We start from the raw sequence: 112,546 nt of genomic DNA on the forward strand, positions 1-112,546 counted from the left end.
TATATGTCGATTCCTGAATAGGCATCTGAAGTTATCATTCCATTATTGGTGATATCACCACCCATATCAGTATGGTAGGTGGAAATCCATTTTCCGCCGGAAAGGCTGTGATTGTTTATTATATTGCCATTGAAAATTGACCGGTTCTCAGGCCTTTCTTTTGTTTCAGAACGGCCTGATATGCTTATTACGCTTCGATCTGCATGGATATTTCCATCGTTTATAATATTGCCAGTGAATTTTGTTTGGTAGTTATCTCGATAAGAAGTTTTTAGTCTTATCCCATAAAAATCACCATAAATGGTACCTGTAGAGGTATTGTGAATGTCACCATTAAGGTCAATGTTGGCGGAGTTACTATAAATTTCAATGCCGGAAAGAGCGTAAGGGAAGCCTTCTTCAAGATTGATGGTTCCACTATTGGTAATATCTAACTTACCCTGTGCGGAATCAACAAAAATAGCGGCAGTGAGATAATTACGATCCTGTTTCTCATAATGCCCTCCCTGCACCTTTCCACCCTCTTCAATAGTAATGCTGGTATCCAGAGCTTGCCCTGAGACATTTATAGCTGAATCCCAGGGAAATATGTGTGGGAATGGAAAATACGATTTAACCGTTCCCTTAACAACAAGGCTGGATTGGCCTCTGAGACTGACGGGGCTGACATCTGTCTCATCTGCTTCGATAATTATTGAGGTCTTGGCAACCCCAGGTGTCGCCAGAGTAAGGTGAATGGCGACAGCCAAAGCGCTTTTCCGGAAGATCTGCATCCTGCAATCCTTGTTTTTATAAGGTTATTGTCGTTTTTGTGTGATAAGTGTCCTTCAGGTTTTTTAAAAAGTCCATGTCAATTTTGACGCCGGGTGTCGTCACTCAAAGGTAAGTAGTTCTTGCGTAAACAAGAAGCCTGAGCACGAGACGTTAGGCTAAACGAAAAATGCAGTATTGAACGCTCTTCTGTATACAGGGGCGTTTATTAGTCAGGAAGTGTCTTCAGGGAGTACATTTTATACAGTACTCCCAGCATTACGGGTACGAGCAAGAACTTCACCCAGATAACCGGGATGATATACATACTGAATGAGAAACTTAGAAGGATAAGGAAGCAGGCTCTTTGTTTGTTTTTCTGAGAAATACCTCGGTGTTGCTCCCAGTCCGAAATTACCTTGCCAAAGTAGCGATGGGTGATCAGCCAGGTATGAAAACTCTGGCTGGAGCGGGCAAAGCACCAGGCTGAGAGAAGAACGAACGGTGTCGTCGGAAGAAGTGGCAGAACAATGCCAATAATACCCGTGATAAGAGACAGAACGCCGGCTACCAGATAGAGAATGCGTTTTATAAAAGGTTTGCGGGAGAGGAGCCGGAACATAGTTGTATAGCTGATTTGTCGAATACCGGAATGATACCAGTCTTCTACTATGCTGTGACACCTGTTCGGGTATGAGTAACAGGTGTTGAGGAGAAGAAAAATGGATAATCTGTCTGTGTTGTATATTTGAGAAGTGTTATTACCGGATGGGAGTACTGAGCTGATGAAACTTCTGGTCTGGCTGTTGGCCCTATCCCTGCAAGCTCAAGGTGGCTGGAAAGAAACCAGAGACTACATCAACGAAGTGCTTGGTGAAGGCAGTGAGGTCGGTGTGCTCGTGATTGATATGCAGATCAGATATTCCCGCTTCTTTGGAAGCCCACAGGAATCGACACGGGTAGGGACCGATCTGGTCAGCCTGATTGGGGAGTTTGCGGGGAACAGGCATGTGCATTTTCTGGATGTAAGGTACACAGGGGACGGGCCAACATTCCAGTTTCTTTATAAAGCCATGAAACGCTCGGCCACTTATCGGTTGTTTATAAAGGACACTGACAGCGCGTTTGAGGCGAAGCCGTTTCTTGTCAGAAATTTTGGAGCTGATGAAATTAATGTGGAGCTGGATACCTATATGAAAAGTATAGGGATAACAGATGTTATTCCTACAGGTTGTTTTGATGGTGCCTGTATCCTTTTTACTGCCGAAGATGGATTAAAAGCCGGTTATAACGTTGCGGTTGACCATACTATGAATGTTGTTAACGATCGCCGATGGAGCAGCTATGGAAAAACCCGGACGGAATTTTACAGTCACATAGAGAAAGAGTGGCGCTCTCTGGAAACGGATTACCCTTCAGATCTGACTATTATTCAGGAGTGGCATCCGTCCTGCTTTCTGAAGTAATACTCGCCCTCAATGTTAGCAATGAGGGACAGCGCTTAACAACTCCCGGGTATAGTTATGGCGAGGCTGGGTAAGAACGGCTTCCGTTGCTCCTGTCTCCACAATCTTCCCGTCCTTCATTACCGCTACCCGGTGGGCCAGCTGGGGAATAATCGACAGGTCGTGGGTAATAAACAGGTAGGACACTCCCAGTTCCCTTTGCAGCTTCTGCAACAGATATAAAACTTCCGCTCGAGTGGAAACATCCAGGGCGCTGGTGGGTTCATCACAGATAATCAGTTCCGGTTCCACCGCCAGAGCCCGGGCAATAGCGATACGCTGTCGTTGGCCACCGGAGAACTCGTGTGGATAGCGGTGTCGATGCTCCGGTTCCAGTTTTACCTTTTCCAGCAGCTCAATAACCCGGTCTTCCCGTTGCCTTGGTGTCAGCCCGAATTTCAGGCTGATCATGCCTTCCTCGATAATCCGCTGTATGGTCATACGGGGGTTCATTGAAGAATAAGGATCCTGGAATATCACCTGAATCTTCTGGCGCAGGGGCAGCATCTGTCTGCGTGAAAATGTACTGATACATTGTCCGTTATAGGAAATAGAACCAGAGGAAATTTTTTCCATATTCAGAATCGCCCGGCCTGTTGTGGTTTTCCCGCAGCCGGACTCGCCCACTAGAGCCAGGGTCTCTCCACGGCCAAGGGTCAGGGATATATCATCCACCGCCCGGGTCCATGAATGTATGCGCTGCAGAATGCCCTTGCGCTGGGGAAAGTGAACTTTCAGGTTGTCTACGCAGAGCAGAGACTCAGGCTGGGTTGTATCCTGGAAATGATCCTGGTCTGGCAGGCTGGCAATCAAACGACGGCTGTATTTTTCTCTGGGATTAAGGAAAAAGTCTTCGCAGGCATCTTCCTCAATAATTTCACCTTTATACATCACCCCAACACGTTGGGCAGTTTCCCGCACAACCCCCATATCGTGGGTAATCAGCAGAACAGCCAGTCTGCGGGAGTGGGCCAGACGGCGAATAAGTTGCAGCACCTGCTTTTGAATAGTTACGTCCAAGGCTGTTGTCGGCTCATCGGCAATAAGAACATCCGGGTCACAGGCCAGGGCCATGGCAATCATAACCCGCTGCTGCTGGCCGCCGGAAAGCTGGTGGGGATACCAGTGAATACGGGTTTCCGGGCTGGGCAGGCCGACTTCTTCCAGTAATTCAATAATACGTTCCTGCCGTGCTCTGGGGCTGAGCCGGGAGTGAAGTTTCAGGCTCTCTTCCAGCTGCAGGCCGATTTTCTGCACCGGGTTAAGAGACGTCAGGGCATCCTGAAAGATCATCGCTACCCGGTTACCTCGAACAGCGGTCATCTCCTGTTCGGTAGAGGTGAACAGATCTTTATCGTCAAAATGAACGCAGCCAGAGGTAATTTTCAAGGTATCAGGGAGCAGGCGCATCATGGCCAGAGATGTGACAGATTTACCACTGCCAGACTCTCCTACCAGCGCATAAACCTCACCGGGATACAGCTGGAAAGAGACCCTTTTGAGTATTTGCGAGCAACCTGAATCGACGCTCAGACCTGTGATACTGAGAACTGGCTCTGTGGTTTTGCCCATGCTGCGATACCTTTCTTTGACAGGTATAAGATGCCTTAAGGAGTTTTAAAGTCAATCGAATCGAAAGAGTCATGGAGGAAAGGAAAGAGTCATGGAGAAAATTGGGTAAAGCCGCAAAAACTGACTATGTTGTTGACTCTCCCCCTTACTAGAGCTGTCGTTTGTTATGTACCTGTTGCAACTGAAGAAAAGTGCACTCCTGCTTGGGAGCTGCAGCATGCTGGCATGGGGACAGGCCAACGCCAATTTCATGGATGACTATATTCAATCGAAATGCGGAAATGTTGAAGATGTTCTCACAAAACACAGTACCTGGGACTACGAGTATTCAGGGTCAGGGTATGCGTTTATTGGGTGGGTAGTGAGTTTTAATTTCAAGAATAAAGCGGTTTTTTTTCAAGATAAGAAAACGAAAGCCTGGAAGGTGAAAGTCACTGGAAATAAAACATCAGCCAGTGGTATAGGTGCTGGCAGTGTTCCAGGCAAGGTTGATTTTACCAGCCCTGTCACAATTGTCAGGAACAATAATGGTATTACCTTTTTTATGAATAATGGTAAATCTGATGCCGTGACCCTGACGATGCAGGAAGATTGCACGTTCAAGGGAAGCGGATCATTTTATGATAGGGCAACTATTGACTACAAGGGAACAATGACCCCTCAATCCGGCAGTTAGTATCAGGTGTTACTGGTAACCTGGGAGCGGTTTTTTTAACCGCTCTTTCTGTTTTTGGGGTTAAAGGCGTCGTTAACCAGGTCAGAGAACAGGTTCGCCGCCAGCACCAGGGTAAACATAAAGAAGAAGGCACCAATCAGGTTCCACCAGACCACAGGCTCCCGGGACAGCTCCGAACGGGCAAGGTTGATCATATTGCCCCAGCTGGCCATCTGGGAATCTACGCCTACGCCAATGTAGGAGAGCACAGCTTCCGCCAGCACCAGCCCACTGAAATCCAGCACAAAGGTAATCAGGATAATGTGCATAACATTGGGAAGAATATGGCGGTGAATCACCCGGGAATGGCTGACCCCAAAGGCATGGGCTGCCTGCACATAAGGCAGCTGACTGATTTTCAGGGTTTCCGCCCGTAGCAGGCGGCACAGACCTGCCCAGCTGGTAATCCCGAGAATAAAGCAAAGCCCCAGGAAGCGGGCATCAGCTTTCTCCAATCCGACTTCAAAAAACGACGGATTCAGATCAATAAATACCTGAAACTGCAGAACAGCAGCGGCAATCAGCAAAATACCGGGAATAGAGCTAAGGGTGGTGTAGAGATACTGCACAACATCATCTACCCAACCCTTAAAATAACCGGCGCAGATACCCAGAGTGATGGCGATAGGCATCATAATCAAAGTGGCCAGGGTACCAATCAGCACACCGGTACGAATGCCTTTGAGAGAGGCGTAAAGACTGTCGTTACCGGCTTTGTCTGTACCCAATACATGATAGAGGTTACCTACGTGAAGCAGCCAGCCCAGCAGAATACAGATCACCAGAACCGTGGCCATTGCTGAATTCCAGGGCAGAGTGCTGTTGCGGGTCGTAAGGCGAATCAGAACGCAGAGAATAAGCCCTGCAATTAGCCCCTTACCGATTCCAATAAGACTTTGTACGACAAGGTCTTTACCGTAATCATTCGGGCTTTCCAGATGGCTGCCGGCATGTTTGAGGTCAGGGAAACCCCGGTAAGGCAGGCCCAGTTCATCAGTCATATTTTCTTTCGAGTAGGCTTTCAGGGCAAAGGGTGCGGAGTAAGTTCGCTCTTTATCTTCTCCCATCTCACCCAGCACAACGTCCAGCACACTGTGTACGGTATTGGAATAGAAAACTTCCGTAGCGGGTTGGCCTGCCACCGGCTCAAGGGCTTTGCGGAAATGCAGGGAATCCATCAAAGCAATCACAATGTACGACAGGATAATAACAAAGGTCACCATGCCCAGACGGGCACTGAACACCTGCCGCCACTGCTCACGGGATTCCGGGTTTTTACGCAGGGTAAACAAAAAAGCGGTAATCGCCAGCACCAGAAACCAGATCAGAACATCTGTCCATAGAATTACGGGTTTAATCATTGAACCCTCCACATATCACCAGGCACTGATGGACAGAAAGATGACAACTCCGATGCTGGAGTTCTGATCCGGGGTGGGCTTTCTCAAGGCACAGGGATGTGTTGTGAGTGTGCGTCATCAGTTCAACCTCACTCGCGGGTCAGCAAGGGTGTACGAAATATCAGTCAGAATCAGGCCGATGATATAAAGCACAGAACCAACAAACACCATGGTGCGGACAATAGCGAAGTCCTGGGCACGAATAGCATCCAGCATATAACTCCCCAAACCAGGAATGCCGAAAAATGCCTCCATCAAAAGACTGCCCATAAACAGGGAAGGAATCACTACCACAACGCCGGTCAGAATTGGCAACAAGGCATTGGGGAGCACATGACGGAACAGAACCCCCAGCTCACTTACACCTTTAGCGCGGGCCGTCCGGGCAAAGTCCTGATCCGCAGCTTCAAGAAACAACGTGCGATACCACCGAGCCCCCAGGCCAATACCCGACACAACACCAATAACCACAGGAAGAATCAAAAACTTCCAGGCTGAAAACGAAGACTGATACCCCGATACCGGCACCAGTTTCCAAAGATTGGAAACAAGATACTGCCCGCCAATAATGTAAAACAAAGCAGAAATAGACATCAGGCTAACGAAAACAATCACCGCTCCACGATCCAGCCGGGTGCCCCGGAACATCACCACAATCAGGGCCACACAGATATTGATCCAGATTCCGATAATAAAACTGGGAATCGCCAGCGCCAGACTCGGTCCCATACGGGTGACCACATCAGAGCTGATATCCCGGCCATCATCCGCCTGGCCAAAATTAAAGGCGAAAAGGCTCAGGGATTTCTGGAAGAAAATAGTGTCGGTAATTATACCGGTGCCTTCTGCTTCCCGGTTTACCATTAAGGGCAGATGGTAACCCTTTTCCTTCACCCAACTATCAATGGCCTGCTGGGTGACATGCTTTTCCCCCAATTGGGCACGGGCTACATCCTCCGGGCTGTTCACCACAAAGAACAGGAAAAAGGTAATCAGGTTCACTCCGACCAAAATGGGAATGGCATAAAAAAGACGCCGAATAATATAAGCGAACATTGTTAGTTATTCTCTCCCGGCTCTTCCTGTTTTCCCTGACTGATTGTCAGAGTCTGGCGTCGGCGATAGGCGACCATGGAAGGCCAGATCAGAAGAGTCAGAAGCCCAGACATGGCAAGCAACGGCCAGACTACCGGTTGGTTCCACTCCTGCTGGCGCTGGTTGCGCAGCTCTGTATCAAGATCAATGTATTTCAGACTGTCCTGGGCAATGCCATGACGCTTTGTGTTGGAGACCCAGCCATTGTTCAGGTAATACTCTTTTACGTGGTAGCCCCACATCCAGGGTGCGTCGTGGCGTACAATTTTCACCATGCGGTCAATAATGGCCAGGCGCTCCGGAGAATTTTCCATGGTTTTCATCTGCTTAAACAGACGATCAAACTCCGGGTTCTCATAATTGCTGGTATTGGAACCATCACACTGGCAGTTTTCGCTGGTCTGGCTGCTTTCCAGCAATGTCAGGAAGTTTTCCGGATCGGGATAATCCGCAAGCCAGCCCCAGCCAAACAGCTGGGTATTGCCGTCACGCATCTTCTGTTTAAAGCGAATGTAGTCACTGGTGCGGTATTCCAACTGAACGCCGATCTGCTCCAGCTGTCGTCTGCGCCAGTCAGCCACCGGGCCTGCGGAACCGCCGGTGGTATCCAGGTAAATAATTAAAGGCTTGCCGGTTTTCTTATCACGGCCATTGGGATAACCGGCTTCCGCCAGCAGGCGTTTGGCTTCTTCAACGGATTTACGCTGGGGCTTTCCATCAACCCAGTCGTATATATAGGGATCAATACCGTCCTTTCCTTCCCGGTAACCGGGAATTCCCGGAGGAATCGGCCCCATAGCCGCCTGGCCACGACCATTGAGGAAAATTTCCAGCAACTCCTCAGTATTCCAGACGATACTGATGGCCTGACGCAACTTGCGCTTGTCATCGGTATAACCACCTACCACCGGGTCTTTCATATTGAAACCCATGTAATAAATGGAAGGCTTTACTTCGGTGCTGACAGTTATTCCCTTCTCCGTCATTTCCGGAGAGAGATCAAGGCCATTGCCAGACACTACAAAGGCCCTGTCAAAATTATCGGAGCTGATATTGTGGGTATCGTCACCGGAGCGGTCATACCAGCCCTGCATAAACTTCGCCCATTGGGGCAGGCTCTCTTTCTCCAGTCGGAAGGTGGCCCGGTCAATAAACGGCATGGGTTGTCCGGCTTTAAACAGATGACCTTCATCGGCATCGCCTTTTTCACCTTCCGAAGGGTAAGGATCAAAACGGTAGTAAGGGTTACGCTCCAGGGTGATGCCGCTGTTGGGATCATTGCGGGTCATCATAAAAGCGCCAGTGCCCACCGGATACCAGTCGATGGTCAGGTTTCGCTCCTGAAAACCGGGGTTGTGGTAGAAACGGTCCGCTTCCCAGGGAATGGGAGAGAAAAAGTGCATGGCCAGCCAGTATTTGAACTGGGGGTACATACCTTTTACCCGAATGGTCAGGGTCAGGTCATCAACTGACTTTACGCCTGATATATTCATTGGGCGCAGGTCAAACCAGCCATTACGTTCTTTACCGGCAACCTCTTTGGTGAACTCCCCCATGCCATCAATGTAATTGGCCATCAGCGCCAGCAGGGGGGATTTGTTATGCGGGTCCGCCATACGTTTGATGGCGTAGGCAAAGTCTTCTGCTTTCAGCGTCCTTTTGCCTGTTTCAGGAAAGTCATAAAGGGTTTTAAATTCAGTGGACTCTTCCGGGGTTTTAAACAGATACAGGGGGCGCCCGTTTTTATCAGAGGCAAAAGCCGGATGGGGCTGGTAGTACACATCGGGTTTCAGGCGGATTGTGTACAGGCTGAAGGCAAGGTCTTTACTATCGGCATCAACGGGTTTCAGGTCTTGATCCAGATAACTGACCTCCGGCATCTTTGTTGCCAGGGCCGGTTCCAGTACGTAAGGGCGTTTCAGGAAGTGGTAACGGAAGGGGGCCTCATAAATCTGGTCAATAAACAGGGCTTCTTCCGAGCTGTAGGAACGCACCGGGTCCAAGTGCTGGGGGCGGCTGGAGAAGCTACCGTAATACACCGTTTCACCGGGTTGCTCAGGCTCATTGGGATCGTTCCAGGGGCCGGAGCAGGCCGTCATTACAAAGGATGCGGCCAGAGTCATCAGTATGGTGAATAAGCGTTTTGTCCCGAGCTGGGGCATAAAGCATCCATCTGTGGCTTGTTGGGCTTTTGCTCTAATTTCTCATGTTTTGACGGGTGGGTACAGAGCAAAGAGAGAACCGGCATACTGGAATGCCGGTTCTCTGAATCAGTGGAGCTTCAGATTACCTGCCAGGAAGGTAGCGCATTACAGCAACAGTAACAATTGAGGACAGCTGGTTTAATGTTCTATAGCTGTGGGCTTGTGGAAAGAGACTGGCTGCCTGTTCTCCTACATAGAGGCAGATAGCTCCTCCTCTGGTTTTGCTCAGGCGGGATATATTGTCAGCGAGGTTTGCCGCCATTGCTGGTGCTATACGGTTTATTCCATTCATAGCCAGTACTCCTTTTTTATTGACTCCTATCGCACCTTATCTGCTTCTTCAGATAGCTGGGTGACTGTTAAATTAGAGACAAATCATGGAAAAAAGTTCACAGGATAAATAAGTTTGACTATTGGTCATTGGAAGTAACAGCGCTGTTATAGCTAACGGACTGAACACCGGGATAATAACTTTCAAGACAGGTGAGGGAAGGAGTCCCGGGGCTCAGGAGCGAACCCTGTTCATTTGTCGGCTGCCACCGGGGCTGTTAGAGAGTACCTGGGAGATACAGGGTGCAAGCTCATCCTGATCAGTGACTCTGACGGCTCCGGTATGGCAGTTTTATCCTTTCTTTATACGAACTTATGGTGTTACTGGTTCTGGCTTTTGCTGATTCCGGGCTGGTACGTTCAGATATCCCCCGACCATACCCATCAGGCCAAGGCTGGCGCTGTTGAAAACAACTGCCGGAGCGAGCAGACCGGTCAGTGAATCTACCAAGCTGGCGCAGAACATGGCAAATCCACAGGTCACGCCGCCTACCACGCTCAGGCCATAGTTCTGGAGGCCAATAATGCCACCGGTAATAGCAAAGGCATTACGGCTCAACAGTCTTTTCATGGCCTGGCTGCGGGTTTCATCCGCAGGTGGAGACGTTGCGCCCTGGTTATGGATTTTATCCAGGCCATGGCCCATAAACGCGCCGGCAGCGGTGCAGGCCAGGGCATTGAATCCATGGCAGCCCAGAATGATTGTAAAGCCCAGAGTTGAGGGTATGGTCGAGCCAATGACCAGGAAACTACAGGTCAGTGTCGTGGCTCCCAGAACCGCGCCATAAACCCCGAATATCAGTGCGGCAGAGGTTTTGGGGTGTTTGTTCAGGAAAACCATGGCGGTATTCAGAAGCTTGCAGCTTCTCTCTCCAATCGGGGACTGGGAAAACCGGGTAAGGCTGTTGCTGCAATAGATTTTTACTGACTGCAGGCTTGCGCAGGCTTTATGCAGCCATGAGCCTTTCTCTGGCGTGGCGGTACCAGCTTGGTCTGGTATAGGAATCACAGTGGTTTCAGGTGAGCCTGGAGTTGGTTGCTGTGTATTCAGAGGTGCGGTCATTGTTCTCTCCCTGGGAATTGTCCGTAATCCTGGAATTAGAGGAATAATGTGCCTGGGAGTTGCACCTGTTCGACTATCGTCGCAGGAGTCGCAGGAAATATGCCCTTAGGAGTTACGACAGGCTGGTAAAAGTGACCGGCAGTTTTAAAACACCAATTAATGATGACCTGGAGTCTGTTCGTTAGTTTTTTCTGGCGCGACCGGCAATAAACTGGCTGGTTGAGTGGGGATAGCTGGAATACTGGTGTCCGTTAATATGCCCGCTGGAAGATGTTACCGGGGCTGCATGTTGTTTATTTTTTGTGCAAACTTTCCAGTGCTTCTGGTAGCTGTTTTCAAGGTCAGAGAGGGAGAATATTTTTCCGCAGGCAGGGCAGTTAAACAGGTCGTTTCCTGTTGAATCTGGAGCAGAAAGCTGTGAAGGGGGCGTATTACGTACAATTCTTGTAGCTGTTGCCATGGCTGCTGGAAATGGAGTTAAAGGAATTTTGGCATGCATTTCGCGCTGAGGCTGTTGAATGAAAAACTTTTCCAGTAATGTTTCAGCCGTTGTGTTATCCGCTCGTTCGAGAGCAAACACGCTCTGGAGCAGGTTAATCAGCCAGTCAGGTGGAATATAAGTAAAATCTTCTGTGTCCTGAAATTTACCCAGAAAGGATATGAACAGCACAGTGAAATAGTTGATATCACTTTTTGCTGCGAACTCCAGGTTTTCCAGTAAGACAGCGTATTCATTCATCTGCTCAGTATTCGGAGCGACGCTTTTGTGTGTGTCCATTAGCAAAAGTGGTGGGCTGCCCAGCAGCAAATGGATAAGGGACATACCATAGGCGAACAGGTCCGCTCTGTAACCATCTGTGGGAAAGACCGCGTTTTCCCGGATTTCTCCAAACTGTCGCTTTTGACTCTGAAGTTCCCTGAGAATATAGGCATTCAGATAGGGCAGGGTTCCCCTGACAGGCATCATAATAATATTGTCCATGTCTTCTACCCTGGTGAGTTCACCAAAATCTGTTATAGCGTAGAATGTCCTGTTATCTGCGAGGGTGTTTATAACCGTATTTCCAGGTTTTATATCCAGATGTACCCGTTTATTCTGATGGAGCTGGCTGATGCCCTTGAGAATGTGGTGTGCATATTTTCTGAGTTCTTCCTCTGGCATAGGCTGTTTGAGGGGGACGGGCGTAGCTTCCTTTTCTGCCATAAGAATATAGCTATCACAGACCACCCAGTCGTAAACAGCCATGATATTGGAATGTATAATCTGATTTTCCAGATAGTGAGTGATTGACGTCTCTTTCTGTTCAGAAGCTCTTCGAACCATTTGTTTGATAACAACGGCCCTTGGCAGTTCCCTGCGGCTATCGGGCAGGTATACACCGGAATAAACGACTGTATCCTTTCCTGTGTTAACAACTTCATTAATAACCGCAATACCGTTGTTCATGCGAACCGAAGACAGTTCCAGCCTTTCAAGCATTGGTGCATGAGGAGAAAGGGGGCGGGAGCGAAAGTGCTGTTTGATTTGGAAAGTGGCCTGGCGGATTTGTTTGAGCCGATCATTGAGCTGTTGACTATCCGTTGTGATAGCTGGCAGTTCTACCTCGTGAATCATCGGGTCGGATATGACAAGGTTAGTCGGGTTTGAAGCAGGGCTCAGACTGATATTGAGCGGTTCTGGTGTTGCAGCTGATGTTGATTTTTCTGCGCTTTGTGATTCTTGGGGCTCCAGTGAGATCAGGGAAAGATCACTGGTGCAGGTGGGCTTAAGGGGGTGCAGAGAGATCATACGTGTTACCCGGCCTGAACGGGGAATTGTTGCTGAAGGGCGTCGTATTGTGAGTTTGGGAATTTTCTCATGCCAGTGGATAACAGAATGGGAAGACCTTTGTGTTGGAGTAATGCTCTGAAAGTGGCGAGCCTGTTTTTTTTCCATATCGGCGACGTATTTTTCCAGATTTTTTCCATTTATCCTGAATGTTGAAATCAGTCTGTTTAAAGGTCCAGGTGAATATTTTTGATCTGTATTATTTAATATCTGTGGCAGAAACAGTTGCTCTTTTTTCTGTGGGTTTTGATAAAACAATATTAGGAATTCAAGGTTCGGGTTATCCGGGTCCGGTGGTGATTCTATGGCTATCTCTTTTTTATCGACTATAGCCAGTTGGTCGTCTTTAATATTGATAGTATTTATCCATATCCTTTTCCCGTGAATTCCGACAATAATCAGGGAACTGGAAAGTCTTGTGCCTGGGGGCAGTTGTATATCGCCACCGTACTGGTCTGATATAAAAAAGCCTTTATCCCCCTGGAACAGAATATGCAGCCGGGTTGTGTCTGTTAATGGAATAACCAGTTCATTGGAAAGGGCAGGTAATGAAATTATCAGAAAAATCAGCAGTAAAAGTACAGCAAGACAGAAGGACTCTGTTTTTATCTGTTTACTCCAGCTGAATGGCATTTTTGAGTGTACCTGTTATCAATGGATGATCAGATCAAGCCTTCGAAACCCTGTTGAGCTATGCCGGGTACATCAGTATTAATGCCAGCTGAGAATCTGCAAGTTTGAATAACTGGTCTATGTTGAACAGCATTCTGCCTATAACAGGAATAAACCGAACGTGAATACTGGGCACCAGGCTTCTGCTGTTACGATTGCTTTTTATGCCAGAACATTAGCGGCAGGAATACTGTTTTTTCTTTCAGGTTTTCCAGCTTATGGCCTGTATGAGGAGGGGAGTAAGCAACTGGCAGCGGGGAATGCAGGAGACCGCTGGGTATCTGGTGGCAAAGGTGTTGAGGCGGATGAATTTATGTATAGCATCCGGGTCACTCCAGCGGCTGGGTTCGTAAAAACTATACATGATAGTGGCTTACAGACGGTGTCAGCTTCCCTGTCAAGATCTACCGGGAGGCATACCGCTTCAGGTGGTCTGGCAGGTGGTCTGGCAGGTGGTCTGGTTAGTGGCGTGGAGATGATGTCCCTTGATACCAGAGAGCCTGGACATGAGCAGTTGAAGATTCTGGATTTTACAGCCTTCAGCCAACGCTACCCGAAAATAGAGGCTGCGCTAAGATTGCCTCCGGAAGCTGGCAAAGTGGTTTTCCGCTATAACGTTGACACTCAAACCCTGGCCGAACAGCTAATGACGGGCAGGGCACTGGGTGCGCTGGAAGCCTATATAGAAGAACGTCAGACTGACGGGGTGGAAGAACAACAGATAAAAAGGAACGTGAGGATTATTTTTGCTTCCCTTATCAGTGAAATCATCCCTTCAATGCCAAACCGACGGGATGCAATAGATTTTATTGATTATATATGGCCTGTTTTTACACAGAATCCTGAAGGTGTCGCATCCACAGCCCATACATACGATCTGACAGAAGCCATTAATACCAGACAGGCTGTGAATGTGTACCAGAATATTTTCAAAGTTCACGGTATGAAGGCGGTTCGCAAGATGATGCTGGTAGATCTGAAAGACTCTTTCAGAAAACTCAGCAACAACTATCCGGTTACCTATTCCCTGATCCGGTTTCTTGACGATGGGAAGCTGAAGGACTGGTGGATAGATCACTATCTTATGGATGATGTCAAATCCTTTCGGGCGAAAATTGTGCCCCAGATGATGATCCGACCAAAGGAATTGGGTATCAGTGATCTGGAAAAGGCTCTGGAGGAGCATCTTCGTGAGAGCTGGAAAATCACAGAGAACACTTTAATGGTGGCCTGTGGATTAATTCATATGCTGTATCGGCAACGACCTTTGCTCTACAGCCTGACAAAACCTTTTTATCCTGCCAAACCAACAGAGGAAAGGCGGAGGCAGGATAGAGTTTTATTAAGCTCATTGGAATCAGACAGGTATCATGGTGATGCTGCTGGCGCTAGCCAGAAAATGCAGGATCTGTTCAAACAATTGAATACATTCGTGCAGTCAAAAGAGTTGGGAGATGCGCCGGTAAAGGCGTTAATGACCCTGGCGGAGATCCCACTGATGATTGTGCCTATAGCCACAATTGTTTCCGAAGCGGTTAAGCAGGGTAAACCTGTTGGGCATTATATCCGCTGGCTTGCTGATTTAACTGATCAAGATGGTGTTCATGTGGGGGGAACTCTTTACATGGACAAGGTTATGAAGGAATGGAGTGCGATAGCGTTGCTTGATGAACTGGATGGAGTTGAGCCTTTACCCGTTCAGGACGAATTTACTCCGGCAGTAACATTTGCGGCTTCAATAATACAGAAATATAAGGAAGGTGTGTCTGACAAGAAGGAAATTTCTGGAAAATACTGCCAGGCTTTAAAAAATCGGAATTTTCTCACAGACTGGTGTTTTAACAAGACACTGCATCTTACCGGTACTTTGAAAACAGATGGTCGTTACTATAACTCTGTGCTTTCACAACACCTTGCGCATGTTTCTATTGGATTTCTGCCAGCATTGAAGGTTCCTCCAAAGCCTAAACCTGCCTGGTGAATCTTGTATCTGTCCGAACCAGTCCGCATAAAATACGACCATTAGATAATAAATAATAACAGGCCGGTCAGGCAGGAAATTTATTTTTTTCAGGTGATTATGTTTTCCCCAGGCGATGACGGGTGAAATTCTTATGGAGCGGCTCCACTCCATCCCCTAATACTGCAATGGTAAAAACAGGGGTTTTGTTTGTAACTGCTCAGAATTTGCAGGCAATTCAGGTCGTTGGCTACAGCCCAGTAAAATCAAGAGTACAGTCTTCAAACAAAGCAATTTTGCCTACAAAAAATGAGCAGTTACCTTTGGTTATGCCTTTGGCTCTTGTTGGAATTATTGGCATGCTGGTGGCTGTTGCTATGGCCGCGATACCCAGAGAACCGCATCTTCCTGTTTCCCCTTATTGTCTCAGCCATAAGGGGCTGTTTATTTAATGTTTGATTGAAGGAGAACCCGGTATAAGCAACAAATGAGGTAGAGGCTGAGAGCGGTGCATATGCTCTGGTTCCATAACAGGAGAATGGCTGGCAGATGACCTTGCTGCTTGTCTCTCTTTATGTTGGTGTCTTTCTGGGGAAGCTGGTGACAGGTGATCTCTCAGTATTTCCCTTGCCAGTTGATTGTCGGCACTGTTGATGCGGCGGAAGATTTCATATAACACTCGTCTTAGCCACCGGTGTTCATTCTGGTGCGCACAGAGTTCATCGTGTTGTTGAGCTACTGTGAACTCACTTTCATACATAAACTGCTGAAGTACCGGATAAAAAGTTATTTTGTTGACTTTCGCTGCCTCTATCACAGTGTTGACTCTTTCTGCATAGGCTTTTAATGCCTGATTTTTTCTCCGGATATCAGCTTCTTTCTGTATTGCCTGGTAAGGGTGTATACCAAGATAGAGGTTGAGCAGAGTCATGGCGTAGCTGAACAGGTCGTGGGCATAATCATTGGGAAGCTGGTCATCTTCTGGTTCCTGGATCTGCTTTGACATACCGGCGTAAGTAGCCAGGTACTTCTCAAGATGCGCAGGCGATAGAAATGCGGGGGTTCCTGCCAGCGATGCATACATGGGTTGATTTTCAACAGCACGGAGTGTGCCGAAGTCTGTCAGAACATACCGGCCGGTGACGCTGGCGCGGTCCTGTACAAAAACAACATTGTCGGGCTTGAAGTCCCGGTGTACATAGCCTCTTTCATGGAAGGCTGCCAGTGCGCTGAGGGTTTCTCTGGCAAATACTTTCAGTCTGTCGCTTTTCCAGGGAGAGCCTGTTCTCAGGGGGATTCCCATGGTTTCAAGAAGCAACAGGTAATTGTCGGTCAGTTTCCAGTCCTGGATATACATAATGCCTGGGTGTTCTATCTGCTGCTCCAGATATTTCTGCAGCCGGCGACGACGCTGTTCCAGGAATCCATCCTGTTTGATCCGCAGCATTTGTTTAACAATATAGGGTTCTGGAGTGATCCCGGAGAAGCCATCCTGAGTATTCCGAAAGTAAACGCCGTCATAAATAATGGATTCTGCGCCGGCCTGGCGGGCTTTATAAACACCGACAATTCCGTTCTCTGTACGCATGCGGGTCAGATCAATCCTGCGAAGCCGGTCCTGTGGTTTTACCTTGGTTTCCAGCGGTTTAAGCTGGGCTGTCAGCTGTTCTTGGGAGGTTGCGGCATTTATAGCGGAAACCCTGGTGCTAAGAGCTTCCATGTCATTGATGCCCGAAGGCCAAAAAGAGGAATCCGGTAAGAATGGGCATTCGGCTTCATGGTGATCTTCAGCGTCGGGAACCTGCTCCTGTTTATTTATTGAAAGGAAGGAGTTATCCCCGCTGCTGCCTTCCGCCTGAAGGCTTTCTTGCAGGCTTTTTTGTAGAGGGTTGCTGAGTGACTGGTGAACAGGCTGAAGTGACAGTTCATCCAGTTTTTGCTCCAGGGAAAGTGAAATAAACGGAGTGGCAGTCTGGGAGGGAGGGGTAGAGATAACACTGGCTGTGGCCGTCAGGAGGGAAGCGTTAACTGCTGTTGACGCTGTAAATTGTTCAGAGAGTTCAAGCTTGCCAGCCTGGGATAATAATGCATCCCAGTCCAGAAGTGTTGTGTTCGTGGGGGGGCTGCTTTCCTGCATTGAGGCAATATAGCTCTTCAGGTTCTGCAGGGAGGCTTTTTCATCAATATAGAGCGACCTTACATATTTGATGGCCCGGGCTTTCTTCTCTGCCTGGCTTTGGTCGTGATTAAGGTCAACAACCACCCATGAAACCTGGTCAGGATCATTCTTCGGAGAGAAAAACCATAACATGAACGGTTTTTCTACAGGTTCCCTGGTTGTCCACACTCCAAGTTCTTCAATTGTCAGCCGGCCTACATAACCGGTTCTTAATGCTGCGAGGGTAATGGTTTCCCCTGAAATTCCTGCAATAAGAAGGGGCGATGCCAAATCGTAACCTGAGTTCAAATAAACAGGCTCTTTTTCTTTTTCCTGAATTACGGATCGCCGGGTAATGGAAAAGAGGGTTGACTGTGTCTCTCTGTGCGGATCGTAGCGAATGTACAGAAGAGGAGCTGATGTCGCTTTCAGCCACTGTTCGTTACCCTGAGATTGTACGGCTCCGGTAATATATCCAATGGCCCAGGCCATTCCCGTGAATATGTACAGAAAAAGAAATAACAGGCCGCTAAAGAGGAACGTCTTATGATGTTTGTCGGGAGCCTGCCCGTTTCTATCGGCTCCTGGCATGGTGCCCTCGCCTGACTGTGACTTCTGGAAAGTGAGCAGGTCAGTATTGTTCAGCTCCGTGATTATGCAAGAAATTAATATCCCTCCTCGCTCTCTGGTCTATCTTTATTTCCCTTTTTATTACCACTGACTGAACAGTCTTTATGAAATTTGTCTTTATGAGATTTCTCCAACGCAGCAATACCTTCCTGGAACTCATCAGTGGTTTTCTCGTTATATGGACAGGTGTCTGGATTGTTGTGGTGGGAATGCTATTTTCACCTGTTGTTCTTGCTGGTGGTGGAGACAATGGAGCCAAGCAGAAAGCCAGGGAGGGGAGCAAAGAAGAGCAGGAGAAACTGCTGAAGCAATGGGTAGAAGATGGGGGTCACTATCAACATGAGGACGACCAGTTGACCAGTATTGTTCTTCTTGGGGAGACCCAGAGCCTGCCGGTGACAGGAGCCTCCCGAACCAAAGCAGAGCCTCTTGTTTCGTTGATACCCGTAGGCTCTGATGACGCTATGAGCACAATTTTTTGCTCAATGGCTATGTATGCCAGAAAGGAGCCGGATCTTCCGACGGATATGTCCCCATTTTTGTCATTGCCTCCAGGGGTGCAGGCTCAGGCCCGGGATATTGTGGTGGTTGATGAGGCAATGATGGAGCAAACCTTCCCCCGCCTTAATAAAGCCATGAAAGTTCAGGGCGTGGAAGGAAAAGAAGTTTATAACGTGAACCTGTCACGACTTTCCCGGCATTTCCTGACCTATCGTGTACTTTCGTCCCTGGAAAGATATATCCAGTACCGTCTGGATGCGGAGCTGGACACAGAACAGACGGTTGCGATGATGGTAAGGACGATTTTTGCCTCTCTGGTGGACAGGGTGCTGGCAGCCATGGAGAGCCGTAAAAAATCAGTCGCCATGCTGGAGCTTCTCTGGGATAGCGTTCAGGGGGAGGCACGTTTTCAAGGTAAGGGTACAGCAGCGCAGGTAGCGGAAGGAGAGGTGATAGCCGGAATGATGGAAAAAATGGAAATCTTTGACCGGGCAGAAGTCATCCACCATGAGCAGGGTATGAATGTTTTCCAGAATTTGTTCCGTTACCAGGGCGTTGATATTTTCACCACGCTATTGCCGGAAAAGCTGGGAGAAAAGACACTGGCTTTGGGGAAAAAATATCCCCTGACCTACGCAATGCTGCAGATGCTGGGGCATGATGAGTTTCGCCCATGGTTATTGAGGCATTACAAGCAGGGCATGCAGCCCGGGAGTGTCACCAACGAAAAGATTGTGAAAGGAATTAAAAAGCGTAAGAACTCTCTGAATGTCTCTGCCCTGGGGGGGGCTTTGGAGGAAAGTATTCGTGAGCAATGGGACCAGGGGGGTATTGATTTGACTCTTGCAGCTGGAACATTACTGCATGCCCTTTACCGGCAACGAATGTTTCTTTACAAGCTGACCCGCCCATTTTATCCGGGTATTCGCCCCCGGGATTTACAGGATATAGATAAAGCCTATCAGGATATTCTCGCTTCAGGAGCGAATGGTGATTCAGAGGCTGACCGGAAAGTCACAAAGCTGCTGACAGAACTGAATCAGATGATTATAGAGGCTCCGGTGGAAGAAAGTGCCGCTCGTAAAAAACTGGCGGTTGGCGCAGTGATGGGCCTGATAGAGATGCCAGTGATGCTATTTCCGGTGATAGAAACCCTGGACAAGGTGAAACAGAATGGGGGAAATATTATCGAGTTTTTCTCCTGGCTGTCCAGCGTGCCGGAAACGGCGAATGACAGGGACACTCTTTATGGCAACAGCGCCATGATGGACTGGAGTGTTATCCATCTGTTGCCGGATATTCATACAGCGGTGCCAGTTGCCGGTCTCCTGCATTATCGGTTGGTGGATAATGTAAACAGAAGTGGTGGTGTAGAGGATGAGACTGCCCGAAGATCGTTTCCCGGTAAGTACTGCAAGGTTCTGCAGAGTTTGAATATACCAACGGAATGGTGTTTTACAGATGTATTGCCTTCCGTCCCGAATAACGCTGCAACGGCGGTGACTGATATTCAGAAGACAGTCTCTCCTCTAGTAATTGACACCGAGATGATAAATGTTTCCAAACGAATTGTTCCCACTCTAAGGGATAAAGTTTGCAGTTTTTGATGCGTAGAAAGATATATTCACAAGGTTGTAAAGAAAAAAGGTCAGAGTAAGCGGGCGGGGAAGCAGACGTATGGAATGTACTCCGTAGTAAGGAGAGGCTTGTCAGTAGAGCGATGGCCTGTGGCTGGATAGTGGTATAATCGGCGGATTTCCCGGTGTTGTTTGTATCATGTCTTCAGACACTTATTCCTCCCGTTTTGGAGGGACCCGTCGCCTGTACGGTGCTCAGGTTACCGATCATCTCAGGCTGGCCCATATCTGCGTGATTGGAATTGGCGGTGTTGGCTCGTGGGCGGCGGAAGCCCTGGCCCGCAGTGGCGTGGGTACAGTGACCCTCATTGACCTGGATGATATCTGCGTGACCAACACTAACCGGCAGATTCATGCTTTGGTGGGAACGGTTGGGCAGTCCAAGGTTGAGGTGATGGCCACCCGGATGCGGGAGATTAACCCGGAAATGACCGTGCTGGAGGAAGAGGATTTCATAACACCCGATAATGTGGGTGACTACCTGGATGACCGGTTTGATTATGTACTGGACGCTATCGATAATTTCCGGGCCAAGGCCGCCATTATCGCTTACTGTAAGCGCAATAAAATTCCGGTAATCACCGTAGGCGGAGCCGGTGGGCTGGTTGATCCGCTGAAGATACGGGTGGCGGACCTGACCAAAACCTTTCAGGACCCTTTGGCAAAAAAGGTAAAGGATTTTCTTCGTTACCGATATAACTTCTCGAAGAATCCCAGGCGGCGCTTTGCGGTAGAGTGTGTGTTCTCCGAGGAAGCCGCCCGTTATCCCCAGCCAGATGGCAGTGTCTGTGAGCATAAGCCGGACAGTTCGAAAGACGGTTCCGGAGGCTCCATGAAAATGGACTGCTCCAGTGGTTTTGGTGCGGCCACAATGGTGACGGCAACATTCGGTTTTGTGGCTGTCGCAAGAATTATTGAAAAGTTATCGCTGAAGCTTTCCAGGGAAAGTCAATAGCCTCGGCAGTGATGTACAATCAGTAAAAATCAACCAGCTGAACAAGAAATAAACCGGCATGGCACGGTCACTTTTTCAAGCCACTATGCCGTATAGCCATAGCCTGTTCCAAGGGATGATAACAGGCTGAAAACTGCGGGAGAGCAGACATGTCAGATACCAGTGTGTTAGTCCACATTCTTGACCTTTATCGTCACCATGGCAACCAATGCTATGGAGACGATGTCAGCCAGTTGCAGCACGCACTTCAGGCTGCTGAACTGGCGCGAACGGATGGCCAGGATGAAGAGATGGTCGCGGCGGCCTTTCTCCATGATATTGGCTACCTGCTGGAACTGGAAGAACGGGCGTCCATGGGGGGCTATGGTGCTATGGCCCACGATAAACGGGGCGCGGAATACCTGGCGGATGCCGGTTTTTCTGAGCGGGTAGTGGCGCTGGTGGCCAGCCATGTTCAGGCCAAGCGTTATCTGTGCGCTATTGAACCCGGCTACCATGATGAACTCTCTGCCGACAGCCGTAAAACCCTGCAGTGGCAGGGAGGGCCTATGTTCGTTGAGGAAGTGTCCGATTTCAGCAGTCGTAATGACCTTAAAGATGTGTTGGCCCTGCGTCGTTATGATGAGCAGGCCAAAGTGCTAAATCAGAGTCCTGGCAGCCTGATAGATATTGAAAATCTCCTGTCCCGGTTGCTGGCCCAGCAGGCGGCTGTGGCCTGAGTCCTGAGTCCTAACTACCTGGTTACGGGGCAGGGATGAAAATCCTCCCTGGGTGTCCAAAAAGGGTTATCTCCTGTCGGGCGGTTACCTATCTATGCAGAAAAGTATGCAGAAAAGTTTACGGTGCACCGCTGGTGTTTATCCATCAGCAGTGCCCCTGTTTCCTTCCGCTTCTCCCAAGGCTTCGAGGCTGTACGGCCGACGTACAGTTTCCCCGACCATTGTGGATATTTCCTGTCCCCGGGAGGTTGGTGGTCAGGGTGGCTTTTTCCCCAGTCGGGGTGTGTTTCCGGGGCATGTTTCTGGGCATCATAAAGAAAGCCGTGAATCTCTCAGCCAACTACCTCTCAGCCAGCTAAAAAGGGGAATTATCCCGGTACCTGCAAGAAACAGTGGGCTGGGGGAAGTGTGCGCAGATAAAAGGCAGGGACTGTCCCGAGAGCAGTTGCTGGATATTATGGCGTTGACCAGGGAGGAAAATATACTGGCGGCTTTCAGATTTATTCCACCAGCAGCCATGATCTATATGAAATCCAAGCAGGGAGCTGTTGGCAAGCCCCTGGATGTATCTATTCATACCGCTGACCAGGGTATTTTTTCCAGCTTGATTCCGAAGGATCAGCGTTTCCGGAAGCGGGGGCAAAGCTCCTTGCGGCACCAGCGAAGTAGAACGGCACATCTTATAAGGAAGCAGGTTGTTCGGTACATTCCTCTGGTGATGACCAGGGAGCAGTTGGAGTTCAGCAGGCTTGCGGGAGATATAAATATTACCGGCCCGGATAGATCCCTGAAACGACATAACTTTGGCTTCTATTACATTAAGGAGCCGGAACAGGAGTTCAGGGTTGTGGAGCAGGACGATGGAAATTATAGCGTTCTGTTCAAAGATGAGCAGGGAGAGTTACAACCCTTTGAAGTGCTTGCAACACAGGAAGGAAAGCGGCTGGTGTCGGATATGGATCCGGTTTTTATCGGAATGCATGGGAATCAGTGGGATGATTTTTATCTTGATCTTCCCAGTATTCCCCTCTCCCGACTTGGTTCCGGCTCTGACTCAGAGAGTGATTCTGATATTTTAAAGGACATGGATCCGGAGCTTGGTAATATTACCCCGAGAGCGAAAAGGTATTATCAGGCGATTAATGACAAATTGGGTATGCCGATTATCCGGCATGGCCCTGAGTCCTATAATCCAAAAGCCAAAGCAGGCAATCTTGTTCCCTGTGTCGTATTTAATCCGGGCTTACTGAAAGAGCGTCCGGAGTATTTTATTATCAATAACGCTGATGAAATTGTTGACCTGTTTGAAGAGTGTGGCAGGGAACAGGTGAAAATGCCCGCCCATCCTTTCTGGAAGAAGATCAACACCCGTCGGGGAAGTGTGTATGAGGCGGCTATTGCCAGCAGTCTGTTGGCGAGTATTAAGCCGCCAAAGCTTCCGCCTTCGATAGCCACTACATCATTTCAATGACATGATGTAGTGGGTTTACGCCCCTCTGGCTGGCAGCCTGCCTGCCGTACTTACTACTGACCTGCTGAAAAAACCGGGTTTACTGTTCCGTATCCATTTCCGAATCCATAACCGTTTCTATATCCCTGTCCATGAGCTCCTCTGAGTCCGTGTTCCCTAAATCTACATCCGTTCTGCCCTGTCGTGCCTGTGACCGTTTTTTCTTCCATACATCTTTAATTTTCTTTCTGTGTTTAATGCCACAGGCAATGCATGTAGTACCCGTTGCCATAGTTGCCATAGCAGCTAAGCACAGAGCACCACCGGCAATGTGAGGAGCATAAGAGCCATGACGGCCACCTGAACCTGTTGGTGACGCACCTGGAAGCATCGTTGACCTTGAATACATTCGGGAAGTTGTTGGCTTAACAGTGGTTTTTCTGGAGCTTTCTGGCGAAGGCGTTGCCAACAGGGTAGATGTTGCCAACTGATGAGTTACTCCTGAACCGTCCTGTTCCCCAAATATGATATTAGTTGACCCTGACCCTGACCCTGATTCTGTTGAAGCCGTTGGTTGAATAAACCGATTTATACCCGTTACTCCAGGGGTAAAACGCTGAAACTCTGCGCAACCGCCGAATTCCGGCAGATCAACGCGCAGCGCAGTGATGCCGTCCTGAGTAGAAAGCGAGACGCTATCCAGCGGTAGCAGCTCAACGGTAAGCGCAGAGTCATTCAGGCTCTGCCCCGGTACAGAAATGTTCTTTACTGACAGGGAGTAGTGCCTTTCAATTTCTTCACCCGCTGGCAGGTCTATATCTGCTGTCCAGTCGTCCAACTGACCGGTTATCAGGTCATAGCGCTCTAGATGTACTTGAGAGCGGTTATTCCGGGCTGTGTAGAAATACGCATTGTCTTTCCCAAAAGCTATAAGATTGCACTCTGGGAAATAAGATTCGTTCAGATCATAGACCTGCTTCCTGGTGGCGCTTCCGTCACTAAGCTGATAACGAGTAATCGTACTTTTGTCCTCCTGGCCAGATCCTGAGCCTGACTCCTGGCCCGATGATGAGGTATGGCCTGATCCCGGCTCTGGATTCTTCTCCAACATCCAGACCCCGTCGTATCCATCATCCTGATCCAGATACAGGGGCTGTCCGGGCAGGTTCGGCCACTCTTCCACTTCGATTTGCCGGGAAGTCTGACGTTTGTCAATCGGGAACCTGGCCAGCATGGCTCCCTGTTGCCCCGGCAGCCGGTAGAGGCTGGTGAGGTGGGTTTTGTTGATCTGCTGGGAAACCGGCAACCCCCGGAGCAGTGAGCGATTAACCCCTCTTACTGGCGCCTCCAGCAGCAGGGTGCCATTTTCGACTAACCCCTGACCCTGGATAGTTCCTTTTTTTTCAGTTCTTTGTAAACGGGTAACACGGATCAGACCCCGGCCGTCGCTATCATTTCTTAAGGGGTAACGCTGCTCGCTGACCAGATAGATGGAACCATCGGAGTCCTCTGCCAGAGTCAGCAGCCGCTCGTGGGGAGAGTGACAGGTTTCATTACACGGCCAGTTCCCGGGGCTGCAGAATGTATCGTGAGCCTTGTGCCAGTCCTGAATACGGGTAGTATTAATCTCTTCAAAATTGCCGGGTAAACTCAAGCAGGATGTGCCATTGGCATCATAACCGGCGAGATCAACAAAACCATTGATCAGTGCATATCTGTTATTTAGAGTGTTATTTTCTACTGTTCCGCAGACTGGCATGCCGCCAGCATCCCCGGAATATAACCACAGGTTGACCTTTGCCCCCGTGAGCCAGCCAAACGCAGCTCCCTGTCTTGGGCCACCAGCTTTTATGGAAACCCCCACCTGAGTCAGATTGTGGCGACCAAGATGGTAGATTCCGACCCCCCCGCCAGCCCCGGCACCGCCGCTGGTACTGACGTCCACGGTTGTATTAGTCTGAAACAGTTCACTGCTTCCCCCTATTGCAAATCCAAACCCTCCCCCGGCACCTGAAAAACCACTTATGGCCTTTGCCTTGACATGAACACCATCCTGCCTCAGAACACTTCCACGCCCACCATTAAGTATTCCTGCCCCTCCCCCGGCACTCGCACTGTAACTTGCTATATCGACTTCAATGTCGGTATCCTTCTGGATCAATGTTTGATCATTTCCTGTCATATACCCGGCTATGCCCCCGCCACTCGAATACCGGGACTCCCACCCCTCTATCCATCCGAGATAAGCATTCCCGTTTGTAGTACGCATTGAGCCTCTTACCCCCTTTTGGATCAATGTGTTGTTACTTCCACCAAGTCTCCCGAACATTCCCCCAACATCCGACCACTTGCCTGAAGTTGACACCTGGACGTCGGTCTTTTCCTGGGTCACATTTTTGTGAGAATCGGTGAACACAGGCTTCAGACCACCGGCAGGTCTATCGACACCCTCGGTTACTACTGTGATGTTGCCTCTTGGCGCGCTGCGCCGTTTACGCTGATAACGGGTCAGGGGAGGAGTGCTGTCGGGGGACTTTGCTCTGGTCTGAGTTGTGTTATGGGCGTTTGCGCTATGTGTCCCCCTACGGCCCTGGGTTGGTGGACGCCTCTGTTCAGGCCGTGGTCCATGGAAGGAAAGGAGTTCCCTCTGATGTTTTGGAGGAAGGCTGATCCGAACAAGTGTTTCATTCGGGGCCAGTGCCTTGCCACTGATATTGCCACTGGGGGTTCTCGCGTTGAACGGGTAGCCACAACCGGAACAGTTGTCCCCACTAGCTTTGCCTGTGAAGTTAGACAGGACTGTCGTGGCTGCCAGAAAGCCTCCGGCCGTTGTATTTGTGCCGTTAGTACCACAAATAGCAGAATCTGTAAGGAATATAAAAAAGCAGCAAACAACCCACGAGCAGCAACAGCTATCTTTGCTTAACCAGCTCATTTTCATCGTCCTGCTACTATTCAACGGCTGCAGAAGATCGCTGAGAATAGTTCATGCAAAGAACTGAAGAAAGGTTATCTGGAACTGGAATCAGGGCTGTTTTTGAAAATCGGACTGGTATGCAAAGTTCGTATACAAATGCCGGATAGCTGAAAGTCTGTCCGGCATTTGTATCTGGCTTTTATCTTATCGATTATTTCAGGCTGATTATCGGCCAGCCACGTTTCTCGGCCTCAGCTTTCAGTTTGTCATCCGCATCAACGGTGACCGGGTTGCCGACCTTTTCCAGTAATGGCAGGTCATTGATGGAATCGCTGTAGAAGAAACACTCTTCAATATTATGGCCGGGGTTCTGCTCCAGCCACTTATGGAAGCGGGTGATCTTGCCTTCCCTGAATGTCAGCACGTCTTTGTACTGGCCAGTATATTGTCCGTCTTTTTCTTCAAGCTCTATGGCCAGCAGCTCGTTGATCCCCAGGTGGTTCACAATGGGTTCGGTGATAAAGCGATTGGTGGCAGTAATCACCAGCAGAGTATCTCCCCGCTTTTTATGCTTGCTTATCAGTTCTGGGGTACCCGGTTTAATAAGGGGGAGAATCACCCTCTTCATAAACTCTTTGTGAATGGTGTCCAGCTGTTGCCGTGGATTATCGGCCAGAGGTTTGAGGGAGAAACGCAGGTATTCTTCTATATCCAGGCAGCCCTTCTGGTACTGCTTATAAAAATAGTCATTGGTTTTCTGGTAGAGCTGAAGATCCACAACACCTTTTTCTACCAGGAACTCACCCCAGGCGTGATCGCTGTCGGTATCTATCAATGTGTGATCAAGGTCGAAAATAGCTACGGTCACAGCTGTCCCCCTGCTTTATAAGTCTAAGACGGGCATGATAGCGGGCAAGTGAACAGAAGCAATGGGGGATATGTCATCTGCCCGCCTTAAACTCTGGCTATTATATTATCCGGGCGAGGGCCTGTTGCGCATTAAACCTCAACAGGTCCTGAAAACGGTTATGTTATTAAGTGAACAACTGGTAAGCATATTGACAATGTCTCCTTGTGGTTTGCCGAAATGACACTGTTTGTGGAACAATGCGGTAATTAGATTTACCAAGGCAACCACGTGATTGATGCTGAAGGATTCAGGCCCAACGTCGGTATTATCCTCGCCAATGAGCGCGGGCAGGTACTGTGGGCCAAGCGAATCAGACAGGACGCGTGGCAGTTTCCCCAGGGTGGAATTAATGGTGATGAGACACCGGAAGACGCGATGTACCGGGAGCTCTACGAGGAAGTAGGACTGGAACCGGAGGATGTCAGGATTCTTGCCTGCACCCGGGGCTGGTTACGCTACCGGCTTCCCCGTCGGCTGGTTCGCAGGGACAGCAAGCCGTTGTGCATCGGACAGAAGCAGAAGTGGTTTCTGCTGCAGCTGGTCAGTTCCGATGAGCGGGTACGGGTTGATATCTCGGACTCACCTGAATTTGATGGCTGGCGCTGGGTCAGCTACTGGTTTCCTGTTGGTCAGGTTGTAGCCTTCAAGCGGGATGTATACCGCAGGGCCATGAAAGAACTTGCACCACGTCTGTTACAGGGACTGTGATCGACAGAGAGGGAATGGATTGGCAGAGGGAGTGAGCATGCTCAGCACGCTGCGCAGAATCGTCCAGGAAGTAGGAGCAGCCCGTGATCTGCAGGCTGCTCTGGACGTTATTGTGCGCAGTGTCCGCATGGCCATGTGCACGGAAGTCTGTTCCGTTTACCTCTACGATGACGACTCCAGCCAGTACACCCTGATGGCTTCCGAAGGTCTGAACCACAAGGCGGTCGGGTGTGCCAAACTGGCCCGCTCTGAAGGTCTGGTGGGGCAGGTTGGCCTTCGGGAGGAACCCATCAATCTGGAAGATGCTGCCGCGCATCCGAAATACCGATACCTGAAAGAGACCGGGGAAGAGCGTTATCGCTCTTTCCTCGGTGTTCCTATTATTCATCACCGAAACCTTCTGGGGGTGCTGGTCGTCCAGCAGACTGCCCAGCGGCGTTTTGATGAGAGTGAAGAGTCATTTCTGGTGACTATGTCGGCCCAGCTGGCCGGGGTGATCGCCCATGCGGAAGCCACAGGCTCCCTGCACCTTACCCGTAAAGAAGATGAACGACCGTACCAGTCCCGCTTTCAGGGGGTGGCTGGCTCTCCGGGTATTGCCATTGGTACAGTTGTGGTGATGGCCCCGCCTGCGGATTTGTCTGCCGTTCCCGAGCGGGAAACAGCCAATATTGGTGATGAATGCCATTTGTTCCGTAATGCTCTTGTGAGTGTTCGCGAGGAGATGCGCACCACCGCCAGCAAGCTTGCGGACAGAGTACCAGCTGAAGAGCAGGCGCTGTTTGATGTTTACCTGCGTATGCTGGATGACAATGCGCTGGGTGCAGAAGTCGAAGCGGGGATTAAACAGGGACAGTGGGCCCAGGGAGCACTGAAGAAGGTTATCAGCGAGCACGTCAGCCATTTTGAACTGATGGATGACCCCTATCTGCGTGAAAGGGCTGTTGATGTCCGCGATTTGGGGCACCGGGTACTGGCGGTGCTCCAGCAGCAACAGAAAGATGATGTCATCTGGCCACAGCGGGCCATTGTCGTAAGTGAAGAACTGACGCCCGCCATGTTGGGGGATATTCCCAAGGATCGTCTGGCTGGTCTGGTGTCTGTTCAGGGTTCCGGTAATTCCCATGTGGCGATTCTCGCCCGGGCCATGGGCGTGCCCACTATTATGGGGGCGGTAGATCTTCCCTGTGACCAGCTGGAAAAACGGGAAATGATTGTTGATGGTAATCTGGGGCGGGTTTATGTCTCTCCATCTCCGGAACTGCTGCAGCAATACCGTGGTCTGGAAAACGAAGAACAGGCATTTATTGAGGGACTTGAGGCTCTGAAAGATGAGCCTTGTATCACGCCGGATAATTATCGTCTGCCTCTGTGGGTCAATACCGGCCTGATGAGCGATACCGTCCGTTCCCTCGACCAGGGCGCAGAAGGTGTGGGCCTGTACCGAACGGAAGTGCCATTTATGGTCCGTGAGCGTTTCCCCAGTGAAAAAGAGCAGGAAGAGATTTACCGCGAGCAGTTAAAGAGTTTTGCCCCCCGCCCGGTCACCATTCGAACCCTGGATATTGGTGGCGATAAATCCCTCAGTTATTTCCCCATCGAAGAAGAAAACCCTTTTCTTGGCTGGCGGGGGATTCGGGTGACCCTTGATCATCCGGAGATCTTCCTGGTACAGGTACGGGCCATGCTTAAGGCCAGTGCTGGGCTGAATAATCTGCGGATTATGCTGCCAATGATTTCCGGCGTGCCGGAAGTGGAAGAGGCACTCTATCTTATTCACAGAGCCTACCATGAAGTACTGGCAGAAGGGCTGGCTATTGAGTTGCCTCCTGTCGGGGTGATGATTGAGGTACCGGCGGCGGTGTACCAGGTAAAAGAGTTCTGTCGTCGAGTGGATTTCCTTTCCATCGGCAGTAATGACCTGACCCAGTACATTCTTGCGGTGGACCGGAATAACCCCCGGGTTGCTGACCTTTACCACAGTTATCATCCGGCAGTTCTACAGGCCCTTCATAAAGTGGTGCAGGATGCCCATGGTGAAGGTAAGCCGGTGTCTATCTGTGGAGAAATGGCCGGTGACCCAGCGTCAGCGGTGTTGCTGATGGCTATGGGGTTTGATGTTCTGTCCATGAATGCCACAAACCTTCCCAGGGTAAAGTGGGCATTACGCAATATGCCTCTGTCTGAATCCAGAAGCCTGCTTGAGGATGTCCTTGAGATGGACAACCCACGGGTGATTCGCAGTGCTGTAGAGTTAGCATTGCGTCACCGTGGGCTGGAGAAAGTGCTCCTTGGCCGGGTTGAGGCTGTTTAGCTGTTACTCTTTTCAACTGCTAAGCCTTCTTCTGGCGATCCATTTCCTGTTCCGTTTTGTAGGATATTTTATCTGCAATAGCGCCACACAGGCGGAGATCCCTGATATCTTCAAGCCAGGTTGTATGATCAAAGTCCGAGTAATCACTTACCCGTTGTTCCAGTCTTTCAAATTCACGTTCCAGAATCCTGACGGAGTTATTAAAACGTTTTTCTCTTTGCAGCCACTCAGCATGACTGAAAGGATTAGCTGAAGTGAGCCAGCTCATCATTTTTTCCGTTATCCCGGAAGATGCATGCTTTTGACGCCAATGTGATGTTGTTTGTAGTTGCTCTCTGGCCTTCTGTACAGATATTCTGGTTTCCTGAAGCTGTTTATGAATATCCTCTCTTGAGATACATATCATGTGATGGAAGGCGTGTTTCGGGAACAGATAGTGGGCAATAAAGTTTGTATAAAAACGTTTCAGGGCAGACCACAGACCATGGGAATGGAATGTATTGGAAACAGCGCCAAAGCTGCGGGTCGCCAGGGCTTTCTCTTCAAAGTAATCCACGAAATTTCCCGGATAACCTGTTTTTTTGAAAATATCGAAAACAAACCGACTGCAATCCTCACCAAAAAGGTGGAAGGTTAGCGGAGCGCCGTTTCTGACGCTCTTTTGTTTCAGGTTCTTCAGGTGCTGCTCGATTTCCCCGGCTTTCTCATCATTTAACACAAAAGTTACTGAAGGGTGGTCCTGGTAGCTTTCTCCGAATTGCTTGTACAGGCGGGGTTCATCAGCAACGTAGGCGGGGTTATGGCAAAGCAGGCGCATGCCCAGCAAAAAGTTACCCACGCCAAGAACCAAGGCTGTGAGTGGCAGGGCGACCTTCGGCATTGCGGCGGATATTTCCCTGAGTCTGAATGCTGTTTTCAGAGTGCCTTTGCTTCGGGGATATTTCCCGAGAACCATCTTGACTGTCTGATCCTGGTTCTCACCGGCTTTCGGGTTTGTGTAACACACATAGACATGGCGGATATCATGGAAGATGGTCAGGGTTTTGCGGTCTTTCAACGGTTTGTCAGCAGGAAGACGTTCTTGGCTGACAATACGACCGCCATCTGAGGCAGTGCCTTGAAAATATAATTGTCTGGAGCCTGCAGGAGTCCAGAAGCCAATCTGGTGCTGGCTGCCTGTATCATGTTTCTTGTTCAGCTCCTGTTGCCACTCATGCCCATAACCCTGAGCCGTTGCTCCCCAGCCTGTTATGACTTGCTGATTCATGCGCTGTCTCCGAAAATTCTGAAAATATCGGAATTAAGACAACTGGATTCTGTAAGAGTCCGAACAGCAGGGTAACAGCAAGGTCAGGTCGGTTAACCTTCTGGAATATGCCAGGGCAAACCGAAAATACGAATACTACTGATGAGAGAGTTGCTCTTTGAAGGCAGTGACTGAAGGTGTTTGTGGTAAAGCTGCTTGTGGTAAAGCTGTCGTTGGTGCTCATGGCCGTTCTACCTGAGAATGCACCCAGGTAGAATAGACCGGAAACAAATCAAAGGCCGCTTAAAACAAGATCGCGTGGCTCGCCGAGAAAAAAGGCATATGTTGTATGGTCGGCGAGGTCATCGTCAGTAACAGGATGAACAAGGATATTCAGGTCATTGCGGTTGAAGTTCAGCCAGGGAATCAGTTCTCCAAACAGTTTTGCCGAGAAAGCCAGCTGACAACTGCCACAGGGGTGGGGACCTACGGGTTTTCGGTGCATTCTCCCGACTTTGATGGGGAACTCTTCCCCTGCTGCCAGGCATAATTTCTCGGCCTGCTCAAAGCTGCTTTCATCAAAATAAATATGAGCGTGATAGCCGTGGTTTTTCATTGATGACTCTCTGTTATGGGGACAACCTCCGCCTCTGTTTGGTAAGAGGTTCAGGCAGGGCTGAAAACATTATTATTTCCCCGGAAACTATCTGTTCGCAAGAAGCAGAATTGCACAACTGTATTGCAGCAGGTCTCAACCGGCACAGATAAATTATTGTTGCTGTTCTTGATCTTCCTCGGCCAGGTCGACAAGGTGTTTGGTAATTTCCATCATTTCTTAAGGTTCGGTGTGTTTCCTTCCGTAAACCCGGCCATAACCACGGAAGGTAAAACCAGGCACACGGCGCACAGCCAGCGTATAGATGAGTTTGTCATACACGCCCTTTTCTCAGGTTATAAAAAAGCTGGCAGAAATATAGCTGAATTTCTGACGACTTTCGGTGCTGTTGCTTGAGACTGGAGATGATCAGTCTGTGGTGGCGCAGGCCTGGGCTTCTAAAAGCCAGTTGGCGGGCATGGAAAGAGTTTGGTGGGTTGACATACCGGGTTCACCACCGGGTTCATAATACTGTTCGTGCCAGTGCAACTGACCGGAGCGGTTCAGTATCAGCGCGGCACTGTTACGGGTGCCGTAGGCCGGGGAAGAAATAAAACAGGGAGCCAGCATACGCTCCCAGACCGGATCGACTCCGGTATCCGGTAGTTCATTATCGGGGGGGCGATGGGTGTCGTGAAGCAGTTCAATCAAATGCTTCGAAGAAAGAGCGCTGTTATTCAGAGCGTGAGCAAGAAGTTTTTTCAAACGTCGCACTTTTGGCCAGGGGGTGTTCAACAGGCCGTTGCTTAAGCCGTAAAGCCCCGGCTCCAGTTTCCTGATCACGTCATCCCGGTTGGAGTAGTACCAGAGACCGGTGTTATCGGCGAGCAACAGGTTAAAACCTGCATAGGAACTGCGACGTTCATGAATGTTCTGTAAATGGACTTCTGCACCTATGGAATCGGTCAGGAACTGGGTGATCAGTTCACCTCTGGTACGTTCACCACTGCTTTCAAGCTCCCGGTAGTTGGTGATAGCCGCCAGTTTGCCTGTTTGGTTTATGGCCAGCCAGGTACCGCCTGCCTGTATATCCCGGCCACCAAAAATATCGGGGAGATCCTCCCAGAAGTGAGCTTTGCGGGCCGGGCGCTGGTAGTATTCATCACGGTTAGCAAGCAAAACCAGAGGGGTGTCGCTGTCAGGGTTCCAGTTCAGGGTAATAAGGCACATCGAACAGTCTTTTGTAATTTTTCAGTCACGGTTACGCTGGCTACGTTACACGACTCTTGGTTGGGTTGCACGACACCTGATCAGACTCTACTTCATCAGGGTTGTTATATTTCATGGAATTGGTGCAGTTTGCAGGATTTCTGGTGACCGGTGCTGTAGCGGGAACCATGGCCGGGTTGCTGGGGGTTGGTGGCGGGCTGATTATTGTGCCGGTACTTGTGCTGGCTTTCGGGATACAGGGAATTCCGGCCGAAATTGCTGTTCATATGGCTGTGGGAACCTCCCTGGCCACAATTATTCCTACATCTATCAGTTCAACACTTGGACATTATCGCAGCGAGGCGGTGCTCTGGTCGGTTTTTCGTACCTTGACCCCCGGTATTGTTGTGGGCAGCGCTCTTGGGGTGGTTATGGCTGTCAGCCTGAGCAGTGACATGCTGGAAAGTTTGATAGGTATTGGTGCCATAGCTATGGGCGTGCGTTTTCTGCTGAACGGAAAGGGAGAGAATGAACGCCCCCAAAAGCTGTTGCCACCAGTGATTATGGCGGGATGTGGCGGGCTGGTGGGATTTTTCTCTGCACTGTTCGGTATTGGAGGCGGAACAATGACTGTACCGTTTCTGAGTCGTCTTGGAGTACCTATAGGGAGAGCTGTTGGTACCTCCGCAGCCTGTGGCGTACCTATTGCTGTTGTTGGGGCTGTGGTTAATATGTTCCTCGGACAGAGTATCGGGCAGTTGCCACCATTGAGTACAGGGCTGGTTTACTGGCCGGCATTTGCCGGTATAGTACTGATGAGCGTGCCTTTTGCCCGGGTGGGGGCGCTGCTGGCCAACCGTTTGCCGGCCAGTGTGCTTCGTCGTGTGTTTGCTGCGTTTCTGTTTATTGTTGGACTGACGTTTTTAATGAAATAACATTCTGGGAAGTTGAGGCACAGGTTTGATCCAATATCCGAATATTAATCCCATTGCTCTGGACTTGGGACCTCTCCAGGTACACTGGTACGGGCTGATGTACCTTCTGGCCTTTGCCGGGGCATGGTTTTTGGGGCGATTACGTTGCAAACAATCCAGGGGGCTGTGGACGGAAGACCAGTTGTCCGATTTGATTTTCTGGGGAGCCGTAGGCGTGGTTCTGGGAGGGCGCTTTGGTTATGTGCTGTTCTATAACTTTGAATATTTCCTCCAGAATCCGTTATGGCTGTTCCGCATTGACCAGGGGGGCATGTCCTTCCATGGTGGTATGTTGGGCGTCTTTGTGGCCATGTATCTTTATGGGCGCAAAATCGGTAAGTCCTTTTTCCAGACCGCTGACTTTATCGCGCCCCTGGTGCCCTTTGGCTTGGGGGCGGGCCGCATAGGTAACTTTATTGGGGGAGAGCTCTGGGGCCGGGCCAGCGACGTGCCCTGGGCGATGATTTTCCCCGGAGACCCGCTTCAGATTGCCAGACATCCGTCTCAGCTCTACCAGTTCTTTATTGAAGGTGTAGTGATGTTCGGGGTGCTATGGTGGTTCTCATCAAAGCCCCGGCCACGTATGGCGGTTTCCGGACTGTTCCTGATTCTTTACGGCACAGGTCGTATATTTGTGGAGTTTTTCCGCCAGCCAGACCCCCAGCTGGGCTATCTGGCCTGGAACTGGCTCACCATGGGGCAGTTGCTCAGTCTGCCGATGGTGATTCTGGGTGTTATCTTTATGGTATACGGGTACAAGGCGTTCCCCCTTAAAGATGGTATGAACAGTGATGACGGCCTCTGGCTGAAAGCTGCAAAAGCCAAGCAGAAATAATCTGGGAAGACGATGAAACAGTATCTGGATCTGATGCGCCACGTAAAAGAGCAGGGCGTGTACAAGGATGACCGCACCGGTACCGGCACTTACAGTGTGTTTGGTTACCAGATGCGCTTTGATCTGGCCAAAGGGTTCCCGCTGGTCACTACCAAGAAATGCCATCTGCGCTCCATTATCCATGAGCTGCTGTGGTTTCTGAAAGGTGAAACCAATATTGGTTACCTGAAAGAGAACGGTGTTTCTATCTGGGATAAGTGGGCTACAGAAGAGGGCGAGCTGGGGCCGGTTTACGGCAAGCAGTGGCGTAGCTGGGAAGGGCCAAACGGTGAGGTGGTTGACCAGATTGCCGATCTGATTCAGGAAATCAAAACCAACCCGGACTCCCGTCGTCTGGTGGTGTCGGCCTGGAACCCTGCGGTATTGCCGGATGTCTCTGTCAGCCCGAAAGAGAATGCGGCCAATGGCCGTCAGGCCCTGCCTCCCTGCCACTGCCTGTTCCAGTTTTATGTACTGAACGGAAAACTCTCCTGCCAGCTCTACCAGCGCAGCGCGGATATCTTTCTTGGTGTACCGTTCAATATCGCCAGTTATGCTCTGCTGACCATGATGATTGCTCAGGTTTGTGATCTGGAACTGGGCGACTTTGTGCATACCTTTGGCGATGCCCATCTCTACTCGAATCATATGGAACAGGTGGATGAGCAGTTGTCACGGGAGCCTCTGCCCCTGCCTGAGATGAAGCTGAATCCGGAAATTAAAGACCTGTTTGATTTTACTGCGGATGATTTTGAGCTGGTGGGTTATCAGGCCCATGCACATATCAAGGCACCTGTTGCTGTTTGATATATCACTTCTTTGACACAGAGCGGCCACATCGCTGTGGCCGTTTGTATTGCAGATATCAAGGGGGAGGAACAGGAACACCTAAGCAGCCTGTATTCTTGCTAGAAGGACCAAACTCTCGCACAGTCATGCCTGCGTTAGGAACAACCGTCTTACCATCCTTTTTATATTGAGTAACACTCCATTGTGGAGACCATACTGCTCCCCAAAGATTAACTTTATAAACTCCCGGCTCGTCCACCATAAAATTAATAGTTGGGCTGGGAGCAGGCACAAATTCATCAAGGCTTACCGAGGCCCAACCATTGACAGGAAAATTATAAAGAGTCCCACCCTGAGAAGCCGATCCTGACACATACTCGTTCATCATTATTTTACCCGGTCCTGCACAGGCACTGACAGCATATGCGAAGGCATCACCGGCAGTAGGCTCAAAATAAATACTGGATGTGGTATTATTATCCCAAGCAATTATTGTATAGCCCAGCGTATCATGCCCCGCATTCTTTTTATCCCCATATAATTTTCCTACATCAAAACCCTTTTCTCCAGGTGTATCTGAGATAGAAAGATCAACAATATCTGCGCCTATATTCTGCAGCAGAGAGGGATGTACATTCTCATTCAGGGCGTTTTTGACAAAGCCAAGCTCAAATGAAATCCAGTGCTTATTAGAAGTACGTATAGGGGTAGTAAAGTGAAAGCTGGTTTCACAGGGAGATTTTCTGTCGTATTGGTAGGCTAGTGTTGTTATCTGGACATGATCCCCTTTCTTTACAATAGTGAGTTGACACTGTTCATACTGAAAAACCTCGTAGGGGTCATAGTAGCCCAATGTAACGAAGCCATTCCAACGACGCTCCACATCATTTTGGCATACAGTGTTCCACGAGCCTCCATCTTTCGCTTCTATATGAAGGCCATCAGGGGGGAGTTTCACATTAGGTTTGTCCGGATGATAAGCCCAGGCACTGTAATGACTGGGATGGAAGTAGTCATCCATTTCCACGTGGTAATCGCCTGGCTCGTTTACCGTAATGCTGATTGCACCCTTAACATTGCTTAGATTGATATATCGTGTTGAGTTAACAGCACTCCCTTCGTCACTTTCATTAAAATGACATGTATAATCTTTAGTAATATAATAATTTTTCATGTCAAATGATAACGAACCATTAAAATACCATGCCTCAATGTGGTAAGAAAACTGTTTTGCATCTACTTCTTTTCTCGCACCTGAAAGCATGCCTAATGTATGACCAGTGTATTTTTTATCATTTACAGAAATCGAAAGATCGACAACATCTGCATCTTTATTTTGAAGCATTTCTTCCTTATATAAGTCTGTCGCCCCATATTTTAACAAGCCCAAAGGGAAAGATAACTTTGTTGACTCGTCGACACTTGCTTTCGTTGTGTACTGATAGTCCACACTACATGATCGCGTATTATCGGAGTATCCAATTGGCCTGACCTTCACATGTATATCATTATCTGTCTTCCTCACAGAGAGCCAGCAGTATTCATGGTGCTGTTTGTTGTTCCTGTCAATGAAATTATAAGAAATATACCCATTCCACACATGAGAGTTTCCATTTGTATTATCAGAATATAATCTGCCCACGGTGAACAGTAGAATCAGAAATAAAAATAAATTGCGCATTTTTATAACTCCAGCCAAGAAATTCCAAAACACTATGCCACCTGACTATGTTAAATAAACAAGCCCATTAACAGGCTTAATGAAGTATTGGATAATAATTATAATAAATACCTGGGTGATAAATACCAATCTCGTCAGAACCATTAGCGTAATAGTTTAATGTGAACAAGAGCTTCTTAATATCCATACTCTTGAATTGCTCTTCTGACATAACTCCGGCCATCAACTTGTCATTTATCATGACCTTGTAAACATAGGGGGCTTTTTTACTGATGTTTTTATATGCTTCTGATTTTTTATTAACAATTAAATCGTAATCCGGATTTCTCCCTATATAAAATTCGACATGATTAAATTCGCTTCCATCCCCTGAATTCTTACAATAAAGGTCATCAATTGATAATAATTTAAAGCCTTTCAGGAGAGTCCCTCCCGCATGTACTTCCATATGGCCGTCTTTATTTATTAAAGCAACTAACCCCTTGTCATCATCGCCAACATGGATGCTGAATAATTCATCAGTGTCATTGTCAATATGGCTGAAATGATTTTCTGTCAGGCACTTCAATAAAACAAAGCCCTTTACTCCATCATCAAATATGATTTTCTTATCTTTTTTATTTTTCTTGTCATCTTTATCTTTTATCGTGACAACCGGATTTGTATTTTTATGAAAATTCAGTACTCCTTTACCATGAACATCCTGGCTTACAGAAGCCGTTAGGCTGTTATCTGCATTCGTACTTTTATTGGCAACAATGCCATCCTTGTTTTTTATTAACCAGTCACCATTCTTTTCCAAACTGAAATCGTCATCTTTCAATCGATTTTTCTTTGCAAGGGTATCAAGAGTCTCATGATTCACAACCACATCCAGGGCTGCGTTGAAAATAGCGCTCACAAGAGAGTAAAGTTTCCTGTAGGTGTTATCTTTTTTATCCTTTTTATCATTCACAATCTTGGCAACAAGTGCATTAAGAATGTTTTGCGCCCTCTCATAGACAGTATCTCCTTTTTTCTCGCTTAATAATTTGAGAAGCGTATCAATATCTTCATACGAGATCTTTGTAGAAAACAGCTCTTCATCTTTTTCACCAATACCACCTAACCAACCCCCATAATCTATATATGCTTGGGTAAGTATTGGTGTAAAATAATTCAACTTCGGACTGTCAAGTAAATAATCATCAACGTCCTTAGTGATGTCAACACTATATTGATTGGTGCCAATCACATCGGAAGCTTGTACAATTTTCACAACATCTGGTTTGCTTTTGTCGGTCACGGGTGGCTTATTGGTTAGTTTAAATACTAACGGCTTCTTGGAATCCTTTTGTTTAACAAGCTGGAAATCATCATTGCTATACAGTCCATATATGAATGAACTGGCTACAGGTCGAGATATCCAGTAACAGTTACTATCTTTGTGTTTTTCTACCTGTTCATGCTGACAGTAACTTTGCAGCCCTTTGATAAGCACATATGAAAAATAATCAAGGGACTTAAGTTTTACATTTTTATCCACTATTGCATCAATGTCCTTATATGAAGCACCTGACAAATATTTCTTCAAAAAATCATCCAGAGATGAAATAAATTTTGGAGCAACTTCATAGAGATTCCCTTCGGCCACCTCAATTTCTGTAGCCAGTGAGTTTTCCAACAAACAGCATTCATTAACACCAAGCTTTTTTGCCTCCGAAGTGGGAACGGGGTCATAACCACCGAAGCTCTTTGCAGTACACTGAACATTACCTGTGTTAAAGGATTTATAAGTAAAGTAGCCGCTCTTACCGAATCTGACTTTTGTGTCAGGATTTAGCACTGAAATGGTTTCCTTTTCTTTCACACAATGGTTTACTATCTGATTCGGCTGATCAAAAGCCTTTCTGTATTCTTCATTTTGAGAATAACTTTTACTAATGTTCGGGAAGGCCGGGCTATGTTTGTCACCAATAACCTTATCAACATAACTCTTATAGTCAAAACGGTATGGGTCATTATTATCATTGAGCCTGTTTTTGAAGTAATCCACAACATCATACAGAGGGCTCTCTTTATCTACCGCCCCAAAAAGATGATCGTGATCTTTACTATAGGGATATACAAGAGAGTCGCGTGCACCACAGTCCCCTGTAAAACTTACCGTTGTCACACAGTTGTTATTCAAATCATCTGAAGTTCTTCTATCATTTATTGATTTAGCCAGAGAGTTTGCGATTTTTGAATAAAATGCGCCAACAGTCTCACCAGACCCAAAACACTTTGAATTAAAAGCCTGGGTATGTTCGTCATGGGCACACTGCCCTTCCGTATGAAAGTAGTAACTATAATTAATACCCAAAGTACAATTATCAGGCATAGGAAGATTATTGCCGGCCGGAGAAATAGTTTGATAGTCTATTGCACATATAGCATTTTTATTAAGCATGCTCTCAAATGTATTTTCTCCATATTTTGCTAATAGTTCATCTATTTTCTCAAGAACGTCTTCTCTTTTTGGGGATTTTTTATTTATTTTGTCCGCAGCTTTAAAATAGTCAGCTTTCTTCTTGCTTACAGTTTTGGCCACTTCCTTCACTGTGCTCTCATAGATTTCCCTTTTCTTATCAACAAAGGAATTATACTTAGCGACATATTCATGTATGACTTTATCCCTGTCTGGAATGCTTTCAAAATCAAATTCATTAAAAGCCCCCCTTATGTATTGACAGTATTTTATATATGATAAAGCATCAACATTGTTGGTATACCTCACCTGTCTACTATTTTCCCCAAACATCTCTCCCAGACAATTAATCAAACCAAAATGACCAATATTAAATACTTTGTTCTCAAGTAAATTCTGGATATTGTTTTGGGACTTAATCTCTAAAAACATTCTCTCATTCTGTAGTGCAGAACTGGCATGAAGATTCATAAGTGGTCTGAGTGAGTCTAAATCATAAGCGAGCTTTTCATTGTTAACATGATCCATATAACCTTCAACATATAGCTGCTTTCCTTTATTAATCATTTCCAATAATATTTTATTCAGCTCAGGTCTTTCTCTTTTGGATCCTGCCAGAAGATTGTATTTGTCTGTATAGCTTTGATAGATATTTTTATCAGCAAGATAGGTGAAATTATCATTGGGTCCATTATTATTATGAATAGATGTTGTATACAGCGTGTTCCTTTCTATATAAATCTGTCTATCCGCCATATTGATGTCAGCGATGTAACAGTTCCCATGAACATATGTGAAGCGTTTTGAAGGGCAGGTTGTACCTTTTGCCTTTGTCCATAGCATGTTGCTCCATACCCAGAAAGACCACTCAGCTATTGCTCCTCTGGGAATACCTCTCACCAGGCATTTATCCATTCTTACCCGGTAATCTGATCCTTGCTCACAGAGGGGCCTTATTTTTGAAATGTAAACTGGAAACCCATGATCTTCAGCAGTATCAGTGAAAAAAACCTTTCTTCTCTGCCAGTGAATGGGATTGTTGTAGTAACATTTATTATTTTTGGCAGTAAAATCAACTCCACACCCGCCACTCAGAGGATAATAAGGTCCATTGTCATCCATGTTCAGGCTCATGCTTTTATCATTCGCTGGTAATGTTTGCAGATAGCCAATTCTGCATTTGTCGCCGAGGTCTTCCGCCCCTGGTGGGCAGGGCGGATTGACTGGAGGGACGCCAAGAAGTATGGCTTTGTGCTTCAGTTCTTTAACAACCTTTTCATTCAGGTGGTCTTTCAAGCCATCCAATGCGTCCCGCGCAATAACTGAGGCGTTGAATTTTCGCAGCACATCGCTAAACCAGCCCTCTATATGAATCTCCTGTACAAGAAAAATATCAACAAGCATGTGAAGAATATTCAGCCAAAATTCCGCGAAACCAGTACCAGCAGGAAGGTTCATTTTGCCCATTTCTATAACATCAACAACTGTTCCCCAAATGAGGCCGACTATAGGAATATTTCCGAGGAGCTGCTTAGATGCTTGCCAACTATCAATGTGGGCCCAGGTTTGGTTTGACTTGGGGAATTCATCTTCCATAATCATAACGATTGTGTTGGCGATGATCTGAATGGTAAAAAAGACATCCCCGGCAGCATCAAAAATTTCAGAGGCAGTGAACTGTTCAGGCCCTTCTCCAACTGCACCGGATACACTTTCCGGAACGTCTGTTTCCGTAGCTCCGGCACCTAGAATTCCGGACTCCCTCATAGATGCAAGAGCAAAAACATCTTTGTCTGCAAAATTTTCCAGCTCTTTGGTAGCCCCTGCGGCCCCAAGCATTTTAGAAATATACTCACTGTATCCTGGGTTATTCTGAAAGGCGATCTCACTTGTAAAACTCGTCTCCATCTCAAACTCGCCCACGTTGGGAGTATCGGCAGAACTATTTGTAACAACCCTCGATATCAGCGCCATACTGCCTTCTGCAGGGATATCTTCATCTGCAGCGATCTTTTCCGTATTCAATAAACGGGCCGCATCCTCATGACGGTTAGACGCTTCCTCCCAGGCAGCGTTGGGTTCACAGGGTATGCTTCGCACTGCTGTCGAGACTACCATCGAGGTTACACCCAGCATGAGAAGACAGCGTGCCTTCTTACCTTTGTATTCACTATACGACAGCACAGACTTATCCTTTTTCAGGAGCAAAACACAGAGGGGTTACTTGCAATCACCTCAGGTCATTTTGTATAGACGACGATTATCAATCCTGCTACTACAACGAAAAAAACAAAGAAAAAACAACAAAGAAAAATAACAAAGGGCCGGATTCCTTCCTGCGCAGGGGCGAAACAGCTACTGTTGAAGATGCCTGTGGCGTGTTTGGCCATAAGTACAGCCGTCAGGAAGGTCATGCTATTTGTTTATTTCAGTGGGATTGAGGGGCAAAGCTCCTTACTTGTGAACAGGCTCTTGTTGAACTGATGGGATGGATTAGTCATCATCGTTATGATGTGATCATTGTTGTAGAAGTAGAAATATAATGGGTCTCGAAAAAATAAAGTCCTACCTGACTGCCCTCGCTAAATATGATGGTTCTGACCTTTATCTGAGTACCGGAGCGCCCCCCTGCGCTAAATTTCAGGGGGTATTAAAGCCATTGTCGAAAGAGCTATTACCACCAGGGGTAGTGCGGGAAATGGCTTATGGAGTTATGGATAATGAACAGAAAAAGGAGTTTGAGGAAGAACTGGAAATGAACCTGGCGATGTCTATTCCCAGGGTCGGGCGTTTCCGTATCAATATCTTTTTGCAGCGCAATGAGGTGTCCATTGTCGCCCGGAATATCAAAGCAGAGATTCCCAACTTTGATGATTTGAAGCTGCCTCCCCAGTTGAAAGATATTGTCAATACCAAGCGTGGACTTATCCTGTTTGTTGGTGGTACTGGCTCTGGTAAATCCACGTCACTGGCGGCTTTGATTGACCATAGGAACGCCACTTCCGGCGGGCATATCATTACCATTGAAGACCCGATTGAGTATGTGCATAAACACAAGAAATGCATTATCAATCAGCGGGAAGTGGGTGTAGATACCCGTAGTTATAGCTCGGCACTCAAGCAGACTCTGCGGCAGGCACCGGATGTTATCCTGATTGGTGAAATCCGGGATCGGGAAACCATGGAGCATGCTCTCGCTTTTGCGGAAACTGGTCACCTCGCAATTTCTACCCTTCATGCCAATAACGCAAACCAGGCTATAGACCGGATAATCAACTTTTTCCCTGAGGAACGCCGCCCTCAGCTGGTTATGGATCTGGCCATGAATCTGAGGGCTTTTGTCTCCCAGCGTCTTGTAAAAACCACAGATGGCAAACGTGCCGCGGCGGTTGAGATTTTGCTGGGAACAGAAACCATCAAAGAGAAAATTCTTAAGGAAGAGTTTGAGGAAATTAAAGGCATTATGGAAAAGTCAGAAGGCGTGGGTATGCAGACCTTCGACAGCGCTTTGTTCCATCTTTATCAGGAAGGCCGTATAGACTTTGATGAAGCTATTAAAAATGCGGATGCGCCGAATAATCTGCGCCTGCGGATGAAGCTGGCAGAAGAGAGGGAGCCTGCTGAGGAGAGCTTCATTTTCTCTTTGGCTGAAGAGAAAGAAAAAAAACACGGAAGAGCTTCGTTCGCAATTGATGAGTCTGAGGAAGAAGCTTAGGGGCTGTTCACAATTAGGGACACCCGAAGGGCCTTTTCGAGGGCTTCCATGGCTGCGTTGCAGCGACTTGAAAGACAACCAGTATTCCTTCGTCGCTGCGCCTTGCCCTGAAAGTCCTCGGAAAGGCTGAGCACGATAACTAATTGTGAACAGCCCCTAGAAACAGAGCACCAATACATTATTTTTATGTAAGCTCTTTATGTATTGGTGCTCAGAGATTCAGCGACCGACACGAAGGCTGAATCGTGCACCTTCCCTGCAGGTAGGACTGAAGCCAGCTTGTGAGTAGTTAATGGTATGAATGAAATAGAGTGTTCTCCCGGGCCTGTAGGGAATAAAGCCACCGATAGGAATCAGTCTGATGGGCATGATCAGCTTGTTACCAAGAATATCACTGAAATCGCCAACTTTACTGGCGTTACCGGGGTTCCAGCATTTCAGATAGTCTTCTCTACTGACATTGATAAGAGAACCACTGGCTTGGAAATATTTGACTTCGACGGCGTCTCCCAGGCTGACAGGCATTGATGATAAATCAAGTACTGAAGTGTCTCCGGCACTGGGATTTATTTCGCTACTATTTTGATGGGGGTTAACCTCAAGGATAAAGCGTCCATAGTTACGCCGACAGAGTTCACTTGTGATAAAGCGACCATCTGCGGGGTTGTAGTCTCCGTAAACAAAGTAGTGTCTTGTGTAGGGCAGGAAGCGAGAGATACCTCCCAGTTGTTCAGCCTGATCGGGCCAGATGGCACGCATGCTTAAGGTCAGACTATTGTTGTCATTGGTATTACCCTGAAAGAAAGTCGTCCGCTGGAAGGGGTTAACAGGGTTACCATATATCATGGGATTATCAAACTGGCAGCGCCGGTAATCTTCCTCTGAAACCTCAAACAATGCTCCCCGGTGGCCCTGTCCGGTTGTAACATTCAGGTCTGTTCCATAGCGAATGGTATATGTATTGTCCTTTGATCCAGATCGTTTCTTGTAAGTGAGTACAAATTCATTTTTAAATATAACAACACTGTCGATAAGAGATCCACAGCACTCTCTGGCCCCATACTCGTGAAATTGCAGTGTTTCAGTGGGCGATGAGGCAGTGAAGGTGTACTCAGCGGTTTTCCACTGGTCGGTACCCCGGTTGGAAACAGGCAGTCGAGTGGACAGATTGGCTATTGTGATACCCAGTGATGCGTCAGCATTGGCCTGGTCATGAAGAGCATAATCGAAACGAAGTGTATAGTTCCTGCCGGTTTCAAGATTATTAATAACCTGTTCAATGGTAGCTCCTTTACTAATATCAGCGTGTTGTAAGCCTTTCGCACCATACAGACCCAGCTTTCTAGTGCGATTGAGGTGCAGGCTGATGGAGCCGTTAATAACTTCCCACGGGCCTATGCTGTCCCCCGTGTTAAAATCTTCCCAGCCTTTCCCTATTGGTGGCAGGGTTGGTTGCTCAAAACCGTCGTTCTTGACAAGATTGATTGGAGAGGCGTGTACAGACATGCTGAGTGTGAGCAGGCAGTAGAACACTATGCCAATGCGCTGTATGTGAATGTCCATGACAAATACCTGAATTTGTGGGGGGGGGTGGATAAGTGTTACATGGGAGTTTATTAAATAAGTGAAGGCTCAGAGATTCAGAAGGTTGTTAAAAAAGCTTGTGACAAGCCTGCAGCTATTGCCCAGAGATTGTTTCGGCAGTCTTAAGGGCTTTTACGAGATTCCGGTATTTAATCTCAAATGTACCTTGAGAAGCTAAGCCTGCAACAGATGATGAGACAGAAGTATAGAAATAAATGAGCAATATTAAAGTGTAAAGTTCGCTTTATGGTTGCCTGTTAGGAGAAACTGTACATGATGGCTATGTCATGGGAGAAGGTCAGTCGATAGACGGCATTGGTCAATTCAGTAACAGTTTGACCAACTCACTGCGATTATCCAGCAAATCTTCCAGGGTATAACTGTCCAGTACACCCACAAACGCATTCATGGCATCCGCCAGTATACTTTTCAGACGACAGGCAGGCTGCAACCGGCAGGCAGGAGTATTGCAGTCGATAGCCTGCAGATTAATCTCCATAGCCCGAACCACTTTCCCGATATTAATGTCCCCGGGAGCCATGCCCAGCTCTATGCCACCGCCTTTGCCCCGCACATTATGGAGAAAACCGTGCTGCCCAAGTTTCTGTACAATTTTCATCACATGGCTGCGGGAGAGCTCATAGGTTTCAGTGATTTCCGCGACGGATAGTCGCTCCCCTTCCGGTTTCAGTGCTGCCTGAATCAGTGTACGTAAAGCGTAATCTGTGTGTCGGGTCAGTTGCATCTTGCTCTGGTCTGCCGGAAAGGTTCACATGTGATGAATATTTAGCCAGCTCCGGATTATATATGCCAGCAGGCATTTATACGTATGTATCAAAATGGAATTTACGTTAGCATAAAGATTCAAAAAATATGAATGTTTATGTCGTGAGGATTTCACTATGTTCTGCGTACAGTGTGAACAGACTATCAGAACCCCTGTGGGCAATGGTTGTTCTTACGCTCAGGGTATGTGTGGTAAAACATCTGACACGTCCGATCTTCAGGATGTGCTGATCTACATGCTGCAGGGTGTGTCCTGGTATGCCCTGAAGGCCCGTGAACAGGGCATAGTGATCCCAGAGATTGACGGCTTCGTCCCCCGCGCATTCTTTGCAACCCTCACTAACGTAAACTTTGATAATGATCGTATCGTCGCTTTTATCCGGGAAGCCAACGCTGCCCGTGATGCTCTGAAAGCCGCCTGTGCAGAGAAAGGCATCGACATGTCCGACGCATCTGCTGCGGCCACCTTTGAGCTGGCAGAAGATATGGCAGGCATGCTGCTGCAGGCTCCTGCCATGCTGCCTAACCGCGGCAAGGATGAAGTGGGCGAAGATATTGTTGGTCTGCGTCTTTTGTGCCTTTACGGCCTGAAAGGGGCGGCGGCTTACATGGAGCACGCCCGGGTTCTGCATCAGACAGATGCTGACGTAGGTGCAGAATTCCACAAGCACATGGCCTGGCTGGCCACTGACCCGGCCGATGTTAATGCTCTGCTGGAATGTGCCATGGCTATCGGCCAGCTGAACTATCGGGTTATGGAAATGCTTGATAAAGGCGAAACAGACGCCTTTGGTCATCCGGAACCCAGCCAGTTGAACGTCAAGCCGGTGAAGGGCAAGGCGATCGTTGTTTCAGGCCATGACCTGATCGACCTTGAAGAGCTGCTTAAGCAGACCGAAGGTAAGGGCATAAACATTTACACCCACGGTGAAATGTTGCCAGCCCATGCTTATCCGGAGCTGAAAAAATATCCCCATCTCGTGGGTAATTTCGGCAGTGCCTGGCAGAACCAGCAGGCGGAATTTGAAGAGTTCCCTGGCGCTATCATCATGACGTCCAACTGCATTATTGACCCGAATGTTGGTAAGTATGCAGATCGAATATTCACCCGCAACATTGTAGGCTGGCCGGGTGTCTCTCATATTGAAGGTAATGACTTTTCCGCTGTTATTGAAAAGGCGCTGGAACTGCCCGGCTTCGAATATGATGAAATCCCCCAGATGATCACCACCGGCTTTGCCCATAAAGCACTGATGGGCGCAGCCCCTGCGGTGATTGAGGGCGTAAAGGCCGGAGATATTAAACACTTCTTCCTGATTGGTGGTTGTGACGGTGATAAGTCTGAGCGTGCCTACTTCACTGATTTTGCCAAGGCCGTACCGGAAGACAGCCTGATTCTTACCCTGGGTTGCGGCAAATACAAATTCAACAAACTGGCCTTTGGCGATATAAACGGCATTCCCCGTCTGCTGGATGTCGGTCAGTGCAACGATGCCTACTCAGCGATTCAGCTGGCCCTGGCTCTGGCGGAAGCATTTGAATGCGGCGTGAATGATCTTCCTCTGTCGCTCATTTTGTCCTGGTTTGAGCAGAAGGCTATTGTCATTTTGCTGACCCTCCTGTCCCTGGGTGTGAAGAATATCCATACCGGTCCTTCCGCTCCGGCCTTCCTGACGGACAACCTGATGAACATTCTGGTTGAGAAGTTCGATCTGAAACTGACGACAACCGTCGAGCAGGACCTGAACGCAATTCTGAAAGTCGCCTGATAGTGACCGGGGGCCTGTTGAGCTGATATGAGCGAGGCAGGCTCCGCCCTCTGGAGTACAAAGTAATATGTTGCAGCCTGAGCAGATAGTCGAACACTTCAACCAGTACAGCCGTGCGCAGAATCTTCAGCGCAGCACCATAGAGCTGGTCTGCCAGCGGGTAATTGATGAAACCCCTGATATCAAAACCTTTGTTTTTACCGCAGAACCAGTCAACCGCTTCTGGTTCAAGCCCGGACAGTTTATCACTCTGCAACTGGAGATTGATGGTGAACAGGTTCACCGCTCCTACACCATCGGTTCAAGCCCGTCCCGCCCCTGCACTCTGGAGTTAACCATCAAGCGTGTGGAAGGTGGAAAAGTTTCCGGTTGGATTTTCGATAATATTGAAAGCGGTAGCCGGGTCTCCGCAATGGGGCCGAATGGTGGTTTCAATATTATTGACCTGCCGTCCAACAGATTACTGCTGATGAGCGCCAGCTGCGGTATTACTCCTGTCATGTCCATGGCTCGCTGGTTGCTGGATACCGGTGCTGATGTGGATATTCATTTTATCCATAGCGGAGCGACCGAGCAGGATCTGGTCTATCGTCAGGAACTCACTTATCTGTCCGGAAAACACGACAACTTCAAACTGGATTTCACGGTAGATAGCCGTGACGGACTGTTAAACCAGGAAATGCTTCAGCGTCTGGTGTCGGATCTTAATAGTCGTACACTCTATATCTGCGGTGCGCCGGGTTATATGAATGCGGTAGAAACCATGGTGGCAGATGTCGGCTTTGATATGAATAACTATCACTACGAGAAATTCACCGCTGACCTGCTGGAGAGTGAGCAGGCTATAGTGCCTCCAGCTTCAGAAGGGGGGGGAAAGCAGAGTTACGCCGTTGCTATGGAAAAAACCGGTGTCTCCGTTGAGGTCGACCCGAGCGAACTGCTGGTGGATACCCTGCTGAACAATAAAGCGCCGATCATTGCCGCATGCCGCAGCGGTATGTGCGGAGCCTGCAAGGTGCAGATTATTGATGGTGAAGTGGACAGCACCAGCCAGATGACTCTGACTCCGGAAGAGATTGAGCAGGGATATGTGCTGAGCTGTTGCTCACGGCCTAAAACTGACATTCGCGTGGCTATCTAACCAGATTGTTAGTTCCTTCTGAGTTCCATCTCTGGCCGCTGTCTAATGACTAGAGACAGAACAGGTTGTCAGGGGAGATATCATGGCGATAGCGGCATTCCAGTCTGGATTGGGAGCTATTAAAAGTCTATTGGCCGGAAAGGCTTCAGTGGAACCCCACAGACTCACTTTTGATGGGCATAAGATAGCCAGCGCAGAGTCTCAACGCTGGCTGCTGAAAGAAAAGGAACGTCTGGACGAGAAAGAATCGTATTCTCTGGGAGGAAATTCCAGAGTGTATTCGATTTGTTCCACTGAACCTGCGGTGGCATTGAAAATTATAAAGAATAATCCCAGCGCCCAGGAGAGGGGGATCAGGGAAATAGAGAACCTTCGGAAACTTCAGCATCCGAATCTTGTAAACATGCACGGCATGTTTTACAGCCCTCTTGCCATAGTCCTGTGGCTGGGAGATGGAAATCTGCGACAATATTGTGAAACCCATGATTTCGCTGTCACTGAGTGGCTCAGCTGGGCACGGCAGTCCGTGGATGCGGTGACTTATCTCCATGAATTGAAAGTGGTTCATACGGATATCAAGCCTGAAAATATCCTGACGTTCCCTGATTCCGGTCACCACATAAAACTGGGGGATCTGGATCGGGCATGCGAAACCGGGGCATTGGTTTTCATGGGGAATGCCAACGTTGCCCCTGAAGTATCTTCTTTCTGGCAGAAAAAAGTCACCCTTGGCGGAGTCAATGTTTTATCTGTGAACCGCTGCATGCTGGCAAATGATGTCTGGTCGCTGTCTTATACTTTTTTTCGATTGGCGGAGGAGTTCGGCTTTGGCAGGGAAAAGATATTCGAGACAGTGAATGGCTTTCTTGAAGCCAGTTTTTTTGATGTTGAGGATCAGGTTATTGAAGACTTTGTCTTACAACTGGCCAGCAAAACCAGTCAGACGTCACCAAGAAAAAGTCCCGGCAGGCAGCCAGGTGCATTCTTTTGCAGGGTTTCCGAAGATAAGACAGAACAGCAATGCATGATGGTATTGCTGAAGCTTTTTCTGCAGGGGCTTCAGGTTGATTTCTCAAAGAGGCTGGAGATTAAAGAACTGGGCAGAGGGCTGCGTGAGATACCGTTGCCCGGGCAGAAATGACCGGAAAACGTTTCCAGCCTTATTAAAACCGTTGGGGTTTAAATCTCTCAAAGCCTTAATTGAGGACTTTAATTGAGGGCCTTTTGCACTAAAGCCAGAGTTTCCTCAGGAAGCTCAAGTGAGAGTGCGGCCTGCCGGGCTTTCTCAGACATTTTCCTCCAGGTCTTCTGCACAATTCTGATCACTTTATCTTCCGGATGTTTGGCGGCAAAGGCCAGGAAGCCGGTTTCAATAAATACCAGACAGGCACAGTCTTCCACGGCCTGGGCGTCGGTATTTTTCTTCAAACTCTGCTTGCGGATAATTGTTTCTGTATGGGCACGGCTTTCTTCGCTGTAACCCTGTTCCTTCATAATCTGTACAGCTTTTTGGGCATGGAATTTGCCCAGAGATGTCCGCCATTTCAGGTAGCCGGTGCGATCCATGGGGTAATCCGAGCGGGGAATTTTCCAGCGGCACAAATGCTGGCTGCGTACCGCGATCTGCAGTTCTTCAGAAGCTTCCGGATACAGCTTCTCCAGCCAGCGGGTCATATCCCCGGCATAAATCAGTTCATCGGCCTTGCCATCGGTTTGCTTCGGGTCCTGGGCATGGAGGGAATCAATGGCCTGAAGGGTATTACTGAGCTGGGACACAGGTATCTCCATAGGTTTTAAGTTTTTATGGTTTCGGACAATAGTTGAAGGTGAGCGCTGGATATTAAGCCGGTTATTAAGTCGGTTATTAAGAGTGTATGCCGTTGTCCCGGGTTTGGTAACACCTTTGTCAGGCCATTTTCCCGTGTTTTTTGGGACAGTAGGTGTTTTCCAGAGCCATCAAGAGGGAACTATGAATGTATCTGCGACTTCTGGTGCGGGAGGGGAGAAATATCAGCTAAGCCTGGAAGCAGGAAATGTTTCTTCGGAAGACCAGCGGTGGTTGGGAGGCCAGATGGCTGGAAAGCAACTTCCTGCGGAAGGGGGAACTTTTTACGTTTATTGTGTCCGTAACTGTGTTCCGGAAGTTGCCCTTAAGGTTGCTAAAAAGGCAGAGGATGGAAAAGCTTTAAAGGAGCTGGAAAGAGAAGCCAGATTACTGAAAACACTTCAGCACCGTAACATCATCACTTTTATGGGGATGTTTGATTCAGCGTTGGGGCGGGTCTCAGTGCTGCCCCGCTATGACAGTGATCTATTGGATTATTGCGAAAGGAATTCTTACGGCGTTTTCCAGTTAAAAGATTGGATTGACCAAATCAGCGACGCTCTTATTTACATACATAGTATGTCCTTCGTGCATTCCGATATTAAGCCGGAAAATGTTCTTGTTAAAAAGACTGGCGAAAGTCTGCACCTGGCTCTCTCCGACTGGGGCTGGGCAGGTAATGTAGGAGAGCCCATACATCCAGAGAACAGCAGCTGCGCGCCGGAAGTCTCTCAGTTCTGGTTGAGAACCCAGGCTTTAGCCATGGTGGATTTCCGCAGTCTAGAGGAAAAAATGACCGAAAATGATGTCTGGTCATTTGGTTATATGATCAGGAAGCTGGCCTGTCGCTTTCCCGACGACCATGAAACAGAAACACCGAGAGCGATAAGTGGTTTGTTGGGAGATAACAGGGACATAGGTGTGAAGATTGAGCCAATAGAATACCTGATCGGGGACTTGATAGAAGATACCAAAAGGCCGCCGGCACACAGGCCAGAGGTTGGTATACGGTTCTTTTGTAAGCTGTATGATAAATATGAAGAGAAAGAGCTGATGACCCAAATCCTGAAATTTGCCCAGTTCGCTATGGCTGTCAACTATCATGGCCGACCCGATATAAAAGCATTGCAGTTGTTGTTTAAAAAGCCGATGAGTGAATAACTCAGACACGGTTAGTTTTCGGGGCGGGGGACCATCGTCCAGAGTGAGGACACCTGCCCGGCCTGGGTATCCGGGTGGTTGTGGTGAATAATCGCTTCCTGCCCCTGGAGCAGAAGAATAACGGCACCATCAATCATATTGTTGCAAATTGTATGGGCTGTTCCGTTGTCTTTTATTAATGCTGTTGTGTGCAGGGCGTTTGACTGCTCTTCTGCGAGTAGCTTATTCAGGGAGTCTCCGGTCAGCAGATCCTGCTGGAATATTTCGCTTTTCAAATTGTTAATGGCCAGGGAGATATTTGTGTCTTTATCCTGGGAAAACTGACGTATATGTCGCAGGGTATTGATGATGCGGGCGCGCAGGTGCCAGTAATATTTACGGGTTTCTGTCTCTGAACGAATATGGCGTCGCAGGTTTTTGTGCAGAAGTCTCAGTTGTTTAATGGCTGAAACAAAGTTATCACAGGCCATGCGAATAGCGTCGATAGAGGCTTTCTGCTCCGGTGTAGCCTGGGGGCTGAGCTGATCACAGAAGCTGGTAATGTCCTCATAAATTCCGCGGATCTGTAGTTTGTAGAGTTTACCAACACGCCAGTTGGGCCAGGGAGGAATCGATTCTGGTTCATGAATATTGGAATCCTCAAGAATCCTGTTATCACCGATATAGAGCCCGAAACCTATCAAAGCCACAGTGCGGCGATACAGCCGGGCGCTTTCTGTTCTCAGGGCAATTATTGCTGCGTCCGGATGGGCCAGGGAGGCATCGGTCAGCAGACGGGTACGCGCTGGTTTTTTATCAGGCAGGGGTAAATCAAGTGTTGCCGTATCGCTGTTGGCAGGCAGCCAGCTTTGCAGGACTTTCTCCAATAGACCCAGCACGGGCATAACCAGAATCGCGCCAACACAGTTAAACAGTGTATGGAACAGTGCCAGTTCCAGCATGGGGTTGTCGTGGAAGCCCATTTGTTCTGCGAGATTCCGGGTTAGGGATTCCCAGAAAGTGATGGAAGGAAGAATAACCAGCGCCGCAGCCATTTTATAAATAATATTGGCCAGAGCCAGTCTGCGGCCATCTCCCGGTGCGCTTACCGAGGCCAGTGTTGCAGTGGCTGTTGTACCTATATTGGTGCCAACACACAGGGCCAGTGCCTGTGAATAGTCAATATGGCCATTGGCCATGGCAGCGATTACCAGTACCAGCAGGGCATGGCTGGACTGCATCAATACAGTCAACAGAATGCCGGCCATGACGCCCCCGGCCAGGGAGTAATCCGCTGTCAGTAGAGTCAGGTCACCGCTACTGGCCATGCCTTCCCGGATGTAGTGAATACCAAGAAACAGAAAGCTCAGTCCCAGCAGAATATAACCACTGCCCTTGGCTCGTTGACTGGTCTGCAGCTGAAGCAGTGTACCCATCACCAGCATTGGCATGGCGTAGTGGGAGATGGCAACCTTCATTCCGTAAGCAGCCATCAGCCAGGTTCCGGAGGTGGCTCCAAGCCCTGCGCCAATCACCAGGGCCATGCCTGCGGCCAGGGTTACCATGCCGGTACTGACAAAGGACACAGTAATCACAGATACCATGGAGCTGGATTGCAGAACACTGGTAGCCAGTGCTCCAGTAATAAAGCTGTTTATGCGGGTGCGGGTAGTACGCCTGAGAGTTTGGGCGAGCAGGCCACCGCTGGTCTGGCGAAAGCCCTGCTCAAGGCAGAGCATGCCGAACAGGAACAGTGCAATTCCGGCAGTGATGGTAAGAATATCGGGACGAAACCAGAAGCTGAGAACCAGAAGTACAGCAATAGAAAAGAACAGAATCCTGCGAAACATGGGATATCCGAAGAAATTATTATGGGTTTTTATGCAACGACTGAATATCGGCTGGGGACGGTTTGTCTGTAGTTTGGAAGGAAGAGCGACCCGCCTGAATAGCTGATGCGGATCGTTCTTTATTTTGGAACATTATGGTTTATCAGGTAGAGACAGTTGGCCGCTTTTCACCGTTATAAACCTCCATATCCAACTCTCCTTCGCTCTTGGCGACCAGGGTTGCCACCATAATATCGCCGCTGATATTTACCACGGTTCTGGCCATATCCAGAATCCGGTCAATACCGGCAATCAGGGCCACACCCTCCAGGGGCAGGCCGGCAGTGGTCAGCACCAGGGTCAGCATAATTAACCCTGCACCGGGTATACCCGCTGTGCCGATAGAGGCGAGAGTGGATGTGGCGATAATAGTGAGATAATCACTGGAAGTCAGGTCGACACCAAAGGCCTGGGCAATAAACAGAGCGGTCACACCCTGGTACAGGGCTGTACCATCCATATTGATAGTACAGCCCAGGGGCAGGACAAAGCTCGATGTGCCCCGGGATACCCCCAGTTGCTGGGAACAGCGCAGGCTGACCGGCAGGGTGCCGGCACTGCTGGATGTGGTAAAGGCGATAATCTGGGCATCAAAAATAATTTTGAAGAAACGCACAGGGTTGATACGCCCGATAACTCCGAGCACCAGCCCGTAAAGGCCATACATCTGCAGCACACAGGCGATATACACAGCCGCAATCACTTTTATCAGAGGCAGCAGCACATCCATACCATAGGATCCCGCCACCCAGGCCATCAGGCCGAAGACACCGTAAGGGGCGAAGCTCATCACAATGCCGGTCAGCTTGTACATGGCTTCAGCCAGGCTGGCAAAAACGGTAATGGCAGGTTTGCCTTTCTCTCCACTCAGGGTCAGGGCGATGCCCAGGGCCAGAGCGAAGATAATAATCTGCAGAATATCGCCGGCCGCCATGGCCTGAACCGGATTCTGGGGAACCAGCCCAACAAGAGTATTAATCAGGGAAGGGGCTTCTTCGGCAACAGGCTGCTCTTTGGCTATCAGGCCCAGTCCTTCACCGGGCTCCAGAATATGGCCGAACAACAAGCCCAGAGAAATGGCGATAGCGGTTGTCAGTAGGTAAATAAACAGGGTTTTTACCCCGATACGCCCCATTTTTCTGGTGTCCTGCATGGAGCTGACTCCAACCACAAGGGAGCAGAATACCAGGGGAACAATCAGCATCTTGATGGCATTCACAAACAGGGTGCCAATGGGCTTTAGCATCACTGCCTTTGGACCGAGCCCGATGCCCACCATAATTCCCAGTAACATACCTGCCAGAATTTTTCCCCATAGCGGCAGGTTCTTCCATTTATTCCAGAGAGACCCGCCTGATGATTCTTTGTTGGAGGACGGGGTTCTGGCTGAGCCTGTGGACATTGAGCCACTCCTTAAATGTAATGTTTCTAAGTAATGATAGAGGGGGAATATGCCGGCGACATTCTTTGGGAAATCTGGTCGCGCACACGAATCCGTTCCATGTGGTGGTAGAATACGATCCTGTATCACACAGAAATCATCGGGACTGTCTTAACGTTAAGGCCGATGGCAGGTTACGGGCAGGTCAGAGAAAGTTGGCAATGTTCAGGCATCAAGCCAGATCTATGAATTGTTCCTGGTTGTTAATATAGACATTTGTTCGGACAGAAAATGACAGGTAAAAATGAGTTGAACTATCGCCTCCAGGGCGAGGGGCTGCTGGTTGTGATACTCCATGGTCTGTTTGGCAGTATGGATAATCTCGCTCCTGTGGTTCGTCATCTGGTTTCCGATTATCAGGTGCTGTCCGTTGATCTCCGTAATCATGGACGGTCCTTTCATGCAGATACCATGAGTTATCCCGAAATGGCGGATGATGTGCTGTCACTGATAACGCAGCTGGAACTGCCCGAAGCTGTTGTGTTGGGTCACTCCATGGGGGGAAAAGTGGCTATGCAGATGGCCCTGGTATCACCAGAGAGAGTGAAAGGACTTATCGTTGCTGATATAGCGCCGGTGGATTATCCCCCCGGGCATGACGAAGTGCTGAAAGCCATACAGGCCTATGACTGTACAGCTGCCTCCCGAATGGCAGTGGATCAGCTATTCGCTCAGTTTATTCAGGAACAGGCTGTTCGCCAACTGCTGATAAAGAACCTGATGCGTGATGAATATGGGCGGTATATCTGGCGAATGAATGCAGAGGCATTGGTAGCTAACTATGATGCGGTACGTAAATCCCTGGAACTGGATAACCGGGTTTATACTGGCCCAGTGTTGTTTATTAAGGGAAGCGAATCAGATTATTTACAACCAGAACACAAACCGGCGATTGGAAAACATTTTCCGGCAGCCACCCTGCGGGTGATTACCGGCGCAGGGCATTGGCTGCATGCGGAAAAACCAGTGGCGTTTAATGGTGTTGTGGATCGCTTTTTGAAAACGCTTGGCTGACAGCCGGTGGGTCAGTGATACCAACTGTCGTCTTCTTCGAGACTACCAAAGTCGTTTTCGTCGTAGTTGTCACCAAGCTGGTCTTTTAACTGCTTACGGTCGAAGTAGTTTTCTATCCCTTTGCGAATGCTGCGGGCTCTCTTGCGCTTGCAGCGTTGCTGCTGGGATTTCTTCTTCCGTAATTCCAGTCTGTCGGGAAGTCCATCGTCGGGAGCGAGGCCATCAGGCTCCGAAGAAAAGGGCTCGGAGTCTATTGTCGAGCGGGGCATGATAGTGAGTCCTTATACTGCATGTCTCACATTCAACTTTAGAAAACGGGTGTTGAGATAAAAGGGCTTGGTAATACCTATTCAGAATAAGCTGATAAAGGCTGTTCCCGCCGGGTTTTAGCCGGTAACAGAGGTGTCAATATCCCGGCTGGGAGGTGTCTGGCAGCCAGCTTCTCGGGGGCATTCTGTACACTTTCGTATCAAGCATACCGTCTGGGTAGAGCTTGAGTCGGCGGTAACCGGGCTGGCGCTCCTCATCCACCGCAAAGTCCCTGGAGCCGGGAGCAAACTGAACACATGTGGACGGCGTACCGAGAATGCGAATGCCCTGGTACATCTCATCCCGTTCCTGGTGAGTATGGCCATGGATGATGGCTTGAACCTGGGGATAACCTTTGAGCAGGGTAAACAGGGAACAGCTGTTCTTCAGGATGATATTATCCATCCATTCACTGCCAACAGGCAGAGGGTGGTGGTGTAGCGCGATAAGCACCGGATGGGCCTGAAAAGCCACAAGCTGGCTCTCCAGAAGATCAAGGCTTTCCGCGCTCAGGTGCCCGTAGGTGGCATTCGGCTCCTGAGTATTGGCGAACAGGATAACCCAGTTGCCCAGTTCAAGGTGATTGGGGAAATAATCCGCGAAAGCATCACTGCTGAGTTCATTTATTTCATCATGATTGCCCCTGACCCACGCACAGGGCGCACCCATGGTATCAACAACATTCTGGCAGTAAAAATAAGACTCATGGGAGTTGTCCTGGGAGATGTCCCCTGTCACCAGTACCTGGTCAATATGTTCTTCCTGCTCCCGGGCCATGGAGACAACGTCGGCAAAAGAGCGGCATGTTTTTATGCCCATAAGATCGCGGGAATCATCGGCAAACAGATGGGGGTCTGTCAGCTGAATCAAGTGAATAGGTTTTTGCTGCACGGTTTGTTCGCCGTTATTCTGCCAGGTTCAACATGTAATGCGCTGCACAACAGAGCAGAAGATAATAACGACCAACGCAGTCTGACTCCAGTTTTGAAAGAAAAATTGTTACAGGCTTGGCAATAATTAAATATCAGGGGAAACCCGATGCGGTACATAACCGCTGATCAGGCAATGATCCAGCCATTCCGCCAGCAGAATATTGAGCTGGTGTTTTTCATCAGGCTGGTGCAGGTGAGGATTAGGGTAGGCGTAGCGGGCATCCAGGTTGCGGTAGTGGCTGGCGGCGATCACCTCAGCCATGCGTACATCATGGTACATGCGGACAGTCAGCCGGGGCAGAGACAGCCAGGCATGAAGTGGCGTTGGCAGCGTCAGGGAGAGAACTGTGGTGTAGGGTGTCTGTTCACGTACTTCCAGGTGAGCTTCGGCGTAATGGCCCTGAACTTCAATCATAAGTGTGCGATGGGAGCCAGGCTTGCCGTGGGGCGCGATACGCTGCAGGCGGAGGTAATTGGCATCACACACAGCCTGCAGTCCGGCAAGATCCACATGGTAGCGGAAACCGTTTTTCGTTCTGGTTGTCAGGGTGCCTGATAGAGTCATCTGTGAACGTCAATGTTATTCAGGATTATGTTTTTATTATACCCGAAGCCATTCCTCCCCTGTATAAAAGTATGTGGTATTGGCACTGCTATAAGTGATATATGTGTAAAAACTACTTCAGCTTTTTTTCTGTAAGGTGTTATTTTGGCGAATTTGCAGTCAACAGGTCATTTGCCTATCGTCTGCAGCATTCTGTAAGATCAACCGGTTTTCCAGTTATAATTTTTTTACTTTAAAATTTACAGGATTTTTAATGATGGCACCCAAGCGATTACTGGTTGGAATCAGTGCGGCAGTCGTGGCATTCAGTGGAACTGTGCAGGCCCAGGAACCGGTTGACCTTTTACAGGTTTATCATATGGCTCTGAAGAGCGATGCGCAGTTGGCTGCAGCGCGGGCTTCTTTCAAAGCTGCAGAAGAGGTTGTTCCCCAGAGTCGTGCACTGTTGCTGCCTAATATCGGGGCAACCGGCCAGACAGCGGATAACCGCAGTAGAATGCTGGATTCCAACTCCCTTCCTATCGGGCGCCGCACCAATAACTGGAACAGTCACGGCTGGAGCGCGACCCTGACCCAGCCCCTGTTCAACCTGGAATCCTGGTTTACCTTTGAGCGTGCGGGGCTGCTGACAGAACAGGCAAGCCTGGTGCTGGCCATTGCACAGCAGAACCTGATTATGCGTGTGTCTGAAGCTTATTTTAACGTGCTGCGGGCCGAAGATAATCTGGCGACAGCTGTTGCGGAAGAAAAAGCCGTTAAACGCCAGCTTGAACAGACCCGCCAGCGTTTTGAAGTTGGCCTGATTGCTGAAACTGATGTTCACGAAGCCCGTGCCGTTTACGATGCTTCCCGTGTAACCCGTATCCAGGCGAACAATAACGTTGCCGTTTCTCTGGAAAATGTGCGGACTCTGACCAGTGCCGTGATTAACAATCTGGTCAAGCTCGATAAAACCATGCCGGTGGCCTCCCCCGCTCCCCTGGTTGTTGAAGAGTGGGTGAACACCGCTGTTGCCCAGAACCTGAACCTGCAGGCTTCCCGTAAAGGCATTGACGCTGCGGATGCCCAGTTGAAAGTCAGTCGTTCCGGCCATGCGCCGACTCTTAATGCCGTTGCCAGCTATAACCATAATGTCGATCCGAGCACAAGTCGCCCTCTTGGTAATTATGAAACCATTGGCAAGACTAACTCCACGACTTACAGCCTGCAGATTAGGGTGCCCATCTTCAGTGGTGGTGCGACTTCTTCAAAGGTTCGTGAGTCCGGTTACCGTCTGGAAGAGACCCGGATGAAGTATGACCAGTCTCTGCGGGATACCAGCGCCGGTACCCGTAACCTGTTCAATACAGTAAATGCTGATGTTGAGCGTGTAGATGCCCGTTGTCAGGGTATTATCTCCGCCAGCAGCGCGTTAAAGGCGACAGAGAGCGGTTATGAAGTGGGTACCCGTAACATCGTGGACGTGCTGAATTCCCAAAAGAACCTGTACAGTGCCCAGCGTGACTACCTGAATGCCCGTTATGACTTTATTCTCAATACATTGAAACTGAAGCAGACTGCAGGAACCCTGAGTCCCAAGGATCTTCAGGATCTGAATGTCTGGATTCGTGGTAGCAAGAATGATGAGCTGACTCCGGTGTGCAAAAGTGCCTGATAGTTCTTATCTGGAGACAGTCTCAATCTGGACATAAGTTGTAAATAAAAAGCCAGTGACGAATATATATTCATCACTGGCTTTTTATTGTTCGAATTTTATGAATCAAACAGAGCCTGAGCCAGCATTAGCTGTTTGGCCAGGGCACCACGGTTTTTATCCATCACTTCTTTAGCCGCAAGGCCTGCTGTTTTGTGGGCGTCTTTATCTGTGAGGAGATACTCGGCCTGATGGATTAAACCAGTGCTGGAATGGACGGTAAACAGCGCACCAGCGTCTTCGAGGGTGCGGGTGACTTCCTGGAAATTAAACACATGGGGGCCGGAGAGTAGAGGCAGGCCAAAAGCGGCTGGTTCCAGCGGGTTATGGCCACCATGTTCCACCAGACTGCCACCAATAAAGGCCAGATCAGAAGCACTGTACATTAGCATCAGCTCTCCCATGGTGTCGCCCAGCAGGACATCGGTTTCCGGAGTGATGGCTTCGCCGGTACTGCGTCTGACGATATTCCATTGTTCGTTCTTCAGCAGCTCATAAACTGTGTCAAAACGTTCCGGATGGCGGGGGACCAGAACAAGAAGAATGTCCGGAAGGGTTCTGCGGAGGTTGCGATAAGCCTCAATAATCTGCTCATCTTCCCCCTTATGGGTACTGGCGGCGATAAATACTTTGGTGTGTTCAGGGCGGCCGGACAGCCATTCGCTACGCAGTTTTTCACCCTCTTTCCGCAGGGTATCCGGGATTTCAAGGTCGTATTTCAGTGTACCGGTCACCTGCACTCTTGCCCTGGGAAAGCCTAGCTGAACAAAGCGTTCGGCATCGTCCGCTGATTGCGCCGCAATAAAAGAGAGCTGGCTCAGCATGCTTCGGGTGAGGGTACCAATATGTCTATAGCCTCTGGCAGAACGCTCGGACAGACGGGCATTGGTCAGAAAGGTAGGGATATTGCGACTGTGGCAGGCGGCAATGGTATTGGGCCAGAGTTCGGTTTCCATAATAACCGCCAGTTCCGGCTGCAACCGGTTCAGGAAGCGACTGACGGCTCCGGGCAGGTCGTAGGGGGCATAAACATGGAATACGCTGTCTCCGTAGAGCTTTTTCACCTGTTCTGAGCCGGTGGGTGTCATGGTGGTGACGACTATTCTGTGGTTTGGACAGGCGACCATCAGCTGTTTTACCAGGGGAGCGGCGGCGATGGATTCTCCAACAGATACCGTATGTACCCAGATACACTTGGTGTCGCTGTCTGCCGGCGCTTTGAAAAAGCCAAACCGCTCCTGCCAGCGTCTGGCATAGGCCGGGGTCTTCCAGGCCCTGTACAGCAGGCGAAGCCCCACCAGGGGCAGGCATAAATAGAAGATCAGTGTGTAGACAAAACGCGCCATTGTGTACCGCTTCCGTAAATAATCCACTTATTATCGGTGAGTCAGGCGGCGCAGCGCTACCGTTTTGTAAGACGAAAGTCGTGCCTGACGATGGTCTTATAGCGGCAACTTCTCCCCTGAATTAATGTCATGGAAGACATCAGAACATGCACAGGGAGATTGCTATGGCTGTTCCGGGAATTGATTCAGGAGTTCGTTTTCATGTAAAGGCTGAGCATGTTGATCTTGGGATTCAGGAAAGCGGCAGCCATCGGATGCTGGGGAATGTCAGGGGAGCAGCGGATAACAGCATGATTCCCTCAATAGGTATGCCAGCCTTAAAGAATTTCCTGACCAGAGTGACTTATCCGCTGCGTAAGTGCATGAGTGATTATAAAGTGGGGTGCGCTAAATCCTCATTGTACTTCCATACGCAGTGCCATGTTTTGGGAAGAAAGCTGGGTATAGGGATCGCCGGGCTTTTGGGGGCAGCCCCCGAAAATCAGGCCAAAGCCGGTAAGGCTCTGGGTAATCTGACAACGGTATTTATGATGATTCCAGGTTTGGCTGTGGGTATGACAGCGGGCTCGCTCAATGCCGCGAAGCATATTCTGACCGGCAGGAGCATTTATGATGCCTTTACCGCTCCCCAGGCTCGCAGCCTGTCCAGTTCACTGGCATGGCTTCACGAGAAGCATATGAGAAGTTTTGAAGGTGCCCGGGCCGTTTTCACGAAATTATGCACGCAGGACAATCTTCAGGAGGAGATACGTCTGGAAGATATTCCGGTTTCTGCAAAGCCTTCCAAAATGAAAACAGAGCGGTAAGACACCGTTGTTTGGTCGCAGTAAGTGTTTAGGGACAAACAGGTAAGTTAATAAAGGAGCATTGTTATGGGTGAACCTCGGATTGAGTCTTCTGGTATTGCACCGACGCTACCGATCGTGGGCGAAGATAAAAACGCTCAATTGAACACTGGGGTAAAAGTAACAGTGAAAGGACATACGGTTCGGTCACTTCTGTCTACAGCTCTTCTGAAGCCGTTCCGGTTTGCGGCCAGGGTACTTTATATTCCCGCTAAAGCCATATCTGATGTCACGGCTGTCAGTATCAGCGGTATGGTTGCCGGTGGTATCAGCGCGGGCTGTATTGGTGGTGTCGCAGGTTCCGCAGGCGCGAGATTATTTGGTTTTGGTCGTTTGTTTTCTACTGTGGTTGGTGGAATTAATGGTTCCTTATGCATTGTTCCCGGCGTTATTGGCGGAGGAATCGCAGGGGGGGTGGGCGGACTGGGTTTAGCTACCTGGAATATCATCAGTGGCAAGTCGTTCCGGGAGGCATACAGGACAGAAAAAATTTCTGACCTGAACCCTCTGATGGGAAGGGTTGTTGTGAAAACGGTGAAAGCACCTTACGAAATTTATAAGGGTGTTAAGGACCTGGGGCACCTGCGGAGCCAGGTGGTTACGCAGGTTGACCAGATGAAGTTATCCCAATAAACCCGGGAGTCTGTATTTTTCGTGTACCAAGGCCCCCGGTATTCAGGGGGCCTTTTGGGTTTTCCTTGTAACTGGGCTTTTGCGGCCTTATATATACAGACGAAAACCTATTCACCGACAGGCAGCTGTTTATTAGCTGACAGGTAACTATGAACCACGTAATTGAAGCCGATGTCACAATTATCGGTGGTGGTATCGCTGGACTATGGTTGTTCCGGCGCTTGAACAATATGGGTTACAAAGCCCTGTTGCTGGAGAATGAGACCCTCGGAGGCGGGCAGACTATCAAATCCCAGGGCATTATTCATGGTGGAATCAAGTACGCTCTTTCGGGCAACCTGACTAAGGCATCGGAATGTATTGCCGGTATGCCGACCCGCTGGCTGTCGTCTATTGAAGGCAAGGGGGAAATTGACCTTACCTCTGTCAAAGTTCTTTCAGATCACCAGTTTATGTGGACGCCGGGTGGCTTTGGCTCCCGTATGGCCGCGTTCTTCGGCAGCAAGACACTGCGGGGGCGGGTTGATGCTGTTTCCCGTGATGAACTGCCTAAAGCCTTTCAAACCGAGGCTTTTAAAGGCCGTTTATACAAGTTAAATGAAAACGTGCTGGATATTGAATCCGTTGTCCGTACGTTGATTGATGGCCTGGAAGATCGCCTGATCAAGGTGGATTGGGAAACAGATACCACTTTGAAGCTGAATGAAGGCAAGTCCATTTCCGGTATTGAAATGGTCCGTGGCGATCATCACTATACTATTCAAGCCAAAAACTATGTATTTACCGCGGGCGAAGGCACCGGAGATCTGCTAAAGCGCTGGAATCTGGATAAACCGGCCATGCAGCTGCGTCCCCTGCATATGGTGATGGTTGAGCATGATTATCCCCATCCCGTTTACGCTCACTGCGTCAGTACGGATATTGTTCCCCGTCTGACCATCACCAGCCATCCTTCCGAAAACGGACGTATGGTGTGGTATATCGGCGGTGAGCTGGCGGAGTCCGGCGTTAAACGTGATGCCGATGAGCAGATCGCCAGAGGGAAAAAAGAACTGGCCAGGCTGATGCCCTGGGTGGACCTTGGCAAAGCCCGCTGGGGTACTCTGCGTGTCAACCGGGCAGAGCCGAAGCAGAATAAACTTCTGCGGCCGGACGCGGCTTACTGTAAAGTGGTTCACAATGGTATGGTCACTTGGCCCACTAAACTGGCCCTGGCTCCCAATCTGGCTGATGAGGTGATTAAAAACCTGGAAGCCCAGGGCGTCATTCCGACCGGTAATGAAGGTTTCTCAGCCCCGGCCCAGCCAAGACCAGAAGTGACGCAACCCTTCTGGGCTGGCCGTCTGCAGGATTAAAACCGGCCTCATCAGGGCGGGCTTATTCCGCCCGTTCTCCCTATGGTCAGAGCATCAGGATACAGAGGGGTTAATATGAGTAACTGGCTGAGACCAGTCGCAGATACGGGGCTGATGATCTCACCCGTTGGCTTTGGAACAGTGAAGCTGGGCAGGGATGAACAGGTAAAATACCCGTCGGCCTTTACCATTCCCGATGACCGTGAGGCCCGTAATCTTCTGGCTCAGGCCCAGGATCTGGGTATTAATCTACTGGATACTGCCCCTGCCTACGGCACCAGCGAAAAACGCCTGGGGTCATTGCTTGAAGGTCAGAGGGATAAATGGGTTATCTGCAGCAAAGTGGGCGAGGAGTTTGAAAATGGCGAATCCCGCTTTGACTTTACCCCGGAGCATATTCGCTTTAGTGTGGAACGAAGCCTCAAGCGTTTGAATACAGACTGTATTGATATGATTCTGGTCCATTCCGATGGTAATGATGTGGAAACCCTTCAACGTTATGGCTGTCTGGAAGTTCTGAATGACCTGAAACAGCAGGGCCTGATACGTGCCAGTGGCATCTCCGGAAAAACCGTAGACGGTGGTATTCTGGCATTACAGCAGTCGGACTGCGCCATGGTGACCTGGAATCTGAATGAACAGGGCGAGAAAGCTGTTCTTGATTATGCCCGGGAGCACAATAAGGCGATTCTGGTAAAGAAGGCCCTGGCCAGCGGTCATCTGTGTTCAGAAGGGGCGGACCCGGTGCAGGAAAGTATGAAATTTGTCTTTTCTCATCCTGGTGTCACCAGCGCGGTGCTTGGGACAATAAATCCCAAGCATATGCAGCAGAATATTGATGCGGTAAAAACGGCTCTGGGTCTGTAATCAGAGTCTGAACAGATAACAGGGATAGCCATGATAAATAAATGTCTGCGCAGGGAGCCTGCAGACGAATTCCGCACCCGGCGGGTCTGCCTTAGCTCATCACGAACAATAGAAGCCTGTGGCGAACCCATGTCGTTTGCCGGGATGAGGGCCTGTCGTGAAAGGGGCGTGATTGAAACCTTTGAATATGGCGAAAAGAAAGGTCGGCTGTTTGCCAATCTCGGCGTTTCCCTGCAGTTGATTGTTCACCAGGGTGATCGCCGGGCCCTTGTGCTGGTGGAGCAGTCTTCTATTGGTCCTTCGGTATTAAAACTGGTATCTGGTTATGTGCCTGACTGGCAGTTATCCCAGCCTTTACAGACTGCCTGGGCGGAGCTGATGGAAGAAGTTCTGCCTCAAACCGCTGAAAGCAGCCTTGGGTTCTCCCGAAATTCTGTTCCCCTTGCGGACCCTTATGGCCTGGCCCGCAGCGGCTGTATTGAAGTGCGGAAAACTCCGTTTCTTGGAGAGCTGGAAGCGGTCGAAATTACCGTTTGCGGTCATCGTCCGGATTGGCCCTGTAGCTATTACATACATGAAGAAACCGCCAGTTTACAGTTGGTGTTCCCTGTGGCGGTGACATTGCCGGAAGGCATCAGCCTGGTCCATGTAGAAGACCAGCTGGATAAGGAAACCAATGAAGTTATCAGTCTGTTTGATCCAAATGACAAGGCTGTTCTGATGGAGTTGAATGGTGACGGGCGTTCAACAGGCGAGCTGTTTACCCTTGAGAAAGGGATCTGGAAGCCTTTTTTTATTACCGGAGGGCGCTTTTCTGAATACTTTGAAGGACCGGGGAAAACGGTTGTTGAATCCTGAGAAACTATCCCGGAAGAATTAATTTTTCTTCCTGATTCCCAAGGATTCCAAATAATTTCGCATAAGTCTGTTTCCTAGTTTTTTGTGGGAGGGTTCTTCCCTCAATATTTTTATCAGAAGATAAAAGGCTTTTACATCCCCCGAGCTTTTAAGTTCCTGGATGATTTCGGTAAGCAGTAGTTTAGCTTTGTGCTGGCGTGACTGGCATGGACTTTGTATTGTGCCCATGAGTTGAGCAGTGATAACCCCCTCGGAGAAAAGTTGAGTAGAAATTGAGGATGTTAAGCCTGAACAGAGTCTGACAATGTCGTCTTCGTTCTCGTTAAGCGTTTGTTGTGCTGCCTCCCGCTTTCTGGACAACAGCACATCTTTCAGTTGTGCCTTCTCCTCTGGAGAAATAACTCCCTGGTGTGAACTCAAGGTACCAACAGCTCTCCGTCTGATACCTTGATTCTGATATGAAGTCTGTTGTTGGCTAGGATCCTGAATGTAGCGTGTAGAGTGAGTTTTTCTGGGTTCTGGTGCCTGCTCAGGCGGATTAAACCAGTCTATCAAAGTGTTGATACATTCTCTGAGGGGGTTGCACATAGGAAATTCACCTATTCGATATGCTTATCTGTGAACACAGGAGAATAATTTCGACACTACAGGAATCACTAACAACCCAGGCAGTTTATATAACAATTGTATGAGCTGTATGAGAGACATGATTTTTGGGGTTGAACCCTATTTATGGAACATCCGGGTTAAGGCACGGCTATACAGTTTTTCTTATAAACAAACATAACTCACGGTCATTACCAAATAAACAACAGGCAGGATGCAGTTGCCAGCCCCATTACCCCGTTAAATACTCTCCACTGTTGTGGGCTCTTCATTGTCTTTCCAATCAAGGCACCAAATCCGGCCCAGAAAGAGGTACAGGGAAATTCTACGATAAAGAAAATCAGAGTAATAATTAAGGAGGACGTCCAATAATTATCACCATGAAGTGTAAATGTGCCAACAGCGGTAATAGCCATAGCCCAGGCTTTGGGATTGACAAACTGGAACATGGCCGCTTCCAGCCATGTCATTGGACGGGTACTGGTTTGCTGATTATTGACCGGAGCAGGGGCAGTACCGATTCTCCAGGCCAGATACAGCAAATAGGCACTGGCCAGCCATTTTAGAAGGGTTTGAATCACCGGGAACTGCTCAAAGACAACCCCTAACCCTGCAGCCATTAGCAGCAGCATGGTGCATACGCCTAAACCAATGCCCAGCAGGTGGGGAATGGTTCTCCAGTAACCAAAGTTCGCCCCTGATGCTGTCAGCATCATATTGTTCGGACCTGGTGTACCGGTCATGGCCGCAGCAAAAATGGCTACGGATATAAAAAACTGCAGTTCCACAGAATGGTCTCCCGCAAATAACTCTTGAGATTGTAGGGGTTCAATTTAAAGGTTTCGTCTTGTTTGTTGTCATTTAATTAGACACAATCGACATTAATAATTTTAAAATGCCAGGTCAAAGGTTTTATTGTCACCATGACAATTTATGGAATCGAATTAAATACAGAAAATGGGCCGATTTATCGACAGATTGCGGATGCCATAGCCGGGCAGATTGAATCCGGAAATCTGAAGCCGGGTGATAAATTGCCTACTCACCGTTCTTTTGCTGATCAATTGGGGGTGACTGTAGGTACAATTACCCGGGCATACGGTGACGCAGAAAGACGTGGGCTGGTGGAAGCCAGGGTTGGAGCAGGGACATTTATTCGGGACAGTGGCAAAGGGGGCTGGTTATTTTCCCATTCTAATGGCCGGCAAATGGGAGAGCTTGGGTACAATGTACCGCCGGCATTTGATCGCAGTGAGATGTTCCAACAGGCCGTGGTTTCCCTGACCCAGAACCGCAGGGATATTAATCAGCTGTTGTTGTACCAGTCTGCCGAAGGGCTGGTGGAGCACAGGCAGCGTCTGGTGGAGTGGTTATCGGATCATGGGGTAAACCTGAATACCGACAGGTTATTGTTTACTTCCGGAGCCCAGAATGCCTTACAGCTGGTGTTGTCGACCTTCTGCAGGGCTGGTGATACCCTGTTGGTGGAAAGTCTGACTTATCCTGGGCTTATCAGTCTTTCCAGGCAGCAGCAGTTAACTCTCAAGCCCGTTGCTATGGATGAGCAGGGTATACTTCCAGAAGCCCTGGACAACGCCTGTCGTCAGTACAAACCGACTTTTTTATACAGCATGCCAACCTTTCAGAACCCAACGACGGCTATTATGGGGGAACAGCGTCGTCAGGAGATTCTGGTTGTCTGTCGCAAACACAAAGTTTATTTGATTGAAGATCATGTGAACGGATTATTGCCAGAGAAGAAAGAGCCGGCGATGGTGAATCTTGATAGCCAGAGCACCATCCATGTTGGCGCTTTATCCAAGTTTCTGGCACCGGGTTTACGTGTGGGTTATATGCAGGTTCCGGACGTTTTATATAAGCGGCTGGTGATGACTATCCAGAATCAGTGCTGGATGATCAGTCCGCTGCTAACGGGGCTGGCCTGTGAACTGATAAGCCAGGGTTCTGCTAATCAGACGTTATCGGTAATCAGGACGGAGATTCGGGCAAGGGAGCAGTTGGTACAGCATTATCTGGGGCAATTTGGTGTTCGCACTGCCCGGGATTGTTTCCATAGTTGGTTACCCTTGCCGGATGCCTGGGGATTAAGCGATTTTCTGTCAGCCTGTGAGGAGCAGGGAATCAGTTTAAAATCTGGTGAGCTGTTTGCGCCTCCGGGGTGTTCCATTCCTCCCTGGGTACGGATTTCAATCAGTGCGCCGGAATCAAGGGATTTGCTGGAAGGGGCTTTGAAAACCATCAATAGTCTATTGCTTGAGCAGCCAGTAGGGGAGTTTGCTCTTTAAACCAGACTTTTGACCGGGTGTGGTAGCCTTTATTGGAATATATTGGACGGATAATTCTGTGGTTCAGGTTTCTTCTATTGCGGGGCTGGTGCTGGCCAGCGGGCGTTCTTCCCGAATGGGTACAAACAAGGCTTTGCTGGAGTGGCAGGGGCGGCCTATGTATCGCTTTATGGCCGATACATTGCGCAGTGCCGGTTTATCTGAGATTTTGATTAATAAACCAGGTTCTGGTGAAGGTTTTCTGGAAGATATTATTCCTGACTGTGGCCCTTTATCCGGTATTCATGCTGCGGTGAGCCATGGTCTTGATCAGGGGTATTCTGCTGTTCTGGTGGTTCCGGTGGATATGCCGCTGTTGGAGCCAGAAGCCTTATCTGGCTTGTTGGAACGTTATGACGGTGTTCACCCTCTGGGATATGAAGATTATTCATTACCTCTTTTGTTGCCGGTAAATAATTTGGTTAAGTTTTTGGTTGAACAGGCTTTATCCAGTGATAACCGCCGAGGTTATGCTCTTTGGCGGTTGTTTGAAAAGCTGGGTGGTGAAACTGTTCCTCCTCCGGAAAATCATGTAGTTAGCTTTTCTAATACTAATACTCCGGATGAGTGGCGGAGTGCACTTGAAGTTTGAATAGTTGTATCGGCTCCAGACCGAAATTCGGATTGCTCTTCCCGCTCCGTCAGACCATCCCTGGTCTGTGTCGTGACCACCAGGGATGGTGGAAATGCCAGAAATGCAGGAGCAATTTCTGGCCTTGGAGTTAACATCTGTCAGAACTAAAGGTGTTAAACACTTTGTCGTTCTGTTTTTAATCCCAGTTTTTTAAACAGAATTGCTGCCGGGCAGAAACCGGTAAATCCGAACTGGAATAAATTTATGCCCACAAATAAGGTCAGCCAAATAAAGCCTGGATGAACTGTGTAAGTCAGGGTCAGTGAAGCCATGACCATAAATCCTGAAAATATAAAGACAGCGCGTTCAACAGTCATTTTTATCTCTCCATTAATAGTTATATCGCACTCTTATCCAGGCATTGCTGTTATCTTTATGTTGCCCGAAGAATGAGTGCCGTGTTTTCCCCAGGAACAGATTGGCTCCTGTGGATAAACTCCAGTTGTCGTTGGCTCGCCATGTCACTGATGGTTTGAGGTAGGCGTCTTTATCTGTAGGAGACCAGAAGGTGAACAGTGTCCACTTAAGTTTCTGTCGCATGGTCAGCAGGGTCAGACGCAGGGTAAGCACCTGCCTACGTTCTTTCTGTTCGTATGCGGGTTTTGGTGAGTGCTGTTTTAATTTTTCGTAATCCTGGGTCCATTCAAGGTAATACTGCATGGCGGCGGTCAGGTTAGTGGCCACCTCCTGTTCATAGCCCATCAACCAGCGGAACTGGGAGTTGGGAATATTTGGGTTATCGCCTGAGCGATCTTCCTGGCTGTCGTACCAGGCGGTTTCCATATTTATCAAGCCTTTTCCCAGAGGAACCCGCAGGCTGGCTCCCATAGTGTTCAACCTGTGATATGTCGGCTGCCTCTGTTTGTTCGCACCTTCTGGTGTGGGCCAGTAACCACGGTTGCCGTAAAGGGCGTACTCAATACTGTTATGGGTAGTGGAGAGCCGAACTGCCCAAGTGCTGCCAGAGGGTTTATCCGGGTGAATATGGACGGATGATGGCTGTCCGGTGACCGATAAGAAATAGGAAAACCTGTCGCCATTAATAATCTGATCAGGGGTGAATTGCGGCGTCCATACCAGTTCAAGACTGATATCCTGCCCCAAAGGTCGGGTAAACCAGCTGGCCTTAATACTGTCAGAAGGGGCTTTCAGGTATTCATCATCCCGGCCCGCGAAAAAGGATTGCCAGTTTTTGGGAAACAGGTCGTTTACAAACAGGTAATCCCCTGTTCCCCAGGTCAGAACCTGTCGTCCAACTTTCATATCCAGACTACTGGTGGGAGTGAAAGAGAGAGCCAGTTCCCTGGTATTCCATTGGCCCTTATTCAGAACATCGTCGTACACAGCGTCACCGGACAGATCCAGTGACCAGTTATTCGCTGTATATTCCAGCTCCAGTCGGCCACGGACTTCTTTCAGGGTTGTCTGCCTGTTGATGGCTTTATTGTTCTGCAGTCGACGTCCAGCGGCTCCTTCAATAAAGCCTTTGATTTGCCAGGGTGAGTAGCTCTCTTCCTGCCATTCTTCACTTGCCCAGTTCTCATCAAAACCATCGGCCCAGTCATCCTGGGCTGCACTGATACCTGTCAGCGCAGAGAGCCCAATGACAATAAAAAGGTTTTTCAAATTCACAATGTTTGCCACGTTATTTTAAGTATTGGCGTGGTGGTGTACGCAGGCTGCGCTCACTGAAAACAGAGTCAGGAAGATCTATGTCATAGCGGATTCCGCGCATCTGAAGCAGTGTTGAACTGTTCCGTTCAAGGTCGCTGATACGGGCCTGAGTAACTGTTGGATGCCCTTGTACTGTTGCTGTTTTCAGCACTTCCATGCGGCGGTACACCTTTCCGTTATTGCTGGTGTACTCCACTCTCATGGGCAGCAGGGTTTTCTTATCAATCCAGCTTGTGTAGCTGTTGAACTCAGCAGAACGTTTATTAACCGGTGTGCTTTCCAATACATAAAATGCGTTCGTTGTTTGAATAAGCTGATGGGTGTCGTCCGTAATATTTCGTCCGGATATATCTTCATAAAAGAAGTCGGAACCAACAAAGGAAGTGCGCTTATCCCCGGCGGAGATACGTTTGACCAGATCAAGCCCGGGAAGATAGAGCCAGCGATCATCATCGCCACCTGGATTGCGAACCACCCGAAATACAGTATTACGCACATCGCTGGGACGGCTGAAAAACACCATAAAGTCCTGAACATCACCTGTTTCACGGTTTTTCCGCAGAATAGTGAACTGCCGTAACTGCTTGCGTCCCTGAGCATCGGTGATCCTCATACGGGCTTCTGCCCGGCCATCACTGCCTGCATAATAAGAGGCGAGATTGGCACGGCGCACAATTTCCCGGGCATCGGTAAGGTCGGCAGCATGGGTATTGAAGGCTGTTACGACCACAAGAATAAGTGGGGCGAATAGTTTCAAGAGTTTGACTTTCATAGTTTTCATCTCCTTATACCTGTCCGCTTATTCGGCTGTTTAAAAGAGCGGGTAACAGCATCAGGGTGACAAGCGCTGACGCCGCCATAATGCTCGCAAGGAATACGCCCACGGTTATATAGGGCACCAGGGGCGCGAATAGCAGAGGGGTAAAGCCAATGGCAATTACAATGGCATTACGGGTAATGGCCCGTCCGGGTTCCATAAACATGTTGCGAATGGCTTCCGGAACCGAAAGGGTTTTACGCAGCTCTCTGAACCTCTGCAGAAAGTGAATGGCAAAATCCACGGACAACCCAAGGGTCAGGGCGGACAGCACCGCGATGGGCATATCGTAATCTTTGCCAATCCAGCCAATCAGGCCGTAGATAAAGGTGATGGTGAACGTCAGTGGCAGCATGGCCAGCAGGCCGTACTTCAGTGAGCGAAACAGCAGCACCATCATGACGAACACTATGGCAAAGGAGGACAACAGGCTGTCTGCCATTCCGCTGACCATTGCGTCCTGCCACACCACATTGAGGTAGGCTTTGCCGGCCCAGTTATGGCTGATGCCCTCTGGTAACGGGTGATCGGCAATATGGTTATCCACAAACTGCACGACCTCGGACATATGTTGATTGTCGCCGCTGGTCAGTTGCAGCCAGACCAGGCTGCTCTGGTAATCCGGGGTGACGAAATGCCAGAGATCCTGGGGGCGGTGTGAAGACTGGTACTGCAGCAGAGCCTGGGCTACGCCTTTTGGGGTACCAGGCAGTTGAAAATCCTGCTCTTCACCGCTGTGCAGCTCGCGGTTTACGGTACGTACTACGTCGGGCAAAGCATTAACCTTGCCCGCCAGCCCGCTATTCAGCAGAGCATACTGCAGATCGGATATCCAATGCAGGGTTTCAGGATTCTGGAAGGTGCGTGTTTGTTCCTGGATTCTTTCCGTGAGAGTGAGTAGCTGTTCAAGCCATGGAATATCCTGCTCGCTGGCTTCAAACAGGCGGTCATCAAGGTTTATGGAAAGTTCTGCTAAGTAACTTGTGAAACCATTGTCTGTGGATAAGTCAGGGAGTTTTATCCGGGAACCTTGCTCTCTGGCGAGAGTAATAATGGCCTGCGCCTGTTCTGTAAAATTGCTCTGCAGAGAACTGGGTGAACTTTCCAGTACCAGCCAGGCATCATAAGTCCCCGCGAAATGACTGTTAAGTACCCGATCAGCGACACGTATTTCATGATCGGCTTTAAACCAGTTCACCGGGTTATCGTTAATCTGGATTTTGCTGATACCCACAGCGCTGACAGCAAACAGCACTGTAAATGTGATTAACACAAAGCTTTTATTGCGGGTGGTAAAACGACCAAGAGCAGGTAGCCAGCGACCCAGACGACCGCCATTTTCCAGCCGGTGAACCGTATTCTGCATGGAGGCCAGGGCTTCCGGCTTCATCCGGGAGATATACGCAGGAATAAAAACAATGGTCAGAATAAAGGCCAGGAAGATACCAAAGCCGATAAATGCTCCGAAAACTCGCACTGGAGGAATAGGTGTCAGCATCAGGGAAAGAAAGCCCACTGCGGACGTAATTGAGGTATAAAGCATCGGAGTAAACAGGTGCCCGATGACTTTGCGGATAACCACTTTGGGATCGTCCCCAGGGTGAAAACGATCGGCAAACTCCGAGAGAATATGGGTGGAGTCCACCACTGCAATGGGCATCAGGAAGATGGCAATCATCGATGACATGATATGTACGGTAAAGCCCATGCCTATCAGCAGTCCCATGGTAATCAGCACCGTTGCCATGGCCACAATCATCGGTCCGGTCACCAATGAAACACTGCGGAAGAAGAACCACATCAGCAGGAAAATCGCCAAGCCCGCCAGGGGGGCGGCAATGCCCATCTGCACAAACATCTCTGTGCCAAACTGGTCTTCTGCAATTGGCAGGCCGGTAATATAAAATTTATCTGTGTTATGGGGACTGTTCAGGCTGGCAATCTGTTTACGGATCTCTTCGGCAATAGCGTAACTCTGGTTTTTGGAATCAACCGGTACGTAAATGGCTGCGGCTTTGTTGTCACTGGACACAAGGGTATTGGCCAGCAGGGGCAGGCGTTCAACCGATTGTTTTAAAGCATCAGACATTTGTTGGGTTGCGGGTGATTCCCGCATGAGCCATTCAAAGCGAATACTGCCTTCACCCTCTTGAAAAATATTATCTACAGTATTCAGTGCCATAAGCTCATGGCTTTTTACACCGTCTATGGCGAGGATGTTTTCTGAAAGTGTCTGCAGGTTTTTCAGGGAGCCTGGGTTGTAAATACCTTTTGGTGAGGTGTTCACCATACCGACGACAATCATGTCATACATGGTGAACTGGTCTTTAACCCTGTTGTGGAAAATCCGGTCAGAGTCGTCTGTCCCGAGCATATTTTCCGGATCAGTATCTATGTGCAGGAACGGAATCATCGCGGTGCAGGCAAATACCATCAGCAGGATGGATGTATACACTTTGCCGGGATGATTCAGGCTGAACCTGAGGAGGTTTTTGGTGATAGCTGTCAACATAGTTTCATTAGAATTATCTAATATAATGTGATGCTACATTAGTAAACTCTAATGTTCAAGGTAGAATTTCCTGAATAAGTGAGAAGATGGAACATTGGTAATTATTGCCAAAGTCCCAACAGTTCAGCACACTGCTGACAGGTGTACCGGTGCGTCTATTACCAGTTGAGAGAAAATGACTGAACAGGTCGATATTGATATTAAAACCATGCGGGAGAAAGCCCGCAACGTGGTGCCTTTGCTGAAGATGATCAGCAACGAGAACCGTCTGCTGATCCTTTGCCACCTGGGCAAGGGGGAAATGTCGGTGACTGCGCTGAATGAACGTTTTGATCTCAGCCAGTCAGCGCTGTCCCAGCATCTGGCGAAGCTAAGGCAGGATGGTCTGGTAAAAACCCGGAGGGATTCCCAGACCATTTACTATTCCCTGGCCAGTCCGGAGGCGGCCAGGTTGATTGAGTTTCTCCATGGAGAGTTCTGTTAGGCCCTGCAATAAAGCAGGGTATAGGGTATACAGTATTGCCAATACGCCCACTGAAAAGCCGGTAAGCCAGGAAGGGAATTTTTCCAGAAAACCACTGGACAACACTGCCTGGTTGCTTTCTATAACCTGGTTATGGATTTCAATGTTTGTATTCATAGCCCATCCATGCAGCTGGAGGCTGTTGTTAGAGGCTGTTGTTAGAGATTATTGTTAGAGATTGTTGTTAAGGACAGTTATTAAAAACTGTTATTAGAAGTCAGCATTTACTATTCCGATATTTGTTGTTGGTAGTGATTTATGTCGCTCCCTTTGCGCTTTCATGTTTTTTATAAATGCGCTTTTTCTTATTTACGTCATATGACGTTTGATATCAGCTAAAAATCATCTAAATCTTCCCAGCTGGAAGCAGACCCTTCAAATATCAGCCACAATAGTCCGGTTACATGCGTTTTCAAAAGATAAGCACGCAATAAGAGTTTCTATCTATATTTACTGTCTGTTATCCATGATGTGGAACATTTATGGTTGAAATCAGCCGCTTTTACAGGCCGGTTTTTCTTGCCTTTCTCTTATTTATCAGTGAGTTAAAGCCCTCCCTTGCTGATACGGGCGGCCTTGGCCTGGATAAATACCAGATTGGCTATCTGCGGGAATATATGGCCAACAGTCGCTTCTTTGACCGATTGGATAATCTGGAAAATGATCAGGATTTCCAGAATGCCAGCATAATAGAGAAAACAGATATTGCCCGAAGAGCCACTGATAAGGAGTTAAAACGGATTTTCAGGGAGTTCTCCCGAAATGTTATTGTGAAATATGGCCTGTCATTTGCCGGCCCGGTTTTAATCGCCGCATGGTTTACTCCGACACTCTGGAAGCATTATTCGGAAAGCAGCCTGGCATTTCGTGGCGCTGTTAGCCTGGCGGGCATTATTCCAGCCGCGCTACTGGCCAATCCTCTTTATATGTTAGGCATGCAGATTTATTATGCGGCTTTGCCTCCGATACTGCCGGAAGCCCGTTTGATTTCCCTGTATGGCAGCAAAAAACACATACTGGAAGCGTCTACCCGGCAGTATATAGAAGAGCGTCTGTTTTATTCCTACTGGCAGAACTCAGGGGGCGAAGGGCTTTACCGGTTGGAAAGGTTCCTTGGTAAGGCCATGCGTTTTCCTGTGGATATTGGCAGGCAGAAAGAAAATCTGGATAAATCTGTTATCAGCCAAATGTTCCGGTTTTTTCCCGAACCCATTCCCGAAAAGCTGACACTGCTGGTAATAAAAGAAAGGCTTCGCCAGAAGATGCAGCCGAAACCCCGGCCGGGGTATCCGATTTATCTGCTGGGAGAAGGAGGTAGCGGTGTGCAGTATGCTGTCCGGCAGTTTGGGAAGGCACTGGGGAAAAAGGTTGCTGTATTTACCTTAAATGGCGCCAGTATTAACGACACTGTTGGTATCCAGTTTGAAAACTTCGGTTCAAAACCCGGCCGGCTTTATGAAACCCTGGTCACCACTACCCTGACTCCCCGGGATTTTACTGACAGTGAGCAGATATTGTTAATCAATGACTTTGATCTTCTGGTACAGTGCCCAAGTCGACGTTCCGATGAGACCCTGAGTTTTATTCTCGATATTCTTCACCCGAACCAGCGCCAATATTACAACCCCTACCTTAAGGCGACTGTTCCTCTTCCGGGAACAATAATCCTGACGGGGGCCACTGCACTGAAGGATATATCGCTGACCAGCCGAAAAATTAAGGCTTTGTTTCCTTATATAAAAACAATTGAGATGAGAGGCTACAGCACAGAACATAAACAGCGTATTGTCAGCGACATTCTGATTCCTGCCAGGGAAGCCAGTTACCGCTCTCTTGGGGGGAAGATGAAAACTTTTTCCCTGCCTGATCAGGAGCGAGAGCGTATAGACAGGTTTATTCGTGAAAATGATTCAGACAGCGGCTTAACCAGCCTCGAAGCATTTGTTGATGAGGTGTTCGAGGGGCAGATAGAGAATTTATCCCTATAGGTTTCAGAATTGTTCAGGCAGTTCTGGTATCAGATCTGTCACCATCTTCCTGCTGCACACAATGCAGAAGCCTGGTCTCCGTCACTGTTATTTTCGGTATATTCTGGCAGACTGCCCAGCAAATATCCTTTCGCACGAAATCAGCTAAACGGTGAAGTGATTAATGACACATAAAAATATTTCTGAGTTTATTCCCTTGGCTATTGCTGTGCTGACAGTATCGGATACCCGCACAGAAGAAACCGATACTTCCGGCCATTTGCTGGTGGATGCTGTAAAGACAGCAGGCCATAAGGTGGGTGATAAAGAGATTGTTATTGATGATGTTTATCAGATCCGGGCGGTGCTCTCCCGGTGGATTGCCTCCGACGATATTCAGGCGGTACTGGTTACAGGTGGTACGGGATTTACCGGTCGTGACAGTACACCGGAAGCGGTTCTGCCCCTGTTTGACAAGGTGGTTCATGGTTACGGCGAACTGTTCCGGCAGGTGTCCTATGAACAGATTGGCACTTCAACTATTCAGTCCCGTGCAGTAGCTGGCCTGGCAAACGGAACCATCGTATTTGTGATGCCCGGCTCCAACAATGGCTGCAAAACAGCCTGGGAACAGGTGATTCGTGAACAGCTGGACAGTCGCCATCGCCCCTGCAACTTTGTTGAGCAGCTGAAAACCGGACAGAGCGCATAACATGGCCCATCTGACCCATACCGCCGAAGGTGGCGAAGCGAAAATGGTGGACGTAGGTGATAAGCAGGATTCCCGTCGTGAAGCCCGGGCCGAGGCTTATATCTCCATGGCTCCGGAAACCCTGCGATTGGTGCAGGAGAACGGTCTGAAGAAGGGGGATGTGCTTTCCGTCGCCAGAATCGCGGGTATTCAGGCGGCCAAGCAGTGCGGAAACCTTATTCCCCTGTGTCATCCGTTGATGCTCAATTTTATCGGCGTGGAATTTGAACTGTACCCGGAACAGAGCCGTATCCGGATAGAGTCCTGCTGTCGTCTGAGCGGTAAGACTGGCGTAGAAATGGAAGCGCTGACTGCAGCTTCAGTGGCTGCCCTTACCGTTTTTGATATGTGCAAGGCGGTGGATAAAGCTATGCAGATAGATGGTCTGCGGGTACTGGAAAAGTGTGGTGGCAAGAGCGGTCACTATCTTGCCAAAGAATGAGTGCTTGTGAACGCGTAAACGGAGAAACAAAAACGAGATGATTAAAATACTGTTTTTTGCCAGTTACCGGGATCGTCTGGGGTGTGATCACCTGGAGCTGGTTTCAGAAGCTTCAACTATCGCAGAACTCAAAAGTGAACTGGGTAGCCGTGGGGATACCTGGAAAAACATTCTCCAGGATCGTAAAACCCTGGTGGCAGTGAACCAGACCATGAGTAAGGATGCGGCCACCATCTGTGACGGTGATGAAGTGGCGTTTTTCCCACCTGTAACAGGAGGTTGATACAGCCTGGCCCTCACACCCCTGCCTGATATCCGTTCAGGCAGGTTACGCAAATATCCTTATGCTCTGCCATATCCTTTTCCTGCCGCTAAATCACCTGTGGCTGAAACGCCGATAAACCCATTGCCGGTGCCAGCCAGAGTTCCATTGAGCCAGAGTTCCATTGAGCCAGAGTTCCATTGTGTGCCACAGAGAAACCAATGTCGTTTTTGGCTTTATGGAGATAGAAGCCTATTGGGTATATTGGGTATATTGGGTAGAGGTAGTCCTGCGCCATTTGGCAGGGTTTTGACATGGATTGTTACCGGAGGCAGAGGAAAACCAGCGCCAGCATTCGGAAAAGGCTGGGGAGCAGAAAAACCGGCTCCGGCAAAGGCAATAGTTACTGCCTCAGATCAGTGTCGCAGGCGTTACCTGGATTTACTTGTTCTGTTTTCTAACAGAATTGTTATAGATATATCTAGCTCCATTTTTTTATTTTAATTAACTCATTAAAAGTTTAAGAGAGTTAATTGAAATGAAAAAATACATTGCCTTACTCTGTTTTTTTCTTTTGTTTCCTATGATGACGTTGGCGAAGTCTTTTTATAATGATGGAAATAAACCTGATTATGTAGATAATGAAAGTTTTTCTTCCATGTTTGATATTACATGGTTTTATACAGATCCGCGTACAGGAAATATTGTTAAGATAAGATTTTCTTCACCAAAAAAATATAAAAACCTGACTGCACTCTATTTTTATCTTAATCCGGAATCATCAGGCCGGGATAATAACATGGTATTGATGCACACCATTTATAGGTGACGGTCGACGTATGGTATCCTACCTCTGCTGAATCAGAGGTGCTAATGAGCAGAGTAGACGGTCGCAAAATCTCCCACGAAGTACGTGAACAAATTCGCTTTGAGGCCATACAGGAGTGGCTTGATGGCTTGTCCGTCACCAAGGTAGCCGCGAAGTATGGAACTTCCAGAAAGATCGTCTACCAATGGATCGGTCGCTACAACGAGGGTGGTTTTGATGCTCTGAAAACCAAACCCGGTCATGGTCGAGGTCAGAAATCTAAACTCTCAAAAGAGCAAAAAGAACAACTCAGTCTGATTTTGCGAACCAAAACTCCTGAGGATTATGGCTATCAAACGGCTCTCTGGACTCGCACCATTATTGCCCAGCTGATTAAAGAACTGTTTAAGGCTTCCTATATGCCTGGCTCTGTTGGCAAAATCCTGCACAAACTTGGCTTCACCCCACAGAAACCTCGTTGGGGAGCCTGGCAACAAGACCCCAAAAAAAAACAGAATGGCTGACCGACCGTTACCCTGCCATCCTGCGGCAAGCCGACAAGGAAGATGCCATAATCTTTTTTCTTGATGAGTCAACAGCCAAGTCGGAGCACCACCGGGGCCGCACATGGAGTCCTGCAGGGCTTACACCCATTGTGAAAACAACAGGCTCAAGACACCGTTTGAATTTGATCTCAGTTGTGAGTTCTGAGGGGCTGCTACGGTATAAAACGTTTTCTGGGAGCATGAACAAAGAAGCCTTTATCGCCTATTTGAAATCATTGGTGCGCACTTGCCCAAAACCCATCATCATTATTACCGATGGCCACCCGGCTCATCGCTCAAAGCTTTTGAAAGAGTATGTGGAATCCGAACCCAGGCTGCTCGGTCTACATCTGCTGCCCAGCTATTCACCAGAGCTCAATCCAGACGAGCAGGTTTGGAACTTTCTCAAAGACGGTTTGGGCAAAGTTGCCCTGAAGACAAAGGATAACTTCGTAGCTTACATCCGATCTCGCATGAAAAGCCTGCAGGCTATGCCTGAGAAAGTTGCAGGATTCTTCCGGAGAATCGACACCCAGTATGCGTGCCGTCAGGTGTTACCTATAAATTGACATCATCAATAAGTCTTCTGAATACTCCTGATGGTTTATATGGATATTATGATTACTTTGAATATGATTCTAAAAGCAGAAGAATAGTTAATAAGAGCATTCACAAGATCTTCTTGATGCCACACAGAGTATATGCACATGTGTATCCTAAAATATTTTTAACTAATGAGCGTCGGATGGTTGATTTGAAATTAGAGGATACTTATATAGCGGAGATTCCTAAAGCCATTAGACCTGTTAGCATTCTGAAAATCCGTAGTCTAGGCCAGACAAACCTGGATTTTGGTATAAAGGCACTGCACGAATTGAATTTTAATTATACAGATGGATACATTTCAGGAGAATATAGTCGGGATGAACTCTAAAAAAACATAACAGCGAATATCACAGACCGTACAGGAGTATGGGAGGTTTTTGGTTGATTTGAACAGCGGCCAGGCCATGTTCACAGCGAGGGGCGTTGCGGGAAATAAAGGTGATAACTGAGTATAAGCTCTGTACATGTGGAGCGGGCGTGGCAAACTGGCGTCAGATTTTTGCAGTTTTGCCTGAAGGAGGATAGATACAGGCATAATTGCATATGTTTTGCCAGACAAGCTTGACCAGGAGTGGAGTGAATGACAGCAGAGATCATCAGTGGCACCCAGATGCGCAAGGATATCCTTGCTGATCTGGAGCGTGAAGTTATTGAAATGAAGGAGAAGTACGGCAAGTGTCCCGGTCTGGTGACCATTCTGGTGGGTGAGAATCCCGCTTCTGTCAGTTATGTCACCCTGAAGGTTAAGACCGCGCTGTCCCTCGGATTCCACGAGGTTCAGGACAACCAGCCGGAAACAATCTCTGAAGAAGACCTGCTGGCTCTGATCAGGAAGTACAACCAGGCCCCGGACATCCACGGTATCCTGGTACAGCTGCCCCTGCCCAGGCACATCAACGAAGACGCGGTCATCAATGCCATTAACCCGGACAAGGACGTGGACGGCTTCCACCCCGTAAACCTGGGCAAGATGGTGATTGGTGGTGATCAGGTACGTTACCTGCCCTGTACCCCCGCCGGTATTCAGGAGATGATTGTTCGTTCCGGTACTGAAACTTCTGGCGCGGAAGTTGTGGTTGTTGGGCGCTCCAATATTGTAGGTAAACCTATTTCTGTGATGATGGGTCAGAAAGGTCCGGGCGCTAACAGCACCGTAACCATGGTTCATACTCGTACCCGGGACCTGGCGTCCCACTGCCAGCGTGCGGATATCCTGATTGTTGCCGCAGGCGTTCCTGGTTTAGTGAAGCCTGAATGGATCAAGCCCGGCGCTACAGTTATTGATGTGGGTGTTAACCGTGTTGGCGAAAACAAAGAGACAGGCAAGGCCATTCTCAGCGGTGACGTGGATTATGAAGCCGCCTGCAAGATTGCTGGTAAAATTACGCCCGTCCCCGGCGGTGTTGGCCCCATGACCATTACCATGTTGATGAAGAACACCGTGAAATCTGCCTGGTGGCACCTGGAAGGCAGGTTATTGTCAGATAAAATTTAACGTGTGATAAATGAAAATCCTGTCGGAAATAATCCCGACCTGATCAAACAGCCGGTTTCCGGTAAAACGGAAACCTGTTTTTATTGGGGCACATTTTTTTGTAGCCAGGCAGTGTTGTCTATACTCTTCTGCATCCTGTCCCCATGTGAAAGCACTTGTCATGGTGCCGTTAAAAGTCAGAAGTCTTTTAATATACTTTGCTTTAAACAGCGCAGGCCTGGCGTGGGCTGATCTGCCCTGCTGGAATGCTAACTGGCAGCCGCCTCCAGGCATATCTTCTGCCCGGTACCCATTAAATTTTTTGCATATACAAACGGGTTATAACGCAGGCATAACCGTGCAGTGCCCGGACGGACAAACCTATAGCTGCTCGGATCGTACGTGTTCTGTAAATATCACCGAAGGTATTTTCGTGAATGTCTGGTTTGAGGCAGGAAATAAGCCTCACTGCTCTTTTTTTATGCCCCCGAATGGTGTTGTGGCGACACTGGAATGGCCGGAAGCTACGATGGTCAGTAACCCAGGGCCGACAGTAAGCGGGCTTCCCACCACGAAGTGGTGCATGAATATGTGGCCATATTGCCCATGAATACTTTCCAAAAACTGTTTGTCTTTTTATCGGGAGTTGTATTTATCCTGACTGCCTGGGCAGCTCTGGCAGGTGATGACACTCCTCCCTGCTGGGATCCGTACTGGCGTATGAAGGATAATGTAATGGATGTACAAGGGCGTCTGGTAGTTGTTTCCTCTGGAGGATGGTTTGTGACGGGTATAACTATAAGGTGCTCGGATGGGCGCTCTATGGAGGCAAGAACAACCAGTGGAATCCCTTTGTCCTACATCCTGCCGGAGGGTACAAAGGTTTCGATCTGGGCTGCATGTGGCGGTACGCCACACCAGGATTTTACCATTGGTGAAAATAATATAGTTGGATCATCCTGGGGAGCCTGTGGGACGACGGCGGGCGTGGGTCTTGATGTGTATCAGCAGGATTGCAGACACCGTAATTAATGCACAAACTGAGGAAGTTGTTTAGTGGAAAGTCTTTTTAAAAGGCCAGTTTATGCTCTCCTGCCAACCGGGTGGGGTGAATTTTTGCCCGATAGACGGTTTTGAAGAATAGAAGATGGATGAGATTCTGGGGCTGGAGGAGAAAGGATTGGCACCAGTGGTCACCGCTGCTATCGGTTATCGTTCAGAAGAGGATTTCAATACTCTGAATAAAGCGCCGAAAGTCCGCTTCCCTGTGGACGAAGGCTTGACGGAGTTTTAAGCACTTTTAAAAAATGCGGACTGACCTTGCGCCAGTTCGATTAATAGTTCTGAAAGTGGGAATGGATCAGAGATTCTCAAATTTGCACCTCATTTCTTGAATTTCAGGGGGGTGGCCATGACCCTTCAGCACAACCGTCCCATATACGTTCACGATCATGTTTTTGAAAGGCACTTTATTTCGACAACTCTCCGGTAGCGATGCCGGTATGGATACTGGCAGATAGTCGTGAGTGATGCCGATGTCTTGTATTTCTCTATCGTTACCACTCCAGCCACTGGTGCTTGCGCCAATAATGCACTTTTTGGGGCCTTTTATACAAGGGACGATAAATAAGCCATCCAGTCCGCTATGGCATGGTGTTCCATCCGCGAATACGCAGACATAGTTAACTTTGTAGTACCAGCCTTTGTATTCGTTAATATCTACTCCTTCAGCAATTGAGTAGTTCATTTTATCAAATTTGGCATAGACAATATCCTGAGCCCAGGTTGACGACTGTGGGAATAAAAGAAGCAGGGGAAGCATTGTTCCCGGAATTTTGGTAAATAATCTCATTGGAAAGATCCGGTAGTAACAATATGGAGAGCCATATGGAGAGCCGTTTACATTGCGTTATCCTATTAATCTTCCAATTAAAGTAGATGATTGGTTGCCATTCGTGTGATATTTTTATTTTGATCTTCGGTTTATCCTTATAGATTCGTCTGTTTCTGAAGAAAGCGTCAGTTACAACAAATCTTTTAAAGACTTTTTACCGGTCAATGACAGAACAACACATAAATATCGGTAGTTGTTTACGCTGCTATTTCGCTTTTGAGTGTTTATATTTTCCGCAGATTTTATTTATTCAGATGAAAAAAATGGTAGGAAAAAGGGAAAATCCTGTTTAGGAAAAAATTCAGGAAAGACCTCCTTTTTCGGAAATATCCCCTGTCTTTTATTTGTCTCAGGTCAATAGAGCTGTTGTACGGATAGCTGAGTATTTCGTTATCCAACCTGTTTAAGTTTCCAGCTTGACGATGACCGGTTCTGTCGTAATAGCGCTTCAGAAAAGGATTTCGTTTGCCTTTTCATCAAGAAAGAGAATATTTATGTGGAATAGACTGAATAAATCCATGATGGTTTGCCAGATGCTGTTTGGCTTATCCTTTTATGGCGTAATGGTCATTCTGACCCGTTTCTTCCTGGAAGATCTCCAATACAATGAAGCCGATACCATGATGGTTGTTGGCGCGTTTTCTTCTATTGGTCCTCTTTTCGCCATTGCCGGTGGATTTATTGCTGACAAGTTCCTCGGTGCCAAGCGTTCCCTGACCCTGTCTTATCTCGCGTTTGCTATCGGTTATGCACTGCTGGTTCTGGGGGCCTCCGCTGCTAACGTACCTATGAGCCTGTGTGGTATCGCCCTGGCCAGTTACGCCCGTGGTCTGATGTCTCCCTCCTACCCGAGTCTCTACAAGCGGACCTTCAAATCTGAAGAAGATTTTGAGAACTGCTATCCCATCAACTACTCCGTAAACAACGTGGGGGCGCTGCTGGGTCAGTATCTGTTCCCGCTGCTGGTTATGGTTATTGGCTTTAACGGTGGCTTTGCTCTCTCCGCTGGTCTGGCTGCCCTGGCGTTTGCCATTCTGGTTATTTTCCATAAGCCCCTGATAGACGTTGGTGCCGATATGGACCTGGCTCCGGTCAGCGTCAGGAACAAAGTTATGTTCCTGCTGATCTCTGCTGCCATGATTGGTCTGGTATTCTTCATGTTCTCCAATATGGATATTGGCCAGAACATTGTTTACGCCATTGGCGCTGCCGCGATCCTGTACTTTATCTCTCTGATGATGAAGGCCGGTAAGTCTGACGCCCTGAAGATGGGTACCATTCTGATTATGATGGTGCTGACTACGGCTTTCTTTGTGTACTATGGCCAGATGATGACCTCCATGACCATGGTAACCATCAACACCATGCGTGGTGACCTGCTGGGCTTCATTCCCCTGGCACCTGAAGCGTCCATGGCTTTGAACCCGCTGTGGTGTATCGTTGCCGGTCCGGTGATCGCAGGCCTGTTTTCTTTTCTGGAGAAGCGCAACATTAACTTCTCCACCGCTACCAAGATCAGCTTCTCCTTTGTTCTGGCTGCCATTGCTTTCGGTATCCTGACCATGGCTGTGAAAGGCGTGGGTGAAGACGTGGTTATCAGCCCGAATGTGTTCCTTGCTATCCACGGTTTCCTGGCATTTGGTGAAGTTATTGTGGGCAGTCTGGTTGTTGCCTTTATCCTGTCCGTAACTCCCAGGCATATTGAGAACTTCTCCGTAAGTCTGTTCTCTGTAGCCATGGCCCTGAGTGGTATTGTAGGTGCGGTATTCTCCACCTCCATCGCTCTGGAAAAGGGACAGGAAGTGACCCGGGACATCGTTCAGAACATGTACGGTGACTACTTCGCGATGCTGAGTATGGCTGCTGTGGTTATGGTGGGTGTTGCTCTTGTTTCCTCTGTTGTGATCCGCAGGATGATCGAGAAGAGTGAAGAGTCAGAAAACGACGCTGACATGCTGCCTTCCCAGGCGTAAGAGTCCACTGACTTTTAAAAATCCCCGCCCTGTGCGGGGATTTTTTCAGCCTGATACTAATAAAGGCTGGCTCGTTGTAGCCTCTTGAATTCCTGTTTTGAAATAGTAATCACTGAACCGGCTCCTGGAATAGTGTCAGGCTGCTTCAACAAGAAGGTGACGGGGGTGGAGACCGGGTTCCAGATATTAAAGTCGGTGGTTTCAACAAGGCTCCAGAAATTAGGGCTGTCGTCCGTTTTAGCATCCATATAATAAATGCGCCACGACTTGCTGAATGGCACAGGCATCATATCACTGAACCGGTATTTGCTGACCTTAAAAGGCTGTAAAGAGTGATAGAACGGGCCAGTCATTCTGCTGCCATAGAGCGCCTGAAGATACTCCTGCCCTGAATCGTCGCCATGTTCACAAATAAAGACATATTGCCCCTGCGCCTGAACAATCTTGCCATCTATGCACGTGTGGGGAATCTCTACAGCCTGGGGGGGGGACAAGGTCTTGAAGTCCTGAGTGTCGACATAATAAGCTTCGTTATCAAGCACGACGATGCCATGATCTCTTTTTCCGTTATCAACCGATGACATCCAGAAAATAACATCCTGCCCGGGGGCGCTGATCATGCCCGGACTCATGGCGGCATATACGGGCTTTTGGGTGAAATCCGCCATTGGGTCTATGTAAGTCTGGTCGCTCCAGTGAACCAGATCGGTGGAACTGGCCATACCGAGCCCCCGTGTGGCCTGGGACCAGACCAGACGAAAAACATTATTGTTGTCCCTCATCAGGAATAGCTGAAACATATCACTCCTGTTATTGACCCAGGGCGTCATAAAGCAGCCATGGTTACTGCCGGAGGTGAGTTGCTTCCAGGAAAAACCATCCATGCTGTAGGCGAAATTCAGACATCCATCTTCTGTGACCGTATTATCGGATGAGATATAACTGGCGAAGGCATAGAGATAAACACCCTGGCTGATAGAAGGGGAGAGCAGGGCTGCAAGCAAGCCGGATGTTGTTGCCATACGACGGATAGCAGATACCCACCTGGAAGGAACAGGGATAAACATGGGCGCATGTCCTCATTCGCTTTCGGGCTAGCATAGTCGATTACCTGTTATTGGAAGGTTTACTTGCCAGAATATTTTGGGAGGCAATGTTCTCCAATTATTCCTGATCAAGAATATCCAGCCTTCCGTAGCGACGATCGCTGCAAGTACCACTTCAATATCCAGGAAAAGGAAGGTGTGGCTCTGTGGTTCTACCCCTTCACTGCTGGCCAGGCTATCGGGCAGTAAAAAAGGGAGCAGCAGTACCCTTTTTTATTGCCTTTTATTTTCTTCCCTGCAAGCGTGTTATTGATCTGTATTTTTCAGGGACAAATTCTTCTTGTCTGTTATTTACCGGAGTTATTTTCCAGTTTTTTGTGTCTATTGGAAAATAAAAGCCATATACGATTAATGCATGATAGATTTTTGTTGTCAGCAGTCGTTTGGTTTGTGAGCTAACCTGTCACCTCGCTTTTTATTTATTTTTCGTTTAATAAATTATTGTTGGGTGGTTTTCCATGTTGTTGAGTGCAAAAAAGTTCATCTCCATTTTGTCTTTGTCTTTGTTGGTTTTTGTAAACAATGGCATAGCCCATGAGCTTAAGCCGGTTTTTACGTGTTTGAGTTTTACGAGTCCTGGCTCAATTAATTTACCATTAGGGTATGTGAAAATTGTACTTCCTGAAGATGACTCCAATATTGGTGGATATTTAAAAATATACGAACTCGGTGATTTTAATGCTGAATCTTTGTTGTTTTTTTCTGGTAAATGTTCTTCAGGTGATGAAATTTCCTGTAATTTTATGGCTGTTGGAGAGAAAACCCTGGTTGCACTTTTTCAACGAGGAAACATAGCTACAAATGTCATATTAAATTATTCAAAGACCACTGGTACAGGAAAGATGCAAATGGATAAATTTGGTTTTGAACCTGTGGACGTTAAGCTTGCACCACTTTCCAGTTGTCGATAGATTGATATTGCAGGGCCTTTGGCTGCTAACGCTCATCACGCTTATATCAGATCACTGCGGATGCCGCTGAATGCCTTATTTGATGATGGTGGACTCCGATACTGTCAACTTTTCAGTCAGCAGTATCGGAGATAGCATTCTTTAATCCGTCAAATCTTCTTCAACATCGCCAAACAGGGTGCCGGGGGCACTCCCAGCCTCTCTGGATACGTATCGGCAAGTCGACCATATCCGCCCAGCTTTCTTCCAGTCTTATATGGGTCAGTAGTCTTGTATTAAACAGAAGCTTGAGATAGGTAAGAGTAAGCTGAAAAAACACGTAAAATATAAGAATATCAAGACAGAAGTTATGGGAATATGGAGGGAAGAGCAGTGAATCTTCTTGACGAAATCAAAGAATATGCGGCAGGGGTTGCGGGTGAGGCCAGGGCACTGCCTTTCGCTGCTTATACAGATGGTGATGTCTATGAGCAGGAACGCTCCCGGGTTTTCCACAGTGACTGGATTTTTGTCTGTAACCAATACGACCTTCCCAATCCCGGTGATATGCTCGCCCTTGATATTGCTGGCGAAGCTGTTGTTGTCATTCGGGGAGAAGATAACAATATTCGGGCTATGTCCAATGTCTGCAGTCATCGCGGTACGCCTCTGGCCGATGAGGGTTTTGGTAATGCCAAACGGTTGATCTGCCCCTACCATGCCTGGAACTATACCCTTGAAGGCCTGTTAAAAGGAGCGCCTATTACCGGTGGCGTGAAAATCGATAAGGCTGCCCACTGTCTGCCCCGTTTTGCCGTGGAAATCTGGCACGGGCTTATTTTCGTAAATATTGATGGTAAGGCCGAACCCCTTAACCAGCGTTTGGCAGAAGTGGAGAAATATCTGTTGCCCTACCAGATGAAACACTTCGACAGTGGTTACAGCACGCCTCCGGAGTACTGGCAGACCAACTGGAAACTGGCTCTGGAAAATGCCATGGAGAGTTATCACCTGTTCAAGGTGCATAAGGAGACCCTGGAAACCATTAACCCAACCAGAAACGTCTATTACCTGGAAGGTTACGGGAACTGGTCTCTGACCGGAGGAGAAAACGGGCAGGGGGGAAAGACCGAGGGGTTCTTCTACAAAATGATGGACAGCTGGTACGGTAAACCCAGTCCGGCCATCAGGGGGCGTTACCTGTTGCTGTCATTGCCGCCAACCTTTGTCGCCATTATTGATGAAGGGCAGATGGGCTATCTCTCTGTGTTTCCGGATAAAGGTCCGAATGGTATTGTGGTCAGGAGTGGGGGGATCGGCTATGGAATTAAAGAGTCCGGCGGTTCCGAAAAGGCTTTTGTTGATGCCTTTTACGCAGAAGACAAGGTAATCTGTGAGCGGGCATTTAAGGGCATGAGTTCCCGTTTTGGCCATCAGGGTGGACAGTTGGTGGAGCTTGAGCGCATTGTTGTGGATTTCCATCAGTATTACGGCAACCGCATGTTTGGCACCCGGATGGATGGCATGTTCAAGGGTGAGAAAGCCGATTGGCTGCTGTCTCTGCAGAAAAAATAATTTTTGATATTCCTGTTGCGCTGGCGAGTGATTGGAGTGATACAGCAGGGATAAATTTTACTATTGTGGCAGTGTAGTATATTTTCCAGTGACCTTACAGCAGGTAAATCCCCATGCAGATATCTATTAAAAATTTATATATAAGAACTTTCCTGTTTTCACTGTTTGCTCTTATTTCGGCATGTTCCCAGTCCGCATCTGAAAAAACAGGTAGTACAGAAAGTACAGGTGAGCAGGAACAGACGACAATAACTGGAGAAGTTATTTCCAGGCATACCGAGGGAAAGGATGGCTCATCATGGATACTCCGTAATGATAATGGTAAAGAGTATGTGGTTGTGCTCAGTATACCGAACCTTGGGCCGGAACAGAGCGAGCATATTTCCGAGGTGAAAGAAGGGGTAAAAATACGTGTCAGCGGTGAATTGATACAACGGGGGGATGAGCCCATGTTAATAGCCAGGACACTAACCATCTTAAAATAATGCTGATGTTGTTATAGAAAGGTTGTTTTAAAAAGACTGCTATAGAGAATTTGTTATAGAAAGGGATAAATTTGCCCCCAGAACATCAGGCCAGTCCTTCGCTCCCCCAGCAGTTGTTTACCGCGACCTGGCCCATGGTGTTCGGGGTATTCTCTCTTATGAGCTTTCAGCTGGCGGATAGCGCGTTTATCGGCCAGCTTGGTGTTCTGCCCCTTGCTGTTCAGGGTTTTACCCTGCCGGTTCAAATGATCATTATCGGTATTCAGGTGGGCCTGGGGATTGCGACAACGGCTTTGATATCCCATTCCCTGGGAGCGGGGAAAACTGAATATGCCCGACAGCTGGGTGGTCTTGTCCTGGCTGTTGGCGCTTTGGGCACAGGTATTGTATGCCTGATGATATGGTTGGCGCGCTATAATTTATTGTCTTTCCTGAATGCTCCCGAATCGGTTTATCCCATCGTAGACACTTACTGGGTTTACTGGCTTATAAGCGCCTGGGCCGGAGCGGTGGTTTATTTCTATTACAGTATCTGTCGGTCCCATGGCAATACCCTGCTTCCTGGAATTATGATGACAGTGACAAGCCTGCTGAATCTGGCGCTTGACCCTGTTTTTATTTTCACCCTTGATCTGGGTATTAATGGCGCAGCCATTGCCACGATTATTGCCTTTTCCTTCAGTATTCTGGTACTCGCCCCAAAAGTGGTGAAGGAAAACTGGCTGAGTATAAACTGGCAGGGTATGGACGTGGGCCGCAGTATTCGAGCGCTTTTCAGGATTATGGGACCTGCGATGGTCAGCCAGGTGCTTCCCTCGATCTCTTCCATGCTGGCGACAAAACTTCTGGCTGGTTATGGTACCGCTGTTGTGGCTGCCTGGGCTTTGGGTTCCCGATATGAGTTTTTTGCCATTGTACCTGTGCTGGCATTAACCATGTCTATGCCGCCAATGGTCAGCCGACGGCTGGGGGCTGGTAATATTGAGGATATTCGTCATCTGGTCAGAATTGCCTGCCGATTTGTTTTGGGCTTTCAGTTGATAGTTGCTTTTATCACCTGGTTGGGTTCATCACATCTGGCCATGCTTATGACTGAGAACTTGCAGGTAGGAGAGGTGTTCATTAAATACCTGATTCTGGTCCCTTTCAGTTTGGGGTTTCTCGGGGTGTGCATATTGATGGTCTCTGTCGTAAATGCCCTGGGGCAGTCTTACACTGCGCTGATAATTTCCGGTTTGCGCCTGTTTGTTTTCTTTTTACCCTGTCTCTGGCTCGGAGCCACACTTGCGGACATTGAGGGTTTGTTCTCCGGAGTTCTTATTGGCAATGTTCTCGCCGGCCTGTGCGCATGGCTGATGTACCGACGGGTGATAACAAAACTTGCAAGCCTGTCCGTCTGAGTGTACAGCGCCTAAACCAAAAGGCCACAGAGGCCTTTTGTAGGCCGGAGCGTGGCAAGTGTGGTACAAATGCCACGATGAATTGAATACCAATAACAACAAAACCAATAACAACAATAAAGGTGGGTGCAGTGAACCCTATAACCTACGCCATTCCGTTTTTTTTCCTGTTGATTGCCATTGAGGTGGCAGTGACGGTTCTCCGCAAGAAAGACTATTACCGCCTTAATGACGCTGTAAACAGCCTGAGCTGTGGCATGTTAAATGTGACCATCGGGCTGGTAATTAAGATTGGCCTTTACGCTCTGGTACTCGAGCACCTGTCCGTAGCCAGCCTTCCCGCAGATAGCTGGTGGGTGTGGGTTTTGGCTTTTATCGCTCAGGATTTTTGCTATTACTGGGCCCACCGTATTGGCCATGAGATCAGCATTTTCTGGGCCGCCCATGTGGTGCACCACCAGAGTGAAGAGTACAACCTGACAACCGCCCTCAGGCAAACCAGTACCGGAATGTTTCTGGGCTGGATATTTTATCTGCCCATGGCTGTGGCCGGTTTCCCCGTGGAGGTTTTTGCGACCGTCAGCCTGTTAAACCTGCTTTACCAGTTCTGGGTACATACCCGTCATGTTCCAAAACTGGGCTGGTATGAATGGGTGTTTGTCACACCGTCTAACCACAGGGTTCACCACGGTAAAAATGAAAAGTACCTGGATAAAAATTACGGAGGAATTTTTATCCTTTGGGACAGGTTATTTAACACCTTTCAAGAGGAAGATGAGGTTCACGAACCTGTACGCTATGGCACAGTCACACCCCTGCGTAGCTGGAACCCGTTGTGGGCAAATATTGTCGTTTATGCTGACTTGTTTCGGGATGCCCTTAATACAGGCTGCTGGCAGGAAAAACTGTCGCTCTGGTTCCGGCATACCGGGTACCGGCCTGGGGATGTGGCTATGAATGATACAATGACACAGGAACTTTCTCCGGGCACCGATAATTTTGTTAAGTACGATCCTGCCGTTAGCTTGGGTATGAAAGTCTATGTGCTGTTGCAGTTTGCATTGCTGGTTGTGCTGACGACAGTTTTTGTGGGTATCAGTCATACCATGAACACAATTTTTCTTTCGATGGGAGCAATTATATTTGCCGTAAATCTGGCTCTTATAAACAATCTGCTTGAGAGTCGAAAGCAGGTTCTGTTGAAAGAAAGCTTCCGCCTGGTAACTTTGGTGACGGGTATTGCTGTGGCTTTTTATGTATAAGTGGCCCTTTATGGGGGAGGAACAGTCACACCCATTTGAAACAGGGCAAAGCTGAACATGTCGGTGGTCTGGTTAATAAAGGCCGATCGGGTAAAACCCGCGCCATGGCCAATATCACGGGTAACATGCAGCAGAACAGGGTTGGCACCGTTCTGGCTGGCCTGTAGCGCCGCAACGAATTTATAGGAGTGGGATGGCACTACCCGGTCATCATATTCAGCGGTGGTCACGAGAGTAGCGGGGTAAGGAGATTTTCGCTGGTTGGCCGGGCGCACATTGTGCAGTGGAGAATAACTGTACAGATAGTCAAACACCGTCTTGTTTTCCTGGGGGCTGCCATACTCTGAAACCCAGCCGCCGCCAGCGCCAAACCTGTTAAAACGTAACATATCCATAACGCCAACATCAGGCAGGGCAACGCCAGCAAGACCGGGGCGCTGGGTCATAACGGCTCCAATCAGCCGGCCTCCGCAGCTGGAACCGTGAATAGCCAGCCGCCCATGGGAGGTATAACCTTCTTTTATCAGGTATTCGCCAGCGGCAATAAAGTCGTTATGACTGTTTTTCTTATTGAGCTTTTGGCCAGCTTTATGCCATCTCTCACCTGAAATTCCGCCACCACGAATATGTGCGACAGCATAGATACCACCCATTTCCATCCAGGCCGCGCTGTCGGGGGTCAGGTTTGTGTTGGCGATATGGCCATAGCCTCCGTAAGCATAAAGCAGAGTAGGGTTTTTGCCATCCAGCTTAACCTTCTTGTGGTGGGTAATGGTGATGGGAACTCTGGTGCCATCAAACGATGAAAAAAGAACATAACGGGTGACATAATCCTGGCTCTGGAAAGGAGAACTGGATTTTCTGACCTGTGATGTTTTTCCACTGTTCAGGTCAAAGGTGTACATATTGCCAGGGTGAACCGGGCTGTAAAACGTGTAATACATCAGCGGGTTTTCGGAGTTGTTGTCGGAGATGAAAACATCTCCCCGGCCTGGCAGGCTTATTTCACGAACAAGCTGTCCGTCCATGTCATACTGGAACACATGGCTGCTGCCTTCTATCAGGTAATCAGCGATCAGGTAACCGGCTTTGTAAATTACCGACAGTGGATGTTCATTTTCCGGGAGGATTGTGCGCCAGGGCTGATTCTTCTGGCTGAGATCAATTTCAACAACCTGCCAGTTTGGAGCCTTGTGACTGGTTTTGATATACAGACTGTTTTCCGTGGCATGCAGAGCGCTTGTTCTGGTGCCTTCCTGGGTAGAAATGGAAATCAGCGGTTGCTCAGGATTGACCAGATTTTTTACAAAGAGGCGGTTTGAACCGGTTTCACGGGCGGCCAATATTATCAGATAACGTTCGTTATCGGATATCCAGCTGGTAACGTGACGGAAGGGCTGGCCGTTATAGTTCTCGAAAACAACAGAATCGTCTTTTTGTGGAGTGCCCAGTTTATGGAAGTACAGTTTATGATGTTCAAGGGGGACGGATTCATCATCCCCGATACCTTCCGGATAGCGTGAATAATAGAACCCGGTCTGTCCAACCCATGAGATGGAGCTGTTACGAATACGGGTCAGGTTGGGTTCCAGGTTTTGCCGTGTTTCAGCGTCAATAATCACAATTTCTGTTTTGTCGCTGCCGTGGATCGCCTGTTGATAAGCGGCCAGAGAGCCATCTTTGGAAAAGGTCAGGTCACGAACAGAAATACGCCCTTTCTCATCCATAGTATTCGGGTCAAAAAAGACCTGTTCCGGGCCGCCCGACTTTTTATAACGATAAAATACCGGCTGATTCTGGAGACCACTGTTACGGGTGAAATAGGTATAGTCACCTTCGGTATTCGGCATGCTCTGGCGTTCATAGTTCATCAGAGTGGTTAGTCGGGTGTGGATATATTCCCGGTTGGGCAACTTCTCAAGATAGTTTCTGGTCAGCTTATCTTCGGCCTGCAGCCAGGCCTGGGAGCGGGCGGATCTGGTATCTTCCAGCCAGCGGTAAGGATCATGGACTTTCCGGCCAAAATATATATCGAAGGTATCGTCCCGGTCTGCGGGTGGGTAAATAAGTGGCTGTGTATCGCTGGCACTGGTGATTTGGACAAGCAGGCAGAAAGTGAATAACAGGTAGTGACGAAGTGTTTTCATAGAATATCCTTCCTGACTTTCTGGTGATTTTTCAGAGAAGTGTAGTTGAGGGTAATGATGGTAACCCTGACCAGCTTGATAGTTATCCTGACAATGCGGTGGTACAATTTATGCGATATTCTTTATGCCATGTTCTTTGTCGGCTGTTCAGGGAGGGGCGGAAGAACTTCCATCTTTTCCATATGCTCAATAAAGGCTTCCCGCCTGTGCGGGGGTGGTTTTTTTGTCAGCGCTAAAATGCGTCTCATATAACCCCTGAGGATGGTGCCATCCGCCATCTGTCGTTCTCCCAGATAACAGATACATTTGTGAATATACGACAACTGAGGATCAGTTTTAAGGTGTTCTCTTAACTTGTCATGTGGGGTGCTTTGTTCGGCAAGACAAACTTCCACTTCAAGTAAAGGGGTTAAAGCTGTGGGAATATCGACCATGGCATGGGGGAAGTTTTGGATAAGCTGGTTACCTCCATATACGGGTTTGCCAAGTAGACAGCTATATAATGTCTGGGCCAGTCTGTAGTCTTGATGGCTGGCAGCAATATTTGCCAGTTCCAGCAGGAAAGAGCCTCGGGCGGCTTCGTTGGTATCCGGAATTAATGGTTTATTCTGGCCGCTGGTAAGTAATCGGCCACTGCGGGAGAGGTCAACAATCCGGCAGCCGGTGTCTTCTCCAACTATCTGAAGCAGCACTTGGTGGAGTTCATGTATCTGGCAGTTTGGCGTGTTGTTCAAATGACAGAGAACTCTGGCCTTAGCCAGCATGTAGTCTTTGTAAACCTCATCATACGCCTGATGACTTAGCGTATATTTAGATATTATCTTGTTAAGATATACCAGTGCCTGTTGGTAACATCCCGTCGCTTCCAGCAGGCTGACAGCTTCGTGCATGGTGTCACGGAAAAAACTCAGGTTAAGGCTGGTTTTTTGTGCCCGTCTGGATATCTGCTCTTTTTCTTCTGTGGTTTTACAGAGTTGATACATGCGCTTGTAGCACTCCAGCTTTAAAAGCCGAAATGTGTCTTTGAATATTTCGGAGTCGTAATCCCTGTAATCATCCAGCATATCATTAAGGGAATGGATAACGTCTTCCAGCTCAGGACGCGTCTGGGCTCTTTCAACAGTCTCTTTTTGTTTTCGGGCCCGTTCCTCATAAGTTTGGGAGGGGTCCAGTTCCTGTTGACACTTATCAATCAGGGTGCAGGCTTTATTTTCCCAGATGTATTTCTGCTGGAGACTTTCCTGCTTTTTAAGCTTTCTCAGTTCTCCCGCCAGCAGTTGCTGTGCCCTCCTGAAATGTCTGGCTGACATCAGATGGTGTTGAGCATAGCTGATAGCGTACTTTACCGGATTTTCCTGGATGATATGGTGGTGACCACTGTGCTGACAGGCTTGCCTTAAACCGAAGAGCAGGTCTCTCTGGTCCGGATCAGGGATTTGCTGCCCATAACGAAGAAGGTCTCTTATCTCACCAAAGGTTTTTTCACAGTCTTCGTTTTTTACCAGTTCGCTCCACAGCTGTAGAAGTTTGTCCAGAGACTTCCCTCCTAAAAGCTTTTGGGAGTTGCATTGTTTGATGAGTTCCATCCTGGCTTTGTCAGCCTCTCTTCGTTTCTCGCCTGGTGTTTTTATAAGGCTGTGTGGTGACCGGCTTCTGCTGCGGGGGCTTCTCTTTTTTGTTGAGCTGTGACTGTCAGCTGATCTGTACTCTGAATGTCTGCGTGAGCGCGAACTGTAATACCTGCTGAGACCAAAGGCTGGGCTCATTTCCCTGCTATCCAGGCTTGATGACGAATAATAAGAGCTGTCGCTATATCTGCTTCTTTCACTTTCACTTTCACTTTCACTTTCGTTTTCGCTTTCACTGCAAGCACGCGAACAGCTACTACTGTGGCTTGGGGATTTGTTCCATACCTTGATTGTTTGTGCGTGGCTCATGGGGGAAGAACATTCAACGGTGTGTGAACGTGAAGCAGTAAACCATCTTCCTTCCTGCCCCTGAAAAGGTTGGTAATAGTATGGATAAGATTGTTGTGGATATGGTAAAGAGGAACGTGGCAAGTCTGCTGCCCCCGTTGGATATTGCCATGCCATTGCTTCGCCTCCATGTTCAGTAAACCGGTTGGCACGCAGAAGAGAATACTGTCATAAGTGCCCAGTCCATTTAGAGACAAACAATAAAGGCTGTTATTGCAGAAGTGGCTGTTGGAATAGCTAACAAGAAGGTTGATTGCACTTATTGTATTAATCCAGCGCAACTTTGGGCGTGTTGCCTTAGCTACGCAACTGAAGTTGCAACACAGAAGGATGGGAAAAGGCTCCGCTCAGGGCATGTGAAAACGATTGTCCAGGTACTTATTGCAGGGGCATATTGGAGAAAATGCGGATAATCATTACACCTGTTACGATGAGAACAATGCCGGAGAGAGCGGGAAGGTCCGGATACTGGTGATAAATAAGGCAGCCAAAAATAGAGATAATCACTATGCCTACTCCACACCAGATACTATAAGCGACACTGACAGGGATGGTTCTCAGCGTCAGGCTTAAAAAGAAGAAGGATATCCCGTATCCGGTGATAACAAACAGACTGGGCAGTAGCCGGGTAAAGTGGCAGGTCTGTTTCAACATGAGTGTTGCGGACACTTCTGTCACTATAGCCAGGCTCAGATAGCCATATCCGTTCATCGGCGCACTCTGATGAGTAATGGAAAAGCGGAGGATCAGTATAGGACCGACTTACCTGCTTCTGGATACGCCATGCACTCCGATCAGTGCTTTAATACTCGATAAGTACTCACAGTAACCGATGCAGTAACAGAGAGATTTACAGGAGAGACCCGATGTTAAAGCCCCTCGTTGTTATTACTGGTGCAAGTTCAGGTATTGGTGAAGCCGCTGCCCGTCAGTTCAGTACTGCCGGCCATCCATTGTTATTGATGGCCCGTCGTGTAGAACGGCTGGAAGCCCTGAGTCTTCCCAATACCATGTGCTGTAAGGTTGATGTGACTGACCGCGGTGCGCTGGTGGCAGCTGTCCGTGACGCGGAAGGTGTTTATGGCCCGGTTGACTGCCTGGTCAATAATGCCGGCCTGATGCAGCTGGGTTCTGCTCATGAGCAGAGCCCGGATGAGTGGGATCGGATGATTGACGTAAACCTGAAAGGTATGCTGTACGGTATTCATGCTGTTGTTGGCGGTATGCGTGAACGTAAGCATGGCACTATCATCAATATCGGCTCCGTTGCCGGTATCAAGGGTTTCCCTAATCATATGGCTTACTGCGGTACCAAGTTTGGTGTGCATGGCCTGAGCGAGACCTTGCGTGAAGAAGTCTGCGACGATAGTGTGCGTGTGGTAACCATCGCTCCCGGCGCTGTAGAAACCGAACTGTTGAGTCATACCACAAGTGATGATATCAAGGCTGGCTATGAAAAGTGGAAAGACAGCATGGGCGGGGCGATTACCTCCAGGGATATCGCTGACAGCATCAGCTTTGTTTACAACATGCCCCAGAATGTCTGCATTCGTGAACTGGTTATCAGCGCCACTCGCCAGGCAGGCTGATATTTAACCGGTGATAAGCTGCGCTGGTGAAGGCGGTATAACGTAAAAAAAGGAGTCATATGACTCCTTTTTTTACGTTACATATTACGCTTTGATGGCTTATGGTGTATGAGGGCCATCCATTATGAACATTTATGCAAAAATTTACAGACTTGGTGGACAGGAGTGTTGATGAAGTCCTTTTCCTCGATTTGTTCGATATAGCTGGCAATATCCTCACAGTCATCTTTCAGCTCCGGGCCTAGATATACACAGAACTGATCGGCAGCGGTGTTAAGATCCTTGCCTTCATAGCGCAGGGCGAGTTGGCCAACTTTAACGACCGCTTCGCAGAGGTAACAGCGAATCCAGCTCTCAATGGTATGTTCTGCCTTTAAGATATCGTCGTGTGAGTTGGCGTTTGCGCTGCCGGATAACAGAATGGTGGAAGTGAGTACCGGTACGCCGACAAGAATATGAAGAATATGTTTGCCTGCTTTCATGACCTGACCTCTTAACTTCTGGTTGAGTGAATAAAGCCTAAAAGTAGTTCGGTTTTTACCTCTTTGAGCTGTTTTTTTCCTGTCCTTCAGGCTATAAATCCAGTTACTCAATGGTGAAGTCGCATTTTCGCATTGCATTTGCATTCTTTATTGTTGGACATAGCCATTGTGTACATACTCGTTGTACCCGGGACAACAGACTGCTTGTAACATTCCCCCCGTAATCGTTACTATTTGCCCTATTAAAATACGATCAGTCATATAAAAATGGCACGTCCCGACACAGTGAAAGTACACGGACAGTCAAAAAGTAGAGGCGTAGCCATGAGCGTAAACCTTAACAGCCCCCTGACTCTGCCCAATGGCGTGGTTGTCCCCAATCGTTTTTTTAAGTCGGCCATGAGTGAGCAGCTTGGGGATAAACAATACAACCCCACACCTGGTCTTGCGACTGTTTACAGGCGCTGGGCAGAAGGTGGTATTGGTCTGAATATATCCGGTAATGTGATGATAGACCGCACCGCTCTTGGGGAACCGGGCAATGTGGTGCTGGATGAGGACAGTGATATCCAGTCATTCCGTCACTGGACATCTATGGCAACCGCCAATGGCAGTCAGTTCTGGGCTCAGCTTAATCACCCGGGTAAACAGATTCCTGCTTTCCTGAGCAAAGAGCCGGTTGCACCCTCTGCTATTCCCTTGGGAAAGGGACTGGAAAAAGTTTTTAATACTCCCCGTGCTCTTTCTGAAAAAGAAATAGAAAGTTTGATCGAACGCTTTGCCACTGCCGCTGCTCTGGCGAAAAAAGTGGGTTTTTCTGGAGTGCAGATTCATGGTGCCCATGGTTATCTGGTGAGCCAGTTTCTTTCGTCCCGTCATAATCAGCGGATTGACCAGTGGGGCGGCAGCCTGGAAAACCGTATGCGTTTTGTGCTTGAAGTTTATGGAGCTATACGTCGGGAGGTTGGCAGTGATTATCCCGTTGGTATCAAACTGAATTCCGCAGACTTCATGAATGGCGGTTTTACCGAAGATGAGTCCATGGAAGTGGTTAAAGCCCTGGCCAGGGCGGGTATTGACCTGATTGAAATTTCCGGTGGTACCTATGAAAGCCCGGCCATGATGAAGTCCGATGAAGCTTCCAGAAACCCGCCTGTAAAAGAAAGCACACGACGCAGAGAGGCTTATTTCCTGGCTTATGCAGAACGTGTCCGCAGTCTGGTCGATACACCGCTGGTGGTGACCGGTGGTTTCCGTTCTGCGGAAGGCATGCAGGGGGCTGTCACATCCGGTGCTACCGATATGGTGGGGCTGGCAAGGCCTGTTGCCATGGTACCGGATATTGCCAATCAGGTTATGAGCAACAGTGATTATCGCTTGCACCTGAAAACCCCTTCCACCGGTTTTAAAATCCTGGACCAGATGTTTATGGTGAATCTGGTCTGGTATGAACAGCAGATCCATCTTCTGGCCAATAATAAAGAACCGAAAAAGGATCTGTCCGCCTGGAAGGCAGTGTGGATGACCCTGTCCGGAATGGGGTACCAGGCATTTAAAACCCGCAGGGCCTGAAGCTTTTGCTGCTGTGGTTTAAGTCCAGCGGATTAGTGGTTTCCTCAGCTCTTTTTGACAGCGGACAGCACAACAAACTTTTTGTCGCTGGCTACTGTTTTGTAATTGCCAAACAGTTTTTTCAACTTGGTGTGGTAACCCAGATGACGGTTACCAATAATCCTTAATTCCCCGCCTTCTTGTAAAATAGTGAGAGACTGTTTGAACATACGCCAGGCGATATGGTCGCCAATGGTATTGCCCTGGTGAAAAGGGGGGTTGCACAGCACTGTGTTCGCTGATGCTGGTGGAAATCCGGTCAGGCAGTCATTACAGATAAATTCAGCCCTGTCGTCCAGGTCGTTGGCTGTCCAGGAATCTTTGGCGGAGGCCACAGCCATATAGGATTCATCCACAAAGCGCAGGCGGGCCTGGGAATTGGCCATCGCGACGTGAATACCCAACGCCCCATTGCCGCAGCCAAGGTCAACAATATTTGCTGCTTGCTGATCTTCCGGAAGATGCTCAAGGAAGAACCGGGTACCTATATCCATTTTCTGTCGTGAAAACACACCGGCATGGTTTGCCAGTTTCATACCGTTATGGGCAAAATTCAGGGGAAATGTTCTGGCATTGTCTGGCAGGGATTTATCCACCGTTGAAAATATCAGCCGGGCTTTTTTCTTCGCAAGGGAGGTCCTGGTCGGGCCAAAATGTTTTTCAAACAGGGCCAGGGTGGAGCTGTGGATATGTTTGGCCATATCTCCGGCAATCAGCATCGTACCTTCTTTCACCAGCTGGCGCAGAGTCAGCAGCTGCTCTTCCAGCAGGCAGGTGTTCTTGGGCAGCTTCATCAGAATTACATCAGGGGTGAATTCCGGTGTCTGGGTAGAAGGCAGATAAGTGACTGAAGTTTCCTCTTTGCCGTTTAGCGCAAGATTTTGTTTCAGGCTGGCGTGGGCCAGCGAGGAATCTGTCCAGACGGTGGGCTGATAGTCAGAAAACGCTGTACCAAGAGCGCCGAAGCCATCATTAACAAGCAGTACGGATTGGCTGGATGCCTGGCTATGAAGCTGTTCATTGAAGTAAGCCAGAAGGTATTCATCCGCTGCGTCCCAGGCCCTCAGTGTTTCCCGGCTGCGTACCGGCACTCGCTGAAGTCGAAGGGTGCCAAAAGGGGAGATCAGTGAATCCATAGGGAAAGGCCAGAATAAAAGTGGGCAATTCTTACCTATCTGCAGAGGGCTGTCATCTGAAGGGTTAGAACAGCTGACCGGGATGTTCCGAACATGAGGTTTCCGGGCAAGTCTGAGAGGAGGATCAATCAGAGATACTTTGATTATTTAACAGGTGTGCTATGGCTGCTACATATACTGATTCTCTAAATCCTGTTCCACTGCCTTTTTCGCCAGGTTCACAGGAAACGACTGGAAATACTGTGATTGGCAAATTCTGTGGAATGACAGTCAGGGAGGAAGAGGTCGAAGAGCTGTATCAGTTGGCTACTCATCCTGAGGCTATTATGAGCCAGCCTCAGAAAGATGTGCTGGCAAAATTATTGGAAAAAATTAAAGCAGAAGTCGCTAAGTCCAAAGAGCATTCGACTCAAACCGGTAGATCTGAGGGGACTGAGCAAGTTACCCAGGAAATTGAAGAAGACAAGACTAAAGCAGAGAAACCTGAAGAAACAATTCCAGATGCTGAAGTTTCTCAAGAAGCTTTGGAGGAAATGATTCAAACCTCAGGACTAACCCTTGAGGATTGTGAGAAATTATTTGAGCTCTTGTCTCGCTCAGATATTAGAGAATTATTGTCGCGTATAGACCCAAATGGTGTGACAGCATTAAAACAATATGCTGGACTTTCCCCGCAAAACCAGTATCACATACGTTCCTATTTAAATGCTGCCGTGAGTACTCTCAGGCGCGCGGATCAACATAGTGGCCATGTTGCTTCCAATATAGATACTGTGATGGAGGAACAAGAACCTCCAGTCGCGACCTTTTCAACAAAGCACACTTCGGAACAAGAGGTTTACCATAACCGGAATTATAATTATATCGGGCACCTTGCCGTGCGCTTGCTTTCTGAATTTATCACCATTGGAGTGGAAATGCTGACACTGGTTTTTGTAGAGAAACTGGTGTTTGAAGGGGCTGAAGTTACGGTGGAGCCGACAGGGCACTGTCCTCCTGAGTTTCTGCAGGCAGATAAGCATCTGATTGGTCATATTAAGCATATAGTCCTGGATCAAAAAGCAAGAATCATTGCCATAGGTACCGCAATTTTATTGACATATGCGCCCCAGATAGCCAGTTACACAATTATGCCGATTGTCCATCTTATGGTGAAAGGGTGTAAGGGGGCTTACCGTGGGGCTATGCGCATTCGGCGCAGAATACATGAACGGTCGGTAAGGTCTCATTTGGGGACGGCGTACATGATGATGAACCCCAAACAGAGAAAGCGCTTGTTAAGTTTGCTCGAAATAAGGAAGGCGGAAGTCAGTCATTCAAGGAAAAAAAGAAAACCAGTAAACACCAGGAGCGAGGTACAGCGATTACTCCATGAGACACTGAATCGGGGGGACGCTTACGGATTGACAGATGGGGTTATGGAAATGATGTCGGAGGGAAGAGGTGCGTTTTCAACAGGGTTCAAAAGCTATCTGGCAACATTGGGGTTAGATAATGATAACCCTCAGTATGCTGCGAAAAAACGTAAGACTTTGCCTTTAATATCGGGCTGGTTTACGAATTTTTATAATCTTTATAAGCGTCGTAATATCGCTTACAGTATTTCAGCCCTGCTTGGGACGTTTACAAATATTTCCACCAATATCGCTCTTATTTATTACACCATATTTTCTACGTACGAACAGAATGCTATGGGGGGGAATGCCATTGTCAGTGTTCCCTATAACTTCACCTATCACGGTAATGAAACTGATATTTCCGGACATTTGGAATCTCTGGAACTTCCCCTGGCAGGGCGTGCAAAAAGTGCGTTCTTTACTGTTCTGTATGCTGTTGCCATTCCCCATATGCATAAACCAACCCAGGCAATATTTATTCTGGGGGGAGAGAAAATTGCGAGTGCCTGTTCCTGGGTCTGGTCACTTTGCCGCCGTAGAAGAAGGAGGGAAGCTCTTCCTATGGAGGAAGTTGCTGTAGGCGGGCAGATAGTTCAGCGCAGAAATAGTACTGGCAGTAACCAGAGTGGCAGCAGCCAGGAAAGTAGCCACCCATTGTTGCCATCATTCACCACAGAAAAAGGACAGAAGCGGGTAATAGAACCCGGGCAAAATCAGTGGAATCAATGGAGGCAGGGTGGTTTACTGACAAACAACTCTTCTGGCACTACCGAGGTAATAGCAGAAGAGTTGTAAAAAATTCTGCTGTCAGCTTTGAATCAGTATGCCGTCAAAAGGAAGGATAGAGACAGTTTCGCCAACACTTGCGCCAGTATTTTCTTCCGGCAGTACGATATAACAGTCCGCCATATTCATTGAGCGCAGAATGCCCGAACCCTGGCTGCCGGTAGTGGCAACAGTCATAAAACCATCGTCGTTTGTTGACAGAATGCCACGCTGAAACTCCCGGCGCCCCGGCGCTTTCTTCAGGGGGGTCTGACACAGAGCATTAAACATCAGTGGCTGGTTTTTAATTTCTCCGGACATCACCCTTAATGCGGTAATAGCCAGAATGTGAAGGGTGATAGTGGCGGACACAGGATTCCCCGGAAGGCCGAAGAATACGCTGTCACTCAGCCTGCCAAAGGCAAAAGGCTTGCCGGGTTTAATGGCCAGTTTCCAGAAGCCGGTTTCCCCCAGTTCTTCCAGAATATCTTTGATAAAGTCCGCCTCCCCTACTGAGACGCCACCGGAGGTGACAACAGCATCAGCTTCCAGGTTAGCCTTGAGCAACGCTTCCCGAATCACACTCCGGTCATCCGCCAGTTTGCCCAGATCAATCACTTCAACGCCCAGACGGTTGAGCATGCTGTTGATTACAAAGCGGTTGCTGTCGTAGATATCCCCATGTCCCAAAGGTTCACCGGGCGCTTTAAGTTCATCCCCGGTAGAGAACACAGCGACTTTTACCCGGCGGAAGACGGGGAGTTCTCCTATGCCCAGGGATGCCAGTAAGCCAAGATCCTGGGGACGCAGTCGGTGGCCGGTTTTTAACACCAGGGAACCGCTGGCTATATCTTCCCCGGCTTTGCGGACATTGTTTCCAGCCTTTGGTCGCTTCAAAAAGTGAATGCCGTCTTCTGTCTTCTCAGACTGCTCCTGCATGATCACGGTATCTGTACCATCGGGAATGGCGGCACCGGTCATAATCCGAATGCAGTGTCCTTCCGGGCAGATGCCTTCAAAAGGGTGCCCGGCAAAAGACCGGCCAGCCGGGGGCAGAGTTGTGCTTTTGTTCAGGTCTGCGGCCCGCAGGGCATAACCATCCATGGCGGAATTGTCGTGGGAAGGGACATTAATGGGGGAGATGATATCTGTGGCAAGAATACGGTTGTCACAGAGAGAAATGGGCAGGGTTTCTGTCTCACTGACGGGGCTTACACCGCTTGTCAGTTTTTGCAGAGCATCATCAAGGGACATAAGTCCGGGGGCAGCGCAGCAGTCAGACATGAAAAGAAACTCCTTTGAAAAGGGCTGCTATTGATTTATCCGTATTTTACCTGAAGCGACATTTATTAGGCATTTAATCTGTGGAACCGCTGCTTTTGGTCAATATTAAAAACACATTGAGCAAGGGAGTATGGTGCTGATGTTCGCCCCAAGGCTGGGGGGTCTCTGGCCTTATTGTCTGTAGATTTTCCAGAAAATATTGCGGTCTGTGCTAAACCTTGAGCTTATTTATCCGGGTATTACTGTTATGCAGAGGCTTCGGTTTTTTCCGGCTGCTCAGCTGGCTGCTGGATGTGTTCTTCTTCTGTCGTCTGCCTGGTCCATGGCCTCGGTCAGCCCGCCAATCCCTATTAAACCGGATCATTGGCAACCTTCCAAGGTGGTGGTTTTTGGAGACAGCCTGAGTGACAGTAATGGCGACTCCTTTCGGGGGGCGGCCACCGCTCACTCCACCTATAACCTGTTGCTGACCCTGAACGGGCAGATGATCACCATGCCCGATGGCACGGTGCGTCGGCCCATGAACCTGGACCAGGTGATTGGGCGAGGGCTGACCATCGATAATATCAAAGCCAACTTTGACCTGATGGTGAAGGACATTCGCAACGAGGCCAAAGAGCGCAGTTACTTCGGCAGAATCATGAGCTCCCTGGAGGCTTCTGTGGTCAGTACTTTTGCTTCGGCGCTGGATTCTGTATTGCGTTACCTCGACAAGGCGGAAGATCGTTTGTCCGACCAGATTCTGCCGGTACTGGGCTGGGCTTCAAGGTGGGTGGCGGAGAAAGCGAACAGCATGAAGCCTGGTAGCTGGAGGTGTTCACTATTTGTCTCTGTGGGCAACCAGCTGGAGTATCTGACCACACTGGTGGAGCGGGATATTGCCGATACCCTGCTGGACTATGGTGATGACCAGATCATTAATATTATCAGCCAGATGCCCGGTACTGTGCCCATTATCCCTGACCCCAGATACTATGCCCTGGGGAAATGGACGACAGGCCCCTACCACGATATGAACAAGGTCTGGGTTGAGTACCTGCAGCAGATGATGTCCACCCCGGAGAAAGATGTGTTGCTGGATAACCGGGCTATGGCTGGCAGCTGGACACTGTGCGCCTACGACAAGATCAAGGCCATAAACGCTATTGATCAGCTGACCGACAGCCTGTTTGGCGGTGCCAGAATGCTGGTACAGGGCAGTATGGTGCCACCCTGTGAAGGTTTGATTGTTCAGTCTTATCTCAATGAGCGCCGTAACCTGTTTGAAAAACAACATGGATACACGCCAACTCCCGAAGATCAGTTAATCGAACAGGATACCCTGGTCGTTTTTCTGAACAGTGCCAATGACTTTCTTAATATGTGGCCGGACCCGGATGATGTGGCTCAGGAGCATGCCCGTGATGTGTGGAGAATTCTGGCAGCAGGAGCCCGCAGAGTCGCTGTGGTGACCCTGCCGGATATCTCCGACACCCCCCGCTTTTACCCGGATCGTTCAAAACCCAAAAGCGCGGAAGCCCAACAGCTCTCCAGGCTTGTACGCCATTACAACACCAGCCTGACTATGCGTCTGAACCTTTTACGGGAAGAGTTTGACGGTGACCACGGCTACCAGGTGATGACAATTGATGGCGACCGTATGTTCAGGGAACTGCAGGCCAACCCCATATGGGATCTGGAACATCCCATCCTGAATATCGGGATACCCGGTGTTGATCCTGAAGGGGAAACCGTTGCGGCCAGTTCAGATAAAAAGGTCAAGCCTGAAAACTTTATTGAGTCTGAACTACGGAAGAACAAAGACTTTGATGATACCTGGAATATCAAGGGCTGGAATAAAGCAGGCCACGGCAAGGTGCCTTTCTTTGCGGATACCGTCCATCCCAGCTCTGATGTCCACTATGATATGGCCAGGAAAGCCTGCGTGATTATGAAGGAGCGCTTTAACATTCCCTGTTTCCCAGAGAATGCCGTAAAAGGGAGTTTGGATCCTGTAGCTGATTCCAGATAAAGTCCGCGACCTGTTGAGGATTGTTGATATCCAGCTGCGGTAACGGGATGTCATTCGAGCCGCAGTTGTCCCAGCACAGGGCAAAAATATGGTGGTCGTCCTTAAACAGGAATGGTCGGTCGAAGTCTGTCCTGTGCAGTTCTATTTTTGGGACAGCCGCTCCCCTGAACCCTTCCACCAGAATCAAATCTACACGGCTCTGGTCGATCAGGGAGAGCTGATTAACCAGTTTCTGGTCTTCTTCCGGGCGCTCGGTAATGCAGATGGCGCGACCAGGAGTGCTCAGCAGAATCTGGTCCACACCAGCATGGCGCAGGCGATAGCTGTCCTTGCCGGGCTGGTCGGGTTCAATAGTGTGGTGGGAGGCTTTGATCAGCCCGAGTCTCAGCCCTTTTTTGGCCAGCAGAGGAATAACCTTTTCCAGCAGGGTGGTTTTTCCCGTGCCGCTGAAGGCCGCGAAGCCTATCAGTGGTACGGAAAGTTCGGGGTGCGCATCGAACAGGGGGGCTGGAGTGTTCATCTTGTTAGATGGCATCAGCCGCCTATAGTTGACAGGTTGTGGGTTCCCCCCGTCAGTCCCTGATCAAGGAAGTGACGGTCGTCTTTTAGCTGCAGCAGATCCTGGATGCGGGTCACCAGCAGGTTCTGCTGGTCATCGCTCTGGAGCAGGTGCCGCAGACTGTGGCCGTGTTCAGCGAACAGGCAAAGCTGGAGGTCGCCCTGGCTGCTGATGCGCAGTCGGTTACAGCTGTTACAGAAATCCTTGGAGTAGGGCATGATCAGCCCGATTCGGCCTTTGTAATCCGGGTGGAAGAATTCCTGCGCCGGCCCAGCGTCTGCAAGCCTTGGCAGGCTGCACCAGCCCCGTTCTGCCAGCTTCCGCTGAATCACTTCACCTGAGATATGGTGTTTCTGGAAGAACTCGCTGGAGTTGCCGGTTTCCATCAGCTCAATCATGCGCAGGGTGATGGGCTGATCTTTGATCCATTCAAGGAACCTGTCCAGTTCATTGTCGTTCATGCCTTTCATCAGCACGGTATTCACCTTCACCGATGGCAGTCCTGACTGGAACGCGAGGTCAATGCCCCGGAGAATTTCATCCAGGCGGTTATGACCGGTAATGCGCTGGAACATGGCTGGCTCAAGGCTGTCGATGCTGACATTCAGGTGGGTTATGCCCGCCTCAATCCAGCTCTGCACCCGTTGGTCCATCTTGTAGCCGTTAGTGGTGACTGCAAGGGTGTGGATACCGGGCACAGCCTTGAGGGTGTGGACAATGTTGATAAAGTCAGAACGCAGTGTCGGTTCGCCGCCACTGATTCTGACTTTATGTGTTCCCAGTCGTGCGAAAGCAGCGACCACCCGGTGGATTTCATCCAGGCTGAGGGCGGTTTTATGGCTGGAGTCGATACAACCGTCAGGCAGGCAGTACTGGCAGCGGAAGTTGCACAGGTCTGTGACAGACAGCCGCAGATAGGGGAACGTTCGTCCCTGGCGATCTTGCAGATTCTTCATTGAACACCTTTCCAAAGGTCCGGGAGGCTATGGAATTTCTCGCCATAACCCGGTGGCATTTACCACGGCTAAAGTTCCCTGCCAGCTGTCGCAGATCAGGTAATCCTGGTCTTTCCGCGAGGCAGTGGTTTAGGAACAGCAGCTCGGCGCTCTATTTATTGATACCAATCGTGAGATGAAGATAGTACCAGTAAGATCAGCCGGGAAACAGGCTTTTAACAGGCGTCAGCAGGCAACTGTTCGCATTGGGATGCCTGTATTTGGGAAATTGTGAGATTGAAAGGCAGATTATTTGAAAAGCAAAACTACACTGTTTATTTGAAAAGCAAAACTACACTGTGTGAATTCTGTTCTACGGAAGAGTGAGTGGTTATCATGATTTCAGAAAACATGAAAATAAAAAAAATAAGAGCTGCCTGTAGCTTATCTCTGGTTTTATTCTCTGTTATTTCCAATGCAGATACGAATTATTCTACGATGATGTGTAAAGGCGATTCTGGTTCCGAGTTGAGATGCTGTGCGGAGACTTTCACTGGCCCTTATCATTGGCAAAGGGTGAATTCATTGTGCATCCCCGTTCTGGTTCCAGCATGCACAAGAGAAGATCCTGTTGCTTTCGACTCTCTGTCTGATTGTTCAGGGAGATCCCCGGCGCATGCCATGGAGTACTGTCCAATGTGTTATCCCCATGCTGGTCCTCCTGAATTTCATTAAGTGGGAAAGGAGCCAAATCCACTCAGGAGAAGGTAGCGGCCATATAAAGCCCACATGACCTGCCGCCATGACAGACCACGTGGGTTTTTTCAGTTATGCCTCTACAGATAGCGCCTGGCTATGCTCTGTATTTCCTGCACTATGGCTCTGAGGCCGTTGCCCCGTGAAGGGCTGAGGTGGTTGGCCAGTTCCAGTTCGCTGAAAATAGCGTCGATATTGCAGTTAAGCAGGTCTTCCGGAGTCCGTCCGTTCAGGCAGGCCAGTACGATTACTCCAAGGCCACGGATCACCCGTGCGTCACTGTCCACCAGGAAGTGCAGAGTCAGGCTGGATTCGCAGTAATGATGGTGCAGCCATACGGTACTTTCACAACCGGCCAGGCGAGCCTCATCGGTACGCATATCATCGGTTAACCGGGGTAAATCCTTGGCCAGTTGCATAATGCTTTTGTAGCGCTCCTGCCAGCTCTTTTTACTCAACAGGGCGGAACACAGCCGACGCAGGTTATTATCGTTATACAGTGGGGCAGAAGCATAGGGTTCGGGCAGTATGTCATTTGGCCTGCCGGATTTTTTTTGCGTGAGTGGGTTATCTTCCACAGTCGTTTGGCTGGCCAGCTGTTTCAGGGCAGTTATCAGGGTATCCACATCCTCCACAGTGTTATAACAGGCCAGGGACGCACGTACGGTGCCGTTTAGTTCGAGGGCTTCCATCAGTGGCATGGCGCAGTGGTGGCCGGTGCGTACAGCGATGCCCTGCTGATCCAGAAGAATGCCGATATCCTGGTTGTGGTGGCCATCCATGATAAAGGATACAACGGCGGTTTTTTTTCGGGCTGTTCCTATTCTCCGCAGACCGGGAATCCGGTCCATTCCCTGTTCCAATCGATAACGGAGTTGCTGTTCCTGTTTTAACAGGGCTTTGCGATCAAGGCTGGATAAAAAATCCAGGGCCGCTGCCAGACCAATAGCTCCAGCGATATTTGGTGTGCCGGCTTCAAAACGGAATGGGGGCTGGTTAAAGGTTGTGCCGGAAAAACTTACCCGCTCAATCATTTCTCCCCCGGTCTGCCATGGGGGCATTTCCTTTAACAGTTGCCTGCGACCGTAGAGTACGCCGATGCCGGTGGGACCATAAACCTTGTGGCCGGAGAACACATAAAAGTCACAGTCCAGCTTCCGTACATCTACGGGGAAGTGGGCCACGGCCTGGGCACCGTCAATAATTGTGGTTGCACCAACGGCTTTGGCACGGGCGACCATATCCTGCACCGGGTTAATCGTGCCAAGGGCATTGGAAGCATGGCAGATTGAGAGCAGTTTTGTCTGCGGGTTAAGCAACTGTTGAAAAATATTCTGATCCAGCTCTCCGGATTCGGTGAGTGGAATGACCCGGATCAGAGCGCCCGTCTTTTCCGCCACCTGCTGCCAGGGCACGATATTGGCGTGGTGCTCCATGGACGACAGGATGATCTCATCCCCGGATTTCAGATTGCTGCGTCCCCAGCTCCAGGCCAGCAGGTTCAGGGCTTCAGTCGCGCCCCGGGTCCAGATAATCTCTTCGGTATGGGCGGCGTTCAGGAACATCCGGACCTTGTCCCTGGCCTCTTCAAAAGCATGGGTGGCCCGGGCGCTGAGGGCATGGGAAGCCCTGTGGACGTTGGCGTTGGAATATTCGTAATAGTGACTGACCGCGTCTATGACCGCCCGGGGTTTCTGGGTTGTGGCCGCGTTATCCAGCCATACCAGGGGGTGATCGTGGGCTGTTTCGGATAGAATAGGAAATTGAAAGCGCAGGTCTGCGGTCATTATGTTCTGTCGTGTCTGGTCACTTTGGTTACGGGCGGCAAGTATGACCTGAGCCGAAGGTTACGAAAAGGCTCCCTTTCCGGGTTTATAGAATTTATTTCCTGTTTCTGGTTATTCTTTATTTCTGGAATTACAGAATGCAGTAATCCGCTTCTATCTCTCGGGTCATTTTGAGTTTGCCCGGGTATCTTCTGCCAATCGATTCCCAGCTTTCCGGAGGAGGAAGCTCATCTTCATCTGGAATATAGGTCACGTCTTCATGGATATTCAGTTCTCTATCGACGGTGACTCGAAAACCGGATTTCATGGCATCCTTGGCTGTTGCCCGGACACACAAATCGTCGAAGCATCCCATTGGTACGACATCGGTGATCTTTCGTGAATGCAGATATTGACCCAGCTCCTTGTCAATTTCTCCTTTCTGAAGGGGATCAGACCTGTCCTGAATAGTGTTGAATGCGCTTTTTTTCCCTTTAATCAGGAGTCTGTACAGGCGGGATCTCTTAATGATTTTTTTCAGGTGAGGGACAGTGGGTCCCCGTCTTATATAATTTATATCGACAATTTCTACATTTTTATTTTTGACGAAATGTTCCAGTACTTGAGCCTGTTGAAAAGTGACCCGACTAAACTCTTCAGGGTTATAAAAACTGGTGAAACCCGTCTGCATATCTATAAGCAGGATGGATACTTTCCTCCCTTTTGCAATCATATTTTCAATAGCTGCAATCGTTTCCACATAGCCTGGGAGAGCTAAGGGAGACAGTAAAAGAAGGCAGGCCAAGACAGAACCGAAAGAGTGCCATCGCTCTTTCTCCTGAAAGTCTCCCCGAATTATAACAGCGAAACCCCGCCCCGACCTTTTCTCTTATAGAATTTCAGTTGGATAATAATTTCTGCCTTCAAATACTCCCTCCGTCCCAAATCGTCCCCGCTCTGGCGGACAAGGGAGAATATATTGCCTCAGAAGCCAGCTTTTACTGTGCCCTGAAAAAACATGGCCAGTTGCACCACAGGGGGCGCTCAAAGAGGCGTTCGAAAACCAGCAAGTCCACCACTCATGTCGCTTCCGGGCCAATGTCGTTGGATGAGAGCAGGGAGTGGATGCTACGAAACTGGGAACCCGTTGGCTCAGTCGCCCTGAATAAGGAAAGGGAGACTGAGATTATGGGCTGCCTGGAAACAGCGGCCTGAACAACACTCTTCGGGACAACACTCTTCAGGACAACTCTCTTGAAAAACTCCGGTGGCGTTTTTTCAAAGTATCGGAAAAAGAAAATCTTCTTTTTTGGGGTTGCAATTAATAACACTCTGAATTAGTCCTGGTCCAGGAAAGTCAGCAACAATAATCCCTGCATAGCCCGGTTTGTTTTTATCAATATATTCTTTGGTGAGTATATTTGTGCCTTGGAAGGCAATTGAACAGAGTGCACCCAGACAGCTGACTCTTGGGAAATCAACGTCGTCATTCCAACCTGGTGTCGTTTTTCCTGTCAGTAAGTTGGGGGCGTTATTTGAAGGTGATGAATGACCACTGGCAACAAAGTAACCTAAACTGCCACCTGAGCCGGTGAGGTAGTTCACTATACCAAACTGTTTTCTGTCTTTGGCCTCATTGAGTTTTGCCTTGATGAGTTCCCATCTATGATAAAGATCCCAGTTTGTGTTCATGTAGAAGTCCGGCTGCACATTAAAATCCGAAATTCGGAAGCCTGTGGCGTAACTCGTAGACTCTGGCGCACTATTAACAATAACAATCTTTCCTCGTATATCTCCAAGTTTTGGATTGTCAGAATTACGAGTCCATACCGCACCGGAACTGCGCTTGATTTCATCCAGAAGCGTATCATTATAATTTCTATTATTGTAAACATCTTTGACATTCGATTTGTCAATTTTTACCAGAATTGTCTCTGAAGGGTGTTGGTGTAAAAAATCGCTTAATTGTTTGAACAGGTCGGTTAACCTGAATTCATTACCAATCCTTTCGCCAAAAGGAATATGATAGACAGTGTGGTCGTGAAAAAAATCAGCCATTTCATA

97 protein-coding genes and 1 riboswitch are annotated in these 112,546 nt (G+C 48.7%); of the genes, 51 read left to right on the plus strand and 46 right to left on the minus strand.

Going from position 1 to position 112,546, the window contains the following annotated elements; genetic code table 11:
• Positions 1–749 (minus strand): hypothetical protein (locus tag ACY2RQ_RS15390; protein ID WP_490113873.1); only part of this gene is annotated, 749 nt, incomplete at its 3' end.
• Positions 750–979: 230 nt separating this feature from the next.
• Positions 980–1,372, minus strand: a complete 393-nt coding sequence (locus ACY2RQ_RS15395) for a YbaN family protein (RefSeq protein WP_490113874.1) — start codon at positions 1,370–1,372, stop codon at positions 980–982.
• A 163-nt stretch (positions 1,373–1,535) separates the two neighbouring features.
• Between ACY2RQ_RS15395 and ACY2RQ_RS15400 the strand changes: the two genes are divergently transcribed.
• Positions 1,536–2,216 (plus strand): isochorismatase family protein, encoded by a 681-nt coding sequence (locus ACY2RQ_RS15400; RefSeq protein WP_490113875.1) that lies wholly within the window; start codon positions 1,536–1,538, stop codon positions 2,214–2,216.
• A 15-nt stretch (positions 2,217–2,231) separates the two neighbouring features.
• Here ACY2RQ_RS15400 and ACY2RQ_RS15405 read toward each other — a convergent pair whose 3' ends face one another.
• A complete protein-coding gene (locus ACY2RQ_RS15405; RefSeq protein WP_490113876.1) occupies positions 2,232–3,827 on the minus strand; it encodes an ABC transporter ATP-binding protein in 1,596 nt (531 codons plus the stop codon).
• Positions 3,828–4,077: 250 nt separating this feature from the next.
• On the opposite strand from ACY2RQ_RS15405, the gene ACY2RQ_RS15410 reads away from it, so the two are divergent.
• Entirely contained in the window at positions 4,078–4,503 is a 426-nt protein-coding gene (locus ACY2RQ_RS15410; RefSeq protein WP_490113877.1) for a hypothetical protein, read from the plus strand.
• 35 nt (positions 4,504–4,538) lie between these two features.
• Here ACY2RQ_RS15410 and ACY2RQ_RS15415 read toward each other — a convergent pair whose 3' ends face one another.
• The 6 genes from ACY2RQ_RS15415 to ACY2RQ_RS15440 form a co-directional block, all read right to left on the minus strand.
• Positions 4,539–5,903 (minus strand): ABC transporter permease, encoded by a 1,365-nt coding sequence (locus tag ACY2RQ_RS15415; protein ID WP_490113878.1) that lies wholly within the window; start codon positions 5,901–5,903, stop codon positions 4,539–4,541.
• Positions 5,904–6,020: 117 nt separating this feature from the next.
• A complete protein-coding gene (locus ACY2RQ_RS15420) occupies positions 6,021–6,998 on the minus strand; it encodes an ABC transporter permease (RefSeq protein ID WP_490113879.1) in 978 nt (325 codons plus the stop codon).
• A 2-nt stretch (positions 6,999–7,000) separates the two neighbouring features.
• Positions 7,001–9,199 carry an ABC transporter substrate-binding protein gene (locus ACY2RQ_RS15425; RefSeq protein ID WP_490113880.1) on the minus strand — a complete coding sequence of 733 codons (2,199 nt, stop codon included), beginning with the start codon at positions 9,197–9,199 and terminating at the stop codon, positions 7,001–7,003.
• Between the two features lie 124 nt (positions 9,200–9,323).
• A complete protein-coding gene (locus tag ACY2RQ_RS15430; protein WP_490113881.1) occupies positions 9,324–9,533 on the minus strand; it encodes a hypothetical protein in 210 nt (69 codons plus the stop codon).
• A gap of 351 nt (positions 9,534–9,884) precedes the next feature.
• Positions 9,885–10,634, minus strand: a complete 750-nt coding sequence (locus tag ACY2RQ_RS15435; protein ID WP_490113882.1) for a hypothetical protein — start codon at positions 10,632–10,634, stop codon at positions 9,885–9,887.
• A 181-nt stretch (positions 10,635–10,815) separates the two neighbouring features.
• Entirely contained in the window at positions 10,816–13,095 is a 2,280-nt protein-coding gene (locus tag ACY2RQ_RS15440; RefSeq protein WP_490113883.1) for a protein kinase domain-containing protein, read from the minus strand.
• A gap of 160 nt (positions 13,096–13,255) precedes the next feature.
• Here ACY2RQ_RS15440 and ACY2RQ_RS15445 point away from each other — a divergent pair, with 160 nt between their 5' ends.
• Both ACY2RQ_RS15445 and ACY2RQ_RS15450 read left to right on the plus strand, forming a co-directional pair.
• On the plus strand, positions 13,256–15,115 hold the full coding sequence (locus ACY2RQ_RS15445; protein WP_490113884.1) for a hypothetical protein: 1,860 nt from the start codon (positions 13,256–13,258) through the stop codon (positions 15,113–15,115).
• A gap of 122 nt (positions 15,116–15,237) precedes the next feature.
• On the plus strand, positions 15,238–15,546 hold the full coding sequence (locus ACY2RQ_RS15450; RefSeq protein WP_490113885.1) for a hypothetical protein: 309 nt from the start codon (positions 15,238–15,240) through the stop codon (positions 15,544–15,546).
• Here ACY2RQ_RS15450 and ACY2RQ_RS15455 read toward each other — a convergent pair.
• The gene (locus tag ACY2RQ_RS15455; RefSeq protein WP_490113886.1) at positions 15,543–17,843 is read right to left on the minus strand and encodes a protein kinase domain-containing protein; all 2,301 of its coding nucleotides are present in this window, start codon (positions 17,841–17,843) and stop codon (positions 15,543–15,545) included. The two genes, ACY2RQ_RS15450 and ACY2RQ_RS15455, sit on opposite strands and share 4 nt — an antisense overlap.
• Positions 17,844–18,001: 158 nt before the next feature.
• Between ACY2RQ_RS15455 and ACY2RQ_RS15460 the strand changes: the two genes are divergently transcribed.
• From ACY2RQ_RS15460 to ACY2RQ_RS15475, 4 genes are all read left to right on the plus strand, one after another.
• Complete coding sequence (locus ACY2RQ_RS15460) at positions 18,002–19,990, plus strand: hypothetical protein (protein WP_490113887.1); 1,989 nt, start codon at positions 18,002–18,004, stop codon at positions 19,988–19,990.
• 169 nt (positions 19,991–20,159) lie between these two features.
• On the plus strand, positions 20,160–20,975 hold the full coding sequence (tcdA, locus tag ACY2RQ_RS15465) for a tRNA cyclic N6-threonylcarbamoyladenosine(37) synthase TcdA (protein ID WP_490113888.1): 816 nt from the start codon (positions 20,160–20,162) through the stop codon (positions 20,973–20,975).
• A gap of 149 nt (positions 20,976–21,124) precedes the next feature.
• On the plus strand, positions 21,125–21,694 hold the full coding sequence (locus ACY2RQ_RS15470; protein ID WP_490113889.1) for an HD domain-containing protein: 570 nt from the start codon (positions 21,125–21,127) through the stop codon (positions 21,692–21,694).
• A gap of 106 nt (positions 21,695–21,800) precedes the next feature.
• Entirely contained in the window at positions 21,801–23,165 is a 1,365-nt protein-coding gene (locus ACY2RQ_RS15475) for an anthrax toxin-like adenylyl cyclase domain-containing protein (RefSeq protein WP_490113890.1), read from the plus strand.
• Between the two features lie 79 nt (positions 23,166–23,244).
• Here ACY2RQ_RS15475 and ACY2RQ_RS15480 read toward each other — a convergent pair whose 3' ends face one another.
• Together ACY2RQ_RS15480 and ACY2RQ_RS15485 are read right to left on the minus strand one after the other, a co-directional pair.
• Positions 23,245–25,413 carry a hypothetical protein gene (locus ACY2RQ_RS15480; RefSeq protein WP_490113891.1) on the minus strand — a complete coding sequence of 723 codons (2,169 nt, stop codon included), beginning with the start codon at positions 25,411–25,413 and terminating at the stop codon, positions 23,245–23,247.
• Positions 25,414–26,272: 859 nt separating this feature from the next.
• The gene (locus ACY2RQ_RS15485; protein WP_490113892.1) at positions 26,273–26,929 is read right to left on the minus strand and encodes a histidinol-phosphatase; all 657 of its coding nucleotides are present in this window, start codon (positions 26,927–26,929) and stop codon (positions 26,273–26,275) included.
• 270 nt (positions 26,930–27,199) lie between these two features.
• Here ACY2RQ_RS15485 and rppH point away from each other — a divergent pair, with 270 nt between their 5' ends.
• The gene (rppH, locus tag ACY2RQ_RS15490; RefSeq protein ID WP_490113893.1) at positions 27,200–27,679 is read left to right on the plus strand and encodes an RNA pyrophosphohydrolase; all 480 of its coding nucleotides are present in this window, start codon (positions 27,200–27,202) and stop codon (positions 27,677–27,679) included.
• A 37-nt stretch (positions 27,680–27,716) separates the two neighbouring features.
• Positions 27,717–29,993 (plus strand): phosphoenolpyruvate--protein phosphotransferase, encoded by a 2,277-nt coding sequence (gene ptsP / locus ACY2RQ_RS15495; protein WP_490113894.1) that lies wholly within the window; start codon positions 27,717–27,719, stop codon positions 29,991–29,993.
• A gap of 19 nt (positions 29,994–30,012) precedes the next feature.
• Here the strand turns inward: ptsP and ACY2RQ_RS15500 are convergent, their stop codons facing one another.
• The 3 genes from ACY2RQ_RS15500 to ACY2RQ_RS15510 form a co-directional block, all read right to left on the minus strand.
• On the minus strand, positions 30,013–31,260 hold the full coding sequence (locus ACY2RQ_RS15500) for a hypothetical protein (protein ID WP_490113895.1): 1,248 nt from the start codon (positions 31,258–31,260) through the stop codon (positions 30,013–30,015).
• Between the two features lie 271 nt (positions 31,261–31,531).
• Positions 31,532–31,855 (minus strand): DOPA 4,5-dioxygenase family protein, encoded by a 324-nt coding sequence (locus ACY2RQ_RS15505; RefSeq protein ID WP_490113896.1) that lies wholly within the window; start codon positions 31,853–31,855, stop codon positions 31,532–31,534.
• Positions 31,856–32,263: 408 nt separating this feature from the next.
• Entirely contained in the window at positions 32,264–33,064 is an 801-nt protein-coding gene (locus ACY2RQ_RS15510) for an NRDE family protein (RefSeq protein ID WP_490113897.1), read from the minus strand.
• A 113-nt stretch (positions 33,065–33,177) separates the two neighbouring features.
• Between ACY2RQ_RS15510 and ACY2RQ_RS15515 the strand changes: the two genes are divergently transcribed.
• From ACY2RQ_RS15515 to ACY2RQ_RS15525, 3 genes are read left to right on the plus strand one after another with little or no spacing between them, the layout of a single operon-like run.
• A complete protein-coding gene (locus ACY2RQ_RS15515) occupies positions 33,178–33,978 on the plus strand; it encodes a sulfite exporter TauE/SafE family protein (protein WP_490113898.1) in 801 nt (266 codons plus the stop codon).
• A 25-nt stretch (positions 33,979–34,003) separates the two neighbouring features.
• Positions 34,004–34,852 carry a prolipoprotein diacylglyceryl transferase gene (gene lgt / locus ACY2RQ_RS15520; protein WP_490113899.1) on the plus strand — a complete coding sequence of 283 codons (849 nt, stop codon included), beginning with the start codon at positions 34,004–34,006 and terminating at the stop codon, positions 34,850–34,852.
• Positions 34,853–34,864: 12 nt separating this feature from the next.
• Positions 34,865–35,698, plus strand: a complete 834-nt coding sequence (locus tag ACY2RQ_RS15525) for a thymidylate synthase (RefSeq protein WP_490113900.1) — start codon at positions 34,865–34,867, stop codon at positions 35,696–35,698.
• A 58-nt stretch (positions 35,699–35,756) separates the two neighbouring features.
• Here ACY2RQ_RS15525 and ACY2RQ_RS15530 read toward each other — a convergent pair whose 3' ends face one another.
• Positions 35,757–37,361: a hypothetical protein gene (locus ACY2RQ_RS15530; RefSeq protein ID WP_490113901.1), complete on the minus strand. Its 1,605-nt coding sequence runs from the start codon at positions 37,359–37,361 to the stop codon at positions 35,757–35,759.
• 76 nt (positions 37,362–37,437) lie between these two features.
• Complete coding sequence (locus ACY2RQ_RS15535; protein ID WP_490113902.1) at positions 37,438–41,946, minus strand: hypothetical protein; 4,509 nt, start codon at positions 41,944–41,946, stop codon at positions 37,438–37,440.
• Positions 41,947–41,957: 11 nt separating this feature from the next.
• Here ACY2RQ_RS15535 and ACY2RQ_RS15540 point away from each other — a divergent pair, with 11 nt between their 5' ends.
• Entirely contained in the window at positions 41,958–42,251 is a 294-nt protein-coding gene (locus tag ACY2RQ_RS15540; RefSeq protein WP_490113903.1) for a hypothetical protein, read from the plus strand.
• Between the two features lie 101 nt (positions 42,252–42,352).
• The gene (locus ACY2RQ_RS15545; RefSeq protein WP_490113904.1) at positions 42,353–43,525 is read left to right on the plus strand and encodes a PilT/PilU family type 4a pilus ATPase; all 1,173 of its coding nucleotides are present in this window, start codon (positions 42,353–42,355) and stop codon (positions 43,523–43,525) included.
• Positions 43,526–43,744: 219 nt separating this feature from the next.
• Here the strand turns inward: ACY2RQ_RS15545 and ACY2RQ_RS15550 are convergent, their stop codons facing one another.
• Both ACY2RQ_RS15550 and ACY2RQ_RS15555 read right to left on the minus strand, forming a co-directional pair.
• On the minus strand, positions 43,745–45,088 hold the full coding sequence (locus ACY2RQ_RS15550) for a DUF642 domain-containing protein (RefSeq protein ID WP_490113905.1): 1,344 nt from the start codon (positions 45,086–45,088) through the stop codon (positions 43,745–43,747).
• Between the two features lie 340 nt (positions 45,089–45,428).
• Positions 45,429–45,854, minus strand: coding sequence for an Rrf2 family transcriptional regulator (locus tag ACY2RQ_RS15555; protein WP_490113906.1), 426 nt, complete (start codon positions 45,852–45,854; stop codon positions 45,429–45,431).
• Between the two features lie 157 nt (positions 45,855–46,011).
• On the opposite strand from ACY2RQ_RS15555, the gene hcp reads away from it, so the two are divergent.
• The 3 genes from hcp (at position 46,012) to ACY2RQ_RS15570 (ending at position 49,946) form a co-directional block, all read left to right on the plus strand.
• Complete coding sequence (gene hcp / locus ACY2RQ_RS15560) at positions 46,012–47,664, plus strand: hydroxylamine reductase (protein ID WP_490113907.1); 1,653 nt, start codon at positions 46,012–46,014, stop codon at positions 47,662–47,664.
• A 67-nt stretch (positions 47,665–47,731) separates the two neighbouring features.
• On the plus strand, positions 47,732–48,805 hold the full coding sequence (locus tag ACY2RQ_RS15565) for an FAD-binding oxidoreductase (RefSeq protein WP_490113908.1): 1,074 nt from the start codon (positions 47,732–47,734) through the stop codon (positions 48,803–48,805).
• A gap of 82 nt (positions 48,806–48,887) precedes the next feature.
• Complete coding sequence (locus ACY2RQ_RS15570) at positions 48,888–49,946, plus strand: protein kinase family protein (protein ID WP_490113909.1); 1,059 nt, start codon at positions 48,888–48,890, stop codon at positions 49,944–49,946.
• Between the two features lie 68 nt (positions 49,947–50,014).
• Here ACY2RQ_RS15570 and ACY2RQ_RS15575 read toward each other — a convergent pair whose 3' ends face one another.
• Positions 50,015–50,581, minus strand: a complete 567-nt coding sequence (locus ACY2RQ_RS15575) for a DUF4202 domain-containing protein (RefSeq protein WP_490113910.1) — start codon at positions 50,579–50,581, stop codon at positions 50,015–50,017.
• A gap of 193 nt (positions 50,582–50,774) precedes the next feature.
• On the opposite strand from ACY2RQ_RS15575, the gene ACY2RQ_RS15580 reads away from it, so the two are divergent.
• Positions 50,775–51,791, plus strand: coding sequence for a protein kinase family protein (locus ACY2RQ_RS15580; protein WP_490113911.1), 1,017 nt, complete (start codon positions 50,775–50,777; stop codon positions 51,789–51,791).
• 11 nt (positions 51,792–51,802) lie between these two features.
• Here ACY2RQ_RS15580 and ACY2RQ_RS15585 read toward each other — a convergent pair whose 3' ends face one another.
• Together ACY2RQ_RS15585 and ACY2RQ_RS15590 are read right to left on the minus strand one after the other, a co-directional pair.
• Positions 51,803–53,620: a Na/Pi cotransporter family protein gene (locus tag ACY2RQ_RS15585; RefSeq protein WP_490113912.1), complete on the minus strand. Its 1,818-nt coding sequence runs from the start codon at positions 53,618–53,620 to the stop codon at positions 51,803–51,805.
• 142 nt (positions 53,621–53,762) lie between these two features.
• Entirely contained in the window at positions 53,763–55,061 is a 1,299-nt protein-coding gene (locus tag ACY2RQ_RS15590; RefSeq protein WP_490113913.1) for a dicarboxylate/amino acid:cation symporter, read from the minus strand.
• A gap of 270 nt (positions 55,062–55,331) precedes the next feature.
• Here ACY2RQ_RS15590 and ACY2RQ_RS15595 point away from each other — a divergent pair, with 270 nt between their 5' ends.
• Positions 55,332–56,114, plus strand: coding sequence for an alpha/beta fold hydrolase (locus tag ACY2RQ_RS15595; RefSeq protein WP_490113914.1), 783 nt, complete (start codon positions 55,332–55,334; stop codon positions 56,112–56,114).
• 11 nt (positions 56,115–56,125) lie between these two features.
• On the opposite strand, the gene ACY2RQ_RS15600 is transcribed toward ACY2RQ_RS15595, so the two are convergent.
• The 3 genes from ACY2RQ_RS15600 to ACY2RQ_RS15610 all read right to left on the minus strand — a co-directional run bounded on the left by ACY2RQ_RS15600 (position 56,126) and on the right by ACY2RQ_RS15610 (position 57,920).
• Positions 56,126–56,383: a PA3496 family putative envelope integrity protein gene (locus tag ACY2RQ_RS15600; protein ID WP_490113915.1), complete on the minus strand. Its 258-nt coding sequence runs from the start codon at positions 56,381–56,383 to the stop codon at positions 56,126–56,128.
• Between the two features lie 136 nt (positions 56,384–56,519).
• Positions 56,520–57,314 (minus strand): 3',5'-cyclic-AMP phosphodiesterase, encoded by a 795-nt coding sequence (gene cpdA, locus ACY2RQ_RS15605; protein ID WP_490113916.1) that lies wholly within the window; start codon positions 57,312–57,314, stop codon positions 56,520–56,522.
• A 126-nt stretch (positions 57,315–57,440) separates the two neighbouring features.
• The gene (locus ACY2RQ_RS15610) at positions 57,441–57,920 is read right to left on the minus strand and encodes a DUF1249 domain-containing protein (RefSeq protein ID WP_490113917.1); all 480 of its coding nucleotides are present in this window, start codon (positions 57,918–57,920) and stop codon (positions 57,441–57,443) included.
• 253 nt (positions 57,921–58,173) lie between these two features.
• Between ACY2RQ_RS15610 and ACY2RQ_RS15615 the strand changes: the two genes are divergently transcribed.
• Positions 58,174–59,574, plus strand: coding sequence for a TolC family outer membrane protein (locus tag ACY2RQ_RS15615; protein WP_490113918.1), 1,401 nt, complete (start codon positions 58,174–58,176; stop codon positions 59,572–59,574).
• 98 nt (positions 59,575–59,672) lie between these two features.
• Here ACY2RQ_RS15615 and waaA read toward each other — a convergent pair whose 3' ends face one another.
• A complete protein-coding gene (waaA, locus tag ACY2RQ_RS15620; protein WP_490113919.1) occupies positions 59,673–60,959 on the minus strand; it encodes a lipid IV(A) 3-deoxy-D-manno-octulosonic acid transferase in 1,287 nt (428 codons plus the stop codon).
• 146 nt (positions 60,960–61,105) lie between these two features.
• On the opposite strand from waaA, the gene ACY2RQ_RS15625 reads away from it, so the two are divergent.
• The 5 genes from ACY2RQ_RS15625 to ACY2RQ_RS15645 all read left to right on the plus strand — a co-directional run bounded on the left by ACY2RQ_RS15625 (position 61,106) and on the right by ACY2RQ_RS15645 (position 65,517).
• The gene (locus tag ACY2RQ_RS15625) at positions 61,106–61,765 is read left to right on the plus strand and encodes a hypothetical protein (protein WP_490113920.1); all 660 of its coding nucleotides are present in this window, start codon (positions 61,106–61,108) and stop codon (positions 61,763–61,765) included.
• Positions 61,766–61,831: 66 nt separating this feature from the next.
• Positions 61,832–62,437 carry a hypothetical protein gene (locus tag ACY2RQ_RS15630; protein ID WP_490113921.1) on the plus strand — a complete coding sequence of 202 codons (606 nt, stop codon included), beginning with the start codon at positions 61,832–61,834 and terminating at the stop codon, positions 62,435–62,437.
• A gap of 149 nt (positions 62,438–62,586) precedes the next feature.
• On the plus strand, positions 62,587–63,792 hold the full coding sequence (locus ACY2RQ_RS15635) for an FAD-dependent oxidoreductase (protein ID WP_490113922.1): 1,206 nt from the start codon (positions 62,587–62,589) through the stop codon (positions 63,790–63,792).
• 75 nt (positions 63,793–63,867) lie between these two features.
• Complete coding sequence (locus ACY2RQ_RS15640) at positions 63,868–64,659, plus strand: aldo/keto reductase (protein ID WP_490113923.1); 792 nt, start codon at positions 63,868–63,870, stop codon at positions 64,657–64,659.
• Between the two features lie 30 nt (positions 64,660–64,689).
• On the plus strand, positions 64,690–65,517 hold the full coding sequence (locus ACY2RQ_RS15645) for a hypothetical protein (RefSeq protein WP_490113924.1): 828 nt from the start codon (positions 64,690–64,692) through the stop codon (positions 65,515–65,517).
• Between the two features lie 18 nt (positions 65,518–65,535).
• Here ACY2RQ_RS15645 and ACY2RQ_RS15650 read toward each other — a convergent pair whose 3' ends face one another.
• Both ACY2RQ_RS15650 and ACY2RQ_RS15655 read right to left on the minus strand, forming a co-directional pair.
• Positions 65,536–65,937: a hypothetical protein gene (locus ACY2RQ_RS15650; RefSeq protein ID WP_490113925.1), complete on the minus strand. Its 402-nt coding sequence runs from the start codon at positions 65,935–65,937 to the stop codon at positions 65,536–65,538.
• Between the two features lie 377 nt (positions 65,938–66,314).
• A complete protein-coding gene (locus ACY2RQ_RS15655) occupies positions 66,315–66,911 on the minus strand; it encodes a LysE family translocator (RefSeq protein WP_490113926.1) in 597 nt (198 codons plus the stop codon).
• Between the two features lie 135 nt (positions 66,912–67,046).
• On the opposite strand from ACY2RQ_RS15655, the gene ACY2RQ_RS15660 reads away from it, so the two are divergent.
• Both ACY2RQ_RS15660 and ACY2RQ_RS15665 read left to right on the plus strand, forming a co-directional pair.
• A complete protein-coding gene (locus tag ACY2RQ_RS15660; RefSeq protein ID WP_490113927.1) occupies positions 67,047–68,429 on the plus strand; it encodes an aminotransferase-like domain-containing protein in 1,383 nt (460 codons plus the stop codon).
• A 58-nt stretch (positions 68,430–68,487) separates the two neighbouring features.
• Positions 68,488–69,060: a molybdenum cofactor guanylyltransferase gene (locus ACY2RQ_RS15665; protein ID WP_490113928.1), complete on the plus strand. Its 573-nt coding sequence runs from the start codon at positions 68,488–68,490 to the stop codon at positions 69,058–69,060.
• 155 nt (positions 69,061–69,215) lie between these two features.
• Here the strand turns inward: ACY2RQ_RS15665 and ACY2RQ_RS15670 are convergent, their stop codons facing one another.
• The 4 genes from ACY2RQ_RS15670 to ACY2RQ_RS15685 are packed head-to-tail and all read right to left on the minus strand — an operon-like array spanning position 69,216 to position 74,105.
• Entirely contained in the window at positions 69,216–69,419 is a 204-nt protein-coding gene (locus ACY2RQ_RS15670) for a YgaP family membrane protein (RefSeq protein WP_490113929.1), read from the minus strand.
• Positions 69,420–69,432: 13 nt separating this feature from the next.
• Positions 69,433–70,734, minus strand: a complete 1,302-nt coding sequence (locus ACY2RQ_RS15675) for a DUF1302 domain-containing protein (RefSeq protein WP_490113930.1) — start codon at positions 70,732–70,734, stop codon at positions 69,433–69,435.
• 13 nt (positions 70,735–70,747) lie between these two features.
• Entirely contained in the window at positions 70,748–71,548 is an 801-nt protein-coding gene (locus ACY2RQ_RS15680; protein ID WP_490113931.1) for an outer membrane lipoprotein-sorting protein, read from the minus strand.
• Positions 71,549–71,561: 13 nt separating this feature from the next.
• Positions 71,562–74,105: an efflux RND transporter permease subunit gene (locus tag ACY2RQ_RS15685; protein WP_490113932.1), complete on the minus strand. Its 2,544-nt coding sequence runs from the start codon at positions 74,103–74,105 to the stop codon at positions 71,562–71,564.
• Positions 74,106–74,280: 175 nt separating this feature from the next.
• Between ACY2RQ_RS15685 and ACY2RQ_RS15690 the strand changes: the two genes are divergently transcribed.
• From ACY2RQ_RS15690 to moaD, 5 genes are all read left to right on the plus strand, one after another.
• Entirely contained in the window at positions 74,281–74,589 is a 309-nt protein-coding gene (locus tag ACY2RQ_RS15690) for an ArsR/SmtB family transcription factor (RefSeq protein WP_490113933.1), read from the plus strand.
• Positions 74,590–75,110: 521 nt separating this feature from the next.
• The gene (locus ACY2RQ_RS15695) at positions 75,111–76,616 is read left to right on the plus strand and encodes a hypothetical protein (protein WP_490113934.1); all 1,506 of its coding nucleotides are present in this window, start codon (positions 75,111–75,113) and stop codon (positions 76,614–76,616) included.
• Between the two features lie 163 nt (positions 76,617–76,779).
• Positions 76,780–77,307 (plus strand): molybdenum cofactor biosynthesis protein B, encoded by a 528-nt coding sequence (gene moaB, locus ACY2RQ_RS15700; RefSeq protein WP_490113935.1) that lies wholly within the window; start codon positions 76,780–76,782, stop codon positions 77,305–77,307.
• Between the two features lies 1 nt (position 77,308).
• Positions 77,309–77,788, plus strand: a complete 480-nt coding sequence (gene moaC, locus ACY2RQ_RS15705) for a cyclic pyranopterin monophosphate synthase MoaC (protein WP_490113936.1) — start codon at positions 77,309–77,311, stop codon at positions 77,786–77,788.
• Positions 77,789–77,825: 37 nt separating this feature from the next.
• Entirely contained in the window at positions 77,826–78,071 is a 246-nt protein-coding gene (moaD, locus tag ACY2RQ_RS15710; protein ID WP_490113937.1) for a molybdopterin converting factor subunit 1, read from the plus strand.
• Between the two features lie 88 nt (positions 78,072–78,159).
• Here moaD and ACY2RQ_RS15715 read toward each other — a convergent pair whose 3' ends face one another.
• Positions 78,160–78,366 carry a hypothetical protein gene (locus tag ACY2RQ_RS15715; RefSeq protein WP_490113938.1) on the minus strand — a complete coding sequence of 69 codons (207 nt, stop codon included), beginning with the start codon at positions 78,364–78,366 and terminating at the stop codon, positions 78,160–78,162.
• A 222-nt stretch (positions 78,367–78,588) separates the two neighbouring features.
• Here ACY2RQ_RS15715 and ACY2RQ_RS15720 point away from each other — a divergent pair, with 222 nt between their 5' ends.
• The 7 genes from ACY2RQ_RS15720 to ACY2RQ_RS15750 all read left to right on the plus strand — a co-directional run bounded on the left by ACY2RQ_RS15720 (position 78,589) and on the right by ACY2RQ_RS15750 (position 82,777).
• Positions 78,589–78,879, plus strand: coding sequence for a hypothetical protein (locus tag ACY2RQ_RS15720; protein WP_490113939.1), 291 nt, complete (start codon positions 78,589–78,591; stop codon positions 78,877–78,879).
• A 44-nt stretch (positions 78,880–78,923) separates the two neighbouring features.
• Positions 78,924–79,382, plus strand: a complete 459-nt coding sequence (locus ACY2RQ_RS15725) for a helix-turn-helix domain-containing protein (protein ID WP_490113940.1) — start codon at positions 78,924–78,926, stop codon at positions 79,380–79,382.
• A complete protein-coding gene (locus ACY2RQ_RS15730) occupies positions 79,337–79,972 on the plus strand; it encodes an IS630 family transposase (RefSeq protein WP_490113941.1) in 636 nt (211 codons plus the stop codon). The genes ACY2RQ_RS15725 and ACY2RQ_RS15730 overlap by 46 nt, the downstream gene beginning before the upstream one ends.
• Positions 79,969–80,337, plus strand: a complete 369-nt coding sequence (locus ACY2RQ_RS15735) for a hypothetical protein (RefSeq protein ID WP_490113942.1) — start codon at positions 79,969–79,971, stop codon at positions 80,335–80,337. The genes ACY2RQ_RS15730 and ACY2RQ_RS15735 overlap by 4 nt, the downstream gene beginning before the upstream one ends.
• A gap of 252 nt (positions 80,338–80,589) precedes the next feature.
• Positions 80,590–81,504 carry a bifunctional methylenetetrahydrofolate dehydrogenase/methenyltetrahydrofolate cyclohydrolase FolD gene (gene folD / locus ACY2RQ_RS15740; RefSeq protein WP_490113943.1) on the plus strand — a complete coding sequence of 305 codons (915 nt, stop codon included), beginning with the start codon at positions 80,590–80,592 and terminating at the stop codon, positions 81,502–81,504.
• Between the two features lie 585 nt (positions 81,505–82,089).
• Entirely contained in the window at positions 82,090–82,515 is a 426-nt protein-coding gene (locus ACY2RQ_RS15745) for a hypothetical protein (protein WP_490113944.1), read from the plus strand.
• Positions 82,516–82,630: 115 nt separating this feature from the next.
• Positions 82,631–82,777, plus strand: a complete 147-nt coding sequence (locus ACY2RQ_RS15750) for a hypothetical protein (RefSeq protein ID WP_490113945.1) — start codon at positions 82,631–82,633, stop codon at positions 82,775–82,777.
• A gap of 66 nt (positions 82,778–82,843) precedes the next feature.
• On the opposite strand, the gene ACY2RQ_RS15755 is transcribed toward ACY2RQ_RS15750, so the two are convergent.
• Positions 82,844–83,335 (minus strand): hypothetical protein, encoded by a 492-nt coding sequence (locus ACY2RQ_RS15755; protein WP_490113946.1) that lies wholly within the window; start codon positions 83,333–83,335, stop codon positions 82,844–82,846.
• A 536-nt stretch (positions 83,336–83,871) separates the two neighbouring features.
• Here ACY2RQ_RS15755 and ACY2RQ_RS15760 point away from each other — a divergent pair.
• Positions 83,872–85,350, plus strand: coding sequence for a peptide MFS transporter (locus ACY2RQ_RS15760; protein WP_490113947.1), 1,479 nt, complete (start codon positions 83,872–83,874; stop codon positions 85,348–85,350).
• 56 nt (positions 85,351–85,406) lie between these two features.
• On the opposite strand, the gene ACY2RQ_RS15765 is transcribed toward ACY2RQ_RS15760, so the two are convergent.
• On the minus strand, positions 85,407–86,417 hold the full coding sequence (locus ACY2RQ_RS15765; RefSeq protein ID WP_490113948.1) for a glycoside hydrolase family protein: 1,011 nt from the start codon (positions 86,415–86,417) through the stop codon (positions 85,407–85,409).
• Between the two features lie 503 nt (positions 86,418–86,920).
• On the opposite strand from ACY2RQ_RS15765, the gene ACY2RQ_RS15770 reads away from it, so the two are divergent.
• The 5 genes from ACY2RQ_RS15770 (at position 86,921) to ACY2RQ_RS15790 (ending at position 92,068) form a co-directional block, all read left to right on the plus strand.
• Positions 86,921–87,367 (plus strand): hypothetical protein, encoded by a 447-nt coding sequence (locus ACY2RQ_RS15770; RefSeq protein ID WP_490113949.1) that lies wholly within the window; start codon positions 86,921–86,923, stop codon positions 87,365–87,367.
• Positions 87,368–87,724: 357 nt separating this feature from the next.
• Positions 87,725–88,921 carry an aromatic ring-hydroxylating oxygenase subunit alpha gene (locus tag ACY2RQ_RS15775; RefSeq protein WP_490113950.1) on the plus strand — a complete coding sequence of 399 codons (1,197 nt, stop codon included), beginning with the start codon at positions 87,725–87,727 and terminating at the stop codon, positions 88,919–88,921.
• Between the two features lie 113 nt (positions 88,922–89,034).
• Positions 89,035–89,406: a hypothetical protein gene (locus tag ACY2RQ_RS15780; protein WP_490113951.1), complete on the plus strand. Its 372-nt coding sequence runs from the start codon at positions 89,035–89,037 to the stop codon at positions 89,404–89,406.
• A 71-nt stretch (positions 89,407–89,477) separates the two neighbouring features.
• Positions 89,478–90,806, plus strand: coding sequence for an MATE family efflux transporter (locus tag ACY2RQ_RS15785; protein WP_490113952.1), 1,329 nt, complete (start codon positions 89,478–89,480; stop codon positions 90,804–90,806).
• A gap of 131 nt (positions 90,807–90,937) precedes the next feature.
• Positions 90,938–92,068 carry a sterol desaturase family protein gene (locus ACY2RQ_RS15790; protein ID WP_490113953.1) on the plus strand — a complete coding sequence of 377 codons (1,131 nt, stop codon included), beginning with the start codon at positions 90,938–90,940 and terminating at the stop codon, positions 92,066–92,068.
• A gap of 8 nt (positions 92,069–92,076) precedes the next feature.
• Here ACY2RQ_RS15790 and ACY2RQ_RS15795 read toward each other — a convergent pair whose 3' ends face one another.
• From ACY2RQ_RS15795 to ACY2RQ_RS15805, 3 genes are all read right to left on the minus strand, one after another.
• Positions 92,077–94,215, minus strand: a complete 2,139-nt coding sequence (locus tag ACY2RQ_RS15795) for a prolyl oligopeptidase family serine peptidase (protein ID WP_490113954.1) — start codon at positions 94,213–94,215, stop codon at positions 92,077–92,079.
• 122 nt (positions 94,216–94,337) lie between these two features.
• Positions 94,338–95,801: a hypothetical protein gene (locus ACY2RQ_RS15800; RefSeq protein ID WP_490113955.1), complete on the minus strand. Its 1,464-nt coding sequence runs from the start codon at positions 95,799–95,801 to the stop codon at positions 94,338–94,340.
• A 768-nt stretch (positions 95,802–96,569) separates the two neighbouring features.
• A complete protein-coding gene (locus tag ACY2RQ_RS15805) occupies positions 96,570–96,902 on the minus strand; it encodes a DMT family transporter (RefSeq protein ID WP_490113956.1) in 333 nt (110 codons plus the stop codon).
• A gap of 155 nt (positions 96,903–97,057) precedes the next feature.
• On the opposite strand from ACY2RQ_RS15805, the gene ACY2RQ_RS15810 reads away from it, so the two are divergent.
• Positions 97,058–97,780 carry an SDR family oxidoreductase gene (locus ACY2RQ_RS15810; protein ID WP_490113957.1) on the plus strand — a complete coding sequence of 241 codons (723 nt, stop codon included), beginning with the start codon at positions 97,058–97,060 and terminating at the stop codon, positions 97,778–97,780.
• Between the two features lie 122 nt (positions 97,781–97,902).
• On the opposite strand, the gene ACY2RQ_RS15815 is transcribed toward ACY2RQ_RS15810, so the two are convergent.
• Entirely contained in the window at positions 97,903–98,400 is a 498-nt protein-coding gene (locus ACY2RQ_RS15815) for a saposin domain-containing protein (protein ID WP_490113958.1), read from the minus strand.
• Positions 98,401–98,586: 186 nt separating this feature from the next.
• Between ACY2RQ_RS15815 and ACY2RQ_RS15820 the strand changes: the two genes are divergently transcribed.
• Positions 98,587–99,834 carry an NADH:flavin oxidoreductase/NADH oxidase family protein gene (locus tag ACY2RQ_RS15820; RefSeq protein ID WP_490113959.1) on the plus strand — a complete coding sequence of 416 codons (1,248 nt, stop codon included), beginning with the start codon at positions 98,587–98,589 and terminating at the stop codon, positions 99,832–99,834.
• Positions 99,835–99,878: 44 nt separating this feature from the next.
• On the opposite strand, the gene ACY2RQ_RS15825 is transcribed toward ACY2RQ_RS15820, so the two are convergent.
• Complete coding sequence (locus ACY2RQ_RS15825) at positions 99,879–101,009, minus strand: methyltransferase (RefSeq protein ID WP_490113960.1); 1,131 nt, start codon at positions 101,007–101,009, stop codon at positions 99,879–99,881.
• A gap of 161 nt (positions 101,010–101,170) precedes the next feature.
• Here ACY2RQ_RS15825 and ACY2RQ_RS15830 point away from each other — a divergent pair, with 161 nt between their 5' ends.
• Complete coding sequence (locus ACY2RQ_RS15830; RefSeq protein ID WP_490113961.1) at positions 101,171–103,201, plus strand: hypothetical protein; 2,031 nt, start codon at positions 101,171–101,173, stop codon at positions 103,199–103,201.
• Positions 103,202–103,213: 12 nt separating this feature from the next.
• Here the strand turns inward: ACY2RQ_RS15830 and moeA are convergent, their stop codons facing one another.
• On the minus strand, positions 103,214–104,455 hold the full coding sequence (gene moeA / locus ACY2RQ_RS15835) for a molybdopterin molybdotransferase MoeA (protein WP_490113962.1): 1,242 nt from the start codon (positions 104,453–104,455) through the stop codon (positions 103,214–103,216).
• A 247-nt stretch (positions 104,456–104,702) separates the two neighbouring features.
• Between moeA and ACY2RQ_RS15840 the strand changes: the two genes are divergently transcribed.
• The gene (locus ACY2RQ_RS15840; RefSeq protein WP_490113963.1) at positions 104,703–106,466 is read left to right on the plus strand and encodes a hypothetical protein; all 1,764 of its coding nucleotides are present in this window, start codon (positions 104,703–104,705) and stop codon (positions 106,464–106,466) included.
• Here ACY2RQ_RS15840 and mobB read toward each other — a convergent pair.
• The 4 genes from mobB to ACY2RQ_RS15860 form a co-directional block, all read right to left on the minus strand.
• Positions 106,399–107,001 (minus strand): molybdopterin-guanine dinucleotide biosynthesis protein B, encoded by a 603-nt coding sequence (mobB, locus tag ACY2RQ_RS15845; protein ID WP_490113964.1) that lies wholly within the window; start codon positions 106,999–107,001, stop codon positions 106,399–106,401. The two genes, ACY2RQ_RS15840 and mobB, sit on opposite strands and share 68 nt — an antisense overlap.
• A complete protein-coding gene (moaA, locus tag ACY2RQ_RS15850; protein WP_490113965.1) occupies positions 107,001–107,981 on the minus strand; it encodes a GTP 3',8-cyclase MoaA in 981 nt (326 codons plus the stop codon). Before moaA ends, mobB begins: the two co-directional genes overlap by 1 nt.
• A riboswitch (molybdenum cofactor riboswitch) is annotated at positions 107,970–108,142 on the minus strand. (Overlaps the previous gene by 12 nt.)
• Before the next feature lie 654 nt (positions 108,143–108,796).
• Positions 108,797–110,503, minus strand: a complete 1,707-nt coding sequence (locus ACY2RQ_RS15855; RefSeq protein WP_490113966.1) for a SufS family cysteine desulfurase — start codon at positions 110,501–110,503, stop codon at positions 108,797–108,799.
• A gap of 130 nt (positions 110,504–110,633) precedes the next feature.
• The gene (locus tag ACY2RQ_RS15860) at positions 110,634–111,215 is read right to left on the minus strand and encodes a cysteine hydrolase family protein (RefSeq protein WP_490113967.1); all 582 of its coding nucleotides are present in this window, start codon (positions 111,213–111,215) and stop codon (positions 110,634–110,636) included.
• 170 nt (positions 111,216–111,385) lie between these two features.
• Between ACY2RQ_RS15860 and ACY2RQ_RS15865 the strand changes: the two genes are divergently transcribed.
• Positions 111,386–111,697, plus strand: a complete 312-nt coding sequence (locus ACY2RQ_RS15865) for a hypothetical protein (RefSeq protein ID WP_490113969.1) — start codon at positions 111,386–111,388, stop codon at positions 111,695–111,697.
• Positions 111,698–111,760: 63 nt separating this feature from the next.
• On the opposite strand, the gene ACY2RQ_RS15870 is transcribed toward ACY2RQ_RS15865, so the two are convergent.
• On the minus strand, positions 111,761–112,546 hold a 786-nt coding region (locus tag ACY2RQ_RS15870), incomplete at its 5' end, for a PI-PLC domain-containing protein (protein WP_490113968.1).

This window comes from Parendozoicomonas sp. 209JJ7-1, from assembly GCF_058147085.1.

Coding starts and splice junctions, on each gene's coding strand:
- ACY2RQ_RS15640 (WP_490113923.1), top strand. CDS start 63,868: ATGAGTAACTGGCTGAGACCAGTCGCAGATACGGGGCTGATGATCTCA.
- mobB (WP_490113964.1), bottom strand. CDS start 107,001: ATGCCATCTAACAAGATGAACACTCCAGCCCCCCTGTTCGATGCGCAC.
- ACY2RQ_RS15830 (WP_490113961.1), top strand. CDS start 101,171: ATGGCTGCTACATATACTGATTCTCTAAATCCTGTTCCACTGCCTTTT.
- ACY2RQ_RS15745 (WP_490113944.1), top strand. CDS start 82,090: ATGAATACTTTCCAAAAACTGTTTGTCTTTTTATCGGGAGTTGTATTT.
- ACY2RQ_RS15460 (WP_490113887.1), top strand. CDS start 18,002: ATGAGATTTCTCCAACGCAGCAATACCTTCCTGGAACTCATCAGTGGT.
- ACY2RQ_RS15395 (WP_490113874.1), bottom strand. CDS start 1,372: ATGTTCCGGCTCCTCTCCCGCAAACCTTTTATAAAACGCATTCTCTAT.
- ACY2RQ_RS15615 (WP_490113918.1), top strand. CDS start 58,174: ATGATGGCACCCAAGCGATTACTGGTTGGAATCAGTGCGGCAGTCGTG.
- ACY2RQ_RS15440 (WP_490113883.1), bottom strand. CDS start 13,095: ATGCCATTCAGCTGGAGTAAACAGATAAAAACAGAGTCCTTCTGTCTT.
- ACY2RQ_RS15410 (WP_490113877.1), top strand. CDS start 4,078: ATGGATGACTATATTCAATCGAAATGCGGAAATGTTGAAGATGTTCTC.
- ACY2RQ_RS15550 (WP_490113905.1), bottom strand. CDS start 45,088: ATGGACATTCACATACAGCGCATTGGCATAGTGTTCTACTGCCTGCTC.
- ACY2RQ_RS15595 (WP_490113914.1), top strand. CDS start 55,332: ATGACAGGTAAAAATGAGTTGAACTATCGCCTCCAGGGCGAGGGGCTG.
- ACY2RQ_RS15695 (WP_490113934.1), top strand. CDS start 75,111: ATGGTTGAAATCAGCCGCTTTTACAGGCCGGTTTTTCTTGCCTTTCTC.
- ACY2RQ_RS15715 (WP_490113938.1), bottom strand. CDS start 78,366: ATGTCAAAACCCTGCCAAATGGCGCAGGACTACCTCTACCCAATATAC.
- ACY2RQ_RS15420 (WP_490113879.1), bottom strand. CDS start 6,998: ATGTTCGCTTATATTATTCGGCGTCTTTTTTATGCCATTCCCATTTTG.
- ACY2RQ_RS15400 (WP_490113875.1), top strand. CDS start 1,536: ATGAAACTTCTGGTCTGGCTGTTGGCCCTATCCCTGCAAGCTCAAGGT.
- ACY2RQ_RS15585 (WP_490113912.1), bottom strand. CDS start 53,620: ATGTTTCGCAGGATTCTGTTCTTTTCTATTGCTGTACTTCTGGTTCTC.
- moaB (WP_490113935.1), top strand. CDS start 76,780: ATGACACATAAAAATATTTCTGAGTTTATTCCCTTGGCTATTGCTGTG.
- ACY2RQ_RS15725 (WP_490113940.1), top strand. CDS start 78,924: ATGAGCAGAGTAGACGGTCGCAAAATCTCCCACGAAGTACGTGAACAA.
- ACY2RQ_RS15470 (WP_490113889.1), top strand. CDS start 21,125: ATGTCAGATACCAGTGTGTTAGTCCACATTCTTGACCTTTATCGTCAC.
- moaC (WP_490113936.1), top strand. CDS start 77,309: ATGGCCCATCTGACCCATACCGCCGAAGGTGGCGAAGCGAAAATGGTG.
- ACY2RQ_RS15645 (WP_490113924.1), top strand. CDS start 64,690: ATGATAAATAAATGTCTGCGCAGGGAGCCTGCAGACGAATTCCGCACC.
- ACY2RQ_RS15630 (WP_490113921.1), top strand. CDS start 61,832: ATGGGTGAACCTCGGATTGAGTCTTCTGGTATTGCACCGACGCTACCG.
- ACY2RQ_RS15530 (WP_490113901.1), bottom strand. CDS start 37,361: ATGCGCAATTTATTTTTATTTCTGATTCTACTGTTCACCGTGGGCAGA.
- ACY2RQ_RS15565 (WP_490113908.1), top strand. CDS start 47,732: ATGTTGCAGCCTGAGCAGATAGTCGAACACTTCAACCAGTACAGCCGT.
- ACY2RQ_RS15475 (WP_490113890.1), top strand. CDS start 21,801: ATGCAGAAAAGTTTACGGTGCACCGCTGGTGTTTATCCATCAGCAGTG.
- ACY2RQ_RS15580 (WP_490113911.1), top strand. CDS start 50,775: ATGAATGTATCTGCGACTTCTGGTGCGGGAGGGGAGAAATATCAGCTA.
- ACY2RQ_RS15775 (WP_490113950.1), top strand. CDS start 87,725: ATGGAGGGAAGAGCAGTGAATCTTCTTGACGAAATCAAAGAATATGCG.
- ptsP (WP_490113894.1), top strand. CDS start 27,717: ATGCTCAGCACGCTGCGCAGAATCGTCCAGGAAGTAGGAGCAGCCCGT.
- ACY2RQ_RS15625 (WP_490113920.1), top strand. CDS start 61,106: ATGCACAGGGAGATTGCTATGGCTGTTCCGGGAATTGATTCAGGAGTT.
- ACY2RQ_RS15510 (WP_490113897.1), bottom strand. CDS start 33,064: ATGTGCCTTATTACCCTGAACTGGAACCCTGACAGCGACACCCCTCTG.
- hcp (WP_490113907.1), top strand. CDS start 46,012: ATGTTCTGCGTACAGTGTGAACAGACTATCAGAACCCCTGTGGGCAAT.
- moaA (WP_490113965.1), bottom strand. CDS start 107,981: ATGAAGAATCTGCAAGATCGCCAGGGACGAACGTTCCCCTATCTGCGG.
- ACY2RQ_RS15800 (WP_490113955.1), bottom strand. CDS start 95,801: ATGGAACTCATCAAACAATGCAACTCCCAAAAGCTTTTAGGAGGGAAG.
- ACY2RQ_RS15505 (WP_490113896.1), bottom strand. CDS start 31,855: ATGAAAAACCACGGCTATCACGCTCATATTTATTTTGATGAAAGCAGC.
- tcdA (WP_490113888.1), top strand. CDS start 20,160: ATGTCTTCAGACACTTATTCCTCCCGTTTTGGAGGGACCCGTCGCCTG.
- ACY2RQ_RS15815 (WP_490113958.1), bottom strand. CDS start 98,400: ATGCAATGCGAAAATGCGACTTCACCATTGAGTAACTGGATTTATAGC.
- ACY2RQ_RS15765 (WP_490113948.1), bottom strand. CDS start 86,417: ATGTTTATCCCTGTTCCTTCCAGGTGGGTATCTGCTATCCGTCGTATG.
- ACY2RQ_RS15860 (WP_490113967.1), bottom strand. CDS start 111,215: ATGATTGCAAAAGGGAGGAAAGTATCCATCCTGCTTATAGATATGCAG.
- ACY2RQ_RS15435 (WP_490113882.1), bottom strand. CDS start 10,634: ATGACCGCACCTCTGAATACACAGCAACCAACTCCAGGCTCACCTGAA.
- ACY2RQ_RS15780 (WP_490113951.1), top strand. CDS start 89,035: ATGCAGATATCTATTAAAAATTTATATATAAGAACTTTCCTGTTTTCA.
- ACY2RQ_RS15855 (WP_490113966.1), bottom strand. CDS start 110,503: ATGACCGCAGACCTGCGCTTTCAATTTCCTATTCTATCCGAAACAGCC.
- ACY2RQ_RS15825 (WP_490113960.1), bottom strand. CDS start 101,009: ATGGATTCACTGATCTCCCCTTTTGGCACCCTTCGACTTCAGCGAGTG.
- ACY2RQ_RS15760 (WP_490113947.1), top strand. CDS start 83,872: ATGTGGAATAGACTGAATAAATCCATGATGGTTTGCCAGATGCTGTTT.
- ACY2RQ_RS15660 (WP_490113927.1), top strand. CDS start 67,047: ATGACAATTTATGGAATCGAATTAAATACAGAAAATGGGCCGATTTAT.
- ACY2RQ_RS15430 (WP_490113881.1), bottom strand. CDS start 9,533: ATGAATGGAATAAACCGTATAGCACCAGCAATGGCGGCAAACCTCGCT.
- moaD (WP_490113937.1), top strand. CDS start 77,826: ATGATTAAAATACTGTTTTTTGCCAGTTACCGGGATCGTCTGGGGTGT.
- ACY2RQ_RS15690 (WP_490113933.1), top strand. CDS start 74,281: ATGACTGAACAGGTCGATATTGATATTAAAACCATGCGGGAGAAAGCC.
- ACY2RQ_RS15670 (WP_490113929.1), bottom strand. CDS start 69,419: ATGACTGTTGAACGCGCTGTCTTTATATTTTCAGGATTTATGGTCATG.
- ACY2RQ_RS15570 (WP_490113909.1), top strand. CDS start 48,888: ATGGCGATAGCGGCATTCCAGTCTGGATTGGGAGCTATTAAAAGTCTA.
- ACY2RQ_RS15685 (WP_490113932.1), bottom strand. CDS start 74,105: ATGTTGACAGCTATCACCAAAAACCTCCTCAGGTTCAGCCTGAATCAT.
- ACY2RQ_RS15820 (WP_490113959.1), top strand. CDS start 98,587: ATGAGCGTAAACCTTAACAGCCCCCTGACTCTGCCCAATGGCGTGGTT.
- ACY2RQ_RS15515 (WP_490113898.1), top strand. CDS start 33,178: ATGGAATTGGTGCAGTTTGCAGGATTTCTGGTGACCGGTGCTGTAGCG.
- ACY2RQ_RS15635 (WP_490113922.1), top strand. CDS start 62,587: ATGAACCACGTAATTGAAGCCGATGTCACAATTATCGGTGGTGGTATC.
- folD (WP_490113943.1), top strand. CDS start 80,590: ATGACAGCAGAGATCATCAGTGGCACCCAGATGCGCAAGGATATCCTT.
- ACY2RQ_RS15455 (WP_490113886.1), bottom strand. CDS start 17,843: ATGCCAGGAGCCGATAGAAACGGGCAGGCTCCCGACAAACATCATAAG.
- ACY2RQ_RS15600 (WP_490113915.1), bottom strand. CDS start 56,383: ATGCCCCGCTCGACAATAGACTCCGAGCCCTTTTCTTCGGAGCCTGAT.
- ACY2RQ_RS15480 (WP_490113891.1), bottom strand. CDS start 25,413: ATGCGTACTACAAACGGGAATGCTTATCTCGGATGGATAGAGGGGTGG.
- ACY2RQ_RS15500 (WP_490113895.1), bottom strand. CDS start 31,260: ATGAATCAGCAAGTCATAACAGGCTGGGGAGCAACGGCTCAGGGTTAT.
- ACY2RQ_RS15610 (WP_490113917.1), bottom strand. CDS start 57,920: ATGACTCTATCAGGCACCCTGACAACCAGAACGAAAAACGGTTTCCGC.
- ACY2RQ_RS15425 (WP_490113880.1), bottom strand. CDS start 9,199: ATGCCCCAGCTCGGGACAAAACGCTTATTCACCATACTGATGACTCTG.
- ACY2RQ_RS15535 (WP_490113902.1), bottom strand. CDS start 41,946: ATGCTGGGTGTAACCTCGATGGTAGTCTCGACAGCAGTGCGAAGCATA.
- ACY2RQ_RS15680 (WP_490113931.1), bottom strand. CDS start 71,548: ATGAAAGTCAAACTCTTGAAACTATTCGCCCCACTTATTCTTGTGGTC.
- moeA (WP_490113962.1), bottom strand. CDS start 104,455: ATGTCTGACTGCTGCGCTGCCCCCGGACTTATGTCCCTTGATGATGCT.
- ACY2RQ_RS15415 (WP_490113878.1), bottom strand. CDS start 5,903: ATGATTAAACCCGTAATTCTATGGACAGATGTTCTGATCTGGTTTCTG.
- ACY2RQ_RS15795 (WP_490113954.1), bottom strand. CDS start 94,215: ATGAAAACACTTCGTCACTACCTGTTATTCACTTTCTGCCTGCTTGTC.
- ACY2RQ_RS15810 (WP_490113957.1), top strand. CDS start 97,058: ATGTTAAAGCCCCTCGTTGTTATTACTGGTGCAAGTTCAGGTATTGGT.
- ACY2RQ_RS15555 (WP_490113906.1), bottom strand. CDS start 45,854: ATGCAACTGACCCGACACACAGATTACGCTTTACGTACACTGATTCAG.
- waaA (WP_490113919.1), bottom strand. CDS start 60,959: ATGGCGCGTTTTGTCTACACACTGATCTTCTATTTATGCCTGCCCCTG.
- ACY2RQ_RS15805 (WP_490113956.1), bottom strand. CDS start 96,902: ATGAACGGATATGGCTATCTGAGCCTGGCTATAGTGACAGAAGTGTCC.
- ACY2RQ_RS15590 (WP_490113913.1), bottom strand. CDS start 55,061: ATGTCCACAGGCTCAGCCAGAACCCCGTCCTCCAACAAAGAATCATCA.
- ACY2RQ_RS15405 (WP_490113876.1), bottom strand. CDS start 3,827: ATGGGCAAAACCACAGAGCCAGTTCTCAGTATCACAGGTCTGAGCGTC.
- ACY2RQ_RS15755 (WP_490113946.1), bottom strand. CDS start 83,335: ATGAGATTATTTACCAAAATTCCGGGAACAATGCTTCCCCTGCTTCTT.
- ACY2RQ_RS15750 (WP_490113945.1), top strand. CDS start 82,631: ATGGATGAGATTCTGGGGCTGGAGGAGAAAGGATTGGCACCAGTGGTC.
- ACY2RQ_RS15545 (WP_490113904.1), top strand. CDS start 42,353: ATGGGTCTCGAAAAAATAAAGTCCTACCTGACTGCCCTCGCTAAATAT.
- ACY2RQ_RS15525 (WP_490113900.1), top strand. CDS start 34,865: ATGAAACAGTATCTGGATCTGATGCGCCACGTAAAAGAGCAGGGCGTG.
- ACY2RQ_RS15720 (WP_490113939.1), top strand. CDS start 78,589: ATGAAAAAATACATTGCCTTACTCTGTTTTTTTCTTTTGTTTCCTATG.
- ACY2RQ_RS15840 (WP_490113963.1), top strand. CDS start 104,703: ATGCAGAGGCTTCGGTTTTTTCCGGCTGCTCAGCTGGCTGCTGGATGT.